This is a genomic window from Pseudomonas sp. Root401 (genome assembly GCF_001425105.1).
Classification (GTDB): Bacteria; Pseudomonadota; Gammaproteobacteria; order Pseudomonadales; family Pseudomonadaceae; genus Aquipseudomonas; species Aquipseudomonas brassicacearum.
The window spans coordinates 71,542-186,884 of record NZ_LMDO01000023.1; the positions used below are offsets into that span (position 1 = coordinate 71,542).

A 115,343-nucleotide genomic window follows, 5' to 3' on the forward strand; every position below is an offset into this window, starting at 1 on the left:
CCACCGTCACGACTACGTCAACACCTACGTGGCGGACTTGATCAATGTCATCGATTTCGATGCCATCCGCACCGCCGGGCTGCACTTGGGCGTCGATCCGTTGGGTGGCGCAGGCGTGCGCTACTGGCCGGCCATTGCCGAGCATTACCGCCTGGACCTGGAAGTGGTGAACACCCACGTGGATTCCACCTTCCGTTTCATGACAGTGGACTGGGACGGGCAGATCCGCATGGACCCGTCCTCCAGCCATGCGATGCAAGGCTTGATTGGTCTGAAGGACCGCTTCGACGTGGCCTTTGCCTGCGACCCGGACCATGATCGCCATGGCATCGTGACGCCGTCTGGCGGCCTGTTGGCGCCGAACAACTACCTGGCGGTCTCCATCGACTACCTGTTCCAGAATCGCCCGCAATGGCGCGCCGATGCCGCCGTGGGCAAGACCGTGGTCAGCAGCGGCCTGATCGATCGCGTGGCCAAGCGCCTGGGTCGCCGCCTCTATGAAGTGCCGGTGGGCTTCAAGTGGTTTGCCGACGGCCTGTTCGATGGTTCCCTGGGCTTTGGTGGTGAAGAAAGCGCCGGTGCTTCGTTCCTGCGCAAGGACGGCGGCGTCTGGAGTACCGACAAGGACGGCCTGATCCCGGCGCTGTTGGCAGCTGAAATGACGGCGCGCACCGGTCGCGACCCGAGCCAGGCCTACCGCGCGTTGACTGACGAGCTGGGCGAACCGTTCTCGGTACGCGTCGATGCCAAGGCCAGCCCGCAACAGAAGGCGCTATTGAGCAAGCTGTCGCTCGATCAGGTGACGTCTACCGAGCTGGCCGGGGAGAAGATCCAGCACATCCTCAGCCACGCGCCGGGCAATGACCAGGCCATTGGCGGCCTGAAGGTCATGACCGAAAACGGCTGGTTTGCGGCACGCCCGTCCGGTACCGAGGATATCTACAAGATCTACGCCGAAAGCTTCATTGGCGACGCGCACCTCAAGCAATTGGTGGCTGAGGCGCAAACGTTGGTGGATGGGGCTATCGCCAGCAAATGACTCGGTTGGCAAGCCTTGTCCCAACCTGTTGCTAGGGGGATTTATGTGGGAGCAAGGCTTGCCCGCGATCCAGGCGATGCGGTCTTTAACGTGAGGCCCGTTTCGCGAGCAAGCTTTGCTCCCACACAAATTCCTCTCACCACAAGACCAATCAAGCCAGGTCGACGAGCACGATTTCGCTGTCTTCAATGGCGGTCACCCGCAATATCTGCTCATCTTCAATCGCAACACCGTCTCGAGCTTGTGCACGCAACCCATTGATTTCTATCAATCCTGTGGCCGGCACAAGATAAGCTCGACGTGCGGTATCCAGCCGATACTCCGCACTTTCACCCGCCTTGAGATTGGCCGCTACCAGTCGTGCGTCGGCGCGAATGCGCAGGCTTTGGTCATCGCCGGCCTTGCCGCTGGCCAACGTCACGAAGCCTTCGCGCGAGTCCTTGGGAAACGGTTTGGCGCCCCATGACGGTGCCAGGCCTTCTTCGTTGGGGATGATCCATATCTGGAAAATGCGGGTGGCCGTCGATTCCAGGTTGTATTCGCTATGGGCAATCCCGGTGCCCGCGCTCATGACCTGTACATCACCGGCCTCCGTGCGGCCCTTGTTACCCAGATTGTCCTGGTGGCTGATCGCGCCTTCGCGCACATAGGTGATGATTTCCATGTCCCGGTGCGGGTGTTGGGGAAAACCGCTGCCAGGGGCGATAACATCATCGTTCCAGACCCGCAAGTTGCCCCAGTTCATGCGCCGTGGGTCGTAATATTCGGCGAACGAAAAATGATGGTGGGCATCCAGCCAACCGTGGTTGGCGGCGCCCAAGGTGGCGAAGGGCCTGAGTTCGAGCATGTTCGTGTCCTTTTCGCTGAGCAGCGAAAGCGATGGTTGATGGGGCTATTTTCACCAAGGAACACATCGATAAAAAGCGTAAAAAACGCGTCAAAGCTATCGTGTATTTAGATATAAAACCGCGAGCCAACTTTCACTTCATCGCCTAAACCCATGACTTAAAAGCTTTTGGGTGGAACCCGGCGGCAAATAAAGACACCATAGCCGTCATGGTTCATGAACACCGGAGTCCCCAGCGTGGCGCAACACACTCCCGATCTTCCCCCCGAGCTTTTATCCCTGGCCCAGATGCCGTTGTTCAAGCGCCTGGCCGCCCGGTTCTTTGGCCATGGCCTGACACGCCTGCGAGCCCAGCATCGCGCCTCCTGGTTGCATGGCCAGGCCGACGGTTTCCGCAGCGGTCATACCGCCGGTTTTGACTATGGCTACAAGGAAGGCCGGGCCGAAGGGTTTGAGGAGGGCCGTCAGGTCCTGCTGATCCGTGATTCGCGCAGCACGGAGCATCCGGCACCGCAGGTCGATGATCTGCTGTTCGATGACTGGCGCCTGCCGCTGACCGCTGAGCTGAAGAAACGCATCAAGGCAGATGTCGGCCGATTGCTGCCGGTCCATGCACAACCCAGTGCCGCGCAATGGAAGATGATTTTCAGCGACACGCCGTCGACCTCGGTGGTCGCCGGGGCCGGGGCGGGCAAGTCCACCACCCTGGTGCTGCGCATTGTGCTGTTGTCCCATTACCTGGGTTTCGAACTGGACTCGATGACCGTGGTGACGTTTACCCGGGAATCGCGCAAGGATTTCATCCAGAAACTGATCGAAGTGTTTGCCCTGTGGGGGCGAACCGTCAGCCTCAAGGAAGCCCGTGACCTGGTGCGGACATTCCATTCGCGCATCTTGCCCATGGTCCGCAGCTTGCCCGGGTTCGAACGGCTCCAGGCGTTCGAGACCCTGAGTCATCGCGCCGAAGCGGGTGACGATGATGCCCGGGGCAATCCCTTTGATTTGCGCATCAACGACGCCCAGCGCCAGCAACTCAACGCCTGTTATCACAACCTTTACCAGCGTGACGCGCGTTTCCGTGAGCTGATCCTGCCGTTGTCCCGTCACGCGCTGCAGCTCAAGGAGCTGGAACGCGATCACCCGGATGTGCAAAAGCGCGTCGCCGTGACCGAGCTGGCGGCCCAGCGCGACGAAGAGTTGTGCGATGCCGTCGAAGACCTTTGGTTTCGCGCCGGTGCCTGGCCGATCAAGGGTATCGAGCCGAAACGACAAACGTTCGAAATCAATGGTTCGACATTCCACTGTCATGGCTACGCACCTTCCCTGGATGCCTGGGTGATACTGGGGTTCGATCCACGGGAAGACGCCCGGCTCAGTCGTCCGGGCGCCAAGTTGAGCATCCGCGCGGAATGGGCGGTAAAGCGCACCTTGTTTCAAGCTTTTTGCCGTAAGCCACTGATCTGGCTGGAAAGTTATGAGGCGTCAAAACGTGTATTGGCGTCAATGGCCGGCGATGCCAGCGCCGGGCCTGGGTTCGACTACAAGGTCAAGGGTGAGCTGGGTTCAGCGCCATTGCTGGACTGCTTTGTCGCGGCGGCAGGCTTTATCGAGAACCTGGGCCTGGACGTCCCGGATGCCGTGGGTCGGATGACCTTTGCCCAGGATGATCCCGATCGGTATTTCTTCGAGGCGCTGAGTCGCTACTGGCGGGCATTCGAAGACCATCTGCTCGACCAATCGCCGCCGGTCATGACCTACAACCGCATGTTTGCGCTGTTCAGCGAGCACTCGCCGGAAAATTTCAAGTTGCTGGGGGATGCGTTGCTCAGGCCGCTTTCGCACCTGATGGTCGACGAATTCCAGGACGTGTCGCCGCAGATCGTCTCCTGGCTGCGCGCCAGTCTTCGGGAAATACGCAGCCGTGGTCCCGCGATGCACGTGGGGCGCGGCGCCCAGCGCTCTTCATTGTTGTGTGTAGGGGACGACTGGCAATCGATCTATGGCTGGCGCGGCAGCTCGCCGAGCTACTTCATGGCATTCAACAAGCAATTCCCGTCGCCGACGACGACCCGGGTCATGCTCACTGACAACTACCGCAGCCATCAACACATCATCGATGCGGCCGAGCATATTGTTCGCGCCGCTGCGGCTATCCCAGGCAAGAAGGCCAAGGCCAGTGGCGTGCCTCGCTCGCTGAGCCCGGTCAATGTGTTGGATCGAGACGACGAAGGGTTGGCGCGGCGACTGGATGAGCATTACCGCAAGGGCGATTCGATTTTGATGTTGTATCGAAAAAGTAGCGATAAGTTATTGATAGAAAAGTATATTGAGCCAACAGTTAATGTTGATTCTAGCTTGCCGTACGACGCGCGACGGCTCAGGCAAATGACCTACCACAGTGCCAAGGGGCTCCAGGCCGACGCGGTGTTCCTGCTGGGCGACTGCCAGCACCTGAGCAGTTCGCCCTACAAGAACCAGGTCTATCGAATGGCCGGGCTTGGCCAGGACGGTGACGCCGAACCTTACGACTCGGCGCAAAAGGACGAAATCCTGCGTCTGGCGTATGTGGGCATCACGCGTGCGGTGCAGCACTGTTACTGGTACGTCGACGGCCAGGACGGCCAGGCGGCCAATGGGCCCAAGGCCTCGGATCGTATTGCCACGGATAAGCCCTTTTTTGCTGACCATCGCCGTGTTCGTAAAGGATAAGGCTTGGCGTGTCTATCCGTTGCAACGGTAACCCTGTGGGAGCGAGCTTGCTCGCGAAGGCGATGTAACAGTCGACGAAGGTGTTGAATATGCTGGCCTCTTCGCGAGCAAGCTCGCTCCCACAGGGGGAATACGTTCTTACGCCATCGGCGGCAACCGCCGCTTGACGGGCGTCTTCTTGACGATGGCCGTATTGGTCTCGGCGTGGACATTGAGTTTGTCCAGCAAGGTATCCAGCTGTTCCATCGAGCGCACGTGCAGGCGGGCGATGAAGCAGTCGTCGCCGGTTACCTTGTCGCATTCGGTGAATTCGGCGATGGCCTGGATCTGCCGCTCCACTTCCTGCAACTGCCCCGGCAGCGGGCGGATACGCACGATGGCCTGGAGTTGATAGCCGAAACACTTGGGGTCCACCTCAACGGTGTAGCCCCTGAGCACGCCACGTTCTTCGAGCCGGCGAAGGCGCTCGGCGACGCTGGGGGAGGACAGGCCACTGAGGTTTGCCAGGGCCTTGAGGGAGCGTCGGGAATCTTCCATCAGGGCACTGATGAGGATCTGGTCAATATCGTCAGTCATTTCAACTCCATTAGGCGAATGTTTGAAGTTGCCTTGATAAAAAAGGTGAAAGTCGAGTTTAGCCTTTTTCAAACCATGGAGAAGCCCTCCGTCGGCTCGGCATACTGTGCCCACTTGCTGAAGGAGCCTGAAGATGGACAAGACCCTACGCCGCGGTTCGCTGGAAATGACTGCCGCCATGCTGATCTCCGGAACCATTGGTTGGTTCGTGCTGGTTTCCGGCCTGCCGGTGCTGGATGTGGTGTTCTGGCGCTGCGTGTTCGGCGCCGTGACCTTGCTGCTGATCTGCGCTGGTTTCGGCTTTTTGCGCCCCGGTATCCTCACCCGTACCACGTTCCTGCTGGCGGTCCTCAGCGGTGTGGCGATCGTCGGTAACTGGGTACTGTTGTTTGCCTCTTATTCCCGCGCCTCGATTGCCATCGGCACGGCGGTGTACAACGTCCAGCCGTTCATGTTGGTGGGGCTGGCGGCGCTGTTCCTGGGGGAAAAAATCACCGCGCAGAAACTGTTCTGGCTGGCGGTGTCGTTTCTCGGAATGCTGGCCATCGTCAGTGCCCATGGTGAGCAAGGGCAGGGTGGTGGCGACTATCTGTTGGGCATCGCCTTGGCGCTGGGCGCCGCGTTGCTGTACGCCATCGCGGCCTTGATCATCAAGCGCCTGACCGGCACGCCACCTCATCTGATCGCGCTGATCCAGGTCAGCACCGGCGTGTTGCTGTTGGCGCCCTGGGCGAACTTCTCGGCGTTGCCGCAACACGCCCAGGCCTGGGCCAGCCTGTTGACCCTGGGTGTGATGCACACCGGCGTGATGTACGTGTTGCTGTACAGCGCTATACAACGGTTGCCGACCGCGTTGACCGGGGCGCTGTCGTTCATCTATCCGATTGCGGCGATCTTCGTCGACTGGTTTGCCTTCGGCCATCGCCTGGAGCCGCTGCAATGGCTAGGCGTGGCGGCGATCCTGCTGGCGGCTGCCGGCATGCAACAGGGCTGGGGCATCAAGTCGCGGCGCCCAGCCCTGTCGTAGCCCACCGTTCGGGCGTGGATCAGAAGATGTAATCAGTGGTCAGGAAGTTGGAATCTCGCTCACGGATAATGTCGCTGATCAACGCCTTGTTGTTGTCCTGGAACTTGGTTGCCACCAGCGTGCGGATGGAAAAGGTGCGCAGCGCATCGTGGACCGACAAGGTGCCCTCGGCCGAATTCTTCCGGCCATTGAACGGGAACGTGTCCGGGCCACGTTGGCACTGGGCGTTGATGTTGATGCGTCCGACCTGGTTGGCGAAGGTGTCTACCAGTTTGCCGACTTGTGCCGGGTTGGTGCCGAAAATGCTGAGTTGCTGGCCGAAGTCGGACTCCAGTACGTAGTCGATTACGGTATTGAGGTCGCGGTACGGCACGATGGGCACGACCGGGCCGAACTGTTCCTCATGGTAGACCCGCATCGCCGTGTTCACCGGGTACAGCACCGCCGGGTAGAAAAACGAGCTTCGCGATTCGCCGCCGTGGGCATTCTTCACTTCTGCACCCTTGGCCAGTGCATCGGCGACCAGCGAATGCAAGTAATCGACTTTGCTCGCTTCGGGCAGCGGCGTCAGCGCCACACCGTCCTCCCAGGGCATGCCGGGTTTCAGGGTGGCGAGCCTGGCGTTGAACTTCTCGATGAACGCCGGCGCCACATCCTCATGGACAAACAGGATTTTCAGCGCCGTGCAGCGCTGGCCATTGAATGACAGCGAACCGGTCAGCGCCTCGTTGACCGCGTTGTCCAGGTCGACGTCTGGCAGCACCAGCCCGGGGTTCTTCGCATCCAGCCCCAGGGCGGCACGCAAGCGGTGTGGCCGCGGATGAAGCTTCTTCAGGTCACTGGCCGCCTTGTTGGTGCCGATAAAGGCGAAGATGTCGATCTTGCCGCTGGCCATCAGCGCGCTGACAGTCTCGCGGCCGCTGCCGTAGATTACGTTGATCACGCCTGCCGGGAAGCTGTCGCGGAAGGCTTCGAGCAACGGCCGCACCAGCAGGACGCCGAGCTTGGCCGGCTTGAACACCACGGTGTTGCCCATGATCAAGGCCGGGATCAGCGTGGTGAAGGTTTCGTTCAGCGGGTAGTTGTAGGGGCCCATGCACAAGGCCACGCCCAGGGGCACGCGGCGGATCTGCCCGAGGGTGTCCTGTTCCAGCTCGAAACGGCTGGAGCGCCGGTCCAGTTCCTTGAGGGCGTTGATGGTGTCGACGATGTAGTCGCAGGTGCGGTCGAATTCCTTCTGGGAGTCCTTGAGGTTCTTGCCGATTTCCCACATCAGCAACTTGACCACGGCCTCGCGTTGCTCGCGCATGCGCGCCAGGAAGGTTTCCACGTGGCGGATGCGCTCGGCGACGCGCATCGTGGGCCACTGGCCCTGGCCGCGATCGTAAGCCCGCACGGCAGCGTCCAGGGCGGTGAGGGCGGTTTCGGCGTCCAGCAGCGGTGTGCTGCCGAGAATCACTTGCTCATCGCCCAGTTCACCGGTCAGGTAAACGGGGCTGCGGACGACGGCCAATGGCCCTTGCCAGGTTTTCAGGACGCCGTCGACCAGGTATTCGCGCTGTTCGATCCGGCCTTCGAGGCGGTAGGCCTGCGGGATGTCGGCGGCACCGGGAAAAAGGTTGGCGAGGAAGGGGTCGGTGGTCATGTCGTTACTCCATCAATGAAATGAGCCAGGGGCAGACGGCTTGCAGGTATAAATCGCTTTTAGCGTTATACGCCTTAATGGAGGTGTTTTTTAAGTGGCGGCAGATTGCTTGCGCCGTGTTTATGTAGGCGTTGTGTAGGAGCTGACGAGTGCAGCGAGGCTGCGATCTTTCCCCAGACACTTGAGTCCCAAGCGAAAGATCAAAAGATCGCAGCCTTCGACAGCTCCTACACACGCGGGGGCTATCGATTACAGAAGTGGCATTACCAGCGCATCCGCACCCCCATGCTGGTAATGATGCCGTTGAGGTCGTTGTCGTCGACGTCACTGCTGTAGTCGGCGCTGACATACAGGCTTACCGCCGGCGTGACCCGGGCCACCAGGCCCAGGCCGACTTCGACGGTGGAGGACTTTCGGCTGCTGCTGATCTTGTCGACCTTATCCAGGGACACGGTGCCGGCGTTCTGGACCGTGTGCCACAGGTTGGTTCGCACGTAAGGCTCCATGCCGAGACCGTTGACTTGGTAATTGCCTTTGAGTCGTGCGCCGACGCGGCCGCTCCAGCTGTTCAGTTCATTGCCGGTGCCGCTTTCGGCATTCGGTGTGTCGAGGGTGATGCGTTGGTTGATCAACTGCGCCTGGGGTTCGACGACCCAGTGGGTCCCGATGCCAATCGGAAAGCCGCCTTCGACCGACAGTGTCACCGCATTGCCTTCGGTGGCCTGGCGCTGGCCTTGTTCGGTGCGGCTGTAGCCATTTACCCGGCCGCCGCTGGCGCTCAAGTCCACGTGCCAGCCGGCGGGGCTGGTCAGGCTCCAATAGGCGCCGAGGCTCGAGCCTTTCAGGTTCAGGGCGTCTTTGCCCGGTTCGGCCATCGCAGGCGTCACTAGCAGGCCACTGCCCGTTGAAATGATCTGGTTTTGCCCGCTGATCAGGCCCACGCGCTGGGTATGGCCGCTGTCGTTGCGCAATGTGAACAGGGCAGAGCTCTTGCCGGAGGCAGGGTCGCTGCCGATGGTTGCGGTATTGCTGTTGCTGGACTGTGCTCGGCCATACCAGGGCTGTGTTGTTTCTTCGTCAGGCCAGGCCTGTACCTCCATGGAGGAAAGCAGCAACAACGAAGTAGAAAGGGTGTGGAAGGTGATGGAGATCTCTTGCGGACGGAGGGAAGTTTTCATGGGGGTCTGCCTTGCAATCGCATGCATTTCTCGCTTTTTGGCGTCTCTCCTACCCCGAATGAGGGGCGACCGAATGGATTGAGGCAAGCCTCTGGCGGCCCGTCTTGGCGGGTTCCAGAGGCCTGCCCCTGACTGTATTTCCGGGGGTAGTACGGTGTAGTCAAGAAGACCGATGGCGGCGCGTCAAGAAAATGAACGATGAATGGCAAGATGAAATCAGCGTCAATAAGACGCTGATTTAAATTGGTTATTAAGGACTGTGTTTGGGCGTCAAATCATCGTCGCAGAGGCTGCCTACCAACTGATCCGTACACCGAGATTGCCCGCCACACTGCGTTGCTGGCTGCTGTCGAGGTTGGTGCTGTAGTCCGCTCCGGCGTATACGCTGACCGTAGGTGCCAGGCTCACGATGACGCCGACACCCAGGTCGCCGGTGGACGCGCGTTGCTGGGTCTCGACCCGCTCAGTGTCGTCGAACGTTACCGTATCGGTGCCGGAAAACGTGTGCCAGAGGTTGGCGCGCAGATACGGTTCCACGGGCATGCCGCTGACCTGGTAGCGGCCCTTGAGGCGAGCGCCGAGGCGGCCGGTCCAGGCACTGTCGGAATCGAACTCGACCCTTGAGACCCCATCGTCCTGCGTGTCCAGGGAGACCTTCTGGTGGATGATCTGCACCTGGGGTTCCAGGACCCAGTCGGTGGCCACCGCGAAGGGGTAACCGGCTTCCGCCGACAGGGTCAGGGCGTGCCCGCGATTATCGATTTTCAGCCCGCGTTCGGAGCGGTTGTCGCCGTCCAGTCGCGTGCCCATCACCACGGCGTCGACGTAGCCGCCAGAGGGGGCGGTGAGCGTCCAGTAGAGCCCATAGCTGTCGCCGTTGAGTTCTATCTTGCCGGCGCGTCGGCCTTTGAAACCCAGGTTGAAACCATCGACGTCGCCGTTCAATTCGGTATGGCCGACGAAGAAACCGATGCGTTGGGTCTGTCCACTGGACAGCGGCGAGCTGTACAGATCATTGCCCACCTGGAAACCCTTGATCGATCCGTCGAACCGCGGCGTCACCGTGCCGGCCCAGGTTTGATCCAGGTCCTTGCCATAGACCCGGCCCCAGCCTGCACCGAACGCGCCGTTTTCAGTGAGCAGGCGCTGGTCGCCCTGGCGGTCATGGAAAGTGCCCAGGGCCATCAGGGTCAGTTGTGCCGCCGCCGGGGGCAATACCGACCAGGTTGGTACTTCCGGCCGGTACAGCGGGATGGGCGCCGCGCCGGGTACTGCGGCCGGCAGCACGGGCAACGTCGGGCTGGGCGCTGCTACCGGTCCGGCGACCAAGGTGGAGCTCAGGTACCAGCTGTTTTCATTGCCGGGCGCGCCGCCCCTGAACAGGCGGTAATCGAACGCGCCGGCCGAGACCGCTTGCGCTAGCGAAAAGGCGCCGCTATCACTGACCGCGCCGCCTTGGGCCTGGACCACTTCGATGCCACCCTGGGTCGTTTGTGCGCCCGTGCCGCCCAGGTTCGTGACCGTGATGGCGGTACTGCCTGTGAGTGTCCCGCCATTGACCACCAGCTTGTCACTGGGGGAGTTGTCGGCGCCAAGTACCGTTTGCAGGTGCAACTGGCCGTTATTGCCGACGTAGTTGCCCTGGACGGTGAGGGTGTCGTTGGTGCGGGTGTTGCCCTGTGCGAGGTCCACCACGCCAGCGTTGTTGAGCGTCGCCAACTGACCGGCAGTAAAAGGGGCAATGACGCCTTGGGTCGACGTTAGCGTGCTGCCGGAGTCTATGTTGAGCGTCCCGGTGGCGGTGGCGCTGTCACCCACGGTCAGAGTGTCGTCAAGGTCCAGTTGCGAGCCTTGGGTGAGGTTGACTGTTTCCCAATTGAGGTAGCGAGCGCCGGTGCTGGAGGTGCTGCCACTGAACGTCAACGCGTCCTGGCCCAATCCACCGTCCACGCTGGGTGTAGTAGCGAGGAGGGTTTCATCGAGGTTGCTCAATAACGCGGTGTCGCTACCGTCGCCCATCAGGACGGCCGAATGAATGAGTCCGCCGCTCCACTGAAACTGGTCATCGCCCGCGCTGGCCCGGACCTCGCCGAGAATCTCACCACCGCTGACGGTGATGCTGTCGTTGCCGCCGCTGACACTGACATTGCCGCCGATGCGTCCTGCGGAGAGGATGATGGTGTCCTGGCCGAAACCGGTCACCAGGTTGCCGATGATATTTCCGCCGGACATATCGAAAACGTTGTCATCGAGTTTCATGTCGACGCGGCCGATAGTGCCGCCGGTCATCTTCGCGATGTCGCCGTCTTCGAACGCATCGACGATGGTCCCGCCGGTCATCAGGAACGTATCGAGGCCGTCCCCCTGGGCCAGGGACAGGATCCGGCCGCCATTCATGACGAAGTCGTCGGCTTCCGAGCCTTGCTCGACATCACCGTCAATCACGCCGTTGGCATTGATCACGATGCGGTCGACGCCGGTACCGAATGTGACGTCGCCGCTAATGAGACCACTGCCGTTGGCGGGCATTGTCAGGCTGTTGTTCCCCGAAAGGTCCGTCAGCCCGGGGCTGGTGCCGCTGTCGCAGACATAAACGTCATCGCCTGCGGTTGGCGTCAGCGTGCAAGCGGCCATGGCGGCCGGGACGGGTAACAGGAAGGGGGCTGATATCCACACAGCGTTGAACAGCCGATTGAATCCTCTATCGTGCCGAATCATGTGCTATCCCTCTGCATCGGCATTTTGCAAATGCCGGTTTCAGCATCGGTTGCACGACAGATGGCACACAGGGCCTGGCAACGCTCGCTGTATGGGATGGCACCCTAGCAATGAAAAGCCGGCGTCGCTACTGTCAGAACTTACAGGTCGATGCGCAGAACGAGCAGAAAAGGCCCGCCCTACAAATGCACTTCCACCGAAAGCGGCAGGTGGTCGCTCAGGTGCGTCCAGGGTTTGTTGCCCAGGATTTGCGGGGCGTGGCTGCTGGCGTTGCGCAGGTAAATACGGTCCAGGCGCAACAGTGGGAAGCGGGCCGGGTAGGTCCTGGCGGGACGACCGTGGTGGTGCTCGAAGGCTTCATGCAGATAGCCACGGCGGGCGAGGGCGAGGTTGCCACGCAGTTGCCAGTCGTTGAAGTCGCCGGCGATGATCACCGGGGCATCCTCGGGCAGCGAATCGAGCAGTTGGCAGAGCAGTTTGAGCTGTAATTGGCGATGGCTTTCCAGAAGGCTCAGGTGCACGCAGATCCCATGGACAGCGGCGTGCCCGGGCACATCCAGCACACAGTGCAGCAACCCGCGCCGCTCCGGGCCGGTGATGGACACATCGAGATTGCGGAACTGGCGGATCGGGTATTTGGAGAGCAGCGCGTTGCCATGGTGGCCATCGGGGTAGACCGCATTGCGGCCGTAGGCGAAGTCGCTCCACATGCTGTCGGCGAGGAATTCGTACTGGGAGGTCTGGGGCCAGTTGTTGTAGCGTGACGCGTGTCGGTCATGTTCGCCCAGCACCTCTTGCAGGAACACCAGGTCGGCACCGGTACTGCGCACCGCTTCGCGCAATTCGGGCAGGATGAAGCGACGGTTGAGGGCGGTGAAACCCTTATGGGTATTGACCGTCAGGATCCGCAGCCGATGAACCGCCGCCGGCAGTTCCGATGGCATTGGTCCGACGGCCCGCCAATCGGGATCTTGAGTCACGTTCCCTCCTGAATCAGACGTACCTGTTCATGCGACTGACCCAAGGCGCCGACAGTTCCGGGTTTTTCATGTCCTTGCCGGTCGCCATCGCGAGCAAGCTCGCTCCCACAGAGTTCGGTGGCGCACACAGACATTGCATCCCTGCGCAGGCCTACTGTGGGAGCGAGCTTGCTCGCGATAGCGGTGTATCTGAACCACCGCCATCACAGGCAGGTGTTCAGATGAAGACAATCTCATACGGCAGCCCCATCCGATCCAGGATGACCCGGGGCACCAGCGGGGCGATGCCGCTCGCCGGTTCGCCGTTGAGTTGGCTGACGTAGGCATGCATGGCGTGACGCTTGCGGGCGGTAGTCCAGACATCCAGGCGCAGTTTGCGGGCCCGGTGCCAGGGGATCTTATTTTGCTCGCGGACCGGCCAGTGCCAGGCCCACACCGGCAGTTCGTTGAACGCCACCCCGATCCTGTCGGCGGCCAGGGCCCCGGCGCGCCCGACGGTGTCGTGGTCGCTGTCGCCATCCTGGCGCCAGGTGCTGAACACCACGTCACCGGGGCGCAGATGACGTGCAATAAAGTCGGTGAGCTCGGCCTCGTGTTCGGCCAGGGTCCTTTCCGGGAAACCGCCGCGCACCCATTGCAGGCCATGGGTGGCTATGCCCAGGCGATGCAGGGCGTCCACGCTTTCCTGCGGGTGAGGGCGGTGTGTACGCAGGCGCTCATCGGTCCACAACGGTGAACCGGGGTGGATCAGGGCTCCATCGGAGACCGAGATCAGCAGCATGGGTTGATCCAGGTTGTTCAGCAACTGCAGCAATCCGCCACAGGCGCCGATCTCATCGCCCGGATGCGGGGAAAGGATGACGGCGCGGGCGCCGGCGGGAATGAGCGTCTGGGTACTGATGATCGGGATATCGGCCAGTTGCGCAGCACTGTTCCAGATTTGCGGGTGCTGCCGGCCTGGCAAGCGAGAGGCAGGTTTCATGAGAGACATCCTTGTTTGTATTCAATCTTTCAGCCATCTACCGGGCCTACTGTCCGATGACGCCCGCGTGGGTATGGCTGCGATTCACAGCGCTCCGAATCCTGGAGACTACCGCATGTGAAGTATTGACCATGTCGGCCGATTCGTCTCGCGAGATGTGTATCTGAACTGTATTTTTTTCTCCAAACTGGGCTGCGTGCATCGAAAAACCGCGTCCTTGCGGTCTCTCTGGCTGCTTACAACCGGTACTTCATTCCTCTTCTTCGCGTTGCAGCTCGAACAGCAGCAGCGAGCGCCCGGTGACGGAATATTCGGAATCGAAATCGAAGCGTTCTTGTCCACGAACGGTCGGCTGGTTGGTGTCGACCATGCAGGTCCAGAAACTGCCCTCGGGGACTTCCGGCAAGCGGAAGTTGACGATGTCATGGTGGGCGTTGACCACCAGCAGCAGCGTCGCATCGCCGCCCTTGCGTCGAATGCCGGTCTCCTGGGCGCGGCCGTCCATCAGCATGCCGAGGCAGCGACCATGGCTGTCCTGCCATTGCTCAATGGTCATTTCGCTGCCGTCCGGGGCCAGCCAGGTCACGTCCTTGACGCCGATGTCCTCGTTGTAGTTACCCACCAGGAACCGTCCGCGCCGCAGGATCGGGTAGGTCAGGCGCAACTTGATCAGGCGCTTGACGAACTTGAGCAGCGTCGCGCCATCCTCGCTCAGGTCCCAATTGACCCAGCCGATCTCGCTGTCCTGGCAATAGGCGTTGTTATTGCCATGCTGGGTACGGGCAAATTCGTCGCCAGCGACGATCATCGGCGTGCCTTGGGCCAGCAGCAGGGTGGCGAAGAAGTTGCGCATCTGTCGATGGCGCAGCGCGTTGATCTCTGGATCGTCCGTCGGGCCTTCGACGCCATGGTTCCAGGACAGGTTGTTATTGCTGCCGTCCTGGTTGTTCTCGTCGTTGGCCTCGTTGTGCTTGTCGTTGTACGACACCAGGTCATGCAAGGTGAAACCGTCATGGGCGGTGACGAAGTTCACCGAGGCGTACGGACGTCGGCCACGCTGGTTGAACATCTCGCCCGAGGCGGTCATTCGGCTAGCGAAATCGGCAAGCTGGCCGTCGTCGCCCTTCCAGAAGGCTCGCACCGTGTCGCGGAATTTGTCGTTCCACTCGACCCAGCCCGGCGGGAAGCGTCCCACCTGGTAGCCCCCGGGGCCGCAGTCCCAAGGCTCGGCGATCATTTTCACCTGGCGCAACACCGGGTCCTGGCGACAGGCCACGAGGAAGCTGTGGCGCTCGTCGAAGCCGTCATGGTAACGGCCCAGAATGGTCGCCAGGTCGAAGCGGAAGCCATCAACGTGCATCTCCGTGGCCCAATAACGCAGGGAGTCGGTGACCATTTGCAGCACGCAAGGATGGCTCAGGTCCAGGGTATTACCGGTGCCGGAATCGTTGATGTAGTAGCGTTTGTCGTCGGGCATGAGCCGGTAGTACGAGGCGTTATCGATGCCGCGCATGGACAGGGTGGGGCCCTGTTCGTTGCCTTCGGCGGTGTGGTTGTAAACCACGTCGAGGATGACCTCCAGGTTGGCCTCGTGCAGGTGGGCGACCATTTCCTTGAACTCGGCGATCTTGCCGCTGGCCAGGTAGCGTGGGTCCGGGGCAAAGAAGGCGATGCTGTTGTAACCCCAGTAGTTGGTCATGCCTTTGTGCAGTAAATGCTGGTCATTGACGAAGGCATGGATGGGCAGCAGTTCCACCGAAGAGACACCCAGCTTGCGGATATGCTCCAGCACATCGTCGACCATCAGCCCGGCGAACGTACCGCGCAGGTTCTCGGGCACCGAAGGGTGACGCATGGTGAGGCCGCGCACGTGGGTCTCATACAGGATGGTCTTGTCCCAGGGCACGCTGACGCGATGGTCGTGGCCCCAGGTGTGCGCCGGGTCGATGACCTTGCACTTGGGAACGAACGGGGCGCTGTCGCGCTCATCGAAACTGAGGTCGCCATCGGGATGGCCGATGGTGTAGCCGAAGAGGGCTTCGGACCACTTCAACTGGCCGACCAGTTGCTTGGCATACGGGTCGATCAGCAGCTTGTTCGGGTTGAAACGGTGACCGTTCGCCGGGTCGTATGCACCGTAGACGCGGTAGCCATAGATCAAGCCCGGGTGGGCATCCGGCAGATAGCCGTGGTAAATCTCGTCGGTGTACTCCGGCAGCTCGATGCGTTCGAGTTCGACTTCGCCGGCATCATCGAAGATGCACAGTTCGACCTTGGTGGCATTGGCTGAAAACAGCGCGAAATTGACCCCGAGGCCATCCCAGGTTGCACCCAGTGGAAAAGGCAGCCCTTCACGAATCCGCGAAGCCTCGATCACGGGCGGCGGCGTGTTTTTTTTTGGACGGGTCATAGTTGCTCCTGCAAAAGACAGACAGATTCAGCGATGCGGTTCACTTGGGTTGGGTGGCTCCACCCTTCACTTGTGGCGAGGGGGTTTAGCGAAACGTCGCACCGCCCCGCTATGTGGGACAAAGTTGCTTCTCTGTGGGAGCAAGGCTTGCCCGCGATGAAGTGATGCGCGCCTGTAGAAATCGAGGCGCCTGTTTCGCGAGCAAACTTTGCTCCCACCTGGCAAGGAGACCGATAGGGGGATGAATCAAACCGCCGGCGGCTTGCGTGTGGCCCGCGGCTTCTTGTCTGCGGTGGTCGCAGCCGCTTTGGCCGCAGGCTTGGCCTTGGGCGTGGTGGTTTTTGCGGCAGTCTTGGCCGTGGTGCTCTTGGCGGCAGCGGGCTTGGCGCCATCGGTTTTGCTGGCCGCTGATTTGCTCGCCGCCTTGGGTGGCTTGCTCGGCGCCAGCGCTTCGGCTTCGGCCAGTTTGCGCGCCATCTCCCAGTGGCGTTTCTCCTGCCCGGCGGGCTTACCCTCGGACTCCCAGATCTGATAGGCGAATTCGCGAATGCGTTTATCGTCGGTACTCATCGCAGTGCTCCTGATTCAACTCAAGGTTGGATAAAGACATTGACCGGGAAATTCCCCAGCGCGGTGCTGATCAGCAGCTCCCCTTGGGGTGTGACTGTTGCGCTTGAAAAAAGTCCCTTCAGTTTTTCATCCTTGGTGGCGAACGGTAACGACACACGGGTATCGCCCCAATCCGACGCAGCCACCAGCGGCACGGCACTGTTTTCCAGCAACGGCGCCGCATGGACAGGTACAACAATGATCGCCCGTTGTTGCGAGTCTTCGCGCATGAAGGCCAATACTCGCTCGGCTTGCTCGCCGAGCACTTCCAGCGGCTGGTAGCGTCCCTGGCGCCATAGCTGCGGATACTCGGCTCGCACGGCCAGTGTCCTGGCGATCAATGCCTGTTTGACTCGGCCGTCACGCCAATCATGTATCAACGCGGCTGGCGTGCTGTCGGCCCGTAACGCCTCGCGGCGTGCCTGGAAATCCACCGGACGACGGTTATCCGGGTCCACCAGGCTGAAATCCCAGAACTCGTTGCCTTGGTACAGGTCCGGTACGCCGGGTACGGTCATGCGCAGCAAAGTTTGCGCCAGACTGTTGAGGGCGCCCGCCGGGGCGATGGCCTGGACCGCCTCGGCGATGGCGCTGCGCAAGGGCAACCCCTCATCGCCCAGCAGTAGCCGTTCGAGGAACATCTGGGTGGCTTGCTCATAGGCGTCGTTGACCGCCGCCCAGCTGCTTTGCAACTTGGCCTCGCGCAGGGCCTTGCGTTGCCATTGCCACAGGCGCTCGTTGTATGCGGCCAGGGCCTTGTGGTCCTGGAGGTCGAGGTCCAGCGGCCAGCTGCCGAGCAGTGCCTGGTACAGAATCAGTTCATCACCGGCCGAGGGCGCCGCCGGGTCACTGTGCAGCGAGGGCGAGAGGATGCGCCATTGCTCCACGCAGGCGGTGTACCAATCGGCGCGTTCGCTGAGCACGGCCAGCCTGGCGCGGGTGTCCTCGCCGCGCTTGTGGTCGTGGGTGGCGGTGGTGATCAGGTTGTCGGGAAAATGTTCGAGCCGCTCGAGGCCGGCGTGGTGGAACACCTGCGCCGGGGCGCTGAAGCGCTCGGTGTCATAGCCCACGTCATTGCGTGACAACAGCACCGCCGAGCGATAGAGCGCGGTGTCCTCCACCGCTTTGGCGGCGGCCGGCGAGGTCAGTTGCTGGAAACGCACGCAGGCATGGCGCAGGCGTTTGCGCTGGTTGCCGCGCGGCCGTTGCCGCCAGGGCATCCCACCGAGCCAGCCGGCCAGGCAGTCGAGCACCGGCCAGTCGGCTTCGCTGAGGGTTTGCCGGGCGCCTTCCAGGGCCTGGTTGAAGAACACCTCGTCTTCGGCGGAGCGGCCCAGGGGCGTGATGTAGGTGCGGTACACCGGGAAGTGCACGATCAGTTCCTGCAAGGCTCGCCGAATCGCGCCCAGGGTCAGGTCGCGGGTCATCACATCGTCCCGGGCCACTTGCAGCAGGGCCTGGGCGACGCTTTCGAAGTCTCCGGCCAGGGATCCGTTGAGAATCTGCTGGCGGGCCAGGCGGGCTTCTTCGATGAAGTGCGCTGGCCGTTCACTGTGCCGGCTCCAGAATTCGGCGAGGGGGGCGGCACCGGCTGGGTCATGCTGGAGCAGCGAGACCTGGTTCATGAATTCGTAACCGGTGCTGCCGTCGATGTTCCAGTCCCGCCGCAAGGTCTCGCCATCGCCAAGGATCTTCTCGACGAAAATCGGCAGGTGCCGGGTCGGCGACAGTGAATCGACGCGTCTGCGCAATTTGCGGCAGTAACCGCGAGGGTCGGCAAGGCCGTCGATGTGATCGATCCGCAGGCCGTCTACCAGGCCTTCGCCGATCAACTGGAAAATCTTGGCATGGGTCGCCTCGAAGACCGCCGGACGCTCGACCCGCAGCCCACCCAGTTCGTTGACATCGAAAAAACGCCGCCAATTGATGTCGTCCGCCGCCGTGCGCCAGCTGGCGAGCCGGTAGCTCTGGCGTTCGAGCAGTTGGTGCAAGCGCTCGAAGCCTTCGGGTTGGGTAGAGTCGTAGCCAGCCAGGTTGTCCTCGATGGCGGCGAGGATGTCCGCTTGTGCTGCCAGGTCCTGCAAGTCGTTTTGCACCGGGCGGGCGAGGGTATGGGCATCGGTCTGGTAATTCAGCGTGGTGAAGCGCTCGGCCAGGGCCTTGAGCGATTCGGTTTGCTCGGCGGGCAAGGTTTCGGTGGGTTTGAGCAGTTCGCCGTAGTGCATCGGGCAAATCGGGAAGCGGTGTTCATAGTGCTCGACGTAGAAGCTGCCTTGGCTGGCATCGAAGTGCAGTTGCAAGGTGCCTTCCTGCAGCGCCACGCCGTAGTCACTGCCGAGGAACGGCAGCAGCAATTGGCCTTCCATCAGTGGGTCGGGGGAGTGCCACTGGATGTCGAAGAACTCGCCGTAGGGGCTCAAGCGCCCCCATTCCAGCAAGTCCAGCCACCAGGGGTTGTCGTTGCCGCCGACGGCCATGTGATTGGACACGATGTCGAGGATCAAGCCCATCCGATGCTCGCGCAAGGTCGCGACCAGGCGCTTGAGCGCGGCTTCGCCACCCAGTTCGGGGTTGACCAGGGTGGGGTCGACGACATCGTAGCCATGCATGGACCCGGCCCGGGCCTTGAGCAGCGGCGAGGCATAAATGTGGCTGATGCCCAGCGAGGCGAAGTACGGCACCTGGGGGATGGCATCGTCCAGGGTGAAGCCTTTATGAAACTGCAGGCGCAATGTTGCCCGCAGGGGTTGGATCAACGTCTGTTTCATCGGTCACGCTCGTTCGCCTGAAGTCTCGCACAGGCGAGTATTTCCAGACGCCGGGCAGCGTCCGGGTGGTCCAGCAACGCCTGGCTTTGCCCGGCCAGGCGGCGGCGCCAATTGGGGTGGGTGTCGATGGTGCCCGGCAGGTTGGCCTGTTCCTCGATGCCCAGGGCGTCTTCGAGCGGCAACAACACCAGCGGCGCGCGGGTGTGACCGAGAAAGCGCACGCTGGCGTCGAGCACCTGGTCGGTCTCGCGGTGTTCTTCGCGAAAGTTCTGCGGGTCCTGGTTCAGCACGTGGCGCAGGCCTTCGCGTTCGCGCTCGCGGTGTTTGCGCCAGTCCATTTCGGTGTGGGAATCGATCAGGTCCAACCGGGCGTTCCAGTCGATGTCGTGACCGTGCCACCAGCCATTGAGTGTCGGCAAGTCATGGGTGCTGGTGGTGGCCAGGGCATTGTCCGGCCAGTCGAGAATGGGCTTGAAGTGGGTGTTGTCCTGTTCGAACAACAGCACGCGCATGCCCAGGATAGAGCGGGCAATGAGTTTGTCCCGCAGGCCGTCGGGCACGGTACCGAGGTCTTCGCCGAGCACGATGGCCTGGTGACGATGGGATTCGAGCGCCAATAGGCGCAGCAGGTCGTCCACCGGGTAATACAGGTAGGCACCATCGCGAGGTGGGGCGTCGTTAGGGATCACCCAGAGCCGTTGCAAGCCCATGACATGATCGATGCGCAAGCCGCCGGCGTGGGCGAAGTTGGCCCGCAGCATTTCAATGAAGGCGCGAAAGCCGTTGCGCACCAGGCCTTCCGGGGAAAACGCCGAGATCCCCCAGCCTTGGCCGGAGCGGTTGAGAATGTCCGGCGGGGCGCCCACGGTCAGCGAGGCGAGCAGTTCGTCCTGCCGGCTCCAGGCCTGGCTGCCACCGCCATCGGCGCCCACCGCCAGGTCAGCGATCAGACCGATGCCCATGCCGCTGGATCTGGCTGCGCTCTGGGCGCGCTCCAGGCAGCGGGCGATCAACCATTGGCAAAAAGCGTAGAAGCCGATCTCATCGGCATTTTCCTCGGCGAAATGGGCCAGGGCGGGGCTGCGCGGGTCGCGCCATTCCTCCGGCCAGTGGCGCCAGTCGAGGTTTTCCCCCCGGGCAGCGCGTTCGGCCTGCAAGGCCTCGAAGCGGCAATGGTTTTCCAGGGCTTCGCCGCTGCTGTGGCGGAAACTGCTGAAGTCTTCATGCAACGGATGCTCACCCTGGCTGAAGCCGTCGTACAGGGCCCGCAGGATTTTCTGCTTGGCCTGGGCCGCGACCGGCCAGTCAATCAGCGGTTGCTCCTCCAGGGTGCGCAGTTGATTGGTCAAGCCGGTGGCGTCGATGGCGGTGCGCAGCGCACGTTCACCGAGGATAGTGCCCGGCGCGGCGTACAGGCTGTTGAAAAACAGTCGGCTCGACGGTGAGTAGGGGCTGTAGCGCCCGGTGTCGCTGCTGAACATCGCGTGCATCGGGCTGATGGCAACGGCCTCGGCGCCGCGCTCGCCGGCCACCCGCGCCAGCTCCTCCAAGGCCTGGGTGTCACCGAAGCCACCGTCACCGGGGCGGCGCAGGGCATACAGTTGCGCGCTCAGGCCCCAGGCCCGTGGCGTCGGGTCGTCCACCGCCTCGGCCACGCTGTAGCAACGGGCCGGCGCGACGGCCAGGGTGAAATGCTGGTCCTGGATGCTGACATGCTGATAACCCACCGGGACCATCCCCGGCAGCTTGGCATCGGCATCGAGGTTCAGGTTCAGTGTCGCGCCATCTTCGAGTTTGATTTCGCAGGGTGTCCCGGCCTCGAAGTAGCGGCTCAAGTCCAGGCTGACCCCGACGTCGGCGGTGATCAGCGGTGGCAATTGATGGTTCTGTTGAGCTTCCTGCAACTGCAGCAGGCTGGCGTCGATTTCCTGGGCGCTGCCGGCGGGATGGCCCAGGCCGGTGAGAACCGAACGCAAGACGGCCGGCGAGACTTTCTGGGCCCGGCCATTGGCATCGATCCAATCCACCGCCAGGCCCGCTCGGCTGGCGAGGATTTCCAGTTGCGCATCGCTCATAGGCGCTCTCCAGTGATGTTGGGCAAGGTTGTCGCCTGCGTCAGACTGACCAGCGCGCTGTAGGGCGCAAGGACGCCCTGTTGCAACAGACCCATGACCTGCTGCGGATGTTCGAAAAGAATGCGTGCCTCTTCCGGGGCACTGTGTTCGACGGGCTGATCACCCAGGTTGAAATCGATGCGCAACACGCTGCCGTCGCCCAACCGCCAGCGTGCGCTGATGGCGCCATGGCCCAGCACATCGGTACCCAGGGCCTGGGCACCGGGCAGGCGCGGGACGATCTCTTCACGGCGGATTTTCAGCAGTTGCCGATACAGCGCCTCGTTGGCCTGGTGCTCCGGGCCTTGCGACTCCAGGCTTGGACGTGAAGCCTCGAAGGTGCTGGCGGCGTTGGGGTCGGGAATTCGTTCGCGCTTCTGCGGATCGGCAAAGGCACTGAAGGCCTTGAATTCGTTGCGTCGGCCTTCACGCACCAGCTCTGCCAGCTCGCCGTGGTGGCTGGTAAAGAACAGGAACGGTTGTTCAGCCGCCACCTCATCGCCCATGAACAGAAGCGGGATCATCGGTGACAACAGCAACAAGACTGTGGCTGCCTGCAGGGCCTGGGGCGCGGCGAGCTGATGCAGGCGTTCGCCCAGGGCACGGTTGCCGATCTGGTCATGGTTCTGCAGGAACAGCACGAACGCGCTCGGCGGCAGGTGACCGCTGGGCTCGCCCCGGGCTTCGCCATGGCGATTGAGATGACCCTGGAAGACGAAACCCTGGCTCAGGCAACGGGCCAGTTGTTCGGTCGGCTGCTCGGCGTAGTCGGCGTAGTAGGCGTCGGTCTCACCGGTCAGCAGCACGTGCAAGGCATTGTGCCCATCGTCGTTCCACTGGGCGTCGTAGCCGTGCTCCAGCAGGTGGGCCTGGTTGTGTTCGTTTTCCACGGTCAGCCAGACATGCCGGATCGGGTCCACCTGCTCGCGCACCCTGGTCGCCAGTTCCTGGAGAAAGTCCGGGTCTTCGATGGCGTGTACCGCGTCCAGGCGCAGGCCGTCGAAACGGTACTCCAGCAGCCACATGAGCGCATTGTCGATGAAGAAGTCCCGCACCTCGCGGCGGCGGAAATCAATCGCCGCGCCCCAGGGCGTGTGCTTGTCTTCACGGAAGAAGCCCTTGGCATAGCGGTGCAGGTAGTTGCCGTCGGGGCCGAAGTGGTTGTAGACCACATCGAGGATGACGGACAGCCCATGGCCGTGGGCGCTGTCGATCAGATGCTTGAGCTGTTCGGGTGTGCCGTAGGAAGCCTGGGGGGCGTAGGGCAGGACGCCATCGTAGCCCCAGTTGCGATCACCGGGAAACTGCGCCAATGGCATCAGCTCGATGGCGGTGATGCCCAACCCGGCCAGGTGTGCCAGATGCAGTTCGACGCCTTCGAAACCACCCAGGGCGCCCACGTGCAACTCGTAGATTACGGCTTCGTGCCAGGGGCGACCGGACCATTGGGTGTGTCGCCATGGGTAGGCATGCGGGTCGACCACCACGCTGTGGCGATCGATGTCGCCGGCCTGGGCGCGCGAGGCCGGGTCCGGCACCTCCAGCTCGCCATCGATGTTGTAGCGGTAGCGGGTGCCGGCGGGGCAACGGGTCTGGATCATGAACCAGCCGTCGGCTTGGGGCAGTAGCGGTATTGAATCTCCAGTGTCGAGCTCGACACTGACAAAAAATGCATCCGGGGCCCAGAGGGCGAAGCGGGTGTGCTCGTCATCCAGCATGACCGCCCCGTGGGTCCATGTATCAGGCGTCCTTGACGTCATTGTTACCTCATTGTCTGGCCGATTTTCCCAGTGACTTAGCCACCAGCTGTTCGTAGAGTTCGGCGTAGGGTTCCACGGCCTGGCACCAGTTGAACGGCGCCGACATGGCCCGGCAGCGCATGGCGTTGAGCAGGTCGGGGAACTCGAAGACCTTGAAGGCCCGGCTCAAGGCCTGCTTGTAGCTTTCCACGGTGGACTCATCGAACAGGAAACCGGTGATGCCATCTTCGATGGTGTCCGCCAACCCTCCGGTATTGCGCGCCACCGGCAGCGAGCCGAAGCGCTGGGCGTACATCTGGCTCAAGCCGCAGGGCTCGTAGCGCGACGGCATCAGCAGGAAGTCGCTGCCGGCGAACATCCGCCGCGCATCGGTTTCGTTGAAGCCGATACGCACGCCGATGCGTCCGGGGAAGCGCAGTGCCAGTTCACGCATGGCCTGTTCTTCCTCCGGTTCGCCACGGCCGATGATGGCGATCTGGCCACCGGACTCGACGATGAACTCGGCGACCGCTTCGGTCAGGTCCAGGCCTTTCTGGTAGACCAGGCGCGAAACCACGGCGAACAGCGGGCCAGTGGAGTCGTCGAGGCCGAACAGCTCGCGCACATGGCTCGCGTTGACCGCCTTGCCGTCCCAGTCGCCCACGGCGAACTGACGGAACAGGTGCGTGTCGGTGGCTGCATCCCAGCTTTCATCGATGCCGTTGGGGATGCCGCTGAGCAAGCCTTGTTGGGTCTTGGCAGCGAGGAAACCGTCGAGCCCGCAACCAAACGCCGGGGTGGTGATCTCCTGGGCGTAGGTGGCACTGACGGTGGTGATATGGCTGGAGTAGGCCATCCCGGCCTTGAGGAACGACAGTTTGCCGTAGAACTCCATGCCTTCTTGTTGCAGGGCATGTTCGGGGATCCCCAGCTCCGGGCAGGACGCCAGGCTGACGACGCCCTGGTAGGCCAGATTGTGAATGGTAAACAGGGTTGGGGTGCGTTGCCCGCGCCAGTGCATATAGGCCGGCGCCAACCCGGCTGGCCAGTCGTGGGCATGGACCAGGTCCGGGCACCAGTGGATCTGCGCGAGGTTGGCGGCGATGTCGGCCGCAGCCAGGCCCAGGCGGGCGAAGCGAATGTGGTTGTCGGGCCAGTCGCGACCGTTGTTGGCACCGTAAGGGGAGCCTTCGCGGGCAAAGAGTTCCGGGCAGATCAGGACGTAGATCACCAGGCCGTCGGCCATGTCCATGCGCCCGATCTTGCAGGGCGGCAGTGCTGCGTGGCCGCCCAGTTCGCCGATGATGTGGATTGGATTGCCGCTGTTCATCACTTGCGGATAACCGGGGATCAGCACCCGGACATCATGCAGCCCGGCCATGGCCCGGGGCAGTGCGGAGGAGACATCGCCCAGGCCGCCAGTCTTTACCAGGTCGGCGATTTCCGAGGTGACGAATAATACTTTCTTGCGGTTGGGATTCTGTCGAACGACGGGGAGCAGTGCCTTGCCGCCGGTGGCCAGCACCGGTGCCGTTGGCGATTCGGCCGCGGGCGGTAGTTGAGAACGGACTTGTTGTGGTTCCAAGGCAGCACTGATCATAAATATCTCCCATTTTCTCGATCTGTTTCCGGCAAGCGCCAGAGCTGTTGTTTCATTGGCCAAATCCTGCGGCCAGGCGCACAAGCGCAACGCAGGGAAACCGAACGGCTACCCAATGCGGCGAAGCGAATCAGCTGAAGGAGCTGTTGCAATGACTAGTGCAAGGACTGCACCAGTCGCGGTTGCCCTACCTCTAACCTGACCTGTCGCCGTTGCGAAAAGTTTCGACTTTTTTTCGTCTGGATGACCGGTTGGTTTTCCCCCCGGTTAGGCAGTCTAGGTCAGAACGTAGAGCGGTGCGGCTCGGTTCGTCGCATTGTCCGACAATCACGGTTTTTGTCGGCAATCTCTTACATGACAAAGGGGGATACGCACCGACGAAGTGCAGTTTTCTGAAAAGAAAAATGTGTATGGGGACGGGGTTGTTTCATTGGCGTGCGCGATGGAATGGCGTGATGCACCATTGAGGAGCGGGTGGAATAGAGGCGTATTGATGGCTAATGACACCCCTGAAGACACCCCCATTCTTGTGGGAGCGAGCCTGCTCGCGATGACGGCTGTACATTCAGCATCAATGCAAGCTGATCCACCGCTATCGCGAGCAGGCTCGCTCCCACAAGGTTTTTTCGCGATGCATAATTCGAGTTCTAAGCTTGGCCCGTGGGCGTCAGCACCCGAATCGGCTGGCCCGCCGCCCAGGCCAGCAGGTCTTCGATCATCAGCGAATAGAACCGCTGGTAATTCTGCCGGCTGACGTAGCCCACATGCGGCGTGGCCAGTACGTTATCCAGGGTTCGAAACGGATGGGCGGCTGGCAAAGGTTCCTGGGCGAACACGTCCAGGGCGGCGCCGGCCAGGCGCTTGTGCTGGAGGGCGTCGATCAGCGCGGTTTCATCGACGATCGGCCCGCGGGAGGTGTTGACCAGCAGCGCCTCGGGTTTCATCCAGGCCAGGGCCTGGGCATCCACCAGGCCGCGGGTGCGTTCTCCGAGCACCAGGTGAATCGACAGAATATCGGCCTGCTCGAACAATGCCTGCTTGCTCACGTAGGTCACGCCCACTTCGGCGGCGCGCTCGGCGCTGAGGTTCTGGCTCCAGGCGATGACCCGCATGCCAAACACCTGGCCGAACTGGGCCACCCGCGTGCCGATGCTGCCCAGGCCGAGGATCGCCAGCGTCTTGCCGTGCAGGTCGCCGCCCAAGCCTTGCTGCCACAGGCCGGCGCGCAGGGCGTTGGCTTCCTGCACCAGATTGCGGGTCAGGGCCATGATGAGTGCCCAGGTCAGTTCGGGCGTGGCGTGCTTGTAGCTGTCGGTGCCGCATACCTGGATGCCCAGCTCGGCGGCAGCCTTCAGGTCCAGGGCGGCATTGCGCATGCCGCCAGTGAGCAACAGCTTGAGATTGGGCAGGCGACGCAGCAGGCCTTCGTCGAACACCGTGCGTTCACGCATCACGCAGATCACCTCGAAGCGCTGCAGGCGCTCGACGAGGGTGTCGCGGTCAGCGGGATATTCATGGAGAAACGTCACCTGGCCGACGCTGTCCAGCACCGACCAGTCCACCACGCCACGTGCCACATCTTGCCAATCGTCTATGACTGCTATTTGCACCGCCATGGAACACCTCGTCAGGGAATGGGTTTGTCCAGCCAGCTCAACAGGGCCTTGTGGAACCGATCCGGCTCTTCCATCTGCGGGGCATGCCCCAGATTGGGGAACTCCACCAGGGTCGAGCGGGGAATCAGCCCGGCAACCTGCTTGCCCAATACCTCGTAGTGACCGAGCTTGGCCTTGACCGCCGGCGGCGCGATGTCGCTGCCGATGGCGGTGGTGTCCGAGGTGCCGATCAGCAGCAGGGTGGGTACCGTCAGGTCCTTGAACTCGTAATAGACCGGCTGGGTGAAGATCATGTCGTAGATCAGCGCCGAGTTCCACGCCACTTGCGTATGACCCGGGCCCTTGTTCAAGCCGGCGAGCATGTCTACCCAGCGCTCGAACTCAGGTTTCCAGCGGCCTGCGTAATAGGTCGTGCGCTCGTAGTTGCGGATACCCTCGGCGTTGACTTTCAGCTCCCGCGCGTACCATTGGTCCACGGTGCGATAGGGCACGCCCAAGGCTTTCCAGTCTTCGAGCCCAATGGGGTTGACCATCGCCAGGCGTTCGACCTCGTCGGGAAACTGCAAGGCGTAGCGGGTGGCGAGCATGCCGCCGGTGGAATGGCCGAGGACGACGGCTTTCTGTACGCCGAGGGCCTTGAGCAAGGCCTGGGTGTTGTTCGCCAGTTGCTGGAAGCTGTACTGGTAACGCTCGGGTTTGCTCGATGTGCAGAAGCCGACCTGGTCCGCCGCGATGACCCGGTATCCGGCTTCGCTGAGCACCTTGATCGAATCGCCCCAGGTGGCGGCGCAGAAATTCTTGCCGTGCATCAGCACCACTGTGCGGCCATTGACCTTGCCTTGGGCCGGCACATCCATATAGCCCATCTGCAACGACTGGCCCTGGGACTGGAAGGCGAAGTGCTTGAGGGTGTAGGGGTATTCGAAGCCCTCCAACTGCGCTCCGTAGGCCGGGCCTTCGGGCGGGTTGGCGGCCTCGGCGAACAGGGGCAGGGCGGCGGTGAGGAACAGGCTGGGCAACCAGCGCGCGGTGGTGCGGGGCATGGTCAATCTCCTTGTGGCCGCCGCCGATCCTGGCGCGGCCCGATTATGGCGACATTAACCACAGGCAACCCAACAGCCAGAACGTTCAGTCCATCCAGCCCAGTGTCGCCAGGGCGAGAACGCCATAGCGCAACCCCTTGGCAAGGCTCACGAGCAGCAGGAAACGCCGCCACGGTTCGCCCATCACCCCGGCCACCAGGGTCAACGGATCACCGATGATCGGTAGCCAACTGAGCAGCAGTGACCAGTGGCCGAAGCGTTGGTAATGCACGCGAGCCTTGTCCAGGTGGGCCGGGCTGACCGGAAACCAGCGCCGATCCTTGAAGTGCTCCAGCCGGGTGCCCAGCCACCAGTTCACCAGCGAGCCGAGGACATTGCCGAGTGTGGCAACGGCCAGCAACAGCCAGACCAGATGGCGTTCGCTGAGCAACAAGCCAACCAACACGGCTTCCGATTGCAACGGTAACAGGGTCGCCGCGCCGAAAGCCGCCAGGAACAAGCCGATATAGGCTTCGCCCATCAGTGAGCCGGGTAATCCGCCACTACGGTTTGGGTCCCGTCTTTCTTCAAGCCGATGACTTGGTAGGCATCGCTCATGCCGTCCATTTCCATGCCAGGCGAGCCCATGGGCATGCCCGGCGCGGCAACACCGAGCAGGTCATCGCGCTTGCTCAGCGCCAGCACCTGGTCGGCTGGGACATGGCCTTCGACGAATTTGCCGTTGATCTCGGCGGTGTGGCAGGAACGCAGGTTCGGCGCCACGCCCAGGCGTTGCTTGACCGAACTCATGTCGGCCTCGACATGGTCGTTGACCTTGAAGCCGTTTGCTTGCAGATGCGAGATCCACTTTTTGCAGCAGCCGCAGTTGGCATCGCGGTGTACATCAATGGTGACCGGTTCGGCCGCCTGGGCCAGGGTGGTCATGAACAGGGCGCTCAAGGCGAGCAGGTGCAGGGGATGGGCCATGGCGGTGGTCTCGTATGGAACGGTTTGGAGGGAGGATAACAGAGTAGCGAGCGCGAGCTGACGGGGGGCTGAGGCGGGGATTACAGATTTGTCAGGTTGCAAGGGGGAATAAAGTCCTGTGGGCGCGAGCTTGCTCGCGAAGGCATCAGCCCATTCGACACCGATGGAGGCTGACCCACCGCCAGCGCGAGCAAGCTTTGCTCCCACAATGGAATCTGAGTACGACCGGGAGAACCAGGTCGGCTGTCAGGCCGCCTCGCGGTGGGGCAGGAATGCCTTGGTTACTTTCGCCTGGGCCGGCATTCCGGCTTTTCGACAGTGACTCGCCGTAAGGTTCAGGCACAGTTGGGATGGGCGTGCCAAGTTGTATCGGCGTCCGTGCCGATAGCTTGAGCGAAGCGGGGGGACGTCGCGTCAGGCGGCCGAGCTGGCTGGCGTGTCTTTCGAGGCTTGGGCGTGGACTTGCCATTCATCGTGGAGACGTTGCATGGAGGCGGACTCCAGATTGAGCTTGCGCGGCTGTGAAACACGGTGGAACAGCGCCTGCCAACCTTGCGCAGTGTCGCTGGGCATTATTCCTGTGAAGAAGAAACCAGCGGTGCGCAGCAGGTGGTAGTCGGTGCAAAAGTGCCGACCGAGTCCGAGTCGGATTGAAAGCGGCCAATGGGCTGGCAGTTGTCGCAACTGCCCGACGAGGCCGACATCCATGCGTTCGGCAAAGATGTCGACTCGTCCGGGCAAATGATTTATCCGTAACGGTTGAATCCCCGGTGGCGTGTCGTCGTGGAGGATCCCGAACTGCGAAACCAGTGGAGTCATTAGCCATTGGCAGGGCGCTGGCCACTGGACACGCGGCAGCGGTCGAAAGTCTCCGCCGATGGCCTGACAGCCGATCACGATGGTTTCGGCCTGGTCCGTGGCGAACGGCGAGGGTACGAAGTCGGGCAGCAGGCCGACGTCATGAAAACCAAGCCGTTGGGACAGTCGTTGGCTGTAGGGATGGCTCGTAACCTGTTTGATCGACAGCCTGGCAAGCCCGAGCGCCTGACAACTGTCCAGGAGTTGCTGCCCCAGCCGCGTGGCAATCTGTCCGCCCTGCGAATCGGGATCCACCGCCACCAGCGCCAGCTCGGCATCTTGGCTCGCCAACACCTGGCGGCACAGCGCAGCATGACCAACCACGCGGTCGTCGATCATGGCGACCAACGAGTGCCACCGTCCCTGCAGATTATGCTGGCAGATCATCTGCGGCATGTAGACGTCCGGCGAGACGTAGTGATCGCCGTACACTCGGCGGAACAGCTCGCAGGTGTCGGCACTGTCCGAGGGCTTGAACGGCCTGATGACCACGTGGCTCATCCGATGCTCCTTTCTGGCAGCACACCGTAGACCCGACGATCAATGATTGACAGATGCTTGCCGGAGCGGGGATGCCGTTCCAGGTCCTGCGCGGCACAAGCCTGGACACTCAGGTCGAGTTTATCGATGCCTGGGTATTGCTCGATCAAGGCGTCCTTCAGCGCTCGCGAGTGTGTTTGGTCAGCGTCAGCCTGTGCATCGGGTAGCCACTTGAGTAGCAGGCGATCATTATCCTGGACGTGCTCGATAATCAGCTGCCATTGAAGGTTGCCGCCCATGCGCCGGACGATACCGCTGATTTCTTCAGGGAATAGCGACAACACGCCAACCCGTACTCGACGGCTTTGTGCGCTGCGCCCTTGGAGGGCGAACTTGCGCTGTGGCGTACCGACAGGCTCGCACCAACTGGCCCGGTCTCCCACCGGGTACCTGACGATGGGCATCAGGGTCCGGGTGAAATTGGTCACCACCAGGTTTCCGGTTTGACCGCAGGCATCGATGACCTCACCGCTGAGGTCGTCGATAATCTCCACCCGTGTCTGTTCGTCGAACACGCGATGCTCGCCCAAGTCGCAATCGGCTGTGCTGGCGCCTACCAGGCCGGCATCCACGCTGGCGTATCCGATCGACGCAAAGCGTGCCCGCGGAAATGCCCGCTTCAAGGTCGGCATCTGGCTTTCGAACAGGTTCTCGCCGCCGAACAGGACGGTGGTGATTTGTGGCAGCGTTCGCCCCTGTCCATTGACATGGCTGGCGAATGCCAACAAGTGCGCAGGCACGCCCACCAGCACATTGATGCGGTGGTCGGCGATAGCCTCGGCCAAGGGATCAAGCTTCACCGACCCGGTGAAGGGAAACTCGGTGATAGGTACATTCAAGCTGCAAAGGGCGCCGTGGATAAACAGGAAACTGGCGTACAAGTCTCCGGAAAAAAACAGATTGGCGATTCGATCCCCTGCAACCAGTTGGGCTGACAGGCTGCGACCGAAGCAGTCGAGCATCATCTGCCATTCAGCGTGGGTGTACACCGACAGTTTGCCTTGGCTGGTCGTGCCGCCGGTTTTGAAAACCAGTGCATCCCTGACTTTATCGGTCAGTACTTGCCAGGTATCCAGGTCATGACTGCCTTTCCAGTATTCATCTACATCGACAATCGGCCATTGTCCGAGGTCGCATCCCTGGACGGGCAAGTGGGTTAGCTGAGTGTTATAGAACGCTGAGTGCGTGCGGATATGGTTGAACCATTGCTCATAGACTAATGAAGCGCTCATCAGGATTTTCTCAAGGCTTGAGGGTTTGCTTATCGAAAACGGGCGAGATCAACTGGCCAGGATTCGACGGTCAATCACCAGCGGGACTTTGCCGCTGTGTTTATTGCGTTCGAAGTGCTCCACCGGACAGCACTGGACTTCCAGGACCAGCAGCATGGCCTCGACGGACAGGCGCAGCGGTGCAAGGTCCAGCACTTGGCGTCGAACCGTTTCGGCGTCGCCATCGGTGCGAATCAGCAAGCGTTCACAGCCGCCATTCCCATGGTCGAGCACGATTTGAATGGCGGCTTGCACCCGTTCGGCCAGTTCCTGGGTATTGATGAGTTCCGTGGCGATGCGTACCAGGCGACCGTGGCGCTCGCGTAACTCGAATTTCGGCGACTCCAGGCCACAAGCGCAGGGGCCGGGTAACCAGCGTCCCAGATCGCCGACTTCATATCGCAGGAGGGCGCGCGCCTGGCGTATGCGAGAGGTGAACAGCATGCGTCCGGCTTCCCCGGGAGCAACCGGCTTATCCTGTTCAAGATGGACGATTTCCAAGGACTGAATATCGTCCATGAGGTGGAACACGCCATTGTCGCTGGCGATGCACGCATGACCGAGGGGGCCGGCGTCGACGGTGCCGTAGATGGCTGAGCAAATGCGTGCGACGCCACACTGCTGCAATAACCTGCGGCTGCCTTGCCCAAGGTGCTCGCCACCCAGCATGACTTTGCGGACGCCGCCATACGCTTGCAGCACCGGCTGCTGGCTGGAGAACAGGCGATGCAAGGTACTCGGCATGCCGACCACCGTGTTGATTCGCTGATCGACAATCAGCTTCGCAATCTCGTCGAAGTTGTCATCCGAGGGTGCGCTCATGGGGTAATGCACGACCTTCATCTGTTCCAGGATTTTCGTGAAACTGAGGAATCCGCCGTACAGGCTGCCGCCATAAAAAAGATTGATGACCCGATCCTGCGCAGGGTCCAGGCCCGCCGCGCGCAGTCCGTCGGCGGCGGCGCGCATGTGGTATTCGAAATCCCGGTAACTGTAGGGGGACAGCACGGGGGCGCCGCTGCTGCCGCCGGAGCGGAAGAACAGCTGCGCTCGAGGGGCCGCAGGCAGGGCCATGAACGCGGTCTTGTCCAGGATCGGCGTCGAGGGGCAAAGCGATAACGCGGCCGGGGAAGCATCCAGCGTCACGCGGTGACTGGCAACGTCCGCTTCGAGGCCGACCGATACCCGGCGACTCAATCGTTGTAGCGCATAAACGCCATCGTGGGGCTCACCGTCATAGCCCTGCTGGATCTGCGCGGTGGAGGTCACGCGAGTTACGCCGGCGGTTATCAGACGGCGCGCCAGTGCGGGTACTCGTTCCGGTTCGCAGATGAGGGCACAGCTCTGCAGCACATTGCGCCACGGCAGTAACGTTTCAGCGAGCATTCCTTCAGGCACTGGCCGTAGCAACAGCGTGCGAAACAGTGGTGAAGGTTGGAGTTCACGGTGATGTTCCCAGAGGATGCGCCAGCCGTTACCTGCCCAGACCTGACCGGTTTGACCCGCGAAACTGTAATCCAGGCGGGCCAGTGCCGTTCGGGTGGTGATTTCACATGCTTCGGCCGCGGTGGTTTCCAGGGCGGGCCAGTGTCCGGCCCGTCGTTCGAAAGCGGCGGCCAGAGCGTCGCCCAAGGCTTGTATCCGGGCAGGCTCGTCGTTGTCCACCAGCAGCCATTGCGGGCTGGAGCATGCCTGCTGATCGAGGCGGCAGATTTCGTCCACCAGGTTGTCCAGCGCCTGCGCGCTTGCCGCAAGAGGGGTGATATAGGCGAAGCTGATGCGATGGCCCCAATCAATCCAGCGACAGCCACTTGGAACCTGTTCGCGTAACGCTGTCAGGGCCGCTTCGCCGCCCCAGGCGCTGATGCCCTGTGCCAGTGCGAAAAGGCGACCGGTTTCGTGGGAGGGCACGGGCAATACAGCCAAGTAGTCGCGCAACCGGCCACTGGCGTCGCACCCCAGGAACGCAGCCAGCAGCCGCGCCGTGAGGTCGCCTTCACGAGTACTGGGGCGCAGCCAGTTCACGTTACCCGCCAACAGGCCTTCAAGCGCCGCGCAGAATCCCAACAAGGGTGAGTTGCCCGGCGTCACATGCACCACAAGTCCCAGGGGCTGCCAACTTTCGAACGGGCCGTCGGCGTAATCGATCCGCCGCAACGAGCGTGGAGCCGAACCCAGTTCCCGCTCAAGCTTGAGGCCCAGGTGGGTGCGGCCACAGAAGGCGATCAGCGCCTGACGCTGTTCCTCGTCGAGCATTGGGTCTTGGTCGGACATCTGCAGCATTTGTACGAACGCGTCTGCGCAATCGAGCACCTCTTCGTTGCGGGGCGGGCAGTCCAGGAGGGCGGGCAGTTGCGCTTGCAGGCGTTCAAGTGCTGCATCGAGCGTCAGTTCGGCGTTCAGTTGGCCGTTGATGAGATACATATCAGTTTTCCTTGATCAATTCGGCGGCGGCCATGGCACAGCTTCGGCTGGCACTGGTGCCGGCGCGTCCGTGCAATTCGAACCACTCGGTTGGCAGGCCGCACTCGCAATTGGCCGGATGCAGCGTCGCCAGGTCGCTCATCACCACGGCGTGCGCCGGACTGGATGAGATGTAGGGCGAGACGAACGACAGCAACCCTGGCTCGCCCAGTGGCTGGACACTGAAGTCCTTGGGGTGGCGCACGAAGATTTTCGAGTAGACCGGTACGTGGAACCGATGCTGTGCACATTCGATGTAAGGCACCGCGTGCTCGACCGCGCCGTAGCCGTCGCGGCACCGATGGGCCTCGATGCCTAACTGCCGGGTGATGCGTGCGTAGACCTGATGGCGAGGGATCTCCTGGGCCGCCTGCTTCTTCCAACCGCCCCCCAGGAAGACGAGTGATCCTTGGGCAAGCTTCAGGTCCTGTACAGCGGTTTGCTGCATGCGTTCAAGTACATGCCATAACAATGCCGGAAAGCCGAAGATCCGCACCGGCAGGCCTTCTTCGGCAAACGATTGCAGGGCGCTGATCACGCCGAAGACATCGAATTCATGACCTTTCCCGGTGCGACGCAAGGCGTAGGCAACGCGATTGGCCGGTGCGAAGCGACACAGGAATTGATCGGTGTATGCCGTGCCGAGTTGGTTGGCCGCTTCGGGCTCGTGGCTGAAGAGAAGATAATTGCAGGGCGAATCAGGCGTGGACCAGCCGTAGTGTTCGAAGATTTTCGCAACCATGCCTTGGGCCGCCATCATGCTGCGCTCGTCATAGCGCATGCGACTTTTCTGGCCGCTGGTGCCGGAGGAGGTGAGTTCGAGTGCGTTTTCAGCGGTAGGGCTGAGCAGCAATCTTTGCTTGAAATAGCTGGCGTAGATGGGCGGCAGTCGCGCCCAGTCAGTCAGATGCTCCAAGTCATTGAGGCATAACCCGTTGGCGTTGAGCCAATGTTCATAACCGGGCGTGTGCTGACAGTGAAACCGGCTGATTTCAGCCATGGCTTGATCGAACAGTCCTGGCGGCACCGAATCGTAGCCATAGGGCTGGGGCAATGCGCACAGCGCATCGGCATGGGGAAAGTGAATCATCAGGTAGTCCTCAGGGAAGGCAAAATCAGACGTGAGCGGCGGGTTGTGCCGAAAACAGGCGCAATGCAACCAAGCAACTGAGGCCGGCGATGCCGACCATCAACGCGAAGGATTCCAGGCTCGCCCCGGCGCCCAGCAGCGCCAGAAGCGAGCCCGCCGCGCTCATCACCGCGATCGAAATCATTCCGACCATGGCCGAGACCAGCCCTTTGCTGTCGTCGCTGGCGAACAGCGCCAGTCGGTAAAGCGCGGCGTTGCCCATGCCGAGTCCGATCGCGTACAACGACAGGGCACTGACCAGTACGGGGAGCGATAGATCGAATTGACTGGCAGCGACCAAAGCGATCAGGCCGGTACAGAAGGGCAACAGGCTGTAGCCGACCACCCGACGCACGCCGACTCGCTCCACCAGGGCGTTGAGCAACAGATTGCCGAGGATGACCGCCGAGAAAACCGGAATCTGCCAGATACCGTAGAGCAATGGAGAAAGGCCCTGGCCCTGGATCAACAGCAGCGGAGACAGGCCGATCCAGGCAATCAGCGGCAGACTCATCAACCCTAGCGCGACGCTGGCCGACATGAACCCTGCATGGCGCAGCAGTGCGCCGTATCGCCGCAGGAGCGACCGCATGTCGAGTGGCTCGACGGTTGATGTGGTACTGGGGAAGCGAACCGCATCTGCGCTTCGCGGCATGAACCACCACAAGACCAGCCAGCTCAACGTCCCGAGGCCGGCCAGCAGCATGAACAGCTCGCGCCAGGACAGCCATTGCAGCAGCATCCCCCCAGCCAACGGTCCCAAAAGGGGCGAGAGAAGGGCCAGGTTGCCCAACAACGCCATGACTTTCACCGCAGCGGATTCGCAAAAGACCTCTTGAATGGCCGGATAGCTGACCGCAATCACGAAGCCCAACCCCATCCCCTGGATCAAGCGCAGCCCATTGAAACCTTGCATGCTGGTGACCTGGGTGATCGCCGCGCAAGCCAGCACGAATCCGGCACACCCGGCCAGCATGAATGGGCGCCGTCCATGGCGATCCGACAGCGGGCCGATCAACCATGGCAACAGGATGCCGCCCAACAGGTACAAGTTGAATGCGTAGGGAATTTGATCGGCGGACGCCTCCAGATCCCGAGTCACCATGAGCATGGCGGGCATGACCAGGTCGCTGGCCATATAGGTAAGGAGTTCAAAGACGGCGATTGCCAGGCAGAAGCCTGCCAAGCGAATGGACGGAAAACGGGACGGCTGATTTTGCATGAGTTCCCAACGTTGGCTTTCGGAAAGAAGAAAATCACTTCTTTTTCGAGAGTACGTGGGTGACGTTCACGGTCGTAAGACGCCTTTTCCCTTAGTGAGCAGTGGAAAGCGGACCTGTGCGTGTGGGAAATTTCCTTCAGAGAAATTCCAGTGCCCGCTGGTAAGTAATCTGACGCCCGTTGACGTAGATAACCAATCTTCTACAGCCACAGTCGCGCGAAAACGTGCCACGGCTGTAACATAAGGCCTTGCCTGCATCGCGCAATGACGTCGGCGAAACAGTGTCTGGGCAGCGCGCGGGATGCAGAACGAATCACTTCAGGAAGCTGGCAAATGACTCATTCGCAACGTTTGAAATACTCGATTCTGATCGTCCTCGTCGTCCTGGCAATCATGCTGGGACTGTCGTGGATGCAGGGCAGGGGCATGATCAGCGAGCAGCTGTTTCAATACATCGCCATTGCCGTGGCAGTCATCGTGGTGGTGATCAACGGCGTGATGCGGCGCAAGGTCAAGTCCTGAGCGCCGGCTTCAATCCTCGGCCTGGAGCACGGCCATCGCACTGGGGTGCAGGCAGTAGCTTTTATCCGGGTTGAGGGTCACGACACCCTCGCTGCACAGGCGCTTCAACACCTCGCGCACGCTGAGAAAGGACAATGGAATGTCCAGCCCCAACAACTGGCTGTGCACCCCGCGCACGCCCAGGCTGCGGTTTTCGTGGGCAGCCTTGAGCAGCGCGTCGATGACTTTGAGGCGAATCAGGCTGGTCCTGAGCCCGAAGCTCTTGAGCAAGCGTCTGATGTGGTCATTGCCGCCTCGCTCTGTCGGCCTGTCGAATACACGGTGGGGGGCGTTCAGCGAGACGCCGGTCGCCCTTGGCTTGCCCTCCATGGGCAGTTGCGCGTTACGCATGCAAAAACTCCTTACCAGCCTGATCAGAAAAGGTCACGGATACTCTCCTGTAATAGGACGAACGAGGACGCACAATCATGAGGGCCATGATGTGAAAAAAATGCCTTTGCTGCGTCAAACCCCCGTGTTCAAACGGTCACCAGCCATTAATTTTTTTTCATCCGGTTCGTCTGCAAGGTAGGCACATTCCGGTTCGGCACGCGGCATGTGATTTCCCAGGCGGGCCGTGTGTTTGTCTTCTGGCGCACCGGTAGCCGTCCTGGTTTCTGAAGTTTTTATCAGGAGTGAACGTGAGAATGTCCGGGCAGTTATCGAGGATTGGCCTCGCAGGCGCTTTTCTGGGGATCGCCCTCGGGCTCAGTCCCGTGGTCAATGCGCAAGACGATGGGCAGCAGGCCAGTGCCGAGATCCGTCGCACCCGTTTTGGCGTACCGCATATCCGGGCGCAGGATGAACGCGGGCTGGGTTATGGCATCGGCTACGCCTACGCCCAGGACAACCTGTGCCTGCTGGCCAATGAAATCGTCACGGTCAATGCCCAGCGCTCGCGTTATTTCGGGCCGGAGCAGGTCACGGTCGAGCAGCGGGAGAACCGCGTCAGCGATCTGTTTTTCAGCTGGCTCAACACGCCACAAGCGGTTTCCGGCTTCTGGCAGGCCCAGACGCCTCAAGTGCAACAACTGGTCGAAGGCTACGTGGCGGGCTACAACCGTGCCTTGGTCGAGCGCAAGGCCAAAGGCCTGCCCGAACAATGTGCCAGCGAGTGGGTGCGGCCGATCACGGCGCTGGATCTGGTCAAGTTGACCCGCCGGCTGTTGGTGGAAGGCGGCGTCGGCCAGTTCGCCGAGGCCCTGGCCGGCGCGCAACCGCCCCAGGCGACCGCACTCGTGGGCACCCCGGTCACCGGTTTTGCGGCCGCTGCAACCCGGCAGCAGCGTTTTGCCCTGGAGCGCGGCAGCAATGCGCTGGCCATCGGCAGCGAGCGCTCGTTCAACGGTCGCGGGATGTTGCTGGCGAACCCACATTTTCCGTGGCTGGGCGGCATGCGTTTCTACCAGATGCACCTGACCATTCCCGGCAAGCTGGACGTCATGGGCGCGGCGCTGCCAGGCCTGCCGATGATCAACATCGGTTTCAGCCAGCACCTGGCCTGGACCCACACCGTCGACAGCTCGAAACATTTCACCTTGTACCGCCTGCAACTCGACCCGAAGGACCCGACCCGCTATCTGCTCGACGGCAAGTCGGTGCCGATGAGCCAGCAAACGGTCGCGGTGGACGTCAAGCAACCTGACGGCCAGGTGCAGAGGGTCTCCCGAGTGGTGTATGGCTCGCAGTTCGGCCCGATCGTGCAATGGCCTGGCCGGCTGGACTGGGATAACCGGTTCGCCTACAGCCTGCGGGATGCGAACCTGGAAAACGATCGCGTGCTGGCCCAGTGGTACGCCATGAACAAGGCGGTCACGCTCAAGGATCTGCAAAACACCGTCCATAAGATCCAGGGCATTCCCTGGGTCAATACCCTGGCGGTGGACGACCAAGGGCAAAGCCTTTACATGAACGTGTCGGTGGTGCCGAACGTCGATACGGAGAAACTGGCCCGGTGCAGCGATCCCGGAGCCGGGTTGCGACTGATCGTGCTGGATGGCTCTCGCAGCGAATGTGCTTGGGGCATCGATTCCAAAGCCGTACAAAAGGGCATTTATGCCGCCGACAAGCTTCCGCAGTTGCTGCGCCGCGATTATGTGCAGAACTCCAACGATTCGGCCTGGATGGTCAACCCTGCGCAGCCGCTGTCAGGTTACTCCCCGTTGATCAGCCAGCAAGGCCAGCCCCTGGGACTGCGGGCACGTTTTGCGCTGGATCGGATGGGCCAGTTGGCCAAGGACGGGCCGGTGAAGGTGGAGGATTTGCAGCGCATGGTCATGGACGACCAGGTTTACCTGGCTGACCAGGTGATGCCGGACCTGCTCGGCGTGTGCGCCGGTGACCTGGGGGCCGATGCTTCGGCATTGGGCCAGGCTTGTGCCAGCCTCAAGGCTTGGGATCGCAAGGCCGGCCTGAACAGTGGCCTGGGGATCGTGCATTTCCAGCACATCATGGATCGGTTGCAGGCGGTGCCCGACTCATGGCGCGTCGCCTTCGATCCCAAAGATCCGCAACACACCCCGCGTGGCCTGGCGATCGAGCGGCCAACAGTGCTGAAAGCCGTGCGCGATGCCATGCTGGCTTCGGTGGAGGCGGTGAAGGTCGCCGGATTGTCGAAGGACAGCCAATGGCAAGACGTGCAGGTGGCCAGCAGCGGCAGCCGCCAGACACCGATTCATGGCGGCCCTGGGGAGCTGGGCATCTACAACGCGATCCAGAGTGTGCCCGGGGTGAACGGTAAGCGGGAGGTGGTCAGCGGGACCAGTTATCTGCAAGTGGTGACGTTTGACGGCAAAGGTCCGCAGGCCCAGGGATTGCTGGCATTCTCCCTCTCCAGCGACCCGGCATCGCCCTATTCGACGGACCAGACCCAGGCCTTTTCGCAGAAGCAGTGGAGTGTGCTGCCATTCACCGAACAGCAGATCAAGGCCGATCCGCACTATCAGGCGCTGATTATCCGCGAACGTGATGAGACGGGCAGGGTGGCGACGCAATAGCCGCGGTGTAGATTGATCCACCGCCTTCGCGAGCAAGCCCGCTCCCACAGCGGATTTGTGTTAGCCGGGAAATCGCAGGCTGGCACCGATCCAAATTGTGGGAGCAAAGTTTGCTCGCGATGACGGCGGCACATTCAACATCAAGGCAGACTGACCCGGCGCTATCGCGAGCAAGCTTTGCTCCCACAGCGGATTTGTGTTGGCCGGAAGATCGCAGGCGGGCACCGATCCAAACTGTGGGAGCGAGCCTGCTCGCGATGACGGCGGCAGATTCAACATCAAGGCCGACTGACCCACCGCTATCGCGAGCAAGCTTTGCTCCCACAGAGAAAAGCTTTCAGTTCGTGGCCGGTCGTTGCCCGATGGAGTTGAGGACCGGGTTGCCATCCTTGTTCTGGGTCAGGTAGACCGGCAGCACTTTCGGCAGCGAAGGCACCAGGTTCTGCACTTCGCTGATGTTGTAGACACCACCGATACGCAGGCCCCCGGTGCTGTTGTCGGCCAACATGACGGGCCGGTCCAGGTAGCGGTTGATCAGCGGCAGTGCATCGCTCAGGGCAAGGTTATCCAGCACCAGCTTGCCGTTGCGCCACGCCAGCGAGCTGTCATTGGGATCTGTCTCACGAACTTGCGGTTGTTGGTCGCCCGCCTTGTAGCTGGCCTGCATGCCCGGGGAAAGCGCCAGGCCGTCACGGGTGTTCGCCTGGTTGCTGGTCACCCTCACCGAGCCCTCCAGTAGCGTGATCCGTACCTGGTCCTGGTACATCCATACGTTGAAGCGAGTCCCGGTCACGCGCACCTGGCCTTGGCCGGCCCGAACGACAAACGGGTGCTGTTTGTCATGGCTGACGTCAAAAAACGCCTCACCCTTTTTCAGCGTCACCCGGCGTTCGTTTTTGTAGTTGGCAAATACCAGCTCGCTGCCCAGGTTGAGTTCGACCTGGCTGCCGTCACCCAGGGTGACATGGCGTACGCTGGCGCCGGCTTCGAAGCGCTGGTAGGAATTGGCAACCCAGCCCAGGTTCCAGCCGGTGTAAGCGGCCAGCGGCATACCGACTACGAACACCGCCGCGGCGACCGCCAACCGGCTCCAGCGCGACCGGCTGCGGCGTGCTGGGGCGGCAGGCGCCGACTCGACACGCGGCAGATGATCGGCAACAGCCCAGATCTCCAGCATGGCTTCGTATTCGAAAGCATGCAGGGGATCGGCATCGTGCCATTGCTTGAACGCCTGCCGTTCGGCATCGGTGCAATCGACGGCATGCAAGCGCATGCACCAATGGGCAGCGGCATCGGTAATGGCGTCGTATTCGGCTTCCGAGAGGGGATGTTCGGTCATTGACTCTTCCTGGTTTGCCGCATTCTAACCTTCGGCATGTGCTGCCGAGAACAGCCGTCATGGCGTTTACGCATCAATGAGCCTTTTTTTCTCAAACATTTGTCATGGCATACCGTCGCATACATTGCGTGAAAAAAAGATCAACCACTCAAACCCTTCACGGCACGGCAATTTGCTGTGATGGAGTGGAGTCGAGTTGGCGTCCCAATTCACAAATCAAGAGCGTGAGCGAGTCGGCGTTGCGAAGTATGACGTCGATGCGCTTGTCCGGCAAAATCGGATCGAGAAAATCATCACGAGCGTTATCCATGGTTCTGGCGCCGGTTATCTTCAGGATCTCCCGTGTGGTTTGCCGGTATCCAGGCAACAGCTCCAGCTTCTTGTAGGTGTTATCCGTGCTGTCCCATTGCGTGAACAGTTTTGACTTCGGCGTGGTCAATGAAAGCCCGTTGAGTTGCAGGTCCTTTTGCTTGTCGTATTGCAACTTTCCGGCATAAGTCGCTGTTGAAATCAAATCGAGAAATGGCAATGCGGCGTCCAGGTAGATGATGTCGAACGTATTGAACAACTGATGGGAAATTTCGTGAATGAAGGTCGCTCCCTGGGCATGCGCATCGACATTGAAGAACTCGGGTACGACGGCCTTGTACCAGTCCAAGCCCATGTCGAAAAAAAACTGCGTGATATAGATTCTTCCGACGGCTGCAGGCTCGAGTACGAAGGCGGTTGCTCGATCTTCCAGGTGCTTGAGGTTGCCGATCACGATGCGGTCGGCATTCTGGTGCGCCCAGGATGGATCGGCCAACGCCCGGCATATGGGCGAGATCGCCGCCTCTATCTTGCCGATAAGACGAGCATCGACGCTGGTGACCCCAAAAAACAATCTCAGGAAATTATCCAGCCGAGAGCCCACAAGTGGTTGTCGCTTGAATTGATCAAAGTTGTGAAGGGCGTTGAATGAATAGAACCTCGCGGTCTCCAGTGCCTGCATAATTGCATTTGCACGATACGGATATTTCCTGCGTATCTCAGCCATGCCCTTTGCTTCGATATTCAGTGAACCCTTGGCCTTGAAGTCGCTGTAGGTGACGGCCATCTTCGACCCGGCTTTACCGAAGCGTATGGTCTGGCGTTGTGGATCGAGTGCCCATGTCCGGCCGTCAGGCGACTTTCTCAATAACGGCCCCTCCGCGTGCTCATGCACGATTCGCCAGGTTTGGCCGGCTTTCGCTACTTGGAAGACTTTGCCGGCAAGGGGGACGTACAGCCTGCCGTTTTCCAGTGCCTTGTAGGTTCCGTCGATCAGGTCCAGTTGCAGCTCCGACAGGCTGATGCCCATGGCCTCGAAAACGCTCAAGTCGGTGCGGATCTGGGCGGTGGAAGCGATGTCCTTCCAGCGATTGGCCAAGGTAGCGCCTTGGGAGAGCGGTTCAATGGGATCGAGAAGACCGAATGTATCCTCGCGATTCATCAGGCCCAGCGACACCATCTCCGCGGCGCCGGCGATAAAGTCGTGCAGGCCTGTTTTCCAGTCATGCTGCTGCAAGGCTTCGGCTGAGGCCTTGAAGTCCTGGTAGCTTTCCCAAAGCGTTTCGATAAAAGTCAGTTTGCCCGACAACTGGCCCCCCACCAACTTGATGCCGGAGCTGAACAGGTGCAGGACCGTTCCCCAGTCAAACTGTCGGTTTTCATTGGTTTGTGCGGTCAGCATGTCCGATAACAATGCTGCGTTGTCGTCGAACAAGGTGTCGAGCAGGTTGGTCTGGATAGGGTTCGAGGCCAGGCTGATTTCCGATCGCTGCCCGAGCGTGGCGGCGAACAGGTGCCTGAATGTGGACTGCTGGTGTTCGGGAAGCCGGCGAATCAGCAGGTCCTGAAGTATCCCTGGCGTATTGAATGCGGCAATGACGCTCTCTTCATCCTTGAATTCGGTGAAGTGATGCCCCTCATGATAGGGCGAATACAGGACTTGAGGACTTGTCGCATCGACGCTCGAACCAATCAAGTAGAGCCCCTGCGCTTTGACCGGCACGGCACCGTCGGTCTTGATCAACTCCAGCGGGCGTATAAACGCGTTGGCACCGTCAACGGCCTTGCGAGCGATGGCATCGGGCATGTCCACCACCTGACGGATCAAATCAAACGCCAGGGGGGAAAGGTGTTGTTGCAGATAGCGCGCGTGAGCGTATTGCAGCAACTGCCAGGGCATTTGTTGGCGGAAGGCCGTTTTTCTTTGCCGGGCCTGCGCAGTGGTGCCGGACAATTTCTGCGCCACCTGATTTTTAAAGTCGGTCGAGATATCCAGCGAGGATAGCATCTGCCTGACAGCGATTTCATTGAGGCCGTCCGGCAGTTTCTGCGTGGACGTTGAAGAAACCTTGAATCCTTCCCGGGTCACTTCGATGTGATGCATGGCGAAGTCGGTTAGCGAACTGGCCGGCCCGACTATGGCGAGGTCGGGCGTGATCTGGATGGCGTCGGGGTCAAGGTTGTTTGCGGCGAAGCGTGCGCTCAGCAGCGCTTTCAATTTATTGCGCACATAGGTGCGCAGCGGCTCGATACCGTCCAGATAGCCCTTGCCATCGACCACGCTGTTTTTATATTGCTCAAGCAACTCGACGTGCAGGCGTTGATCGTCAAGTGCCGCTGTACCGAGCCAGGCGGGGAGTTGCTGTTGCTGCTTGTTGGCCTGGGCAATGTATGTGGCGCGCTTGAGGTTGGTGGGCGCGCCTTTGTTCAGCAATGCCTGAAGGCTTCTCGACAGTGCCTTGCCGGTCAGTTGCCAGCTCCCGGCCTTCAAGGTGCTCAGATAAGCATGCTCGGCCTCAAAATGTTTGATGAACGAATTCATCCGATTCACCAGCACGTTGTCCTCGATCAGCTCATACGCCTGGAGTTGATAGTGTCCATGAGGTTGGCGTTGGGCCGGCGTGAGGTTGGCGAGCAAACCAAAGCGTTTTCGGGAGTCGAGCAGGTGTCGATTCAACTGCTGGGTGGCAACATCAACGGACGAAAACGCCTGCAAGCCATCGGCGGGCGTCCAGAGGATTGCCATGCCCGAATAGGGTGTATCGAGGCCTCCGCGCTCAGTTAATAAAAAGCAGTTGGCAAGGGGCAGATAAACCGTTCGACCAGCTTCGCTACAAGCCAGCGTCAATGAATAGACATCCGGCCGAAAGCCCCTGACGCCGATCCGTTGTGCGCGGTCCGGGTATTCTGAATCGTAGGCAAAAACCGCTCTGATCAGGTCATTCGCAATCGACGGCAGGCTCGCGTTCAGTTCCCTGAGTTCGGCCTCGGCACGTATCCCCAAGGAAAAAACATTGGTCAGTTCAGCCAGTAATTGCTTGAGCCCATTGTGCAGCGAAACGTTGTGGGAGGTCGGCAACCGGGTAAAGAGGCTATCGAAAGCCGCTTCGACATCGGTGTAGCTCTTGACCTTTCTTTGCATCTGATCAGCCATGAAGTTGGACGGGCGCAGACTTCCATGAAAAGCGGGATGAGTGCCCCAGTGTCCGGCAGTAGGCTGGTCCAACAGGCTTTTGTTGATGAAGGTGCGTATATCCAACGCCTTGTCGATGAGCGGGTGGATATCGACATCGCCCTGGCGAGACATTTCCAGTGCGTAATGAAGATTATTCTTCTGCTTTTCAATGATGGCGTTCGCCAGGGACTCGGACACTGGCAAGTCCAGCGGCTTGCCCGAAATCTGTGGCTCGTCAAAGCGCAGGAACCGGTTGCGCTCTTCCAGGCTCAGCAGGCTGTAGAGCGCGTCCTTTTGTGCGGTGCTTGCGGGGCTACCGAACAGCGCTGCCTTGAAGCCTAGATGGTTGTCTATCTTCTGAAGACCATGCATGGGCGTGTAGAGATAGTTGCCTTTGGCGCTGATCATCATGGAGCCTGCAAGTTCTACAAAGTGCGGCTCATATTCCCAGAGGCGAATCGTTTCGATGAACAGCAGTGTCTCGTCTCGACGGGAAGGTCTGAACAGCCGGAGCAGTTCACGACTTTGCTCATCCGTCAGGTGCCTTTTCTCCCGCTCGACCAGGATGGCTGCCCAGAGTCCATCGTGGATGACTTGTGAAAGCAGTTTGCGCCGAGACATATAGAAGTGAGTCGTCGTGTTCTCCCAAAAGGCATCGAGGCAGCCGATAAGCGTCGGTATCAGCTTCCTGGCAACGTCCTTTATGGTGTTTTCCCATTGCTGCGGGCTGTAGGACGATGCAAGTGTCCCCGGATGAGTCAGATCGATGTCATGCCCGACAGGCCAGCCCTGATGATGGAAATAGCCCAGGATGGCATCGCTCAGTGGGATGCTTTCGGTCACCTGGATGGCCCTTGGATTTTGCGGGCGAGCCCCCTTGCTGAAGGCTACGCGGATCTGTCGATGATCCAGGTCCGGCAGCACCTCGTTCAAGATCTGGTCAAGCATCGATCTTAACGAGGGCAACTTGATCAGCTCATTCACCATGGCCAGGGCATTGAGGCTCTGGGCATGCTCGATGGATTCGAGCTGGGTCTTGAAAACATCCTCTTCGATGAGTTGCCGGGTCTGCCTGATGTCGGTGGTGCTGTTCAGTTCGCTGCGCTGGGAAATCGACAACAGACGAAACAGGTCGTCGCGTTGCGCAGTGTCCCGGCGCATCTGGTCAATCTGTTCTTCGAGAGATACCAGGTTGTCGAATTTTTTGATTCCACCACTGGGCGTGTAGAGGAATACCGGGTGGGTGCTGGTTTCGCTGCTGTTCGACGAGGTGCCGAGGACAAAGCAGCCGGCCAGCGCGATGGGCGGTTTTTCATCGGCTTGCAACAGAATGGTTTCGGCGAACATCGGGGGTGTCTGCGCTGCGCGCTGGGTGTGGTCGGGCAGCGCGATGTGCTGCAACCAGTCGAGGTCTGCCTGTGTCAGGCCGTGGGTGGCGGTCAATTCGTCCAGGCGATGGGCGTGCAATACCTCGGGAAATAAAAGTGGCGTGGTTTCAGTGAGCATCGTTGCTTCTCGATCAGGGCGCCTCGGAGCGGCGCGAACATGGAGGAAGCCGCCAGACTAGGCAACGATGAATGAGCAAAGGTGGTACATAGTTACCGCATGCTGGTGTTCGACCTGCCAGGCCGGGCAGATGCCGTGGACAAGGATTGACAGTGCGCGCCTGAAACGGTGTTTAATCACCCGGCGGGTCCCTTTACGCTGTTGCTACCTCCAACAATCATTCTGGAGCTTCAGATGTCTGCGCCATCCGATCATGCCGCTTCTTGCACTTTGTCTTTCGATGCTCTGGTGAGCTTGCTGGAGAAAATTTTCCTGCGTCATGGCACGTCGACCGAAGTCGCTCGGTGCCTGGCTGAAAACTGCGCCGGGGCCGAGCGCGATGGCGCCCACAGCCATGGGGTGTTTCGCATTCCCGGTTATGTCTCGACACTCGACAGCGGTTGGGTCAACGGCAAGGCCGTGCCAGTGGTCGAGGACGTCGCGTCAGGGTTTGTCGCCGTGGACGCCGGCAACGGGTTTGCCCAGCCCGCCCTGGCCGCAGCGCGTCCATTGCTGGTGGCGAAGGCCCGCAGCGCCGGCATTGCCATCCTGGCCATTCGCAACTCCCATCACTTTGCCGCCCTCTGGCCGGATGTCGAGCCGTTCGCCTATGAAGGCCTGGTGGCGTTGAGTGTGGTCAACAGCATGACGTGTGTGGTGCCCCATGGCGCGGACCGTCCATTGTTTGGCACCAATCCCATTGCCTTCGCCGCACCACGGGCTGACGGTGAGCCGATTGTCTTCGACCTCGCCACCAGCGCCATTGCCCACGGCGATGTACAGATTGCTGCACGCAAGGGCGAGTTGTTGCCGCCAGGAATGGGCGTGGACAGCCTCGGCCAGCCGACTCGCGACCCCAAGGCAATTCTCGAAGGTGGCGCGCTCTTGCCCTTTGGCGGGCACAAGGGCTCGGCGCTGTCGATGATGGTCGAGTTGCTGGCGGCAGCCCTGACTGGCGGCAATTTTTCCTTCGAGTTCGACTGGCACAACCATCCGGGCGCCAAGACCCCGTGGACCGGTCAGTTGTTGATCGTGATCGACCCGAGCAAGACCGCCGGGCAGAACTTTGCCGAGCGCAGCCAGGAACTGGTCAGGCAGATGCATGGCGTTGGGTTGCGGCGCCTGCCGGGAGACCGTCGCCATCGCGAACGCAGCAAATCCAATGAGCAAGGGATTAGCTTGGACGAACAGACCATGGCGCAGTTGCGCGAGTTGGCAGGGATTTGAACAACCCGCTGTGGCGGCCAGCCTGGCTGCCACTGCCTTGCCGTGACACGCTGCGCCAAGCCTTCTAATATGACGGCTTCTTTTCTGTGGAATCGCCTGGATGAGTAAGCCCGGCCAAACGGTGCTGGTTGCGCTGCGCAAGATGATCGCCTCGGGCGAGTTGGCCGCTGGCGAGCGCCTGATGGAAATACCCACGGCCGAGCTGTTCGGCGTTTCGCGCATGCCGGTGCGCATGGCGTTCCGCACCCTGGAGCAGGAAGGGTTGCTGGTGCGCTTCGGCGGACGAGGTTTCCAGGTGCGTTCGGTCAGTGCCGAGCAGATCGCCGGGGCGGTGGAGGTGCGTGGCGTGCTGGAAGGCCTGGCGGCACGGCAGACGGCCGAGCACGGCTTGTCTGAAAAGGCCCGTGCGATACTCGAGCAATGCCTGGTGCAGGGCGATGAACTGTTCGCCAAGGGCTATGTGACCGAGGATGACCTGGAGGTCTATCACGACCTCAACATGCGCTTTCACCAGGTGATCGTCGAAGGCAGCCACAACCCGGCGATTGCCGATGCCCTGGCCCGCAACGATCATCTGCCATTCGCCTCAGTCACCGCCCTGGCGGTAGATCGCCAGAACATGGCCGGCGAATTTCGCCGCTTCAACTATGCCCATATGCAACACCACTCGGTGTTCGACGCCCTGATCAACCGCCAGAGCGGCCGCGCCGAGGCAATCATGCGCGAGCATGCCAACGCGACCCTGCGCTACGCCGAAGTCTTCGGCTCGACGCTGGCTGACGAGCGGATGACGGTGATTCTGCGTTCGGAGTGAACAGCCCCAGTTGTGGATGGATTTGTGAACCCAGCACAAATCCCCCTGTGGGAGCGAGCTTGCTCGCGATAGCGGTGGGTCAGTCAACATCAATGCAACTGAGCCGACGTCTTCGCGAGCAGGCTCGCTCCCACAATGTCCGGTGTTAGAGGTCCAGTACTAAGACGGGTGTCTTGGACCTGGAGCAACACGGCGTGAACTGGTCGTTGCAGGCCTGTTCAGCCTCGGTCAGGAACATGTCCCGATGCTCCGGCACACCTTCCAGCACACGCGTCAGGCAGGTGCCGCAGACACCTTGTTCGCACGAGATCGGGATCTCGATGCCATGGCGCTCCAGCGCCTGCACCACACTGCAGTCCGCCGGCACGTCGAACACTTGGCCGCTGCGGGCCAGCTTGACCGAAAAGCTGCCATCGGCGCGGGTGTCGGTAGGGGCGGCGGCGAAGTATTCGCGGTGCAGGCAGGCTTCCTGCCAACCCTGGTTCTTGGCGGTGTCGAGGATGTGTTGCATGAACCCGCCAGGGCCGCAGACGTAGAGGTGCACGTCGTCACCGGGCGCGGCCAGCACTCTGGCAGCGTCGAGCAGGGTTTCAGGTTCTTCATCGAAATGCAGGAAGACCCGGTCGGCATAAGGGGCCTGGCGCAGGCGCTCGACAAAGGCCGCACGGTCGCGGGCGCGGGCGCAGTAATGCAGCTCGAATGCCGCACCGCTCTGGGCCAGGTGCTCGGCCATGCACAGGATCGGCGTAATGCCGATGCCTCCGGCAAACAGCAGGCTGCGCCGGGCTTGCGCAGCGAGAGTGAACAGGTTGCGCGGTTCGCTGATGTGCAAGCGCATACCTGGCTGGATCAGCTCATGCAGGCTGCGCGAACCACCGCGGGACGCCGGATCCTTGAGCACACCGATGAGGTAGCGGTGCCGCTCCTCGGGATGGTTGCACAGTGAGTACTGGCGAATCAGCCCGCCAGGCAAGTGCACATCGATATGGGCGCCGGCGGTGAAGGCCGGCAACAGCTGGCCATCGACACGGGTCAATTCGTAGCTGCAGATATCGAGGGCTTCGTTGTGTCGCGCCGCGACCTGGACTTCGATCATGGCCGTTGCTCCGCCAGCTGTGGTTGATGGCTGCTGGCGATCAACCCGGCCTGTGCTTCCCGTTCCCGTGCGATCCAGCGCTCCAGTACCCGGCGAGACTGTACGCCACCCGCGTCGATGTTGAGCTTGAGCAAGTTGCGTTGCGGATGGTCCAGCAGGTTACGTTGCTGGCGCTCGAGCATTTCCAGGTCTTCGCTGAAAATCTTGCCTTGGCCTTCGCGAATGGACGCGGTGAGGGCGTCATCCTGCGGTTGGAAGTGCCGGGCCATGCCCCAGAAGTACCAGATCGACGTCTCGGTTTCCGGCGTGATGAAATCCACCACGATGCTCGACGCCTTGAATTGCGGCGCGGCGTGATAACCGCCGTTGCCGGCATGGGCCACGCCGACTTCGATCAGCACATGGCTGGGCGGGGTGAAACGGCAGATCTGCCAGCGGTCCACCGGCACGTCATCGGCCAGGTTGTTGCCGCGCAAGGCCATGCGCCAGAACGGCGGGGCCATGATGTTTTCCATGTGCCGGGCGGTGACCACTTCATCGCCGTCGACCGTGGTCACCGGCGGTGCCTCGTCGATTTCCTTCTGGCCGATGCTCGAGGCGTGGACGTAGGTTTCGTGGGTCAGGTCCATCAGGTTGTCGATCATCAGGCGATAGTCGCACTGGATATGGAACAGGCCGCCACCGTAGGCCCATTCATCGCTTTCGGCCCATTCCAGATGATGGATCAGCGCCGGGTCGGCCAGCGCCTGGTCACCGGGCCAGACCCAGATGAACCCATGCCGTTCCTGTACCGCAAAGGTCTTGTTGCAAGGGAAGCCTCGTACCCGTTGCCCCGGCATCTCGACGGTCTTGCCGTCGCAACCCATCACCAAACCGTGATAGCCGCACACCAGGTTGCCGTTTTCGACATAGCCCAAGGAGAGCGGGGCGCCGCGGTGGGGGCAGAAGTCTTCCACCGCCGCGACCTTGCCTTCATGCCCCCGGTAAAAAACCATCTTTTCACCACAGATCTGGCGCCCCAGGGGCTTGTCGACGATTTCATCGGGGGTGCAGGCAACGTACCAGGCATTTTTGGGGTACATGAGGGATCTCCAGGCGGATGTTGTTCTTGTCTATGGATCCATTAACTCTCTTAACTAATTTCGTTGTCAACGGTTTTGCTGTGTTTGCGGACAATTGGTTCGTATGGTGGATCCATTGATGCGAGGTGGATGTTCGTATCATCCACGGCCGGCCGCCGGCCCCCGGGCTTCAATGAGCCGCTGAATGTGCGCTATGGTTCGCAGAAGGAAATATTCCTCGGCTTGCTGGGCGGGCGCCTGATTGTCTCGCGGGCCTCCTGTGGCATAGCACGGAGTGATCCATGAAAACCAAAGCGGTATTGACTGAGCAGGACGTTGCGCAATTGCTGGTGGCGGCCAAGGAGCTGGCTCATCAGCGTCAATGGGCAGTGTCGGTTTGTGTGGTGGACGACGGTGGTCATCCCCTGGGGCTGCTACGCCTGGACGATGCCTCGCCGTTGTCGGCCTACATCGCCACCGAAAAAGCCCGCACGGCCGCCATGGGGCGGCGTGATAGCAAGGTTTTCGAAGACATGATCAATGGTGGTCGTTACGCGTTTCTCAGCGCTCCGCATCTGCAGGGCATGCTTGAAGGTGGGGTGACCATTCGTCATGACGGCCAGTGCATTGGTGCCATCGGGGTGTCAGGGGTCAAGGCTGAGCAGGATGCTGAACTGGCTCGTTTGGCGGTGGAGACGGTGTTGCCGGCGATCACTCCGGATGCCTGAGGCGGCTATAAACCTGTGGGAGCGAGCTTGCTCGCGATGGCGGTCTGACAGCCGACCGGGGTTTTTTTGACTGGGTACATATCCATTGCTGCGGTAACGGCTACTTATGGTTCCGCTTTTACAGCGGCTCACTTTTGAAGAGCCCGGAAGCCGGCCCAGTCAAAAGTAAGCAAAACGCTTTTGCCCCACCACTCGGTGCCTCGCCTAGGCTCGGCATGCCCGAGGCGGCCTTATAGCCGACCTGGCTCTCCTGGTCCTACACCCTTCAGATCTGTGGGAGCAAAGCTTGCTCGCGATAGCGGTGGGGCTGTCAACAGATGCATCTACAGACCGAACGCCCTCGCGAGCAGACCCAAATTCCAAAAGGCCTGCACAAATCTTCCAGACACTCACCTCATCAGCAGTTAATCTGCCAAGAGCACATTCACCAAGCGGGATAGGGCATGGCAGCGCGCAACTGGATCGATCTCAAGCAGGACGCCACGTCCGGTATCGAGACCGTGCGCGCGCATTTCGAGGGGCATGCCTATGATCCCCATTGGCATGACGCCTATCTGGTGGGCGTGACCGAGCAGGGGGTGCAGCAGTTTCATTGCCGCCGCCAGCAACACAACAGCACGCCGGGCAAAGTGTTCCTGCTCGAGCCCGGCGAGCTGCATGACGGCAACGCCCCCCACGACCACGGGTTTACCTACCGCACGTTGTACCTGGAACCTCAGTGGCTGGAGCGCGAATTGCGTTCCTTGTTCGACGTGGCGCCGGACAACGCCCAGTTGGGGTTTGCCGCCACCCTGACGGACGATGTGCGGCTGGCGAGTGCCACGGCCATGGCCTTCCAGAGCCTGCACGAGCAGGAGATTCGCATCGTGCGCCAGACGGCCCTCGATACGCTGTTGGCCAACCTGACCCAACACCTGCACTGGCGGGCGCGGATCAACCCGGATCCGCGGCTGCCATTGGTGGCGCAGCAGGCCCGGGATTATCTGCACAGTCATCTGAGCGAAGACATCGGGCTGGACGACTTGGCGCAGGTCACCGGCGTGGATCGTTTCCGCCTGACCCGTGCGTTCAAGGCGGCTTTTGGCCTGGCGCCCCATGCCTATCTGATCCAGTTGCGCCTGGCCCGCGCCCGGCGCCTGCTGGCCGGTGGCGAGAGCGTCGTGGCGGTGGCGGCCATGCTCGGTTTTGCCGACCAAAGCCACTTGGGTCGCTGGTTCCAGCGCGTCTATCGCTTGAGCCCGGCGGACTACCGCAAGCGCTGCTCAATTGTTCCAGACTGACCACGGCTTCGTGGGGATGATCAAGCGATCGATCATTCACCGAGATCTTGCTCCATGGACCAGTTACTGCCGTTTGCCTTGTTCGCGTTTGTCGCCTCCATCACCCCGGGCCCGACCAATATCCTGGTGCTGAGCCATAGCTCGCGCTTCGGCCTGGCAACCACTGTGCCGATCATCCTCGGCGCCTGCGCGGCGGCGGCCTTGCTGGTGCTTTTGGTCGGCACCGGGTTGGGAGACGTGCTGGCGCGCCATGCCACGATTCAGACGCTGCTCTCATGGGCGGGCATCGCCTGGTTGAGTTGGATGGCCTGGCAGATTTTCAGCGCGCCGGCCCAGGCCATCGACCCGGACCGGCCGGTCGAAGGCCCGCGGCTGGGCCTGGCGGGGGCTGCCGGGTTGCAGTTGGTGAACCCGAAAACCTGGATGATGGCGTTGGCGGTGGTCAGCGTCTTCGCGGGGGCGGAGGCCGACCGCACCGTGCGGGTTCTCTGGCTGTCCCTGGCATTCTTCGCCATTTCGATCCCGTGCATGACCGCCTGGGCCTACCTGGGCCGCGGCGCCGCACGGTTCTGCCGTTCCGCCGTGGCGATGGGACGGTTCAATCGGGTCATGGCGGTGATGCTGCTGGTATCGGCGTGGTTGACCTTGGTGATTTGAGCGGCTGACAAAATTGTAATTTTTCTCTCGAAACCTCCGGATTGATGGCCGAGTCGGACCTTATATCGCCCTGTTCAGGCGCGATAGAACCACCCTAATCGACCTTCACAACAGGAGATTCCCATGAACAGTCGTTACGAAGCTTGCATAGCCGAATGCGTCGCCTGCGCCATGGCCTGTGAAACCTGCGCCGCTGCTTGCCTGCATGAGCAGAACGTACAGATGATGGCAAAGTGCATTGAACTGGACCGTGACTGTGCCGACCTTTGCCGGCTCGCGGCCACGCTCATGAAGCGCGACAGCCGTGTCGCCGCTCAACTGTGCAACGTGTGCGCCGCTATTTGCCGGGCGTGTGGTGAGGAGTGCGGCAAACACGAACCGGCACACTGCCAGGATTGTGCAAAAGCTTGCCGGTCTTGCGCCGACGCGTGTGAGCGAATGGCAGCCTGATGGGCACGGCCTGGACAGGGCGCTGATCTTGAAGGGTAAGCGCCTCTGGCCAGGCCTCGGTCTATCGTCGGTCAGCTTTGCAAGTACACCGCATGGGTATGGGTGTACTCGTACAAGCCATGCTTGCCATCGGCCCCGCCCACCCCGGATTTGCGCACTCCGGCATGGAACCCCTGCATGGCTTCGAAGTTTTCGCGGTTGACGTAGGTCTCGCCAAAGTCCAGGCCCCGAATGGCATGCATGGCGCGACCCAGGTCCCGGGTATAGACCGAAGAGGTCAGGCCGTAGTCGCAGTCGTTGGCCAGGGCGATCGCTTCGTCCAGGTCGTCGACGATCTGGATGGGCAGTACCGGACCGAAGATTTCCTCGCGCATGATGTCCATCGAGGCGTTGCAACCGGCCAGCACGGTGGGTTGAAAGTGGAAACCGTCGGGGCGGTCTGCCACGCGGCCTCCGCTGATCAGGCTGGCACCTTGCTGCAGGGCGGTCCGCACTTTGCGCTCGACGCTGTCCAGGCCTTGGCGGTTGATCAACGGGCCCATTTCGACATCGGGCTCGGCCAGCGGGTCGCCGTAACGGGTGGCGGACATGGCTGCGCTGATGCGTTCGATGAATTGATCGGCGACCTTGCGCTCCACGTAGACCCGCTCGGCACAGTTGCAGACCTGACCGGTGTTGATGATCCGTGAGTCGCGAATCGCCTTGACCGCCAACGCCAGGTCAGCGTCCGCCAACACAATGGCCGGGGCCTTGCCGCCCAGTTCCAGGTTTAGTTTGGTGATGTTCGCCGCAGCGGCCGTCATGATCCGCGAGCCGGTATCGACGCTGCCGGTAAAGCTGATCATGTCCACGCCTTTGTGACCGCTCAAGGCCGCGCCCACCTGGCCGTCGCCACACACCACGTTGAATACGCCGGGCGGCAAGTCGGTTTCGGCCACCAACCGGGCGAATTCGAAGCAGTTGTTCGGGGTTTCTTCGCTGGGCTTGATGACAATGGTGTTGCCGGTCAACAGGGCCGGAGCCATCTTGCGGGCGATCAAAAAGAACGGGAAGTTCCACGGCAGGATGCCCGCGACCACGCCCAAGGGCTTGCGGAACAGGAAGATGTTTTCCCCGGCCCGGTCGCTGGTGATGATTTCCCCTTCGATGCGCCGGGCCCACTCGGCCATGTAGTCGAGGTAGTCGGCGGTGAAGTTCACCTCCACTTCGGCCAGGGCGCTGATCTTGCCTTGTTCCAGGGTGATGGTGCGCGCCAGGTGCGCAACGTTCTCCCGCAGTTTGCCGGCGATGCGCCGCAGATAACCGGCGCGTTCGATGGCCGGTTTCGCCGACCAGGCTTTCTGCGCGGCGCGGGCGGCAGCCAAGGCCTGGTCGACATCGGCGGCGGTGGAGGCCGGGACCCGGGACAGCAGTGCACCGGTGGCCGGGTTGTACACGTCCAGGTGCGCTTCGCTGTGGGTGAACTGGCCGTTGATGAAGTTCTGGAACACAGGAATGGATGACATGGCAGGCTCCTTCAGTAAGTGCGCGACGGCGCTTGAACGGTGGCAGGTTCGCGATAGCGGGCGAGGGTGGCCTGGGCGCTCTGGCGCAGCAGGCTGATGTCGATGGCCACCGCAATGAACTGGCAGCCCCAAGCCTGATAGCGACGCGCATCGGCTTCGTTGGGCGCCAGGATGCCGCAGGCCTTGCCCGCCGCGAGGGTAGCGTCGACCGCGTGCCGGATGCGCTCCTGTACCTCGGGATGCCCCGGGTTGCCTGCATGGCCGAGGCCGATGGACAGGTCGGCGGGGCCGATGAACACCGCGTCCACGCCCTCGACGGCAGCGATGGCTTCGACGTTTTCCACGCCCGTGCGCGATTCCACCTGGACGATCAGGCACAGTTCTTCATGGGCGGTGGTGAGGTAGTTCGCCACGCCGTCCCAACGAGTGGCGCGGGTCAGGCCGCCGCCCACGCCACGAATGCCGTGGGGCGGATAACGCATGGCGCGCACCAGGGCCAGGGCCTGCTCGGCGGTTTCGACCATGGGAATCATCAGGGTCTGGGCACCGACGTCCAGCAGTTGCTTGATCAGGTTGGCGTCGCCGGTCACCGCCCGCACCACTGGCGCGGTGGCATAGGGCGCCACGGCCTGGAGCTGGCCGAGTACGCTGGGTACGGTATTGGGCGCGTGTTCGCCATCGATCAGCATCCAGTCGTAACCGGTGCCGGCGATGATCTCGGCGGCATAGCCGGTGGCGAAACCGGCCCAGATACCGTACTGGGTTTGCGTTGAAGTGAGCGCGGCCTTGAAGGCGTTGCGGGGCATGTTCATGGCGTGCTCCTTTCGCGGTGATAAGGTCTGTGCAACTGGCAATCCGGATTGAGCGTCACGCCGAAGCCAGGCTGGTCAAGGACCGACAGGCGCATGCGGCCTTCCACCGGCACCGGTTCGCCCAGCAGTTGTGGATGGAACATCGGCACCACTTCGTCGGCCTTGGGCGCCATCATCAGGAACTCGGCGAACGGGCTGTTATGCCGGGTGGCGACGAAGTGATAGCTGTAGACCGAGGAGCCATGGGGGATCACCAGCGCGTTGTGGGCGTCGGCCAGGGCCGAGATCTTCACCAGTTCGGTGAGGCCGCCGCACCAGCCAACGTCTGGCTGGATGATGTCGCAGCAACCCATTTCCAGCAGCATGCGAAAGCCCCAACGGGTGGCCTCATGCTCACCGGTGGTCACCAGCATGCCCTTGGGTACGTTGTTGCGCAGCGCGGCGTAGCCCCAGTAGTCGTCGGGCGGCAACGCCTCTTCGATCCACTTCAAACCGTACTCGTGGGCGCCGACTGCGAGTTTGGTGGCGTAGTTGAGGTCCAGGCTCATCCAGCAATCGAGCATCAGCCAGAAATCGGGGCCGACCCGCTCGCGCATGGTTGCCAGGGCTTCGAGATTCTTGCGCAGGCCATCCTCGCCTTCGGCCGGGCCGTGATGCAAAGGCATCTTGCCGCCGATGAAACCCATTTTCTGCGCCAGGTCCGGCCGTGCGCCGGTGGCATAGAACTGCAATTCATCACGCACCGCGCCGCCGAGCAATTGATGCACCGGTTCCTGGCGGATCTTGCCAAGCAAGTCCCAGAGCGCCAGGTCCACGCCGGAAATCGTGTTGATCACCAGGCCTTTGCGGCCGTAGTAGAGCGTCGACTGGTACATCTGGTCCCAGATCTTCTCGATGTCGGTCACCCGGGCGCCTTCGACGAATCGTGCCAGGTGCTTTTCAACGATGTAGGCTGCGGGCTCGCCACCGGTGGTCACGGCGAACCCGACGGTGCCATCGCTGGCTTCGATTTCCACCACCAGGGTGCCGAGCACATTGATGCCGAAACTGCGGCGGCTCTGGCGGTAGTCCGGGTATTTGCTCATGGGCGTGGCGATGTGATCGTCGATCCAGTGGCCATCGGCCTGATCGTGATAATCCGCGCCGCCGCCTCGAAGCACGAAGGCGCGAACGTGTTTGATTGTGGGAATACCCATGTATGCAGCTCCTTGAGTTAAACAGTGGCGGGCGTCTTTGAAGCGCGTTGGCCGGGCGAGTGGATACCCAGCACCAGCAACGCGGCGATAACGGTGGTAACCGAGAGCAGGTAGAGGCCTGCGGCGGGGGAGTGGAAGGCGCCTTCGGCCCAATTCTTCAGCACCGGGGCGATAAAGCCGCCGAGGGCGCCAAAGGAATTGATCAACGCGATACCCGCTGCTGCCGCGCTGCCGGCCAGGTAGCTGGACGGAAAGGTCCAGAACACCGGCTGCACGGCGATGAAGCCGGAAGCGGCGAAGCACAGGGCGACGATTCCCAGCAATGGGCTGGAAACGCTCACCGAGCAGGCGATCCCGGCGGCCGCCATCAGCAGGGTCAGCGCGGCGGTACGGCGGCGCTGGCCGGAGCGGTCGCTGTAACCGGGAATCAGGTAGGCCGCGCACAGGGCGCAGATCCATGGAATTGCCGTGACCAGTCCCACCATCAGCCCGACCTTGCTGCCCAACAGACCGCCGACCTGAGTCGGCAGGTAAAACACCACGCCATAGACGCTGGCCTGGATCAGCAGGTAAATCAGGCACAGGTACAACACAGAGGGTTGGCACAGCACGCTAAGCAGGCTGCGGCCGTGGGATTGTTTGTGCTGGTCCTCGGCATCGAGCAGCGCCTGGACCTGCTGGCGTTCTTCGACCGTCAGCCATTTAGCATCGGCGGGGCGGTTGTCCAGGTACCAATAGGCCCAGATGCCCACAGCCGAGGCCATCAGGCCTTCAACGGCGAACAACCACTGCCAGCCGTGAACACCGGCAAAACCGTCCAGCTCCAACAACAGGCCCGACAGCGGGCTGCCGAAGATGAACGCCAGCGGCGCGCCGAAGTAGAAGAAACCCATGGCCTTGCCCCGGGCCGCCGAGGGGAACCAGTAGGTGAGGTAGAGAATGACGCCGGGAAAGAATCCGGCTTCGGCCACGCCCAGCAAGAAGCGCAGCACGTAGAAACTCGTTTCGTTGTGGGCAAAGACCATGGCCGCCGACACCAGGCCCCAGGTGACCATGATCCGGCACATCCACAACCGGGCACCGACGCGGTGCAGGATCAGGTTGCTCGGCACCTCCAACAAGGCGTAGCCGGCGAAGAACACCCCGGCGCCAAAGGCGAACGCTGCATCGCCGATACCGGTGTCGGCCTGGAAGGCTTGTTTGGCGAACCCGACGTTGGCGCGGTCGAGAAAGGCCATGATGTACATCAGCAACAGGAAGGGCAGCAGGCGCCAGGAAATCTTGGCCAGCACAGACGCAGGAAGAGTCTTCATCGCGGGGTTCCTTTAGCAGGTATTTGTTCTTATGGGCTGGACTGTACGGCCGGCTAACGATGCGTTACAAATCGAATCTCGCTAACAAGCGATACCCTCAAGGTATCGATAAAGAGGCCCTCGATGACCCATCCCGTGCTGTCCCGCAGCCTGTTCAACCGCCTGCGCTATAAACATCTGCACATGCTGGTGGCCCTGAGTGCCAGCCAGAACCTGCATCGTGCCTCCCAGAGCCTGAACATGTCGCAACCGGCGGCGACCCGGATGCTGCACGAGATCGAGGACATGTTCGGTTGCGACCTGTTCGAGCGCCTGCCCCGGGGTATGCGCCCGACTGCCTTGGGCCAGGAACTGATCCGCTTCGCCGAGTTGGCCCTCAGCGGCCTGGACCGCTGCGCCGAAGACCTGCTGGCGCGCCAGCAGGGTGGTTACGGCTATCTGTCGATCGGCACCATCATGGGCGCCGCACCGGACCTGGTGATGGACTCCATTGCCCGCATCAAGGCCCTCAACCCTCAACTGCGGATCCGCATCATGGGCGACACCAGCGACCAGGTGATCCAGTTGTTGGAACAGGGCCGTATCGACCTGGCCATCGCCCGACGCAACGCGGCCACCGACAGCGAGCATTACGAGTTCGAACAGTTGGGCAACGAACGCTTGCTGGTAGTGGTCCACGCCGGCCATCCCCTGGCGCGACGCAAGAAACTGGCGCTGGCCGAACTGGTCAGCGACTGGCCGTGGATCCTGCAACCGGAAACCAGTCCGGCACGCATCGGCCTCGATCAGGCCCTGCAACGCCTGGCGCTGCCAACGCCGGCGGACATCATCGAGTGCAGCTCGGTGTATTCCATGCAGCAACTGATTCAACTGACCGACGCGATCATGGTGCTCTCGGAAACCGCCTTGCGCGATTACCTGAAGATGGGCCTGGTGGTGGCGTTGCCGGTGGCGCTCGACGTGCAACTGGCGCCGTTCGGGTTACTGCGCCGCAAGGGTGAACCGGTGAGCCGGGAGTTGGGACTGTTCATCGATTTGCTGCGCAGCAAGGCAAGCGGGCGAGCGGGGGACTGATTGGGGCCGCAACCCCTTGCAACGGTTGGGCGGTTTCAAAAAGCGCTTGTTTTCGCGAGCATCGCAGGCACATCAATTCAGTGTGCCTTAGCATCTCCAATGCTCAATCGACCCCAAGGAAGGAGGTCCATCATGTCCACTCAAGATACCCACGTCGATTTTATCCAGGCCCGGTTGCCCACCTGGCTGAAACGCGCGTCACGGGCCGACCAGGAGCGTTTCAAGGTCCTTGCCCAGCAACTGCAGCGCGACAGCGACGCGCTCAATGCACTGCTTGTCGACCTGCCGGCGCCGGAGACCTTCACCCGCAACCTGCTGCAAGCCCAGCCGGAGATACAGGCCTGGCCAGCGGTGAATGGCTCCGGCGGTGCTGCCGATGCCATACGCCGGGCAAGGGTCAGGCGCGGCGCCTTCCGCTATGAGCCCTCGCTGTCGGTGGTGGAAGCGGCCATGCGCAATTACGCGCCCACCGAGGCGGTCACCGGCAGCGAGTTCGACAGCACGGGCCAGCTGTTCATCCAGGGAAAGCCGCAAGAGTTCCGCCCATGGAACGAGCCATCGGATACCGTCTTGTTGCCCACGACCCCGGCCGAATTCGCCCGCCTGTGTCGGCGCATGGATGCCGGCGGCGCCTACCGCAAGGTGCTTGAACGGCGGTTGCCGCGCATCGGCGCCGAGGTGCCTGCTGTCGCCAGCGCCTACATGGCGTACGCACGCAGCCTGCTCACCCATGACGCCTACGAGGCGAAATTGGACGGGCGCCTCGATGAAACCGGTGAGCGTCTGCTGGCCTACGCCGGCATTCAACTCCAAGCCCGGTCCATTGCGCCTCTGGCCTGCGAGGTCAAGTCGCTGGAGTTGCTGTCCGTGCCGCTGTTCGGTGCGCGGGTGTATTGGGGCGTGCAAGGGGACGCCAGAGGTGTGCGCCCGATCGTCCTGCACATGCCCCATGATGCGGTGGCACCACTCAAGCAGTTCACCAGCTTGCAGGCCATGTCCGCGGAGTTGACCGAGCGGGTACGTAGACGCAGCTATCGAGAAAGCCTGATGCGCTACCTGCCGCTGCGTTTGCAGGCCTGGCTGGGGACGGCCCTGCATGATCAAGTGGAGTGGCGGCTGGAGACCCACCCTAATGTGCTACAGGAAATCCATGCCCGTATCACGGGGTGGCGCGAGGGCGAACGGGGCGAGGACGGCAGCCGCATTCGGATACCCCTGCCCAAGGTGGCCTGGGGCTTGAGTGATTTGCGTGAGCCGCCTTGGCCAGCCGGCTATCACGAATGGCGTGGCCATGCCTTGGCCAACGCTGCGGCGCTGATGGTCCCGACTCGGGACCAGGACTGGCAGGCGCTGCTGGCTCGCTTCGCTTACTGGGAAAGCCTTGTCGAGCGCACGCTCATGCTCGCTGCGACCTTCTTCCCGTTCTGCGCGCCCCTCGGCATGACGGCGGCAGCGGTCGGGGGTGTGCGGCTGGTGTATGAAATCTTCGAAGGCATCCAGGCCTTCAACGAAGGTCATGCCCAGGAAGGCATCGAACATATCTTCAACGTGTTGTTCGGCGTTGCTCAAGGTGCCTACCTGGGGTTCGTCGGTGGGACGGTGGAACCCATGTCCGTGGGTGACGGCACCACGCGCCTGTGGAATGGCGATGTCCGGGCTTTTGAAGCGAGGCACTTGCCGCCTGTGGAAGCGGAGCAGGACGCCTGGGGTGTCTGGCGCACGCCAAACGAGGCGTGGGTGCGAATCGAGGACCGTTACTTTGAAGTCCAAGGCACCGGCGATGCCATGGATTTGCGCCTGCCTGCGGGACATAAAGGCGTGCGCCCGCCCCTGGAGTGGAGTCGTGCCCGTGGTTGGCAGTGGGCGCATCGCAACCCCTTGCAACGGGGTCGCCTGGAACTGCTGCGCAACTTCGCCGAGACGCCGGCCGAGCTGGACGACAGGACGGTCCTCGTCCTGCAACGACAGGTCGGCATCAGCGATGCGCATCTGCGCTACTTGCAAGTAGAGGGGCAGCCGATGCCAGCGATACTCGCCAATACCCTGGACGAGGCCAGGTGTTGGCAGCAGGTGCGGCACGCCATTGAACGGTTGCTGCGCAATGAAACGCCGCAAAGCGGGCATTTTCGCATCGTCCAGACCATTGTGGAGTTGCCGGGTTGGCCAAGCGACCTGACGTTGCGCTACCACGACGGCGTGGCCCTTCATCCCATTGGTGACCTGGCCGACACGCGCTCGCTCTATCTACGCAAAGCGGACCTGGAACACGACGCGTGGGCCGAGCGTGTCCTGGCCGGCCTGAGCACGGCTGAACAGACCGCGGTGCTGGGCCAAGGCAGTCTCGGCTTGCCGCCCGTGGAGCGCAGTCGGCTGTTGGCCGGGCACTGGGCCAGGCATCTGCAGCGCAATACACGACGGGTGATCGACGCCATGGTCCGTACCTCCGGGGCTGACCCCCTGGCTGTCCCACTGGTCCGGGCTTTTCCGGGCTTGCCGCAATCCATGGCCAACGAGCTTGCCAGCCAGGCGGTCGGCCAGGACCGCGTGCGCCTGACTGAAGGCCGGGTAGGAGAAGGCTTGGGCAGTCAATGCGCCGAAGCCCTGCGCGAGCTGCGCCTGAGCCGTGCCTTGCGTGCCCTGGAACGCGGTGAAAGCAGCGTCGATCGGGACCGCATCATCATGGGCCTGGTGGGCAGCGCTCCCCAATTGCAAGGCCGGGTGCGCCTGCGCCTGTTTCTGCGTGAGCTTGCGAATCCGCTGGAGGTGGGGGAAACCGGGCCGTTGAAGATCATCCGCCAGGAAGGCGAACAGTACCGCTCCTTTGACGAAGAAGGGCATGAACTCGCCGATGCCCTGGACCTGGAAGCGGCGTTGCTCAGAGCGCTGCCGGACGACGCGCGCCGGGCGCTGGGCTTGAACATCTGGCAGGGCGACACCCTGCGGACCTGGTTGTTCGCACAAGCCCTTGACGATCGGCCAGGCCTGCGCCCCTATTTGCTGATAAAACCCCTGGGCACCCGTGGCGCCCGCCCGCAATGGTTGAACGGGCGCTTGGGTTATCCGTTCAGCGGGCGTGGACGGCTTCCCTTGCAGGTTTGGAGTGCAAGCCTGGAAGCGCGTCTTGAGCGACTCTATCCAAGCTATGCAGGGAGTGAACTGGCGCGGCTTCAAGAGACCCTGGCCAGACAAGCCAGTCGCCAGCGCTTGAGCCTGGAGAACCTGGTCGCCCAACTGGAAAACCAATGGACCGCACTGGATCATGAGCTGCGTCAGTGGGAGGTCCATGAGGGCGCTCATCATCCGGCCGAGAACGGCCTCGACACCGAGACACGGCTCTCGCTGCGCCGGGCCGTAGCCGCGGAAATTCGCCGCGCCTGGCGACGTGCACCGGATCCGGGTCAAGAGGGCAGTGAGCTGGCATTGCGGCTGGTGGGGTACAACATCGGTCGTCTGCCGCCGATCAGCACGAGTTTTGAACATATAGAAGAGTTGTTTCTGGTGAACATGGGCCTGAGCGAGGACCCTTCGACGTTCCTGCGGCTGTTCCCCAACATGGACACGCTGCACCTGCAAGGCAACAACCTCACCGCGGTGCCCATGGCCGCGGGCGAGCTGCCCGGGCTGATAGAGCTGTCACTGAGCAACAATCCGCTCATGATGGACGCGGAGGTCTTTGCGCCCCTGCTCGGTGCCGGTTCTGCGCTCCATTTACGGACGCTGCACCTGTCTGGAATCAGCAGCGGCGGGGAGGCGGGGGCCAGTGCCGCCATGGTCGCCGCTATCGACCGCCTGGGCGGACTGATCTCCCTGCGTGATCTGGTATGGGCTGACAACTTGCATTTCACCCGCCAGGAGTTGCAGGCCATCACCGCGTTACCCGGGTTGCGTACATTGGACCTGGCGCGCTGTGGTCTGCGCCTGGATCAGCAGGGCAGTGCGTTCCTGCGCACGGCTGTCGGCCTGGAGGACCTGCGCCTGAGCGGTAACAACTGCCGGGACCTGCCGGATTTGCCGGAACTTGTGAACCTCCAGGAGCTGGAGCTTTCCAGCACCGGGCTTGATCGAGTGCCGGCTCTGGTTTTGACGGTGTTATCCAGACCTTCATCCGACATGCTCATTCTCGACCTCAGGGAAAACCGTATCGCCAACATCCAGGATGACCTGCTGCCTGCCCTGGTCCAGTGGCCGAGGGAAGATCCCGTTGGGCTGTGGCTGGAGGATAATCCGTTGCCAAGCGCGCAAATCCAGGCCCTTCGCGCCATGGTGCCCGAGGCTTTTCGCTACACCATCGACGATTGGCTGTATATCTCCCCCAGCCTTCAGCGGGCCTTGGAAGTTGCCCGCGACAACGCCGGAAACCGACGGTTCATCGATTGGTTCTCCGGCGCTATGCGGGAAGCCGATGCCCGTTCGTCTCTCGGGCTGGCCTTTGGCGATCGCCAGAGGGCGGCGGCTATTTTGCAGCACTATATCGGCTACCAGAACGCTCATGCGCCCTTGCCGGACTTGGTCGCGGATTTCGATCAGCAACTGGGGCAACTGCGCGTGCGCCTGCAAGCGCGCAGTCTGGACCGGCAACAGCCAGACCTTGCTGAGCTGGAACTGCATTTCACGATGTTCGAAGCACTCCAGCGTGCTCGCCTCGAGCGACAGGGCGTACCTTTTGAAGGCTTCCTTATCGAGCACTACGCCTTTTGGAACCACATGCTGGCGGAGCGTTATCCGAACATCGAGCAGCGCCAGGCGCATATGACGCGGGCGGCGTTCATCGACTGGCTCTGCGACGCGCAGGACACTTTCAACAACAATGATCAATCCCCCCGTACCGGAGAAATGACCTGGCGCCCCTACTTGGGGTTGATGTCTCGCGACTGGTCCGAAGGGTTGGCGGTCTGGGAAACGGTCGATGACGATTTGGTGGATGCGTTCAGTGAACCGGTGAATCCATCCCGTTGGCCCCGGGTGTTGCTGGATAACCTGGCGCGGCCGGATGCCGACCTGCCCAGCCCACTGGAGTCCTTCACGCAGGGCGACCACACCGTCTGGCGCCGCGCAGGGCTCGAGGCTGTCGCGGATGTGGATTGGGCCGCGGGCCAGCCGGTGACGCTCACCGAAGATCAGTTGCGACGCACCATGGCGATCTATCGCTCGCTCAAGAGCCGGGAGGTCGAGGCGCTGGTGCGTCGGATAACGACTGAGCTGGTCAGCGCCTGGTGGACGTCGGGAACGGTGTAGGAGCTGCCGGAGGCTGCGATTTTTTGATCTTTCGCTTGGGACTCAAGTGTTTGGGGAAAGATCGCAGCCTCGTTTCACTCGACAGCTCCTACACAGCTCCTACACAGCTCCTACACAGCTCCATAGCTGCTGCGGGCCAGGTCAGTGGCCAGGCGTCGTCTTGAAGACCAGGGCCTTGAGGCCACACTCCAGATCGATGTCGGGAAATTCCGGCGGATTTCCCAGGCGTTGCTCTAAGACCAGCCCCGGTGCTTGCTGGGTAACGCCGTCGATGAGGAAGTCCGCGCCGGTGGCCGGGTCGTTGCTGCAGGCCAGGACTGTACCGTGGGCCGTCAGCAGTTCCGGCAGGCGGCGCAATACCCGCTGATAGTCCTTGGTCAGCAGGAAGCTGCCTTTCTGGAAGGTCGGCGGATCGATGATCACCAGGTCGTACGGGCCACTGTTGATCACCTTGCCCCAGGACTTGAACAAGTCGTGGCCGAGGAAACTCACCTGGCTGAGGTCGTGGCCATTGAGTCGATGGTTGTCGCGGCCTCGGCTCAGGGCCGCACGGGACATGTCCAGATTGACCACATGCCGGGCGCCGCCGGCGATGGCCGCCACCGAGAAGCCACAAGTGTAGGCGAACAGGTTCAGTACCCGTTTGCCCTCGGCGTTGGCCCGGACCCAGTCGCGGCCATAGCGCATGTCGAGGAACAGGCCGTTGTTCTGCTTCTTGCCCAGGTCGATCCGGTAACGCAGGCCACCTTCGGTCAGGGTCCATTCGTCAATGGGCTCGCCCACCAGCCATTGGGTCAGGCTTTGCGGCAGGTAGCGGTGCTGTACCGCCAGCGTATGGGCCTTGCTGTGTTGCCAGGCCGGCGACGCAGTGAGCGCCAGCAATGTCGCGATCAAATCGTCCAGGTGCGTGGGTTCCGGCTCCTTGAACAGCGAGACCAGCACCACCCCTTGCAACCAGTCGACAGTGATTTGCTCCAGGCCCGGCCAGCAGCGCCCGCGGCCATGGAACAGGCGCCGGGTTTCTTCTGGCACCGACTCCAGGGCTGTCAGCAAATGGGCGTGAAGGGTTTGAAGGGCTACGCAATTCATTCAGGCAACGCCAGGGATTCGAAAGGCCGGCATTTTAACCGCAGGCTACCCCGGCGCAATCCCTTGCCACCTTAACTGCCACTGCTGCCAAGAATGCTGGCAACCTGTTGCGGCTGGCAGTTGAGGTACGCCGAACGCTTGAGCCAACTGGGGTCCGGGTACCAGGAAAACATGAATTGACCGCCCTTGAGCTTGTCGATCACCTGGCGCGCCACCTGGGGGCGTACGGCAGGGCAGCCCTGGCTGCGCCCGATGCGTCCCTGGCGCACGCTCCACAACGGGTTCACGTAGTCGGCGGCATGGATCACGATTGCCCGATCGCGGGCCAGGTCATTGAAACCGGGCTCCAGGCCGTCCATGCGCAGCGAATAGCCGTGGGTGCCCTGGTAGCTTTCCTGGGTGCGAAACAGGCCCAGGCTGGATTGGTAGCTGCCCAGGCGATTGGAAAATTGTGTCGCGAAGTTTTCCCCGGATTTTTGCCCGTGGGCCACCAGGTCGCGCAATACCAGCTTCTGCTGACGCAGGTCGAAGATCCACAGGCGACGGGCGGTGGAGGGTTGCGAGTAGTCGATGACCGCCAGGTGGCGGGCTTGGCTGGCGCCATTGGCGACTGCGCATTGCATGGCGCTCAAGGCACTTTTGAGCGCCAGGGGATTGAGTTCCGGCGCTGCGTGGGCGAGGCTGTTGTAGAGCGTTTGCGAATTCGTCTTCTTTTCGGCCAGTGCCGGGCTGCAAATGACGCCCAGGCCCAGCATGACCAGACAGAGTCGGCGCAAGATGCCCTGTACAGGCGAAGCGTATCCAGCGTGGTGTTCGTTCGCGGCATCCCGTCCGATTTTGTTTGTTTGCATGATGGCGGGTCGTACCTGTCGCAAAATTCACCGTCAACGAGACGGCCATGGATTGGAGTAAAGCAGTTGTTCAAAAAGTCCGCATGTTACCTGAGCCTTTTATTGCTCACTGCGCCATTGGTCGCGACAGCCGAAGACAGCGATCCGGCGCTCGTGCAGACGACACTGGCGCAATTGGCGGTCGCGTGTCCAACAGTAGCGGCAAGCGTCGACTTTCAGGCGTTGCTCGACTTGCAGGCGTTCTATCAGCAAAACGCAGGCCAGCAAGCCTGGGCGGACGACGAACGACGGATGGCGTTGCAGGTCCAGTTGCAACAACTGGCTGACGACGGCCTGGATCCAACGCGCTATAGCTTGCCTGCCCAGGGGGCAGACCAGGGCGCTCACTGTGTCGACATCGCCATCAGCCAGCGCTACCTGCAAGCCTTGCATGACCTGCGTTTCGGCTATTTGTCCCAAGACCGGCTGGAACCGGTATGGAAGGCCAACCCGCCGCCACAGGATCACCAGGCCGTGGTGCTGGCCATCGCCGGGCTGGGCCTGCAGAACGTCGCCAGTGCCTTTGAACAGGCCCGCCCGAACCTGGACCTTTATCGCAACCTGCGCGGCCTTTATGCCCGGCTGCGGCAACAGCCTTTATCCGACTGGCAACCCGTACCGGGCGGGCCGCTGTTGCAACCGGACAAGCAGGACGCCCGCGTCCCCGCCCTGGCCCAGCGACTGTTCAACGAAGGTTACTTGAGTACACCACCTTTGGTGACCGACGAGCACTACAGTCCCACGCTGGTGGAGGCGATGAAGAGCTTCCAGCTCCAGCATTCGCTGCAGGCCGATGGGGTGGTGGGGCCGTGGACCGTGACCGAGCTGAACATCAGCCCGGCCATGCGTCGCGAGCAGTTGCGCATCAATCTGGAACGCATGCGCTGGCTGGCCCAGGACGTGGAGAACGACAGCGTCCTGGTCAACGTGGCGGCGGCCCAGTTGACGGTTTATCGAGGCGGCGAGCCAATCTGGCAAACCCGCACCCAGGTGGGCCGTGCGCAACGGCAGACACCGTTGCTCAAGTCCCACGTCACCCGGCTGACGCTCAACCCGAGCTGGACCATCCCCCCCACCATCATGCGCGAAGACAAACTGCCTGAGATCCGCCGTGATCCGGAGTTTCTCAGTCGCAACAACCTGCGGATCCTCGACAGTGAAGGCCTGCCGTTGCTGGCAGAGGATATCGACTGGGAGCACCCGGGCAACCTCATGCTGCGCCAGGACCCTGGTCCGAAGAACCCGTTGGGCAAAATGGCGATCCGCTTTCCCAATCCGTTCTCGGTGTACCTGCATGACACCCCGAGCCAGGCGCTGTTCAGCAAAGGTCCGCGAGCCTTCAGTTCAGGCTGCGTGCGAATCGAGCAAGTGATGCACTTGCGCGACCTGCTGGTAAGCCCGGCCGAACGCGCGCGTACCGATACGCTGCTGGCCACCGAGACGACCCATGAATTCCGGTTGGCCCGGCCCGTGCCGATCCTGCTGGGGTACTGGACAGCACAAGCGGACAGCCAGGGCCAGCCGTTGTACATCCCGGATATCTATGCTCGTGACGCGACACTGTCTGCTGCCCAGGGTCGAGCACTCTGAGGTCAAGCGCAGGCGGTGGCGGCGTGTGTGGTCTCGTCGAGCGTCGTGAACAGCCGCTGGCCGATAACGCTAGCGGCCTGCAAATGCTGGTGCGGATCGACGGTTTCCGATTCGAGCAAACGTTGGGAGCTCACCACGCGGGCGCCGCAGTAATCGAAAATGCCATGGTCGATCTGCGTGGTCATCGCCTCGCCGTAGCCGTGGCGCTGGAAGCTATCGGCATCGGCGCCACCGACCGCCACCAGGTGCACCCGCAAGTGCTGCAGTTGTTGGACAAACGGCTTGTCGAGGCTGAAATCGAATGCCCAGCCGTTGGAAAACACCCGGTCGATCCAGCCCTTGAGCAGCGCCGGCATGGACCACCAGTAAATCGGATAGACCAGCACCAACGTATCGGCACGATCGATCCTGGCTTGTTCGGCCAGCACATCCGCGGGCGGCGACGCTTCGCGGTGGTGAACGGCATGGTCGGCGAAGCTGAAGCGCGGATCGAAACCTTCGGCGGCCAGGTCGGCGATCTCGAACGTATCGGCGGGGTTGGCGCGGGTGATGCCCTCGGCGATTTTTTCGGCCAGGCTGTGGGTGAGGGAACGAGGGTCGTGGTGAGCCACAACGATCAATGCATGCATGGCGAAACTCCTTCTGGTCACACAGTCAGGAAGACAGGTATGCTGGGTTAAGTTACGGTTAGTAAGTTACGGTTGGTAAAGTTAGCATGTCAAGCACTGACGAAAATCCGCAGTCTTCACCTCGTCGTCGTTTATCCCGGCATGACCGGCAGCGACAATTGCTGGATGTCGCCTGGCGACTGGTGCGCGAGGAGGGCAGCGACGCCCTGACGCTGGCGCGGCTGGCAGATCAGGCGGGGGTGACCAAGCCCATCGTCTACGACCACTTCATCACCCGGTCCGGGTTGCTGGCGGCGTTGTACCAGGATTTCGACGCCCGTCAGACCACGCTGATGGACGCGGCCCTGGACGCCAGCGACGCGACCCTGCAAAGCCGGGCGGCGGTGATTGCTTCTTCCTACGTCGAGTGCGTGCTGTTGCAAGGCCGGGAGATTCCCGGGGTGATCGCGGCATTGACCAGCTCGCCGGAGCTGGAACGCATCAAGCGCGAATACGAGGGAATTTTCCTCGACAAGTGCCGCGCCGTGCTGGAACCGTTCGCCGGCACGAAAGGCATCACCCAGGCCGGTTTGCGGGCGATGCTGGGGGCTGCGGAGGCACTGTCCAATGCCGCTGCCACCGGGGAAATCAGCGCTGGCGAGGCGAAGGAAGAGCTGCTGGCCAGTATCGTTGCGATGGTGAACAGGACCGTCGACATTCCTTCAAACTAAACCACCGCTATCGCGAGCACATTCAGCCTCTTTGCCAACTGACCGACGGATATCGAGAGCAACCCTCTTGAGGGCAAGCTGCACTTTTATGAAGCCGCAGGCGCGGTGATCGCACCATCGCAAGGCAGTTGGCGGTGCTTGCGCAGCGGAGGCGGGCGCCGGTTGGCTTGCGGTGACTGAGCTGGCGTCTTCGCGGGCAGGCCCGCTCCCACAGGGGATTAGCGGTGAATGCGCGACGGTGAATAGGGGCTGGACGAGGCTTGGCACGCTCGCTGCAAGAGGCTAACCAGGCCCACCGCGAACACAGTCGAGTGGGCAGCCCCGTCGGTCAACGAAGATCGAGTGCCAGCAGGTCGGGGGACAACGGTAGGTCAAGGCGCAGTCGCCGGGCCGATACCGCACAGAACAGGCAAAGACGCCTGGAACCGCAAGGTTTCAGGCGTCTTTTTTTTGCTTTCAAAATCGTGATGGGCTTTTGTCGGGTGCTTTTTATGAATTCCAACGTTGCTTCTCTGAACAAGCTGCAAACGCTGATCGTGATCGGCAATGGCATGGTCGGCCATCACTGCGTCGAGCAACTGATCGAGCGCGGTGCCCTCAATCATTACCGTGTGCATGTGTTCAGCGAAGAGCCGATGCGTGCCTACGACCGTGTGCACCTGTCCGAGTACTTCTCGGGCCGCGATGCCGAGTCCCTGGCCCTTGGCGAAGCGTCGTTGTACCAGACCCCCGGCGTGACGTTGCACCTGGGTGTGCCGGTGCTGGAAATCGACCGTGACGCGCATCAGGTGGTGACCGCCGATGATCGCCTTCACTACGACAAACTGGTGCTCGCCACCGGTTCCTACCCGTTCGTGCCACCGATTGAAGGTGCCGAAGGCGATTCGTGCCTGGTCTATCGCACCCTGGAGGACTTGGACGCGATCCGCGCCGCCGCCAGCAATGCCCGCCGTGGCGTGGTGGTCGGTGGCGGCCTGCTGGGCCTGGAAGCGGCCAACGCCCTCAAGACCCTGGGCCTGGAGGCCCACGTGGTGGAATTCGCCCCCCGGCTGATGCCGGTGCAATTGGACCCCCAGGGCGGCTTGGCCCTCAAGGCCCGTATCGAGAAGCTGGGCGTCGGCGTGCACCTGTCCAAGGGCACCCAGTCCATCAGCGCCGGTGAGCAGTACCGTTATCGGATGAACTTCGGCGACGACGATTTCCTGGAAACCGACCTCATCGTGTTTTCCGCCGGCATCCGTGCCCAGGATGCCCTGGCTCGCCAAAGCGACCTGCAGATCGGCCCGCGCGGTGGTGTGGTGATCGACGATCATTGCCAGAGCAGCGACCCGGACATCTACGCCATCGGCGAATGCGCGGCCTGGAACGGCAGCATTTTCGGCCTGGTCGCCCCGGGCTACCAAATGGCCCGCAATGTCGCGGCCCGGCTGTGCGGCGAAAGCGCGGAAGCCTTCACCGGCGCCGACATGTCGACCAAGCTCAAGTTGCTGGGTGTGGACGTTGGCTCCATCGGCGATGCCCATGGCAACACCCCGGGGTCGCGCAGCTTCCAATTCATCGACGAAACCAGCGCCAGCTACCGGCGACTGGTGGTGGCCGCCGACGGCAAGCGCGTGATCGGCGCGGTGCTGGTGGGCGATAACAGCTACTACGACACCTTGCTGCAATACATGCAGAACGGCATCGCTTTGCCCAAGGACGCTGCCAGCCTGATCCTGCCGTCGTCCGAGGGCGCTCCGACCCTGGGCCCGGCGGCGTTGCCCGAAACCGCCACCATCTGCTCGTGCCACAACGTCACCAAGGGCTCGATCTGCTCGGCCATCGACGGTGGCTGCACTGATCTGGGCCAGCTCAAATGCGACACCAAGGCCGGTACCGGTTGTGGTGGTTGCGCGGCCTTGGTCAAGCAAGTCTTTGAACATGAATTGACTGCCCGCGGCGTCAGCGTCGACAAGAGCTTGTGCGAACATTTCGCCTACACCCGCCAGGAGTTGTATGCGCTGGTGCGGGTGGAAGGCATCATCAGTTTCGACGAACTGCTGGCCAAGCACGGCCGCGGCCACACCGGTTGCGATCTGTGCAAGCCGGCGGTGGGCTCGATCCTGGCGTCGTGCTGGAACCAGCCGATCATGGATCCGTCCCTGGTGCCGTTGCAGGACACCAACGACACCTTCATGGCGAACATGCAGAAAAACGGCACTTACTCGGTGGTACCGCGTATCGCCGGTGGGGAAATCACCGCCGACAAGCTGATCGCCATCGGCGTGGTCGCCAAGAAATACGACCTCTACACCAAGATCACTGGCGGCCAGCGCATCGACCTGTTCGGCGCCCAGTTGCACCAGTTGCCGGACATCTGGGCCGAGCTGATCGAAGCCGGTTTTGAAACCGGGCATGCCTACGGCAAATCCACGCGCACGGTGAAATCCTGCGTGGGCAGCACCTGGTGCCGCTACGGCGTGCAGGACAGCGTGCAGATGGCCCTGACCATCGAAGATCGCTACAAAGGCCTGCGCTCGCCGCACAAGCTCAAGTTCGCGGTGTCCGGTTGCACCCGCGAGTGCGCCGAGGCCCAGAGCAAGGACGTCGGCGTGATCGCCACCGAGAAGGGCTGGAACCTCTACGTGGCCGGCAACGGCGGCATGCGCCCGCGTCACGCCGAGCTGTTCGCAACCGACCTGGATGACGCCACGCTGATCCGCTACATCGACCGCTTCCTGATGTTCTACATCCGTACCGCCGACAAGCTGCAACGGACCTCGGTCTGGCGCGAAAGCCTGGAAGGCGGCCTGGACTACCTCAAGGACGTGATCATCCACGACAGCCTGGGCCTGGGCGCCGAGCTCGAAGCGCAGATGCAACTGGTGGTCGACCGCTACGAATGCGAATGGGCCAATGCCTTGAAGGACCCGGAGAAGCTCAAGCGTTTCCGCACCTTCGTCAACGACAAGCGCGGCGATCCGGACGTTCATTTCGTCCGCGAACGCGGCCAGCGCCGGCCGGTTCACGCCCATGAACTCCACCTGATTCCCGTTACCGAGGAGGTGCTCTGATGAGCCAGTCAAACGTCGTTCGTATTCCCGCCTGCGAAGTCGCCCAGGAACCCTTGCAATGGCGTGCCCTGTGCAGCCGCGAGGACCTGGTGCCCAACTCTGGCGTGGTCGCCTGGCACGACGGCAGCCAAGTGGCGTTGCTGTACCTGCCCGAGCATCAGGACAAGCCGCTGTACGCCATCGACAACCGCGACCCCAAGTCGGGTGCGAACGTCATCGGCCGCGGTCTGTTGGGCAGCATCAAGGGTGACCTGGTGATTGCCTCGCCGATGTACAAGCAGCATTTTCGCCTGGAAGACGGCCACTGCCTGGAGTACCCGGAACAAAGCCTGCGGGTATGGCCGGTGCGGCTCAATGGCGATGTGGTGGAGATTGGCGAAGACTGACCAGCGCAATGGCTGTGTTTGTGCGGCGTTATGGCGAGAGAGCCTGCTCCAGCTGGACTCTGTAGGAGCTGGCGGAGCCTGCGATCTTTTGATCTTTTGATCTTTTGATCTTTCACTTGAGATTCAAGTGTTCGGGGAAAGATCGCAGCCTCGTTGCACTCGACAGCTCCTACGCTCCTACACAGCGCGTACACAGCTCCTACTATTGAAATTGGGGATGAACAATGAAAACCGCCGCCCAACTGGTAAGACTCAAGAGTGTGCAGAACCAGCAGGTCCACAGCATCGCACCGGAGCAGACGGTGCTCGAGGCGCTGCAGATCATGGCCGAAAAAAATGTCGGCGCGCTGCCGGTGATCGAGGACGGCCAGGTGGTGGGTGTGTTCAGCGAGCGGGACTACGCGCGCAAGATGGTGCTCAAGGGGCGCTCATCGGTGGGGACGACGGTGCGCACCATCATGAGCGCGCCAGTGGTCACCGCCGACAGCCAGCAGAGCATCGACCGCTGCATGGAAGTCATGACCGACAGCCACTTGCGGCACCTGCCAGTGCTGGATAACGGGCAGTTGATCGGCCTGCTGTCCATTGGTGACCTGGTGAAAGAGGCGATTGTCGAGCAGGCGGATTTGATCCGGCAGTTGGAGCATTACATTCGCGGGCACTGAGCCCACAGGGAATTTATCTGTGGGAGCAAGCCTTGCTCCCACAGTTCAGCCCAACATCAGCAATTGCCGGATCAGATTCGGCGTACTGCCGGTCCAGCGCTTGAACGAGCGCCGAAAGTTCGCCGTATCGTTGAAGCGCAGGTACTGCGCCACTTCCTCGTTGCTGAAGCCCTTGACCTGATACAAATACAACGCCACATGGGTGTGCACCCGGTCCACCTGTTGCTGGAACCCGGTGTGGTGCTTGTGCAACTTGCGCTTGAGGGTTGCCGGGCTCATGGCGAAGGCCTGGGCGGTCTGTTCCAGGCTGGGCGTCTGCTGCACATGAGTGTGCAGGTAGTCATAGATACAATCCAGGAAGCTTGAAGCGAAACCCAGTTGATCGAGCTGTTCCCGGGCTTCGATCCGCGCCACCTGGCCGGCGGTGGCGGAAACGTTGGGCCAGGGCTTGGCGAGGCAGTGGCGGGGCAGGCGCATCAGGTCCAGGGGGCGGTCGAACTGGGTGTGCTCACCCAGATGCACCCAATATTGCTCGACGTAGCGCGGTTCGCTGTGGCGAAAGCTGCACTGCCAGGGCAGGCGTTCGCCGCTGAGCCAGGCGCTCATCGCCACCATCGAGGTCATGCTCGCCTCCAGTACGAAGCGCCATTGTTCATCGGCGCCGCAGCTGTCCAGCCAATGGACATAGGCATAGTGCTCGTCCAGCAGCAGCCTCGGGGCGGCCAACGGGCTGAGAAGCGCCTGTTGGTCGATCAGGGTCTGCAGGGCCTGATGCAGATTCTGCGCGTGGCGCAAGGCGTGGCTCGCAGGCCCGTAGTGGCCCGGCAACAGCCGCTGGCCAAACAGGAAACTACTGTCGCTGGCATCCAGCAGGCGCCGGCTATTGTCGATCAGGCCGAGGAACTGCTGCGGGCTGATACGGCTCTGCCCGGCGAGGATATCGTCGTGAAACAAGCCGGTGCCGCGCAACAGGCGATGGCTGTCGATGTCCCGCGACAGCGCCAGGTCGATCAGTGCGGCAGGTTGATAGTGCCCCGGAATGAAGCGGCTGTCGGTTTCGTACCAGCATGTCTTGAGGGTCATGCGCTTTTCGCCAACGTGGTCCGGGACTGAGCCAGCGCCAGGTTCAGGCGTTTGAGCAAGGCCTCGGGGGACTCGTCGAACGCCATCACCACCGCCGTACTGGCGACCAATTGCAACCGTTCGCTGTGTAGCCTGGTCTTGTGGGCCAGACTGCGCACTGCAATTTCCAGTTCCAGGGCCAGGCGTCGGGCCTGGCTCTCGCCGGTGTCGGGCAGCAGCACCACGAAGCGATCGCCGGCCAGCCGGCAGAGCAGATCCTGGCGCCGCAGGTTCAATACCAGCAACTGGCTGACGGCCTGGAGCACCGCATCGCCTTCGCCGTGGCCGAAGCGCTGGTTGATGGCGGTGAAGTTGTCCAGGTCCAGGGCCAGCAGCGACAAGGGTTGCTGGCGGCGTCGACTGTCTTCCAGGCTGGCGGACAGTTCGTGCTTGAGAAAATCGGCGCCGCCCAACGGCGTGAGTTTGTCGAACAGACGATGCTCACGGAACAGCCGCTCGCGCTTCTCCATCTGCCCGTTGATTGCCAGTTGCTCCCGGTGCCAGTGATAGATACCGAGGGTCAGCAGTATCATGCCCACCGGCATCGGCCCGGATTCGAGCCAGTGGTCCCAGGTGATGCTGTCGGGCAGGCGGATGAATTCATCGAGGCTGTCGATCCACCAGGAAAAGAAGATGCAGCCCAGGCCCAGGATCAGGTAGTTGGTGACCCGTCCGGCCGGGCGGCTTTTCAGCACCAGCCCCAGCCAGACCAGCGCCAGCAGCGCCGAGCCACCTTCGCCGAGGATGTCCAGCCAGACCCATTCGGCGACGGGTTTGAGTTCGCCGCTGGCCAAGTGCAGGATCAACCCGAGGTTGGCCGCCAGCAGGAGCAGGGCGAGTTTGAGGCGGTGCGGGCGCAGCACGGAGAACATGGCCGGAATCCTTTGCCAGAAGCGGAATGCGACCCAGCACAGCAGATGGATGTGACAGTGCGGTGACGGCGGGTGACGGCGTGGGGAGGTCGAATCAGCTCATCCATTGTCTGAACTTTTCATTCGTGCCATCGCCACCTATCTCATTGTGGCGAGGGGATTTTGTGGGAGCAAAGCTTGCTTGCGATGAAGACGACGCGGGTTTTCAGGGAATCGAGGCGCCTGCATCGCGAGCAAGCTTTGCTCCCACAGAGGTGATTCCCTCGCCCTTCAGATTCCCTGAGCCTGTAAAACAGGTCATTTCAGCTCATTCCGGCTCGCCAGCCCCCCTGAATCAGCCGATTGCAGCCCCTCCGGCGAACCCCTGTCACAGAACCGTCATTCCCCACCCCTAGCGTGCCCTCCCAGTTGCCGGGCCATTGCCTGGCGGATTTCCGGATTCCTGGGGAGGACCACCATGTATCACCGCACAAGCACTGCCGGGCTCGTCGGTTTCACGTTCACCGCATTGGCGATGGCTATTGCCAGTGAGCGACTGAGCGCCGCCGAGCAGGCGGCCACTGAACACGTTGAAGTGGTCGGCCAGGCGGCCAGTATCGATCAGGCCCTCAAGGAACAGCGCAGCGCCGACAGCATCAAGAGCGTGGTGCATGCCGACGGTGTGGCGCAGTTGCCGGATGAAAACGTCGCCGAAGCCGTGCAGCGCCTGCCCGGTGTCAGCGTCGAGCGCGACCAGGGCGAAGGCCGGTTTGTCAGCGTGCGCGGCCTGGGACCGGACCTCAACAGCGTGACCATCAACGGCACGCTGGTACCGGCCCCGGAGAGCGAACGCCGGGCCGTTGCCCTGGATGTGCTGCCCTCGGAGCTGGTGCAATCGTTGTCGGTGATCAAGACCCTGACGCCGGACATGGACGCCAATTCCCTGGGCGGTACGGTGGACGTCAAGAGCCTCTCGGCCTTCGACCACAAGGGCCTGTTCTACACCGGCAGCAGCGAAGCCAGCTATGACAAGAACACCAGCCAGACCAGCCCGAAATTCTCCGGCGCCATCAGCGACCGTTTCAGCCTCGGCGACGGGATCGATAATTTCGGCGTGGCCGCGGCGCTGAGCTGGCAGAAGCGTGACTTCGGTTCGGACAATGTCGAAACCGGCGGCGCCTGGGATTTCGAGCAAGGCTCGCGCCTCGAAGAGTTCGAACAGCGCGACTACGACATCCGTCGCGAGCGTGCCGGTGGCGGGTTGAACTTCGACTACAAGCCCGATGACTTCAGCAGCTATTACCTGCGCACGCTGTACAGCCGCTACAAGGACAGCGAAACCCGCAACGCCGCCAGCATTGCTTTCGAAGACCCGCAAGCCGCTGGTGAGCTGGGGGATGCCGAGGGCAAGCGCAAACTCAAGCAACGTGAAGAAACCCAGGAAATCCAATCCTACGTACTCGGTGGCGAACGCCTGTTCGGGCTCTGGACCCTGAGTGGCCAGGGCGGTTATAGCCAATCCAGCGAAGACAGCCCCGGCCACATCGCCGGCGCCACTTTCGAAGGCATCGACGGTTTCAACGGCGGCTTCTACGACAGCGACAAACCGCGGCCGATCATCGGCTCGGGGTTCTACGATCCGGCCAACTTCAGCCTCGACAAGGTGGATTGGGAGGAGCAGAAGACCACCGACACCGAGAAAAACCTGCGCCTGGACCTGGCCCGGGACTATGACCTGAGTGGCTACGCGTCCCAGGTCAAGTTCGGTGGCAAAGTCAGTCGACGTGACAAGGACAACGACCTCAATGCCTGGGTCTACGAGGATTTCGACGACCTGGGCTTTACCGACGAGCAGTTGAACCTTGGGCAGTTCCGGAAAGGCAACGTGGACTACCGCCTCGGCCGCTTCGGCCCGGGCATCAGCGCCGATGCGATCAAGCAGTTGCTCGGCGGTCTGAATCGCGACGAGTTTTTTGACGAGCAGGAGTCGCGCGTCAACGACTTCAAGATGAGCGAGGACATCAACGCCGGATACCTGATGAACACCGTCGATATCGATGACTGGCGCTTCATCGCCGGCATGCGCTACGAAGGCACCGAGTTCGAAGCCAAGGGCACCGGCGCCACCGACGGCGTCTTCACCGACACCGAGACCCGCCGCAAGTATCACCACTGGTTGCCGGGCCTGCACGCGCGCTATCAACTGGACAAGAACACCCAGGTGCGTGCGGCCTGGACCAAATCGGTGGTGCGTCCGACCTTCGGGCAATTGGCGCCGGGTTTTGTCATCGACGATGACGAGGCCACGTTCGGCAACCCGGAGCTCAAGCCGCTGGAATCGAGCAACCTGGACCTGGGCATCGAGCACTTCATGGGGCACGCCGGCACGGTCTCGGCCTTCGTGTTCTACAAGGACATCAAGAATTTCGTCTACAACACCGACCTGGCCGGCACGGGCGCCTGGACCGATTTTTCAGAAGCCCACAGCTACGCCAACGGCGACAGCGCCAAGCTGTATGGCCTGGAATTGGCCTACTCGCAAAAATTCGACTGGCTGCCGGCCCCTTGGAACGGCCTGCTGCTCGGCGCCAACACCACCTTCAGCCGTTCGGATGCCGAGATCGAAGGCTTCGATCAGGCCAGTGGTACCCAGCGCAAGCGCAGCATCGACTTGCCGAACCAGTCGGACACGGTCGGCAACCTGATGTTGGGTTGGGAAAACGACAAGCTGAGCCTGCGGCTGTCGGCCAACTACAAGTCAGCGTACCTGTTCGAGCTGGCGTCCATCAGCGACCGCGACCATGACCTGTACGTCGATGCCCAGACCTTCGTCGACTTCAGCGCGCGCTATTCGCTGACCAAAAACCTGCAAGTGAGCCTGGAAGCCCAGAACCTCACCGACGAGCCGTATTTCGTCTACACCGGCCACCGCTCCTACAACGGCCAGTACGAGGAGTACGGCCCGACCTACAAGCTGGGGCTGACCTTTACCCATTTCTGAATCGCGAGCCTGATCACTTGTGGCAAGAGGATTTTGCTCCCACAGATGAATTCCCTGGCCATAGAAGTGAGCAACAAGCCCGTTTGAGCCTGACTGAACGACAAGGATTTTCCCGTTGAACACGATGTTTTTCTTACCCAAGCGCTACCTGCTGGCGATGGCGATCAGCCTGGCATCAGCCGCCGCGCTGGCGGCTGCCCCGGCGCCCAAGCTAAAACTGCAACCCTGGTTTCAAGCCGAGCAACTGTCGATCAACGCCCTGGCATTCCTGCCTGGCCCTTCGACGACCGAGCGACTGGCGAGCGCCCGCGAGGGCTTGTTCTTGCTCGATGCCCAGGGGCGCGAACTGACGCGCCTGAAGGGCACCTTCGAAGGTGTCGATAGCCGTGCCCAGGGCGCGAACGTGTTGGTCGCCAGCCTCGACAGCACGCGCCAGCAAGCCCTGGTCGTCAGCCTTGATCCGCAAAACCATCAGTGGGGCATGCCGGTGTACCTGCCCACGCGGGATTTCCCGGTCAACGGCCTGTGCCTGTATCGCGACGAGGCGAGCAACCTGTTTGTGTTCCTGGTCGGCGAGGAGGGCAAGGGCGAGCAATGGCTGGTAGGCAATGGCGAGCGCCTGAGCGACACCGCGCAACGGGTGCGCGGCTTGCCATTGCCGCCGGACGCCAAGACCTGCCAGGTGCAGGACAGCGCCAATCAATTGTTCGTCAACGAGGAGCGGGTGGGTTGGTGGGCCTATCCGGCATCCTCAGAGGCCGAGACCGTGCGGGTACCCGTGGCGATGCGTGCGCCGTTTGGCGACCTCCAGCAAAGCGCCGGGGCCATGGCGGTGCTGCCGGGCGGCCTGTTGGGGCTGGACCCGGAAGCGGCGCAACTGCATGTGTATCAGCAACAGGACGAGGGTTGGAGCGCCAAAGCCAGTCTGCCGTTGTCGGGCCTGAAGGAGGCGGAAAACCTCGCGGCGCGGCTGACGAAAAGTGGCATCGAAGTGCTGCTGCGCGACGATGACAACGGACACCTGTACCAAGGCGAAATCAGCTGGAAACCCACGCCCGTACCCTTGCCGCCGGTACTGTCCACTGTGGCTGCCATCGTCCAGAGTGAACCGGTGGCCCGCCAGGGCGATGCCGCCGATGACCCGGCGATCTGGGTGCATCCGACGACGCCCGGGCTGAGCCGGGTGCTGGGCACCAACAAGAAGCAAGGCCTGCTGGCCTATGACCTGCAAGGCAAGCTGCTGCAGGAACTGGCGGTCGGGCGCCTGAATAACGTCGATGTGCGGGCGAACTTCAAGCTGGGCACGCAAACCGTCGATCTGGCCGTGGCCAGCAACCGCGATCGCAACAGCTTGAGCCTGTTCAGCATCGACCGCGCCAGTGGCGAGTTGCGCGAAGCCGGTGAGATTGCGACGTCATTGAAGGAAATCTACGGCATCTGCCTGTACCAGCCTGCCGAAGGCGAACTGTATGCCTTCGCCAATGGCAAGGACGGGCGCTTCGTGCAGTACCGCCTGAGCGCGCCGGATGGCGTGGTGAAAGGCCAGTTGGTGCGCCAGTTCAGCGTCGACAGCCAGCCCGAAGGTTGCGTCGCCGATGAGCAGCGCCAGCGCTTGTTTCTCGGTGAGGAGGACGTGGGGGTCTGGGCGGTGGATGCCCGGGCCGACCAGCCGGCGACCTTGAACAGTGTGATCAAGGTTGGCCCGGCGTTGCACGCTGACGTCGAGGGCATGGCCTTGTACCAGGCCGAGGGCCGCGACTACCTGGTGATCTCCAGCCAGGGCAACGACAGCTACCTGGTGCTCGATGCCGAACCTCCCTATGCCGTGCGCGGCACCTTCCGGGTCGGTCTGAACGCGGCCGCAGGCATTGATGGCGCGTCGCAAACCGATGGCCTGGAAGTGACCTCGGTGAACCTCGGCGGGCCTTGGAGCCAGGGCATGCTGGTGGTCCAGGACGGCCGCAAGCGCATGCCCGAGCAGACCCAGAACTTCAAGTTCGTGCCCTGGGCCGACGTGGCGAAAGCGCTGCGCCTGCCTTGAGCGACGCTGTCATCAACCGGTCACGAACATTTCATCGAATAACCGCCAGACAGGAGTTTCAACCATGCAAGCCACTCTGGAACACATGACGATCTGGGGCCTGATCAGTGACGCGAGTCTGCTGGTCAAGGCGGTCATGCTCACGTTGCTGCTGGCCTCGCTATTGAGCTGGTACCTGATCATCCAGCGCAGCGCCGTGCTGCAACGCAACGAGCGCCAGCTCAACGGTTTCATGCAGCGCTTTCGCAGCAGCCAGGATCTGCTGCCCCTGTATCGGGAGCACGCACAGGTCCGCGAAGACGACGGTGGTGTCACGCCGATTTTCCAGGCGGGTGTGCTGGCCTTCACTCAGCTCAACCAACCTTCAAGCACGCCGCAAGTGGTGCTTGAAGGGGTCGAGCGCGCGCTGCAAGTGGCGATCAGCGAACAGGAAATACAGCTGGAAAAAGGCCTGCAATTTCTCGCCACCGTCGGTTCGGTCAGCCCCTACATCGGTTTGTTCGGCACCGTCTGGGGGATCATGAATGCCTTTATCGGTCTGTCCCAGGTGCAACAAGCGAGCCTTTCCACCGTGGCGCCGGGCATTGCCGAAGCGCTGATCGCCACGGCCATCGGCCTGTTCGCGGCAATCCCGGCGGTCATTGCCTATAACCGTTTTGCCGCTCGCGGCCAGACCCTGCTGACCCGGTACTACGCCTTTGGCAACGAGCTGCAGGCGCGTCTGCACCGCAAGCTGCACGGTGCCCCGGTGAACCTGGCCACGGCCGCTTGAAAGGAGAGGGCAGATGCTCGTCAAGCCACAACGCAAGCACGGTCCCAAGGCCGAAATGAACGTGGTGCCGTACATCGACGTGATGTTGGTGCTGCTGGTGATTTTCATGGTCACCGCACCGATGCTGACCCAGGGGGTGAAGATCGAACTGCCCAAGGTCGCCAGCGAAGCACTGGCCAACGACAGTCGCCAGCAAATCCTCACGCTGTCGGTCAAGGCCGAGGGCGGTTACTCCTGGAACCTCGGCGGTGAGCTGGACACCCACCACCAGACCGACAGCGCCGTGGACCTGGAGCAGATGCGCGCCAAGGTGGCGCAGGTCGTCGCCGAGCGCAGCGATACCCAGGTGTACATCCGTGCCGACGCGCATGCCGATTACGGTCGGGTCGTTGCAGCCATGGCCGCGCTGCAGCAGGGCGGCGTGAGCAACCTGGGGCTGGTGACCGAGGCGCCGCAATGACGGCGATGATCATGGACAGTCCCTCCTTGAGCGTACCTGCGCTGGGCCGTCGCTTCTGGAAAAACAGCCTGGCGGCGGGGCTCGCCGTGGCCCTGCACGCGGGAGTGGTGGCGTTGTTGGTGCTGGGTTGGAGTGTGGAGAAGCCAGCTGCCGAGGCGCCCCGGGTGTTGCGCACGCAACTGGTGATGCTGCCGCCGACGCCCGAAGCCCTTGCCCCGGTTCCTGTCGCGCCTGTTGCATCGCCATCGGTCGAGCCGACCGCGGCGCCGGTAGAAGCGCCGCGTCCCGCGCCCACCCAGCCGGTTGTCGATCCGCGTGTCCAGGCACAGAAACTGGAACAGGCGGCCCTGGCCCGTAAACGGGTCGAGGAGCAAAAGCGTGAGCAACAGGCCGAGCAGCAGCGCGAACGCCAGGAAAGCGAACGACGCAGGCAAGACGCCGAGCAGCAGGCCGCCGAACAACAGCGCCAGGCCCGGCAGGCACAAGCACTCGCCGAGCAACGCCAAGCCGAGCAGGCGCGTCAGGCCGCCGCCGACAGCCGCAGCTACCAACCGCTGAGCAAGCAAGCCCCGGACTATCCGCAACGCGCCCTGGACAAGGGCCTGGAAGGCGATTGCACCGTGGAATACAGCGTGACGCCGGACGGGCGGATCGATAACCCCAAGGTGCTCGACGGTTGCCACCCATTGTTCATCCGACCGTCCCTGGCCGCCGCCCAGACGTTTCGTTATCAACCGCGAATCATCGATGGCAAGGCGGTGACGGTGCCGGCAGTGCGCAATACTTTTCACTACCGGATCAAATGAGAACATGCCCACAGTAGTCAGTGTCGATCGTTCCCACGCTCTGCGTGGGAATGCCGCCAGGGACGCTCCGCGTTCCGCTTCTGGATGTGACGCAGAGCGTCACGGGATGCATTCCCACGCAGAGCGTGGGAACGATCAGCCACGATCAGCCAGCCGAAAGGTTTTACTTGCGGTAATGACTCGGCGCCACGCCCACTTCGCGGCGGAAGATCTGCGAGAAATGGCTGGCGCTGCCATAGCCAACCTCCAGGCCGATATCGATGATGCTGCGCTCGGTTTCCAGCAGCAGTTGCCGGGCCCGGGCCATTCTCAGTTGGATGAAGTACTGCGAAGGTGAACGCCCGGTGGCGCGCTTGAACAAGCGGCTGAAGTGGTATTCGCTCATGGCGATGGCCTGGGCCAGGTCACCGAGGCTGAAGGGTTCGGCCAGGTGTTGTTCCATCAACTGGATCACCCGTTTGAGCTTGAAGGCGGGCAGGGCGTTACGTCCGGACATGTCCTCGGCCTCGGCATCCAGGTAATACCGCGCCAGGTGCACCGCCACACATTGCGCCACGCCCTGGATCAGCAAGGCACTGGTTTCACCGCGCTGGGTCAATTCCGCCCGAATCTGTTCGAGCAAGGCTGAAAGCGCTTCATCCCGCCCGCCAGAGATTTCCCGCAGCTGGATCGCGCCGCTGCCGCCGGTTTCGGCAATGGCGCGCTCCAATAACGCCAACCCCAGGTACAGATGCATGACCACGAATGGCTCGCGGCTGGTCACTTGCCAGCGCATCTCATAAGGAACCGGGGATGTGGTCAGGAAAAAATCTCCAGTGACCACGGTATTCGTTTCCCACGCCTCGTTGGCAATACGCTCCTCGACGATGGCTTCCCCGGACAACACCCAGACAAGCAACGGTTCGGCCACTGCCGGCACGACGATGTGTGCTTCGCTGCGTTCACGGACAAAGATCTCGACCAGGATCTCCTTGGCCGATACGCCGTCGGACGTCGCCAGGCGCTCGCCGCGAATGTGTGCCTGCAGGCCGGTTGCCGATGTTCGTTCAGTGACTTTCATGCATCGAATGCCTTGATGGAGCGGCCGCCAGGTCAAGCCGGGCCGGCGGCGGGACGGTGCTGGCGCAACAGTTCGATCTGCTGGGACGGAATCAACTCGCGCAACGCCTTATAGAGCGCACGGGTTTCCAGCAGGTTCCAGATGCGCAGCATGGTTTCCAGCGCGTCCAGGGGTTTGCTGATGAAATCCCGGGCGCCGAGGGCCAGGGCCCGCAGGCGCGTGTCTCGGGTCGCGTCGGCAGTCAGCACCAGGATCGGCAGGTAGTCATTGGCCGGGATCCGCCGGTTGAGTTGCTCCAGCACGGCAAAGCCGTCGAACGCCGGCATGTGCAGGTCGAGGATGACCAGGTCCGGCTCGAAGCTGTTGAACAGATCGAGCGTGCGCAACGGTTCGGTGCTGCTCAGCACGTTGTGCAACCCTTCGCGGGCCAGCAGTTGTTCCATCAGGTCCAGGTTGGGGCGCTGATCGTCGACGATCAGAATGCGCAAGTCGCGATTCATGCGGGCTCCGGTAGATAGTGCTCAAGGTGGCCCAGGAAGGCCTGGATATGAATAGGTTTGGTCAGGATCGCCGTGGCGCCGGCGTCACGCAGGGCGCGGTGGGTCAGGTCGCTGGCATCGGCGGTGATCATCAGCACGGGCGTGGCGGCGGTGGCCGGGGACTGGCGCAGGCGCCGCAAGACTTCCAGGCCTTCGAGGTCCGGCAGGCTGACGTCCAGCAGGATCAGTTGCGGGGTGTGCTGGCGAGCGAGGTCCAGGCCCATCTGGCCTTGCATGCTCGACAGCAACTGGATGCCGGGACGGCGCTGCATCAGGGTTTCGATCAGCGCAAGACTCGACAGGTTGTCTTCGATGCACAGGACTTTGCCGTGATAATCCACAGGCGAACGCGTCACCGCCAGGGCGGCGATGGGCGGCAAATGCGCGCCAACCACCTGGGTGCCGGGCAGTTGCAGGGTGAAACAGCAGCCGTGTCCGGGCTCACTGTGGACCTGCAGGTTGCCTTGCATCATTTCCAGCAGGCTCTTGCTCAACGACAACCCCAGGCCAGTGCCTTCGACCTGGGGATCGGCGCCCAGGCGTTCGAAGGGCTTGAACAGTTGGTCCAGCTGTTCCGGGGCAATGCCATGGCCGGTGTCGTTGACGGCGATGCTCACCTGATGGGCCTGGACGCTGACTTCGATGCGCACCTCGCCGCCGGGCCGGTTGTACTTGATGGCGTTGGACAGCAGGTTGAGCAGCACCTGCACCAGGCGCTGGCGGTCCGCGAGCACGCCGCTGTCGTCAGGCAGCGCTGGCAGCTCGGCCAAGTGGATCCCGGCGTCGGCGGCCATCGGTGAAACCAAGGTCAGGGCTTCGTGCAGCACCGTCGACAGGGCGATCGGTTCGATGTTCAGCGGCAGGCGCCCGGCCTCGATCCGGGCAATGTCCAGCACCTCGTTGATCAACGCCAGCAAGTGCTGGCCGGCCCGCAGGATATGGCTGACCTGGGGGCGTTGCCCAGCCGTGGAGTCCATGTCCAGTAATTGAGCGAAACCGAGGATGGCATTCAGTGGCGTGCGCAGCTCGTGGCTCATGCGCGAGAGAAACTCGCTCTTGGCCCGACTGGCGCTTTCGGCTTCTTCCCGGGCGGTGCGCAGGGCGATTTCGGCGGCGCGCCGATCAGTGATGTCGCGGGTGATCTTGGAAAAACCGCGCAAGGCACCGGTGCCATCGTATTGGGCGGTGATGACCACGCTGGCCCAGAAGCGGCTGCCGTCCTTGCGGCAACGCCAGCCTTCTTCCATGTAATGACCGTCGCGGGTGGCTTCGCGCAGGGCCATCTCCGGGTGCGCCGGGCACTCTTCGGCCAGGTAGAACAGGGAAAAATGCCGGCCGAGGATTTCCTGCTCGGTGTAGCCCTTGATCCGTTCCGCGCCAGCGTTCCAGGTGGTGACGTAGCCTTGGGCATCCAGGGCGAAGATCCCGTAGTCCTTCACGCCATCGATGATCAGCCGCAAGCGCTCCTCGTTATCGCGCAGGGCCCGCTCGCGTTCGGCGAGCAACTGCCCGGCCTCCACCAGGCGCGTGCCGAGTTGGCCGATTTCGTCCTGCTCCGGCGGTTGCGGCAACAAGGGTTGGCCCAATGCCAGGCGCTGGGCGTTGCCTTGCACCTGCTGGACCCGGGCGACAATGCCCTTGGACAGGAACAGCACCGCGACAATCGCCCCCAGCAGGCCGCACACCGCCGCCAGCAAGGTAGCGAACAACAGGCGCATGCGCGTGGCCGAGGCGGCGGCGCTGCGGTCGGCGAGCAGGGCGTCCTCGCGTATGCGCATGGCGCTGATCTGCTCGCGCAATACGTCCAGCACCTGTTTGTTTTCGATCAGGATCGCGGTGATGGCCTCGGGGTCGTCGCGCTTGCCATTGCGCAGCGCAAGCAAACCGTCGAGTTTGTCGGCGATCAGCGGAGTGATGGTCTTGAGGTGCTCGCGCATCCTGGCGTCGCGAATGTTGTGGTCCAGGCGCTGCAACGCGGCATGGATCAGCGGCGTGGCCTGCTCGTAGCTGGGCAGGAAATCTTCGCGGCGGGTCAGCAGGTAACCGCGCACACTGGCCGCTGCCTCGGCCAGCAGGGTATGGACGGTCTGGATATCACCCTGGACCAGCAGCACCCGGCGCACATCCTCTTCGGCCCGGGCGGTCTGGCGTTCGGTGATATAGATCAGCACCAGCGACAGCAGCAGGACCACCAGGGGCAGGGAAATCACCACCAGGGCTTTGCCGCGCAAGGGCAGGTCGGCCCAGCGGCGGGCGGCGAGAAACCTCATGGCCATTGCCCGGCAGGTTGCGCCACCAGGCCCAGGGCAACGCCGCGCACGGCGGCCTGGGTCCGGTCGGCGGCGCCCAGTTTGCCGATGACGCGCTCCACGTGGGCCTTGGCCGTGCCGGGCGCGATGCCCAGCTTCTCGCCGATTTCGCGGTTGCTGAAACCGCCGGCCACCAGCCCCAGGACCTGGCGTTCCCGGGCGGTCAGGGCCTGGGCTTGAGTGGCACCATTCGCACCGCGCTCGGCCATGCGGCGCAGCAGGCGCGCGCTGACCGAACTGTTCAACGCCTCTTCGCCCTGGGCGACCCGTTTGAGGGCGTCGAGCACTTCATCGCGGCTGGCGTCCTTGAGCAGATAGCCGACCGCGCCCGCACCGATGGCGGCTTCGAGGTGGTCGGGGCTGTCATCCATGGTGAAGATCACGACTTTGATTCCGGGCTGGCGCTGTTGGAGGATCCGCGCCGCGCCCAAACCGTTGAGGACAGGCATGCGGATGTCGAGAATCGCGATGTCCGGCTGTAGCCGCTCGCACAGGTCGAGGGCTTCCTGGCCGTCGCGGGCCTGGCCAACGACCTCGAATCCCGGGTTGCCGGCGAGCATGCTGATAAACCCGGTGCGGGTGACTTCGTGGTCATCGGCCAGCAGCAGGCGCAAAGGTCGGTTCATGGTTGTCCTCCGTGGGCCGGTAGCGGCACGCTGGCCAGCAGTCGGGTGCCGCCACCGGGCTGGCTGCAACAGCTCAGGTGACCGTCCAGCAAGTGCGCGCGCTCCTGCATGGCGGCCAGCCCCAGATGGCAGCTGCCGTTGGTCTCGATGGGCTGCTCCAGGGCAAAGCCACGGCCATCGTCCTCCACTCGCAGGCAAGCGTGGCCATCGTCCACCGCCAACCCCAAGTGCACGTGGCTGGCCTGGGCGTGCTTGAGAATGTTGTTGATGCCTTCCTGGGCAATGCGAAACAGGGCGATCTCCGTGTTGCCCGGCAGGCGCGCGGTGCTGTGTTCGGTCCAGTTCACCGTCAGGCCCGCGTCGCGCAGGCGATCGGCCTCCTTGTCGACGGCTTTGTACAGGCCGAAATCATCCAGTACATGGGGGCGCAGGCCGCCGATCAGTTGCCGGCCTTCGCCGACGCAGCCTTGCGCCAGGTCGAGGATGCTTTGCAGCTCGTTCGCCAATGCAGGCGGTAGCGACGGACAGCGACCGGCGAAGCCCTGCAAGCGCTGATGCAAACCGGCGAGATTCTGCGCCAGGCCGTCGTGCAGGTCGTAGGCCACGCGCTTGCGTTCGTCTTCCTGGGCGCTGAACAGGCGGTGGACCAACTCGGACATGGTCCGCTCGCGGGCCTGGAGTGCTTCGAGCAGACGGCTGTTCTCCAGGTGCGCCGCCAACAGCGTCGCGAGCAATTGCAGTGATTCGATGTCTTCGTTGTCCGGCGCGCCGAGGGCCACGCTGTTGCCCAGCAACAACGCCCCGAACGCTACGCCGTCGGAGGCTCGCAACGGTACCCGCAAGACCTGGGGCAGGGCGCTGCCGGGCGATTCCAGCCATTGTGGGCCGGGCGTTTGTGGCTGGGCCAGGTTGGCGAGCAGCTCGAGTCGTTCCGCGCTGCCGTGACTGGCGAGGGTGCGCAACGGGTGGTCCGGCGCCCACTCCAGCAGCAGGCCATGGTCCATGGCCATGAACGCGCACGCCCGTTGCAAAGCACGCTGGCGCATGGCCGACAGAGGCAACTGAGTCAGTTCATGGCCGGTGCCCAGCAGCAGGCCCAGGCGTGCGGCACGGCTTTGCGACTGGCGATATTGACTGCGGATGGCCAGGGCACTGCCGGGGTCATGGGGTGGGCTTTGCATGGGGAACTCCAGCGTGGAAGAGGACCGGTCCGGTTCGCGGTGGCGTCATTAGAACGTGTCACCGGCACCGGGCCTATCTGCCGAATGGCATAGGCGATTGGCACCGGTTGGCCGATGGCGAAGGCAGGGAAGGCCGGCAAAGTGGGCCCATTGAAACCCAAAGGAACACGTTGATGAAAATGAAAACCTGCGCCATTGCTGCTTTATTCCTGCTGGCCGCGCCGCTGGTCCAGGCGCTTGAGGCTACGCCTTACGTGTATCGCACGGTGGCCGAGCAGCCCAAGAATGTGAATGATCGCGAGATCGCGGCACTGTTCGACCGCTGGAACGCCGCGCTGCAAACCGGTAGCGCCACCGCCGTGACCGGTCTCTACGCCCCGGATGCAATTTTGCAACCGACTGTTTCCAACAAGGTGCGCAACACGCCGGCGCAGATCCAGGATTACTTCGAACATTTCCTGGCCGGCAAACCGGTCGGGCAAATCAACTACCGGGAGATCCGCCACCTGGGCCCCGATGCGGCAATGGACAGTGGGGTCTACACCTTCACGCTGACCCAGGCCGACGGTTCCAAGCGCGAGGTCCAGGCGCGCTACACCTTCCTCTATGAGCGTCTCGATGGCCAGTGGAAGATCATCAACCATCACTCATCGGCCATGCCTGAGGTGGCGAAGACCTTGCACGCCAGCCACTGATAGCACTGAGGCGGCCTGACAGCCGACAGCTCTGTGGGAGCAAAGCTTGCTCGCGATGGCGGTGTGTCAGAAACATGGATGCTGACTGATACTTCGCCATCGCGAGGAACCTCGCTCCCACAGGGTCCTCTATCAATTCCATCCCGGTGTTTAGACACACTTTGCATAAAGAGCTTGGATTAGCGCGCGAACATTAATTAGAATCAGTCTCATTTAAGACTTTGCGCAGGCTCTGGACATGTGTGATGCAGTTACGCCGACGGAGCATTCCCTCCATGCGTTATACCGTGACCACGGTAGCTGGCTGGAAGGCTGGCTGCGGCGGCGCATGGGCAATGCCTGGGATGCGGCGGACCTGCGCCAGGATACCTTCCTGCGGGTGCTTTCCAGTTCCCAGACCTTGGCTGACCTGCAAGAACCCCGGGCTTATCTGCTGACCGTTGGCAAACGCCTGCTGAGCAACTTCTACACCCGACGCAATCTGGAACAGGCGTATCTCGACGCCCTGGCAAGCCTGCCTGAAGCCTGTGTACCGTCGCCAGAACAACGCTGGCTGCTGCTGGAAACCCTGCAAGCCCTGGACGAATTGCTCGATGGCCTGCCGCCCCTGGTGCGCCGGGCTTTTCTCTGGAGCCAACTTGAAGGCCTGGGTTATCGCGAGATCGCCGAGCGCCTGCAAGTCTCCGAACGCACCGTAAAACGCTACATGGCCCAGGCCTATGAGCATTGCCTGTTGGTGGACTTCTGATGCGCTCGGCTCCTTCGCCCGAAGCCCGTGAAGCGGCGCGGGCGGCGGCTCGCTGGTTGACCCAGATGGAGTTCGACGGGGATGCGTTCGACTCGGCGGCCCTGCAACGCTGGCGCGACAGCAGCGCTCATCACGAGGCGGCCTGGCAGAAGGCCCTGCGATTGCGCCAGCGTTTTGCCGGGGTGCCCGCGTCCCTGGGCATGGCAACCCTGGACCGCCCAGTACTGGCCCGGCGCGAGGTGCTCAAGCGCGCATTGGGCGTCGCCGCATTGGTCCCAGCCGCTTGGTTGCTGGGGCGAGAGCTGCCGTTGGAGGCCTGGCGCGCTGACTTGCACACCGCCACGGGTGAGCAACGGCGCTGGTCGCTGGTCGATGGCAGTGCGCTGCAACTGAACACCGACAGCGCCGTCGACCTGGACCTCAAGGCGCGTCGCCTGGTGCTGGTGCGCGGCGAGATGGCCCTCAAGCTCGCCGGGAGCACGCCGCTGTCCGTTCAATCACCCTATGGGCTCATCACCATCAGGCGTGGCGAGGTCTGCCTGCACCTGGGCGAGGGCGATTGCCGGGTGTCGGTGGTCAGCGGCTCGGCGCAACTGCAACCTCTGCGCGGGCCATTGCTGAGCTTGGAAGCGGGCCAGCAGGTCAACATCCAGGACTCAGGCGCGGGGCCAGTGAAGGCGTTCGACGTGGCACAGCTGGGTTGGCGTGACGGCGTATTGGTTGCGCAGGACCAGCCACTGGGGCATTTCCTGCGGGAACTGAGCCGCTATCGCCCCGGCGTGTTGCGCTGGGATGAAACCCTGGAAGCCCTGCGAATCACTGGCAGCTTCCGCCTGGACAACACCGACCGAATCCTCACGCTGCTTGCAGCCAGCCTGCCGCTGGACGTGCACATGCGCACTCGCTACTGGGTCACCTTGACGCTTCGCAAAAATATGGCCTGAGGCCTGTCCCCTTTTTTTGTCTCGCTTGTCATTCAAGGCAACTGAACAAAAATGAGAGCGCTTTCCAATGTCCGCAGTTGCACCTTTGCGTTTGCGCCCGGCCTTTGTCGGCTGGCGTCCGCTGTTGAACCTGAGCCTCATGCTGAGCTTGAGCGCCAGCCCATTCTTTATCTCATCGAGCCTGGCCGAAGAAGCCACCCGGCGCAGCTATCAGGTGCCGGCGGGCAGCCTCAGCGCGGCGTTGACCCGGTTTGCCGGGCTGGCGGGCGTCAACTTGTCGGTAGATCCGGCCCTGGTGAGTGGTCGCAACAGCGCCGGGCTTTCGGGTGAGTTCGGGATTGAGGAGGGGTTTGCCCGGCTGTTGTCGGGCTCGGGCCTGCAATTGCAAGCGGTGGGTGAGCAGGCCTATATCCTGACGCCAGCACCGGAAGGCGGCAGCCTGCAACTGGCACCCACCTCGATTCTCGGCGCCACGGCGTCGACGGACAGCCCGGCGTATGCCGGTGGCCAGGTTGCTCGCCGTGGTTCGCAAGGCTTGCTGGGCTCGCGGGACTTCATGGAAACGCCGTTCAGCATGACCACCTACACCAGCGCGGCGGTCAAGAACCAGCAAGCGCGCACCTTGGGCGACCTGATCGCCAGCGACCCGTCGGTCCGCGCCACCAACCCGGCGGGCGGGCGCTTTGAGCAGTTCACCATTCGCGGTTTCAGCCTGTTCAACAGCGATGTTGCGTACAACGGTCTCTACGGCATCTTGCCGACCTACACCATCGACATGGAGATGGCCGAACGCGTCGATATCCTCAAGGGCCCGAGCCAGCTCATCAACGGTATCTCGCCGCGGGGCAGCGTGGGCGGCGGGATCAATGTGGTGCCCAAGCGTGCCACCGACAAGCCCATCACCTCGTTCACCGGCAGCTATGCCTCCAACAACCAACTGGGCGGTGCCGTGGATGTCGGTCGGCGTTTTGGTGAGGATGACAAGTTCGGGATTCGCTTCAATGGCGTGAAGCAGGCGGGCGACACCGAATGGGATCACCAGAGCGTGGACCGCGAGATGGCGGTACTGGGCCTGGATTTTCGCGGTGAGCGCTTGCGGCTCTCGACGGACATCGGCCACACCGAACGTAACACCGACGCGCCCCAGGAACGCGTGCAGGTGGGCGCCAATGCACAGGTTCCTCACGCCAGTGATGTGCGCGACAACTACGCCCAGTCCTGGAGCAAGGCGCGCACCAAGGACACCTTCGGCACTGTGAACGCTGAGTTCGACGTCAACGATTCCGTCATGCTGTATGGCGGTGTGGGGGCGCGCAAAAGCGAGCACGACTTCCTTCGGCACAACGTTTCGGTGACCAACGACGCGGGTGACTTCACCGTCCAGCCCCGAGACTTTACCCGCGACGAAAATGTCCGTACGGCCACGGCCGGGGTGCGCAACTGGTTCCATACCGGCCCGGTGAGCCATGAGGTCAACCTGGCTGCCAGCTATTTCTACATGGACTTCGAAAATGGCGGCGCCCGTTACGCCAACGGTCGCAGCAACCTGTATGAGCCGGTGCAGACCCCGACGCCGAGCAACCCGACGCGACAGGACGATAAGGTCTACACCGAGAACCGCTTCAGTGGCGTGGCGTTGTCCGACACCCTGGGGCTGTTCGACGATCGCTTGCTGCTGACCCTCGGCGCCCGCTGGCAACGGGTGAAGGTTGACGACTGGACGAATAACGTCAAGGGCGACACTGCCTACGACGAGGAAAAGGTTTCACCGTCGGGCGGCATCCTGTTCAAGGCGACCGACAGACTGTCGTTGTATGCCAACTACATGGAAGGCCTGAGCCAGGGCAAGATCGCGCCGTCGACGTCGGTGAACGAGGATGAGATTTTCCCGCCGTTCATCAGCCGTCAGGTCGAGGTGGGCGCCAAGTATGATGCCGGCCCATTCGCCGTCACCGCCGCGCTGTTCCGGATCAAGCAGCCGGCCTATGCGACCGACGCCACGACGCGTGTCTTCGGCCCGAACGGCAAGCGAGAAAACACCGGCGTGGAGTTGAGTGTGTTTGGCGAACCGCTGAAGGGAACCCGCTTGCTCGGCGGCGTGATGTACATCGACAGTGAACTGACCCAAACCACCAACGGCACCTTCGACGGCAACCGCGCACCGGCCACGCCGAAGTACAACGTCAACCTCGGCGCCGAATGGGACGTGCCGACGGTACAGGGCCTGACCCTGACCAGCCGGGGCATCTACTCCAGCTCGCAGTACCTGGACCAGTCCAACACCAAGGAAATCGATTCCTGGGAGCGCTTCGACGTGGGCGCCCGCTACGCATTCAAGGTCGACGAGAAGCACATCACCCTGCGGGCCAACATCGAAAACGTGGCAGACAAGCGCTACTGGAGTTCGGCCGGCGCATCGGATGACAGTGAGGGCGGATTGACGCTGTCGACCCCGCGCACCTACCTGCTTTCCGCGACGGTGGATTTCTAGGCCGAGGCGCCGCTCCAGGGACGGAGCCGCCCGGGCTCAGATGTCGCGAAACAGATCGTGAGCATCCAGCAGCCGCCAGGCAATCTCCGGGCGTTTTTCCAGCCCACGGCGGATGGCTGCGGGAATCGACTGGCGAATCTTGCGGCACAGGCCGGGCTGGTCCTGGAATTCGATGGCGATGCCGCGCATGGTCCGCACTTCATTGTAGCCAGGCTCGACGCTCAGGCGGATCCCCAGGTTTTCGTACAGGCGCTGCTGCAGGCGCTGGAGTTCGTCGAGGCTCTGGATGTTCTCCAGACGCTCAAGCAGGCGTTTTTCTTCCTGGCGATTCAGGCAAAGGATGCGCAGGTCGCTACCAGGCGCTTGCAGCAAGGCATCACGGCCGCAATCGCAGACGCCGGGCGGGCAGGGGGGACGGATCGGAATCGACGCGGTCATGGGCTCCACAAAAATCTGCTGCACAACGAAACAGCGAGCTTATCGCCGGCCCAGGCAATGTGATGCCTGGCGGCATGTGGGTCAAGCCTGTTGGAGGGGCCGCTTGTCTGGCGCTGCTGTGGGCGTTTGCTCGTGATAGCGGTGAGTCAGCCTGCACCTTTGTCGGATTTGCCACCGCCATCGCGAGCAAGCTTTGCTCCCACAGAGCTGATGGGTGTACGACCGGGGGAGCCAGGTCGGCTACTAGGCCGCCTCGCGGTGGACGTTGATCTCGGGCACACCGAGCCTAGGCGAGGTGCCGAGTGGTGGGGCATGAGCGCTTTGGTTACTTTCGACTGGGCCGGCTTCCGGGCTTTTCGAAAGTGACCCGCCGTCAGGGCGGAACCATAAGCCGTCGTTACCGCAGCAATGGATATGTACCGCTATCAGACCGCGATAGCGGTAGGTCAGTCGAAAGCGTTACAACCCCAACTCAGACAACCCCGGATGATCCTCCGGCCGGCGGCCCAGCGGCCAGCGGAACTTGCGCTCGCTTTCCTTGATCGGCATGTCGTTGATGCAGGCATAGCGGTTATACATCAGGCCTTGCTCATCGAACTCCCAATTTTCGTTGCCGTAGGAGCGGAACCAGTTGCCCGAGTCGTCGTGCCATTCGTAGGCGTAGCGCACGGCGATGCGGTTATCAGTGAAGGCCCAGAGCTCCTTGATCAGCCGGTAATCCAGCTCCTTGGCCCATTTGCGGGTCAGGAACGCCTTGGCTTCCTCGCGGTTATGGGCGAATTCGGCGCGGTTACGCCATTGAGTATCCAGCGTGTAGGCCAGGGATACTTTTTGTGGGTCACGAGAGTTCCAGCCGTCTTCGGCCAGACGAACTTTCTCGATCGCCGATTCACGAGTGAACGGCGGCAACGGCGGACGAACTTCGGAAGAAGCAGACATGGCGGATCTCCAATGAATTGCACAAGGTTCAACAGCTCAGGCGTGTAACAACATCTTCAGCATGTCCTGGGCGTCGTCAGCCGCGCTGTGGTCGCCCATGACCAGCGCCACGGTAATGGCGCCGTCAATCAGAATCAGCAGTTGGCGGGCCAGTGCGTCCGGGTTCTGGACACCTTGTTCGACGCACAGCCGGGTTACGTAATCGAGCAACTTCTGTTTGTGCAGCTTCGCCACCTGGCGGACCGGATCCTGTGGATCGCCGGTTTCGCCACTGGTGTTGATGAATGCACAGCCGCGGAAACCCTCGCTGTCGAACCAGCCCTTGAGCACGGTGAACAGGTTGAGCAGCCGTGCAGTCGGGGTCGGCGCCTTGTCCACCTCAGTGCTGAACCAGTGCATCCAGCGTTCGTCCCGCCGCCTGAGGGCGGCCACGATCAGGTCGTCCTTGTTGGCGAAGTAGCGATAGACACTTTTCCTGGAGACGCCGGCGGTTTTCACCAGAAGGTCCATGCCGGTGGCGGCGATGCCACTTTTATAGATCAACTTTTCGGCGACATCGAGGATGATGTCTCGTGTTTCATTACCAGTGATTTCGTTCATGAAACAAAAGTAGAATGAACGTTCTCCTTGGTCAAGTCTTTTTTCTTTAGGACAGGAAGACCCAAACCCATCCATGGTGTAAGCTCATCCGTTCTTCGGAATCGACCTTTTGCGAGCCCTATGCCGTCGCTTTTCAAACGCTCCCTGCTGCCCAAGCTGCGCAGCTTTGCACTGACCGCCGACGCGGTGACCATCCTCGATGGCGCTGCCCAATTCCGCCGTTGCCTGCTGGAGAAAATCGCCCAGGCCACCCAGCGCATCTACATCGTCGCCCTGTACCTGCAACAGGACGAGGCCGGCCAGGAAATCCTCGATGCCCTGCATGCCGCCAAGGCCGCGCGTCCGGAACTGGATGTGGTCGTGGTGGTGGACTGGCTGCGGGCCCAGCGCGGGCTGATCGGCGCCAAGAAGCAGCCGGGCAACTCGGCGTGGTACCAGGAACAGACTCGTATCCACGCCAGCGAAGTGCCGATCTACGGCGTGCCGGTGCAGACCCGCGAGCTGTTCGGCGTGCTGCACTTGAAAGGCTTCGTGATTGACGACTGCGTCCTCTACAGCGGCGCCAGCCTGAATAACGTCTACCTGCACAAGTTCGACAAATACCGCTACGACCGCTATCACCTGCTGCAGAACACTGCACTGGCCGATTCGATGCATCACCTGGTGCAGCACGGCCTGGTCACCTCCAGGGCCGTGCACCGCCTGGACCTGCCGAACCTGCCCAGCACCCGCAGTTTGCGCAAGGACATCGGCGATTTGCGCAGTCGCCTCAAGTACGCGACCTATGACACCAGCGTTGGCAGCCTCGACAAGAGTGGCCTGTCGGTCAGTCCGTTGCTGGGCGTGGGCAAGAACAATCCGCTGAGCCGGGTGATCGGTGAACTGATCGCCAGCAGTCGCCAGCAACTGACCATTTGCACACCGTATTTCAACCTGCCCCTGGCGGTGACCCGGGAGCTCAATCGCGCCCTGGCCCGCGGGGTCAAGATCGACATCATCGTCGGCGACAAGACCGCCAACGACTTCTACATTCCGCCAAGCGAGCCGTTCAAGATCATCGCGGCGCTGCCATACCTCTACGAAATCAGCTTGCGGCGCTTCGCCAAACGCCATCAGCGCGCTATCGACAGCGGCCAATTGAACCTGCACCTGTGGCGTGATGGGGACAACACCTATCACCTCAAGGGCATGTGGATCGACGAGCGCTACACCTTGCTGACCGGCAACAACCTCAATCCGCGGGCCTTTCGCCTGGACCTGGAAAACGCGCTGTTGCTGGACGACCCCAAGGGCGAGTTGCTGGCGCCGCGCCAGGCCGAGCTTGAACAGATCTACCGCCATACCCGTCGGATCGAACGTTACCTGGACCTGGAAACCCTGCCGGATTACCCTGACGCCGTGGCCAGGTTCCTGAAGCGGGTCAGCCGGGTGCGGATAGAACGGCTGCTTTACCGGATCCTGTGAACACCCGCGCCATGTCGAAAAAAGACACCATCTCCATCCAGTTGGTGCGTGAGGCGCTGCTGCAGAGCTGCGCCCCCGGCGCGGCTACCGATGAGGTCCTGAACAAGGTCGGTATAGACCCTGCGTTGCTCGACGACACCCAGGTGCGGGTGCCGGCCCATGCCTATGCGCGGCTCTGGCGTTTGCTCGCCCGGCGTCTGGATGACGAGTTTTTTGGCATGGACCCGCGCAAGCTCAAGTCCGGCAGCCTGGCGTTTCTCTGCCAGTGCGCCATGGCCCAGCCCACGCTGGCGAGCGGCTTGACGGCGGGGCTGGGGTTTCTGTCGCTGATGCTCGAACACCTGCCGGCCCAGTGGGTGCGCCAGCAAAGCCTGGCGGAGATCGTGTTGCTGGAAGATGATCAAGAGCCGCGCCGGGCCTTTACCTATTTCACCTACTGGATGATCGTCCATGGCGTGGCCTGCTGGCTGGCCGGGCGGCGCATTCCCATTCTTTCCGTCGAACTGCGTTGCCCGGCGCCGGATTTCTGCGACGACTATCGGGTGATGTTTTCCCAGAACCTGCGTTTTGACCGGCCTCGTACCCGGATGATTTTCTCCGCCGAATGCCTCGACCTGCCGATCAGGCGCAACGCTGATGAGCTCAAGCGCTTCCTGGCCCAGGCCCCGGCCAACATCCTGGTCAAATACCGCAACCCGCAAAGCCTGGCCAGCCGCATCCGGCACGACCTGCGGCAGTTGCCTGCCGAACAGTGGCCGGAAACCGAGGCGCTGGCCCAGCAGCTGTGTGTGTCCGCGTCCACCCTGCGCCGACGCCTGGCGGAGGAGGGCCAGACTTACCAAGGTCTCAAGGACAGCGTGCGCAAGGATCTGGCAATCACCTGGCTGGCCGAGCCCTCCATCAGTTTCGTCGAAATCGCCTCGCGCCTGGGGTTTGCCGATGCCAGCTCCTTCTACAAGGCGTTTCGCAAATGGTCCGGCTCCAACCCGGGGCATTATCGCAGCCTGATTCTCAACGACCCTGATTGATCCATCGGCTGGTCTCCAATCTGGTGTCTCCCCAAGCCCCCTTGTGGGAGCGAGCTTGCTCGCGATAGCGGTGGCCCAGCCACTTCTTCATTGACTATCAGGCCCTCATCGCGAGCAAGCTCGCTCCCACAGGGGGTTCTATCGCGTCATTTACTGCTCATAAAACCGTCATCTATGTTTGATATAAGCCTCTGCAGGTGCCGGAAAAGCCAGGCCATCCATCAGAGTAATGTATGCAAGTGACCGTTTTGGGTAGCGATTGTGTCGGTTTGCAAGTCAGGTCCTGTCACGCCGTTGGGAAAAGTCCGCAAGGACGAGACGTATGAAAGTACTGGTCACCGGCGTCGCAGGGTTCATCGGATTTCATACCGCCAAGCGGCTGTGCAGCGATGGCCATCAGGTCATTGGCATCGACAACCTCAACAGCTACTACAGCGTCGAGCTGAAACAGGCACGACTGGCGCAGTTGACCGAATGCCGCGATTTCCGCTTTCAGTTGCTGGATGTGGCGGACAAACAGGCACTGTTGGAGTTGTTTGCCGAACATGCCTTCGACCAAGTCGTCCACCTGGCGGCCCAAGCCGGCGTGCGTTATTCCATCGACAATCCGGACGTTTATGCGCAAAGCAACCTGGTAGGTTTCCTCAACGTGTTGGAGGCCTGCCGTGCCCATCGGCCGGCGCATCTGATTTTCGCCTCGAGCAGCTCGGTGTATGGCTTGAACGACCGCCTGCCGTACGCCACCACCGACCCTGTCGATCAGCCCGTATCGTTTTATGCAGCGACCAAGCGCGCCAATGAACTGATGGCCCACGCTTACTCGCATCTCTACGGCATTCCCACCACTGGCCTGCGGTTTTTTACCGTGTATGGGCCTTGGGGACGGCCCGACATGGCGCTGTTCAAATTCACCGACGCCATCCTCAACGGTCGCGCCATCGACGTTTACAACGACGGCGCGATGTCTCGCGATTTCACCTATATCGACGACATCGTCGAGGGCCTCGTGCGGCTGATACCGCTGCCGCCGACCGATGAGACCGGCGTGCGCAACAAGGTCTACAACATCGGCTTCGGCTCACCGGTGAAGCTTCTGCAGTTTATCGAGTGCATTGAAGAAGCGCTGGGCATCCGCGCGATAAAGAATTTCTTGCCGTTGCAATCGGGCGACGTGGTCGACACGTGGGCGGACACTCGTGAATTGGAGGAGCGGGTGGGGTTTCGCCCACAGGTCGCAGTGCCGGTCGGTGTGCAGTCGTTTGTCGATTGGTATCGCGACTATTACGCCGTCTAACCGCTTATTTCCCAGCATTTTTTCTGGAGCATCATGCACGAAACCCCTTATGTGTCGGTCCTGATTCCGGCCAAGAACGAGGCAGGCAATCTCATTCCACTTCTCGAAGAAGTGCGCACGGCGTTGGCCAATGAGAACTTTGAGGTCATCGTGGTGGACGATGGGAGCACCGACGCCACCGCCGCTGAGTTAAGAACCTTACAAGGCAGTGGCTACCAGCAACTGCGGGTGCTCAGCCACACCCGTTCCCTCGGGCAGAGCACCTCGATCTACCACGCCGCCGAAGTGGCACGCGGGCATTGGTTGGCAACCCTGGACGGCGACGGTCAGAACGACCCGGCCGATCTGCCGAAAATGCTCGACCTGGTGCGCGGCTCCGAAGGCTCCCCCGGGGGCGTGAAGCTGGTGGCGGGGCATCGCGTCAACCGCCGGGACACGGCGAGCAAGCGTTGGGCCTCGCGATTTGCCAATAAACTGCGCGCCAGCCTGCTCAAGGACCAGACGCCCGATACCGGTTGCGGCATCAAATTGATCGAGCGCGAGGCGTTTCTGCGCCTGCCGTATTTCGATCACATGCACCGTTTTATTCCGGCGCTGATCCGCCGTCACAACGGCCGGATGCTGGTTCAGCCGGTCAATCACCGTGAGCGCGGGGCCGGGGTGTCCAACTACGGCAACCTGGACCGGGCGCTGGTGGGCATTGTCGATCTGTTCGGGGTGTGGTGGCTGATCAAGCGCACCCGCCTGGACGTCAACGCACAAGAAACCGAGGTTTGAAATGGGCAGAGAATCGTTGTGGTTGGCCGTTGGCTTCAGTGGTCAATTGGCATTCACCGGGCGTTTTGCCCTGCAATGGCTGTACAGCGAATACAAGAAGCGCAGCATGATTCCCGTTGGCTTCTGGTACTTGAGCATCATCGGTAGCGCGCTGTTGCTGGCCTATGCCATTTACCGCGAAGACCCGGTGTTCATTGTCGGCCAGTCCTTCGGCTTTATCGTTTACCTGCGCAATTTGCAGTTGATCGCCAAGCATCATGAGCAGGAAAACCCCGAACTGGCCAAGAAGGGCTGAGACGGTGCGGATACGATTATCTTCCTCGCGGCTCGAGCTCCTGGCGTTTGTGGTATTGGCCTTGATCATGGTGGGCGCGGGCCTGGGCTGGCGCCAACCGATGAACGTCGATGAGGAGCGCTTCCTTGGCGTTGCCCTGGAGATGCTGCAGAACGGCTCATGGTTCATTCCCCATCGCGCCGGTGAAATCTACGCCGACAAACCGCCGCTGTTCATGTGGACGGTGGCGCTGTTCGTGCAACTGACCCACCTGCCCAAAGTTGCCCTGTACTTGCCCGCGCTGCTGGCAGGCGCTGTCACCACCGCGTGCCTGTATGACCTGGGCCGACGCTTGTGGGGACGGCGCGTGGGGGTGATCGCGGCGCTCTTGTTTCTCGCCACCTACCAGACCTACAGCATCCTGCGCACCGGGCAGATCGATGGTTTCCTTGCGCTCTGGACCATCCTGGGAATCTATGGCTTGTGCCAGCATGTGTTGCTCGGCCCGGCCTGGCGTTGGTACTACGTGGCGTGTGCGGCGATGGGGTTCGGGATCATCAGCAAAGGCGTGGGTTTTCTGCCGGTGCTGATGCTGATTCCCTACGCCTATGCGCTGCGCAAAGGTTGGAAAGGGGTGGTGGCCATGCCTGGCCAGGCAGGACGCTGGTGGCTGGGGCTGGTCGTGGCATTGGCCGCCATCGCGTTATGGCTGGGGCCTTTACTGATGATTGTCGCGCAGGGCAGTGCCGACAGCCTGGCGTACGCCCAGGAAATCCTGTTCAAGCAGACAGCTGGGCGTTATGCCAACGCATGGGATCACCGCGAACCATTCTGGTATTTCTTCGTCCAGGTGATTCCGAAGTACTGGCTGCCGATTGTGTTCATGCTCCCCTGGCTGGTGCCGGCCTGGCGCAGACAACTGCTCAAGCACGACGGTCGGGTGCTGGTGCTGCTCGGTTGGGTACTGCTGGTATTGGTGTTCTTTAGCCTGAGCAGCGGCAAACGCAAGCTGTATATCTTTCCCGCGTTACCCGCGTTGATTCTGGTGGTGGCGCCGCTTGTGCCGTGGCTGCTGCGCCGCTGGTTTGGCGCGCGGCCGAGGGGCAGGGCGGTCTTCAACGTGCTGGCTGCGCTGTGGTTGTGTGCCTGGTTCGTACGCGGCTTCGTCGAGCCCCACAAGGAAGGCATCAACCCCCACCAGACCTTGATGCGCGATGTGGCCGGGATGACTGCCAATGCCGAGTTGGTGCTCGTGGGTTGGCGTGAGGGGCATTGGCTGTTCGCCCAGCAACCCATCGTGCATTTCGGCTTTTATAACGGCAACTCCCTGGAACAATCCGCCTCTTGGCTGCGCAGCCACCCGCGGGCCTTCGCCCTGGTACCCGCCCGGGACCTGGCCCGCTGTTACGACCCGCAAAAAGCTCGCCGGGTCGGCAATACTTCAAGGGCCGAGTGGTTCCTGGTGGGGGCTGACGCGGACAACCAGCGCTGCCAGTCGCCAACGCCGGAGAAGGTGTATTCATTTGCCTGGCAGCAGCCCTTGTAGCGGCTGAACCACCGCCATCGCGAGCAAGCTCGCTCCCACATCGATCGTTCCCACCCTCCTGCGTGGGAATGTCGCCAGGGATCCCTTGTGGGAGCGAGCTTGCTCGCGATGAGGGCCTGAAGAACACCACATCCCTGAACCATGGCCAAACCAGTCAAGCAACTTGAAAGCTTTGACCATTGCCGCCACAGCCCTTCGGCGCGAGTATTTGCCTGCTATTCACGGTTCCCCCAACCAATAAAAACCACAGAGGGATGCTGGTCATGCGCGATTATTCGTCCGCCACTTCGCAGTTCGATTACCTGCACACCGTCAACACCGCACTGCACGGCTCGCTCGAGGCGCTCAATGCCTGCGTAGAGTGTTGCGACCGGCATGCGTTGCCCGGGCGCATCGCCTTGTTCTGGGAGGGCCGTGACGGTAGCGATGCGACTTGGACTTACCGTGACCTGCAGGACAACGCCGCGCGGTTCGCCAATTTCCTGCGCGCCCAAGGCATCGGCAAGGGCGACAAAGTGGCTGGCCTGCTGCCGCGCACCGCTGAACTGTTGATCGTGGTACTCGCCACCTGGCGCATCGGGGCGGTGTATCAACCGCTGTTCACCGCATTCGGGCCCAAGGCCATCGAGCACCGCCTCGGCAGCTCGGGGGCGCGCTTGGTCGTTACCGATGCGGTCAACCGTCCCAAGCTCGACGAAGTCGCCAGTTGCCCCACCATCGTCACGGTCGGCGGCGAAAAGGGCCAGGGCATCGTGCGTGGCGACTACAGCTTCTGGGCCGAGGTGGCGAACTACTCCAGCCAGTGCGAACCGCTGATGCTCACCGGCGAAGACCCGTTCCTGCTGATGTTTACCTCCGGCACCACAGGACCTGCCAAGGCACTGTCGGTGCCGCTCAAGGCCATCGTTGCGTTCCAGAGCTACACCCGTGACGCGGTAGACCTGCGCCCCGAAGACGCCTTCTGGAACGTCGCCGACCCGGGTTGGGCCTACGGCATCTATTTTGGCGTGACCGGGCCGCTGGCGATGGGGCATCCGATTACCTTCTACGATGGCCCGTTCACCCTGGAAAGCACCTGCCAGGTCATCAACAAATACGGCATCACCAACCTGACCGGCTCGCCCACGGCCTATCGCCTGTTGATTGCCGGTGGTGAGCAGTTTGCCCGCTCGATCAAGGGCAAGCTGCGCATTGTCAGCAGCGCCGGTGAGCCGTTGAACCCGGAGGTGATCCGTTGGTTCGCCGATAACCTGAACGTGGTGATCCACGACCATTACGGCCAGACCGAACTGGGCATGGTGCTGTGCAACCACCATGGGCTGGAACACCCGGTGCACCTGGGCGCGGCCGGTTTTGCCTCGCCGGGCCATCGGATCGTGGTGCTGGATGAAAACCAGCGCGAGCTGGGCGTAGGCCAGCCGGGCATTCTCGCGCTGGATCGCAGCCAGTCGCCCATGTGCTGGTTCGCCGGTTACGAAGGCGGGCCGACCAGGGCCTTCGTCGGTGACTACTACTTGAGCGGCGACACCGTGGAGCTGAACCCCGACGGCAGCATCAGCTTCGTCGGCCGCAGCGACGACGTGATTACCACGTCCGGCTACCGGGTCGGTCCGTTCGACGTGGAAAGCGCGCTGATCGAACACGCGGCGGTGGTGGAAGCGGCGGTAATCGGCAAGCCCGATCCGGAACGTACCGAGCTGGTGAAGGCCTTCGTGGTGCTCAGCGCGCAGTTCCGTGCCTCACCAGAGCTGGCCGAAGAATTACGCCTGCATGTGCGCAAGCGCCTGGCGGCCCATGCGTATCCCCGTGAAATCGAATTTGTCAGCGACTTGCCGAAAACCCCAAGCGGCAAGTTGCAGCGCTTTATCTTGCGCAACCAGGAAATCGCCAAAGCTCAAGAGGCTGCGGCGCAGAACGTTTCAGCTTGAATCCAAGGAAATCATGATGCAGATCGACAACAAGATTTTTCTCGTCAGCGGCGGTGCTTCCGGCCTCGGCGCGGCCACCGGCGAAATGCTGGTCAAGGCCGGCGCCAAAGTGATGCTGGTGGACCTCAACGCCGACGCCGTGGCCGCCCAGGCGCAAAAACTGGGCTGCCAGAGCGTGGTGGCCGACATCAGCAACGAAGCGGCGGCTGAAGCGGCGGTCAAGGCCACGGTCGATGCGTTCGGTGGCCTCAATGGCCTGGTGAACTGCGCCGGTATCGTGCGCGGCGAGAAGATCCTCGGCAAAAACGGTCCCCACGCGCTGGCCAGCTTCAGCCAGGTGATCAACGTCAACCTGATCGGCAGCTTCAACCTGCTGCGCCTGGCGGCTGCGGCCATTGCCGAAACCGAGGCAGACGCCGACGGCGAGCGCGGGGTGATCATCAATACCGCGTCGGTGGCGGCCTTCGATGGGCAGATCGGCCAGGCGGCTTACGCCGCATCCAAAGGCGCCATCGCCAGCCTGACCTTGCCGGCCGCCCGTGAGCTGGCGCGTTTCGGCATCCGGGTGATGACCATTGCGCCAGGGATTTTCGAGACCCCGATGATGGCCGGCATGACCCCGGAAGTGCGCGACTCCCTGGCCGCCGGCGTGCCGTTTCCGCCGCGCCTTGGGAAACCTTCCGAGTACGCGGCACTGGTCAGGCATATCATTGAGAACAGCATGCTCAACGGCGAGGTGATCCGTCTCGACGGTGCCTTGCGTATGGCAGCCAAATAATCAGGAGGATTCATGATGTCCAACGATCCTATTGTCATCGTCAGCGCCGTCCGTACACCCATGGGCGGCTTCCAGGGCGAACTGAAAAGCCTCAGCGCCCCGCAGTTGGGTGCCGCCGCCATCAAGGCCGCCGTGGAGCGTGCCGGCATCGCCCCCGACGCGGTTGAAGAAGTGCTGTTCGGTTGTGTACTCGCCGCCGGCCAGGGCCAGGCACCGGCGCGTCAGGCCGCGCTGGGCGCCGGGCTCGACAAGTCGACCCGCTGCACCACGCTCAACAAGATGTGCGGTTCGGGCATGGAAGCGACGATCCTCGCCCATGACATGCTCATCGCCGGCAGCGCCGAAGTGGTGGTGGCCGGCGGCATGGAGAGCATGTCCAATGCGCCGTACCTGCTCGATCGGGCCCGCAGCGGTTACCGGATGGGCCATGGCCGGGTGCTCGACCACATGTTCCTCGACGGCCTGGAAGACGCCTACGACAAAGGTCGGCTGATGGGCACCTTCGCCGAAGATTGCGCCGAAGCCAATGGCCTCAGTCGTGAGGCCCAGGATGCGTTCGCCATTGCATCCACCACCCGCGCCCAGCAGGCGATCAAGGATGGCAGTTTCGACGCCGAGATCGTGCCGTTGCAGGTCATGGTCGGCAAGGAGCAGGTGACCGTACGCCATGACGAGCAGCCGCCAAAAGCGCGGATCGACAAGATCGCCTCGCTCAAACCGGCGTTCCGCGAGGGCGGTACGGTGACGGCGGCCAATTCCAGTTCCATTTCCGATGGTGCCGCGGCGCTGGTGCTAATGCGCCAGAGCCAGGCCACCCAGCGTGGCCTCAAGCCCCTGGCAGTGATCCACGGTCACGCGGCGTTTGCCGATACCCCGAGCCTGTTTCCCACCGCACCGATTGGCGCCGTGAAGAAACTGATGCAGAAAACCGGTTGGTCGCTGGATCAAGTCGACCTGTTCGAAGTCAACGAAGCCTTTGCCGTGGTGGGGCTGGTGACCATGGACAAGCTGGAGATTGCCCATGACAAGGTCAACGTCCACGGCGGCGCCTGTGCACTGGGCCACCCGATTGGCGCGTCTGGCGCCCGAATCCTGGTGACCCTGCTGTCGGCCTTGCGCCAGAAGGGGCTCAAGCGCGGCGTCGCGGCGATTTGCATCGGCGGCGGCGAAGCCACGGCCATGGCCGTCGAATGCCTGTATTAAGGAATCACCATGCTCCCGACTGAAGAACAGACCCAAATCCGCGACATGGCCCGGCAGTTCGCCGAAGAACGCTTGAAACCGTTCGCCGCCGAATGGGACCGCGAGCATCGTTTCCCCCGGGAAGCCATCGGTGAAATGGCCGAACTGGGCTTCTTCGGCATGCTGGTGCCGGAGCAGTGGGGCGGTTGTGACACCGGTTACCTGGCCTACGCGATGACCCTGGAAGAAATCGCCGCTGGCGACGGCGCGTGCTCGACCATCATGAGCGTGCACAACTCGGTGGGCTGTGTGCCGATCCTCAAGTTCGGCAACGATGAGCAGAAGGCGAAATTCCTCACGCCCCTGGCCAGTGGCGCGATGCTCGGCGCTTTCGCCCTGACCGAGCCCCAGGCCGGTTCGGACGCCAGCAGCCTCAAGACGCGGGCGCGGCTGGAGGGTGATCATTACGTGCTCAACGGTTGCAAGCAGTTCATCACGTCCGGGCAGAACGCGGGGGTGGTGATTGTGTTTGCCGTGACCGATCCGAACGCAGGCAAGCGTGGCATCAGTGCGTTCATCGTGCCGACCGATTCGCCGGGCTACAGCGTGGCCCGGGTCGAAGACAAACTCGGCCAGCACGCGTCCGACACCTGCCAGATCCTCTTCGAGGATGTGAAGGTGCCGGTGGGCAATCGCCTGGGGGAGGAGGGTGAGGGCTACAAGATCGCCCTGGCGAACCTGGAAGGCGGACGCGTGGGCATCGCGGCGCAAGCGGTGGGCATGGCCCGCGCGGCATTCGAGGCGGCCAGGGACTATGCGCGGGAGCGCTCCAGTTTCGGCAAGCCGATCATCGAGCACCAGGCCGTGGCGTTCCGCCTGGCCGACATGGCGACCCAGATCGCCGTGGCCCGGCAAATGGTGCACTACGCCGCCGCCCTGCGAGACAGTGGCCAACCGGCGCTGGTAGAAGCGTCCATGGCCAAGCTGTTCGCCTCGGAAATGGCCGAAAAGGTCTGCTCCATGGCGTTGCAGACCCTGGGCGGCTACGGTTACCTCAACGACTTCCCGCTGGAGCGCATCTACCGCGACGTGCGGGTCTGCCAGATCTACGAAGGCACCAGCGACATTCAGCGCATGGTCATTTCGCGCAATCTTTGAACAGGAGTCCTGCATGAGCTACGAAACGATTTTATTGGAGATCAAGGACCGCGTCGGCCTGATCACCCTCAACCGTCCCCAGGCATTGAACGCCTTGAATGCGCAGATCGTCAGCGAACTGAACCAGGCGCTGGACAGCCTGGAGGCTGATCCGAAGATTGGCTGCATCGTACTGACCGGCTCGAAAAAAGCTTTTGCCGCCGGTGCCGACATCAAGGAAATGGCCGAGCTGACCTACCCGCAGATCTACCTGGACGACCTGTTCAGCGACAGCGATCGCGTGGCCAACCGCCGCAAGCCGATCATCGCGGCAGTGAACGGTTTTGCCTTGGGCGGTGGCTGCGAGCTGGCGTTGATGTGCGACTTCATCCTGGCCGGCGACAACGCCAAGTTCGGCCAGCCGGAAATCAACCTTGGCGTGCTGCCAGGCATGGGCGGCACCCAGCGCCTGACCCGCGCGGTGGGCAAGGCCAAGGCCATGGAAATGTGCCTGACCGGGCGCTTCATCGATGCGGTGGAAGCTGAGCGTTGCGGCATCGTCGCGCGGATCGTACCGGCCGATGAACTGTTGGAAGAGGCGCTGAAGACTGCGGCGTTGATCGCCTCCAAGTCGGTGCCCATCAGCATGATGGTCAAGGAAAGTGTCAACCGCGCCTTTGAGGTCAGCCTGTCCGAAGGCGTGCGCTTCGAGCGGCGGGTATTCCACGCCGCGTTTGCGACGCAGGATCAGAAGGAAGGCATGGCTGCATTCGTGGCTAAGCGTGCGGCGGAGTTTCAGGACAAGTGATGCAGCGTTCTCACTGACGCCATCGCGGGCAAGCCTTGCTCCCACAGGGTCCGTGACCTGACACAGTATTCTGTGTGCAGCGCAGATTCAGTGGGAGCAAAGCTTGCTCGCGATGCTTTTTCTGCCGTTACACCAGGTAGTGCTTGAGCTCGCGGGCGATGACCATGCGTTGTATTTCGCTCGACCCTTCATAAATCTGGGTAATCCGCGCATCGCGGTAGTAGCGCTCTACCGGATAATCCTCGAGATACCCGTACCCACCATGAATCTGTATCGCCGAGGAGCAGACTTTCTCGGCCATTTCCGAGGCGAACAGCTTGGCCTGGGAGGCTTCTGACAGGCACGGCTTGCCGGCGCTGCGCAGGCGGGCGGCGTGGAGGATGAGCAGGCGGGTGGCGTTGATGCGGGTGTGCATGTCGGCCAGCAGGTTGGCAATGCTCTGGTGCTCGATGATCGGCTTGTCGAACTGTACGCGATCGCGCGCGTAAGCCAGTGCTGCTTCAAAGGCCGCACGGGCGATGCCCAAGGCTTGCGCCGCGATACCGATGCGGCCGCCTTCCAGATTCGAGAGGGCGATGGCCAGGCCTTTACCGCGAGCCCCCAACAGGTTGGCCTCGGGGATGGTGCAATTGCTCAAGGTGACCGCGCAGGTGTCCGAGGCGCGGATGCCCATTTTGTGTTCGGTGCGATCGACAATGAAACCCGGCGTATCGGTGGGCACCAGGAACGCCGAAATGCCTTTCTTGCCCAGTTCCGGGTCCGTCACGGCAAACACGATCGCCAGTTTGGCTCGCTTGCCATTGCTGACGAACTGCTTGGCGCCGTTGATGACCCACTGACCATCGCGCAATTCGGCCCGGGTGCGCAGGTTGTGGGCTTCGGAGCCGGCCTGGGGCTCGGTCAGGCAGAAGCAACCAATGGCCTGGCCAGTGGCGAGGTCGGCCAGCCACGTCTGTTTTTGTTCATCGGTGCCGAAATTCAGCACCGGCCCGCAACCCACCGAATTGTGAATGCTCATCAGTGCACCGGTAGCACCGTCGCCTGCGGAGATTTCCTCCACGGCCAGGGCATAGGCGACGTAATCGACGTAGGTACCGCCCCATTCTTCCGGCACCACCATCCCCAACAGGCCCAGTTCCCCCATCTTCGCCACCAGGCCATCGTCAATCCAGCCGGCCTTTTCCCACGCCTGGGCATGGGGGGCGATTTCACCACGGGCGAAGTCCCGGGCCATGTCGCGGATCATCACTTGTTCTTCGGTCAGTTCGAGGTCATGCATGGCTCAGTTCCCGTGGTCGTCGAAGCCGTCGAAGAAACTCGCCACATGGTCGGCGTCCAGCGCCTCCAGGGTCGGCGGGTTCCAACGCGGGTTCTTGTCTTTGTCGATCAGCAAGGCGCGCACGCCTTCGATCAGGTCACCGCGTTCGAACCATTGCTGATCCAGATGCAGTTCCAGGGCAAAACAGTCTTCCAGGCTCAAATGCCGACCGCGCCGCAGCATTTCCAGGGTCACGGCCATGGCCAGGGGAGAACGGCTGTCCAGCAGGTCGGCGGTCTTAATCGCCCATTCGTGGCTGTTGGCGACGGTGACCTGGCGCAACTGCTCGACCATGCTCGGCACATCGGGCAGGCCAAAGAAATGGTCGATGGCTGGCCGCAAATCGGCCAGGGGCGGGGCAGGCAGCTGTTGCACACCGAGTTTGGCCAGCAGGCTCTGCAGGTCCTTGAGTGGCGTATCACCCCACTCCAGGCGATCGAGGCGCGCGTCGAGCTGTTCAAGCTTGCGACTGTCCAGATACCAGTCGGCCAGCCCGCAATACAAGGCGTCAGCCGCGCGGATCTGCACGCCGCTGACGCCGAGGTAGATGCCCAGTTCGCCAGGAATGCGCGGCAGGAAGTAACTGCCGCCCACGTCCGGGAAATACCCGATGCCGACTTCCGGCATGCCCAGGCGGCTGCGCTCGGTCACCACCCGCAGATCGGCACCTTGTGCCAGCCCCATTCCGCCGCCCAGCACGAAGCCGTCCATCAAGGCGAGGATCGGTTTGCGGTAGTGATGAATCGTCAGGTCGAGGGCGTATTCCTCGACGAAGAAATCTTCGTGCAGGGTGTCGCCCTGCTTGTGGCTGTCGTACAACGAACGGATATCACCGCCGGCGCAAAACGCCTTCTCGCCCGCGCCACGTAGCACCACGGCGCGGATCTGTGGGTCGAGGGCCCAGGTATCGAGTTGTTGCTGCAAGCTGCGCACCATGCCCAGGGTGAGGGCATTGAGGCCGGCGGGGCGGTTCAGGGTCAAATGGCCTATGTGATTGCGAACTTCGACCAGCACCTCATAGGCCGCGGTTTCGATGGTTCCCGCAGCGTGTGATGAAACCTGAGCTGTCATCGCTAACTCCCTGCTTTTATTCTTCTTTATGAATTGTGTCGCGCGTACCCATTCAGGATCGTACCAGTGCAAATTTGCATTGCACAACCGGGATACGTGCAGGTCCTTTCTGCATATTTATAGCAGCCACAGGCTCAACCGCGACTAGAGAGAACCTCCGCGATGCTGCGACGCTTGGCATTTCGCTCGCTGGCGTGGATCAATTGCTCAAGATCTTCCGGCGTGACGTCAAAGAATGCTTCCATTTCCGCCAGGGCCAGTTTCAGGTCTTCGGCGGTGATCGCCTGGCGGTCGACGGGTGGGTGGTCAGCCGGTATGACGGCCAGCGGCTCGCTGGCTCGCTTGGGATAGCGCACTCGCGTCAGGTTGTTGTAGGCCAGTGCAAAGGCCAGCAGCCCGGAACCGGCCAGCATCGCCGCACCAACGGCTTGCCAGTCCAAGGCAATGATAGACGGGGCGGCCAGCACCAGCGTCGCCGCCAGGGCGCCTGCCGGCGGATGCAGGCAGCGCAGCCAGCACATCAACACCAGCGCCATGCCCGCCGCCAGGCAGGCGCTACCCAGCGTGCGGCCCAATACATGGGCTACCAGCAGCGCGACGACCGACGCACACAGGTAACCGCCGACAATCGACCAGGGCTGGGCGAGGGCGCCCGATGACACCGCAAACAACAGCACCGCCGAGGCGCCTAGGGGGCCGATCAGGTGTTGCGCCACCTCAAGGCCAAATACCTGGCCACAAAGCCAGACACTGAACATCGTCCCCAGCGCCATGCCGATGGCGGCGCGGCTCCATTCGGTGGGACGGGTATTGATAGCGGCGGGGAACCAGCGAGAAAGCATTAAGCGAAAATCCAAAAAACGAGCAAAAAAAGGGGCTTACGGGAAAATCCCAGAAAGCCCTTTAAGTGTTCCAACAGTTGGGGGAGGAACGGCGCACAGTGTGCCGTTCACAACCCTTGCTTACAAATTCATATTAATGCTGGTTGAGTGCATTAATTTTGAGGTAACGCCACAGGTCACGCGCTTCTCGAAGCTGGGAACCACGTTTGCTGGGCAATGGGCAGGTTGCGCGACTGCCCGCGGCCCATCGGGAAATAGGTGAAACCCTTGTCGGCCATGCGCTCCGGATCGAACAGGTTACGACCGTCGAAAATCACCGGGGCCTTGAGCCGTTGCTGGATCAGGTCGAAGTCCGGGGCCTTGAAGGGTTGCCATTCGGTGCAGATGACCAACGCGTCGGCCCCCGGCAACACCGATTCCGGCGTGCCCATCAGCATGAGTCGGGGCTCGTCGGGGTAGAGCAATTGCGTCTGCTGCATCGCCTCCGGGTCGAACGCGCGGACGCTGGCACCTGCGGCCCAAAGCGATTCCAGCAAGGTGCGGCTCGGTGCGTCGCGCATGTCGTCGGTGTTGGGCTTGAAGGCCAGGCCCCACAGGGCGAAGGTCTTGCCGCGCAGGTCGCCCTGGTAGAACGCGTTGATCCGCTCGAACAGCTTGTGTTTCTGCCGCCCGTTGATGGCTTCCACCGCTTGCAGCAGGTCGCTGGAGCAATGAGCCTGCTCTGCCGTGTGGATCAGGGCCCGCATGTCCTTGGGAAAGCACGAACCACCGTAGCCGCACCCCGGGTAGATGAAGTGATAGCCGATGCGCGAGTCGGCGCCGATGCCCAGGCGCACGGACTCGATGTCGGCCCCCAGGTGTTCGGCCAGTTCGGCGATCTGGTTGATGAAGCTGATCTTGGTCGCCAACATGCCGTTGGCGGCGTATTTGGTCAGCTCGGCGCTGCGCAGGTCCATGAACAGGACTCGGTCGTGGTTGCGGTTGAACGGGGCGTACAGGTCGCGCATGGTTTCGCGGACTTCATCGCGTTCGCAACCGATCACGATGCGATCCGGACGACGGCAATCGGCGACCGCCGAGCCTTCCTTGAGAAATTCGGGGTTGGAGACAATATCGAACTGCAGCAGGCGACTGGCCTTGAGCAGGCATTTGTCGATGTGCGCCCGCAGAACGTCGCCGGTGCCCACCGGCACGGTGGACTTCTCCACCACAATGAGCGGTTGCTCGCGGTAGCGGGCGACGGCCTCGCCGACGGCCAGGACCTGGCTCAGATCGGCACTGCCATCGTCCCGGGAGGGTGTGCCCACGGCAATAAACAGCACCTGGCCGTGCTGCACGGCGAGCTGTTCGTCGCAGGTGAAATGCAAACGGCCAGCCTCCAGGCCTTCACGCACCAGCGCGGCCAGGCCAGGCTCGTAAATGCTCACCTGGCCTTGGCGCAGGCTGTCGACCTTGCGCTCATCGATGTCCATGCACACCACGTCATGGCCCACTTCGGCCAACACGGCGGCTTGTACCAAGCCCACGTAGCCACTTCCGAATACACTGATTTTCATGGTGGATTCCCTGGATCATTCCGAGCGAGCGACATGCACAGCCAGCGTTCGCCGCGGTGCGCTCGGTCCAGAGTAAGTCGGGGATGTTGCAGTTCACTTACAGCCCGCTGAAGTCTTGCGTCGCCACTCGGTACGCTGCCGGTAATTGTGCGACGAATTCGCTGACCACTTCCCGGGTCAGGCTGACGATGTCTTCCACCCGTTCCATTCCCGCGCCGGTCCGCCAACTGGCCACGATGTCCATGACCGATGGCAGCGGCACACCGTCCACCAACGTCAGTGTGCCTTGGGCCAATTCGCCGACGACCAGCGCCGCGGGCATGGCGCCAATGCCAAAGCCGTCGCGAACCAGGCGGGTAATGGCCGAGGCCGAGTTCACGCAGTTGATGCGTGGCGAGACGATGTTGGCCGAATGCAGCAGGTTGAGAATGTCCTGGTGGGGCCGGGAGTTGCGCGAGAACGTCACGATGCGTTCCTGGGACAAGTCCTCCAGCGACGCATAGGACCGATCATAGGCGGAGCCGGTGCGCACCACCCAGTGCATAGGGTAACGGGTCAGCAGCGCGTTGCGTACACTGTCCAGGCGCAGGATGTCGGTCTGGAAAATGATGTCCTGGTAGCCTTTTTCCAGTTGCGAGCACAGGTTGCTCGCGGTGTCGGCCGAGAGTTCGATTTCCAGGGCCGGGTAACATTCCATCAGGCGTGTCACCAAGGGGCTGAGCCAGGTGTGGATCACCGTATCCATCGCACCGATGCGGATCCGGCCGCGCACCTGGCGCGGATCCTTGATCACGGCTTTCATGCTTTGCATGGTGTCCATGATGCGCTCGGCGTACTCCAGCACGCGCTGGCCTTCGGAGGTCAGCGACACACCTTTGGAATCGCGCACGAACAGGCGCACGCCCATTTCGTCCTCCAGGGCGGCGATCCGACTGGAAATGGACGCCTGGGTGGTGAACAGCTTTTCCGCGGTGAGGCGAAAGCTCTTCAGGCGGGCGACCCAGACGAAGGTTTCGAGAAACTTGATGTTCATTTGGGCGTTTCCTTGGCGCAGTCATGGGAGCATAGAAACTGTGGCGAGGGGAGTGTCCCACCCTGTGGGAGCAAGGCTTGCCCGCGATGAGGTCAATGCGCTCTCCCTGGGAACCGAGGCGCCTGCATCGCGGGCAAGCCTTGCTCCCACAGAAAAGTCCCTCGCACAGTGGCTAGGCAAGCTTCATATTCTTCACTGCTCGGCATTAGCCATGTACAGAACTACTTCTTGCAACTCGTCCAGATCCGGGACGTTATCGATAATCGCTTCAGGCCGGCACCATGGGTACTCCAGCCGCGATGCCCAGGCCATGATCATCGGCAGATTGGTCGCCGGCAGGGTCTTCATGTGTTCGATGGTGATGGTCAGTCGCTCGGCCAGTCTCGACGCCGGATCGAACTGCCAGTCATACAGGCCACAACCGACGCGTGCCTCGCCACTGTTCTTGTCGGACATCGCCACCAGCCATTTGCACTGGAACGCCTCGGCATTGGCCGGTGGTGGAGCGGCCAGGCAGAACGTGTAGACGTTTTCGAAGGTCTGGCCAAAGCGACTGACCAGCACGTCGCCAATGGCGGTACGGCCTTCGACGTGGTCGGGAAACGTGATGGAGCCGGTGCGCACCACCATGTGCAGAATAGCAGTCGGCGTAAAAGCCTGGTCCAGCAGGTGCGGGCGGTTGCCGTCCTTGGCGCTGATGTACTGTTGGATCGATCGCTGAGCGGTGTTCATCGTGTGTCCCTTCAAGTTGAATAACAGCCTCGTTCGAGGTTTACAGATCACTGTTCCATAAGTCCGTCACCAGCATGCAGCCCGGGGCGTGGGTGATGCACAACGGTGGACGTGAGGCCTGGACCACCGATTGAGGCGTCACGCCGCAGGCCCAGAATACCGGGATCTCGTCCGCTTCCACCGGCACGGCATCGCCGTAGTCCGGCGAGTCCAGGGATTGAATGCCGATCAGTGACGGATCGCCGATGTGCACCGGGGCGCCGTGAACGTTGGGCATGCGCCCGGTGATCTGGATCGCCTGGATCGCCGCGGCGGCTTTCATCGGCCGCATGGTCACCACCATTTTGCCAGACAGGCGGGCGGTGGGGCGTGTGTCGATGTTGGTCTGGAACATCGCGACATTGCGCCCCAACTCAATGTGCCGCAAACGGATGCCGGCCTCCAGCAGCGGTTGTTCGAACGAGAACGAGCAACCGAGGGCGAAGGCCACCAGGTCGTCCTGCCACAGGTGTTCGATGTCCAGCGGCGCTTCGCTCAACTCGCCGTGGCGATAGACGCGGTATTGAGGTACCTCGTGGCGGATATCGATGGCGGCGCCCAGGTTGCGGAAGAACGGATCGCCTGGCTCGGTCACGTCAAGCACCGGGCAGGCCTGGCGGTTGAGGGTGCAGTAGCGCAGGAATTCATTGGCCCAGTCGCCGGGCAGGATCACGATATTGGCTTGCACGCGGCCCTGGCCCAGGCCGCTGGTATGGCCCTGGTATTGGCCGGCGGCGATGCTTTGGCGCAGGGTCAGGGGCGTGCATTGCTGCAGTTGTTCGAAGGACGTCATTACGGGGCTCTCCAAGCGTTCGTTCGCTACTTTGAGAACACCGTGGCGATGACGTCCAACAAGGAATATTGCTACCCCGTGACAACAAAAAGTTATTCAAGAGGTGGTTGGCTGTTCAGGCCGGGGGCCGCCACCATGCGTAGCGGCCCGACATCAACGGCGTATTGGCTGACCACCTGGCGACTCATCTGGACGATGTTCTCGATCAGTTCCAGGCCGACACCAGCGCGCCACGAGGCGACGACGTCGAGTTGGGGCAGGGCGGTGCCGGGTTCGAGTTGGATCAATTCGCCGCTGGCCAGGGGCTGGGCCACCAGCGCGGCGGGCAGGGCGCCGATGCCGAATCCGTCGCGAACCAGCCGGGTCATGGCTGACACCGAGTTGACGCAACTGACCCGTGGCGCACTCACGCCATGGGCGTACAACAGGTTGAGGACATCCTGATGCGGTCGCGAATGCTTGACGAAGGTGATGATGCGCTCGCCGGCCATCTCCACCAGCGACGCATAGGGGCGGGCATAGATCGACTGGCTGGCGGCGATCCAGTGCATGGGATAGTGCCCCAGTTCCAGGTTGCGTACGCTTTCGTGGCGGACCAGATCGGTCTGGAACACGATGTCCAGGTAGCCTTTCTGCAATTGCTCGCAGAGATTGCGCGCGGCATCGGCGGTGATTTCGATTTCCAC

90 protein-coding genes (2 of these 90 only partly in view) are annotated in these 115,343 nt (G+C 62.1%); 38 read left to right on the plus strand and 52 right to left on the minus strand.

What is annotated here, in order from left to right; all coding sequences use genetic code 11:
* Positions 1–1,039 carry the 3' portion of a phosphoglucomutase (alpha-D-glucose-1,6-bisphosphate-dependent) gene (gene pgm, locus ASC85_RS17450; protein ID WP_057450650.1) on the plus strand. It extends 608 nt beyond the left edge of the window, so the window shows 1,039 of its 1,647 coding nt (coding positions 609–1,647); its start codon lies off the left edge, out of view; the stop codon is at positions 1,037–1,039.
* 151 nt (positions 1,040–1,190) lie between these two features.
* Here pgm and ASC85_RS17455 read toward each other — a convergent pair whose 3' ends face one another.
* Positions 1,191–1,886, minus strand: coding sequence for a pirin family protein (locus ASC85_RS17455; protein WP_057450651.1), 696 nt, complete (start codon positions 1,884–1,886; stop codon positions 1,191–1,193).
* A gap of 237 nt (positions 1,887–2,123) precedes the next feature.
* Here ASC85_RS17455 and ASC85_RS17460 point away from each other — a divergent pair, with 237 nt between their 5' ends.
* Positions 2,124–4,595, plus strand: coding sequence for a UvrD-helicase domain-containing protein (locus ASC85_RS17460; protein WP_057450652.1), 2,472 nt, complete (start codon positions 2,124–2,126; stop codon positions 4,593–4,595).
* 138 nt (positions 4,596–4,733) lie between these two features.
* Here the strand turns inward: ASC85_RS17460 and ASC85_RS17465 are convergent, their stop codons facing one another.
* Entirely contained in the window at positions 4,734–5,171 is a 438-nt protein-coding gene (locus tag ASC85_RS17465) for an Lrp/AsnC family transcriptional regulator (RefSeq protein WP_003202176.1), read from the minus strand.
* A gap of 133 nt (positions 5,172–5,304) precedes the next feature.
* Here ASC85_RS17465 and ASC85_RS17470 point away from each other — a divergent pair, with 133 nt between their 5' ends.
* Entirely contained in the window at positions 5,305–6,198 is an 894-nt protein-coding gene (locus ASC85_RS17470) for a DMT family transporter (protein WP_057450653.1), read from the plus strand.
* Positions 6,199–6,217: 19 nt separating this feature from the next.
* On the opposite strand, the gene ASC85_RS17475 is transcribed toward ASC85_RS17470, so the two are convergent.
* The 20 genes from ASC85_RS17475 to ASC85_RS17570 all read right to left on the minus strand — a co-directional run bounded on the left by ASC85_RS17475 (position 6,218) and on the right by ASC85_RS17570 (position 36,049).
* Positions 6,218–7,843: an NADP-dependent glyceraldehyde-3-phosphate dehydrogenase gene (locus ASC85_RS17475; RefSeq protein ID WP_057450654.1), complete on the minus strand. Its 1,626-nt coding sequence runs from the start codon at positions 7,841–7,843 to the stop codon at positions 6,218–6,220.
* Between the two features lie 263 nt (positions 7,844–8,106).
* Positions 8,107–9,021 (minus strand): autotransporter domain-containing protein, encoded by a 915-nt coding sequence (locus ASC85_RS17480; RefSeq protein WP_057450655.1) that lies wholly within the window; start codon positions 9,019–9,021, stop codon positions 8,107–8,109.
* Between the two features lie 294 nt (positions 9,022–9,315).
* Positions 9,316–11,739 (minus strand): autotransporter family protein, encoded by a 2,424-nt coding sequence (locus ASC85_RS17485; protein WP_057450656.1) that lies wholly within the window; start codon positions 11,737–11,739, stop codon positions 9,316–9,318.
* A gap of 179 nt (positions 11,740–11,918) precedes the next feature.
* Entirely contained in the window at positions 11,919–12,683 is a 765-nt protein-coding gene (locus tag ASC85_RS17490; protein WP_430458905.1) for an endonuclease/exonuclease/phosphatase family protein, read from the minus strand.
* Between the two features lie 253 nt (positions 12,684–12,936).
* Entirely contained in the window at positions 12,937–13,701 is a 765-nt protein-coding gene (locus ASC85_RS17495; protein ID WP_057450658.1) for a PIG-L deacetylase family protein, read from the minus strand.
* A gap of 250 nt (positions 13,702–13,951) precedes the next feature.
* A complete protein-coding gene (glgX, locus tag ASC85_RS17500; protein WP_057450659.1) occupies positions 13,952–16,111 on the minus strand; it encodes a glycogen debranching protein GlgX in 2,160 nt (719 codons plus the stop codon).
* Between the two features lie 246 nt (positions 16,112–16,357).
* A complete protein-coding gene (locus ASC85_RS17505) occupies positions 16,358–16,681 on the minus strand; it encodes a DUF2934 domain-containing protein (protein ID WP_057450660.1) in 324 nt (107 codons plus the stop codon).
* Positions 16,682–16,701: 20 nt separating this feature from the next.
* Positions 16,702–19,488, minus strand: a complete 2,787-nt coding sequence (locus tag ASC85_RS17510) for a malto-oligosyltrehalose synthase (protein WP_057450661.1) — start codon at positions 19,486–19,488, stop codon at positions 16,702–16,704.
* Positions 19,485–21,563: a 4-alpha-glucanotransferase gene (gene malQ / locus ASC85_RS17515; protein ID WP_057450662.1), complete on the minus strand. Its 2,079-nt coding sequence runs from the start codon at positions 21,561–21,563 to the stop codon at positions 19,485–19,487. Before malQ ends, ASC85_RS17510 begins: the two co-directional genes overlap by 4 nt.
* Complete coding sequence (treZ, locus tag ASC85_RS17520) at positions 21,560–23,362, minus strand: malto-oligosyltrehalose trehalohydrolase (protein WP_057450663.1); 1,803 nt, start codon at positions 23,360–23,362, stop codon at positions 21,560–21,562. Before treZ ends, malQ begins: the two co-directional genes overlap by 4 nt.
* 7 nt (positions 23,363–23,369) lie before the next feature.
* Complete coding sequence (gene glgA, locus ASC85_RS17525) at positions 23,370–24,941, minus strand: glycogen synthase GlgA (protein ID WP_057450664.1); 1,572 nt, start codon at positions 24,939–24,941, stop codon at positions 23,370–23,372.
* 647 nt (positions 24,942–25,588) lie between these two features.
* Entirely contained in the window at positions 25,589–26,557 is a 969-nt protein-coding gene (locus ASC85_RS17530) for a D-2-hydroxyacid dehydrogenase family protein (RefSeq protein WP_057450665.1), read from the minus strand.
* An 11-nt stretch (positions 26,558–26,568) separates the two neighbouring features.
* Positions 26,569–27,600 (minus strand): alpha/beta fold hydrolase, encoded by a 1,032-nt coding sequence (locus ASC85_RS17535; protein ID WP_057450666.1) that lies wholly within the window; start codon positions 27,598–27,600, stop codon positions 26,569–26,571.
* 85 nt (positions 27,601–27,685) lie between these two features.
* Positions 27,686–28,120, minus strand: a complete 435-nt coding sequence (locus ASC85_RS17540; RefSeq protein ID WP_057450667.1) for a YqaA family protein — start codon at positions 28,118–28,120, stop codon at positions 27,686–27,688.
* Positions 28,120–28,566, minus strand: coding sequence for a DUF411 domain-containing protein (locus ASC85_RS17545; RefSeq protein ID WP_057450668.1), 447 nt, complete (start codon positions 28,564–28,566; stop codon positions 28,120–28,122). The genes ASC85_RS17540 and ASC85_RS17545 overlap by 1 nt, the downstream gene beginning before the upstream one ends.
* A gap of 414 nt (positions 28,567–28,980) precedes the next feature.
* On the minus strand, positions 28,981–29,925 hold the full coding sequence (locus ASC85_RS17550) for a GNAT family N-acetyltransferase (protein WP_057450669.1): 945 nt from the start codon (positions 29,923–29,925) through the stop codon (positions 28,981–28,983).
* Complete coding sequence (locus ASC85_RS17555; RefSeq protein ID WP_057450670.1) at positions 29,922–31,196, minus strand: phenylacetate--CoA ligase family protein; 1,275 nt, start codon at positions 31,194–31,196, stop codon at positions 29,922–29,924. The genes ASC85_RS17550 and ASC85_RS17555 overlap by 4 nt, the downstream gene beginning before the upstream one ends.
* A gap of 48 nt (positions 31,197–31,244) precedes the next feature.
* Positions 31,245–33,659, minus strand: coding sequence for an acyl-CoA reductase (locus tag ASC85_RS17560; RefSeq protein WP_057450671.1), 2,415 nt, complete (start codon positions 33,657–33,659; stop codon positions 31,245–31,247).
* 1 nt (position 33,660) lies between these two features.
* The gene (locus ASC85_RS17565; protein ID WP_057450672.1) at positions 33,661–34,788 is read right to left on the minus strand and encodes a LuxE/PaaK family acyltransferase; all 1,128 of its coding nucleotides are present in this window, start codon (positions 34,786–34,788) and stop codon (positions 33,661–33,663) included.
* 25 nt (positions 34,789–34,813) lie between these two features.
* On the minus strand, positions 34,814–36,049 hold the full coding sequence (locus ASC85_RS17570) for an MdfA family multidrug efflux MFS transporter (RefSeq protein WP_057450673.1): 1,236 nt from the start codon (positions 36,047–36,049) through the stop codon (positions 34,814–34,816).
* 333 nt (positions 36,050–36,382) lie between these two features.
* On the opposite strand from ASC85_RS17570, the gene ASC85_RS17575 reads away from it, so the two are divergent.
* Complete coding sequence (locus ASC85_RS17575) at positions 36,383–36,571, plus strand: hypothetical protein (protein WP_057450674.1); 189 nt, start codon at positions 36,383–36,385, stop codon at positions 36,569–36,571.
* Positions 36,572–36,580: 9 nt separating this feature from the next.
* Here the strand turns inward: ASC85_RS17575 and ASC85_RS17580 are convergent, their stop codons facing one another.
* Complete coding sequence (locus ASC85_RS17580) at positions 36,581–36,961, minus strand: hypothetical protein (protein ID WP_057450675.1); 381 nt, start codon at positions 36,959–36,961, stop codon at positions 36,581–36,583.
* A gap of 296 nt (positions 36,962–37,257) precedes the next feature.
* Between ASC85_RS17580 and pvdQ the strand changes: the two genes are divergently transcribed.
* Positions 37,258–39,606 carry a bifunctional acylase PvdQ gene (pvdQ, locus tag ASC85_RS17585; RefSeq protein WP_057450676.1) on the plus strand — a complete coding sequence of 783 codons (2,349 nt, stop codon included), beginning with the start codon at positions 37,258–37,260 and terminating at the stop codon, positions 39,604–39,606.
* Between the two features lie 337 nt (positions 39,607–39,943).
* On the opposite strand, the gene ASC85_RS17590 is transcribed toward pvdQ, so the two are convergent.
* On the minus strand, positions 39,944–40,945 hold the full coding sequence (locus ASC85_RS17590) for a FecR family protein (RefSeq protein WP_057450677.1): 1,002 nt from the start codon (positions 40,943–40,945) through the stop codon (positions 39,944–39,946).
* Positions 40,946–41,102: 157 nt separating this feature from the next.
* Positions 41,103–45,935, minus strand: a complete 4,833-nt coding sequence (locus ASC85_RS17595; protein ID WP_057450678.1) for a dermonecrotic toxin domain-containing protein — start codon at positions 45,933–45,935, stop codon at positions 41,103–41,105.
* A gap of 234 nt (positions 45,936–46,169) precedes the next feature.
* Here ASC85_RS17595 and ASC85_RS17600 point away from each other — a divergent pair, with 234 nt between their 5' ends.
* Together ASC85_RS17600 and ASC85_RS17605 are read left to right on the plus strand one after the other, a co-directional pair.
* Positions 46,170–47,201 carry an Ldh family oxidoreductase gene (locus ASC85_RS17600; protein ID WP_057450679.1) on the plus strand — a complete coding sequence of 344 codons (1,032 nt, stop codon included), beginning with the start codon at positions 46,170–46,172 and terminating at the stop codon, positions 47,199–47,201.
* A 100-nt stretch (positions 47,202–47,301) separates the two neighbouring features.
* Complete coding sequence (locus tag ASC85_RS17605; RefSeq protein WP_057450680.1) at positions 47,302–48,015, plus strand: GntR family transcriptional regulator; 714 nt, start codon at positions 47,302–47,304, stop codon at positions 48,013–48,015.
* A gap of 145 nt (positions 48,016–48,160) precedes the next feature.
* Here ASC85_RS17605 and ASC85_RS17610 read toward each other — a convergent pair whose 3' ends face one another.
* Positions 48,161–49,111, minus strand: coding sequence for a PDR/VanB family oxidoreductase (locus tag ASC85_RS17610; protein WP_057450681.1), 951 nt, complete (start codon positions 49,109–49,111; stop codon positions 48,161–48,163).
* Positions 49,108–50,193, minus strand: coding sequence for an aromatic ring-hydroxylating oxygenase subunit alpha (locus ASC85_RS17615; protein ID WP_057450682.1), 1,086 nt, complete (start codon positions 50,191–50,193; stop codon positions 49,108–49,110). Before ASC85_RS17615 ends, ASC85_RS17610 begins: the two co-directional genes overlap by 4 nt.
* Positions 50,194–50,474: 281 nt before the next feature.
* Between ASC85_RS17615 and ASC85_RS17620 the strand changes: the two genes are divergently transcribed.
* The 4 genes from ASC85_RS17620 (at position 50,475) to ASC85_RS17635 (ending at position 53,287) form a co-directional block, all read left to right on the plus strand.
* Complete coding sequence (locus tag ASC85_RS17620; protein WP_003202104.1) at positions 50,475–50,900, plus strand: GlcG/HbpS family heme-binding protein; 426 nt, start codon at positions 50,475–50,477, stop codon at positions 50,898–50,900.
* Between the two features lie 443 nt (positions 50,901–51,343).
* A complete protein-coding gene (locus ASC85_RS17625) occupies positions 51,344–52,180 on the plus strand; it encodes an AraC family transcriptional regulator (protein WP_057450683.1) in 837 nt (278 codons plus the stop codon).
* Positions 52,181–52,234: 54 nt separating this feature from the next.
* Complete coding sequence (locus ASC85_RS17630) at positions 52,235–52,837, plus strand: LysE family translocator (RefSeq protein WP_057450684.1); 603 nt, start codon at positions 52,235–52,237, stop codon at positions 52,835–52,837.
* Between the two features lie 123 nt (positions 52,838–52,960).
* Positions 52,961–53,287, plus strand: coding sequence for a four-helix bundle copper-binding protein (locus ASC85_RS17635; RefSeq protein ID WP_057450685.1), 327 nt, complete (start codon positions 52,961–52,963; stop codon positions 53,285–53,287).
* Positions 53,288–53,358: 71 nt separating this feature from the next.
* Here the strand turns inward: ASC85_RS17635 and aldA are convergent, their stop codons facing one another.
* From aldA to ASC85_RS17655, 4 genes are read right to left on the minus strand one after another with little or no spacing between them, the layout of a single operon-like run.
* Positions 53,359–54,792 carry an aldehyde dehydrogenase gene (aldA, locus tag ASC85_RS17640; protein ID WP_057450686.1) on the minus strand — a complete coding sequence of 478 codons (1,434 nt, stop codon included), beginning with the start codon at positions 54,790–54,792 and terminating at the stop codon, positions 53,359–53,361.
* 11 nt (positions 54,793–54,803) lie between these two features.
* On the minus strand, positions 54,804–55,604 hold the full coding sequence (locus ASC85_RS17645) for an aldolase/citrate lyase family protein (RefSeq protein WP_057450687.1): 801 nt from the start codon (positions 55,602–55,604) through the stop codon (positions 54,804–54,806).
* Positions 55,601–56,800, minus strand: a complete 1,200-nt coding sequence (gene rhmD, locus ASC85_RS17650; RefSeq protein WP_057450688.1) for an L-rhamnonate dehydratase — start codon at positions 56,798–56,800, stop codon at positions 55,601–55,603. Before rhmD ends, ASC85_RS17645 begins: the two co-directional genes overlap by 4 nt.
* A gap of 17 nt (positions 56,801–56,817) precedes the next feature.
* Positions 56,818–58,113 carry an MFS transporter gene (locus ASC85_RS17655; RefSeq protein ID WP_057450689.1) on the minus strand — a complete coding sequence of 432 codons (1,296 nt, stop codon included), beginning with the start codon at positions 58,111–58,113 and terminating at the stop codon, positions 56,818–56,820.
* A gap of 123 nt (positions 58,114–58,236) precedes the next feature.
* On the opposite strand from ASC85_RS17655, the gene ASC85_RS17660 reads away from it, so the two are divergent.
* Both ASC85_RS17660 and ASC85_RS17665 read left to right on the plus strand, forming a co-directional pair.
* The gene (locus ASC85_RS17660; protein ID WP_057450690.1) at positions 58,237–59,187 is read left to right on the plus strand and encodes a LysR family transcriptional regulator; all 951 of its coding nucleotides are present in this window, start codon (positions 58,237–58,239) and stop codon (positions 59,185–59,187) included.
* 132 nt (positions 59,188–59,319) lie between these two features.
* Positions 59,320–64,422, plus strand: a complete 5,103-nt coding sequence (locus tag ASC85_RS17665; RefSeq protein WP_057450691.1) for a leucine-rich repeat domain-containing protein — start codon at positions 59,320–59,322, stop codon at positions 64,420–64,422.
* 141 nt (positions 64,423–64,563) lie between these two features.
* On the opposite strand, the gene ASC85_RS17670 is transcribed toward ASC85_RS17665, so the two are convergent.
* Positions 64,564–65,511: a class I SAM-dependent methyltransferase gene (locus ASC85_RS17670; RefSeq protein ID WP_057450692.1), complete on the minus strand. Its 948-nt coding sequence runs from the start codon at positions 65,509–65,511 to the stop codon at positions 64,564–64,566.
* A gap of 71 nt (positions 65,512–65,582) precedes the next feature.
* On the minus strand, positions 65,583–66,266 hold the full coding sequence (locus ASC85_RS17675; protein ID WP_057450693.1) for a murein L,D-transpeptidase catalytic domain family protein: 684 nt from the start codon (positions 66,264–66,266) through the stop codon (positions 65,583–65,585).
* A gap of 162 nt (positions 66,267–66,428) precedes the next feature.
* Between ASC85_RS17675 and ASC85_RS17680 the strand changes: the two genes are divergently transcribed.
* The gene (locus ASC85_RS17680) at positions 66,429–67,991 is read left to right on the plus strand and encodes a L,D-transpeptidase family protein (protein WP_057450694.1); all 1,563 of its coding nucleotides are present in this window, start codon (positions 66,429–66,431) and stop codon (positions 67,989–67,991) included.
* A 2-nt stretch (positions 67,992–67,993) separates the two neighbouring features.
* Here ASC85_RS17680 and ASC85_RS17685 read toward each other — a convergent pair whose 3' ends face one another.
* Positions 67,994–68,620 (minus strand): NAD(P)H-dependent oxidoreductase, encoded by a 627-nt coding sequence (locus ASC85_RS17685; RefSeq protein WP_057450695.1) that lies wholly within the window; start codon positions 68,618–68,620, stop codon positions 67,994–67,996.
* 86 nt (positions 68,621–68,706) lie between these two features.
* On the opposite strand from ASC85_RS17685, the gene ASC85_RS17690 reads away from it, so the two are divergent.
* The 4 genes from ASC85_RS17690 to ASC85_RS17705 all read left to right on the plus strand — a co-directional run bounded on the left by ASC85_RS17690 (position 68,707) and on the right by ASC85_RS17705 (position 73,434).
* The gene (locus ASC85_RS17690) at positions 68,707–69,330 is read left to right on the plus strand and encodes a TetR/AcrR family transcriptional regulator (RefSeq protein ID WP_057450696.1); all 624 of its coding nucleotides are present in this window, start codon (positions 68,707–68,709) and stop codon (positions 69,328–69,330) included.
* Positions 69,331–69,821: 491 nt separating this feature from the next.
* A complete protein-coding gene (nirB, locus tag ASC85_RS17695; protein WP_057450697.1) occupies positions 69,822–72,383 on the plus strand; it encodes a nitrite reductase large subunit NirB in 2,562 nt (853 codons plus the stop codon).
* A complete protein-coding gene (nirD, locus tag ASC85_RS17700) occupies positions 72,383–72,769 on the plus strand; it encodes a nitrite reductase small subunit NirD (RefSeq protein WP_057450698.1) in 387 nt (128 codons plus the stop codon). Before nirB ends, nirD begins: the two co-directional genes overlap by 1 nt.
* Positions 72,770–72,993: 224 nt before the next feature.
* Positions 72,994–73,434, plus strand: a complete 441-nt coding sequence (locus ASC85_RS17705; RefSeq protein ID WP_003202071.1) for a CBS domain-containing protein — start codon at positions 72,994–72,996, stop codon at positions 73,432–73,434.
* Between the two features lie 45 nt (positions 73,435–73,479).
* Here ASC85_RS17705 and ASC85_RS17710 read toward each other — a convergent pair whose 3' ends face one another.
* Positions 73,480–74,517, minus strand: coding sequence for an AraC family transcriptional regulator (locus ASC85_RS17710; RefSeq protein ID WP_057450699.1), 1,038 nt, complete (start codon positions 74,515–74,517; stop codon positions 73,480–73,482).
* Positions 74,514–75,428 (minus strand): GGDEF domain-containing protein, encoded by a 915-nt coding sequence (locus ASC85_RS17715; protein WP_057450700.1) that lies wholly within the window; start codon positions 75,426–75,428, stop codon positions 74,514–74,516. Before ASC85_RS17715 ends, ASC85_RS17710 begins: the two co-directional genes overlap by 4 nt.
* A 457-nt stretch (positions 75,429–75,885) precedes the next feature.
* On the opposite strand from ASC85_RS17715, the gene ASC85_RS17720 reads away from it, so the two are divergent.
* The 5 genes from ASC85_RS17720 (at position 75,886) to ASC85_RS17740 (ending at position 82,487) form a co-directional block, all read left to right on the plus strand.
* Positions 75,886–78,408: a TonB-dependent receptor gene (locus ASC85_RS17720; protein ID WP_057450701.1), complete on the plus strand. Its 2,523-nt coding sequence runs from the start codon at positions 75,886–75,888 to the stop codon at positions 78,406–78,408.
* A 124-nt stretch (positions 78,409–78,532) separates the two neighbouring features.
* Positions 78,533–80,449: a phytase gene (locus tag ASC85_RS17725; protein ID WP_164488488.1), complete on the plus strand. Its 1,917-nt coding sequence runs from the start codon at positions 78,533–78,535 to the stop codon at positions 80,447–80,449.
* 64 nt (positions 80,450–80,513) lie between these two features.
* Entirely contained in the window at positions 80,514–81,221 is a 708-nt protein-coding gene (gene tolQ, locus ASC85_RS17730) for a protein TolQ (RefSeq protein ID WP_057450703.1), read from the plus strand.
* Between the two features lie 13 nt (positions 81,222–81,234).
* Positions 81,235–81,681, plus strand: a complete 447-nt coding sequence (tolR, locus tag ASC85_RS17735) for a protein TolR (RefSeq protein ID WP_057450704.1) — start codon at positions 81,235–81,237, stop codon at positions 81,679–81,681.
* Positions 81,678–82,487, plus strand: coding sequence for an energy transducer TonB (locus ASC85_RS17740; protein WP_057450705.1), 810 nt, complete (start codon positions 81,678–81,680; stop codon positions 82,485–82,487). The genes tolR and ASC85_RS17740 overlap by 4 nt, the downstream gene beginning before the upstream one ends.
* A gap of 163 nt (positions 82,488–82,650) precedes the next feature.
* On the opposite strand, the gene ASC85_RS17745 is transcribed toward ASC85_RS17740, so the two are convergent.
* Genes ASC85_RS17745 through ASC85_RS17765 form a run of 5 tightly spaced genes read right to left on the minus strand, consistent with a single transcriptional unit; the run spans position 82,651 to position 88,202 of the window.
* Entirely contained in the window at positions 82,651–83,547 is an 897-nt protein-coding gene (locus ASC85_RS17745) for a helix-turn-helix domain-containing protein (protein ID WP_057450706.1), read from the minus strand.
* Positions 83,548–83,579: 32 nt separating this feature from the next.
* A complete protein-coding gene (locus ASC85_RS17750) occupies positions 83,580–84,047 on the minus strand; it encodes a response regulator (RefSeq protein WP_018610463.1) in 468 nt (155 codons plus the stop codon).
* Positions 84,044–86,356, minus strand: coding sequence for an ATP-binding protein (locus ASC85_RS17755; protein ID WP_003202050.1), 2,313 nt, complete (start codon positions 86,354–86,356; stop codon positions 84,044–84,046). Before ASC85_RS17755 ends, ASC85_RS17750 begins: the two co-directional genes overlap by 4 nt.
* A complete protein-coding gene (locus tag ASC85_RS17760; RefSeq protein WP_057450707.1) occupies positions 86,353–87,021 on the minus strand; it encodes a response regulator in 669 nt (222 codons plus the stop codon). Before ASC85_RS17760 ends, ASC85_RS17755 begins: the two co-directional genes overlap by 4 nt.
* Positions 87,018–88,202: a sensor histidine kinase gene (locus ASC85_RS17765; RefSeq protein WP_057450708.1), complete on the minus strand. Its 1,185-nt coding sequence runs from the start codon at positions 88,200–88,202 to the stop codon at positions 87,018–87,020. Before ASC85_RS17765 ends, ASC85_RS17760 begins: the two co-directional genes overlap by 4 nt.
* A 173-nt stretch (positions 88,203–88,375) precedes the next feature.
* Here ASC85_RS17765 and ASC85_RS17770 point away from each other — a divergent pair, with 173 nt between their 5' ends.
* The 4 genes from ASC85_RS17770 (at position 88,376) to ASC85_RS17785 (ending at position 93,080) form a co-directional block, all read left to right on the plus strand.
* The gene (locus ASC85_RS17770; protein WP_014338290.1) at positions 88,376–88,897 is read left to right on the plus strand and encodes an SgcJ/EcaC family oxidoreductase; all 522 of its coding nucleotides are present in this window, start codon (positions 88,376–88,378) and stop codon (positions 88,895–88,897) included.
* 238 nt (positions 88,898–89,135) lie between these two features.
* A complete protein-coding gene (locus ASC85_RS17775; RefSeq protein ID WP_057450709.1) occupies positions 89,136–89,645 on the plus strand; it encodes a sigma-70 family RNA polymerase sigma factor in 510 nt (169 codons plus the stop codon).
* Positions 89,645–90,589, plus strand: a complete 945-nt coding sequence (locus ASC85_RS17780) for a FecR domain-containing protein (RefSeq protein ID WP_057450710.1) — start codon at positions 89,645–89,647, stop codon at positions 90,587–90,589. Before ASC85_RS17775 ends, ASC85_RS17780 begins: the two co-directional genes overlap by 1 nt.
* Positions 90,590–90,656: 67 nt before the next feature.
* Entirely contained in the window at positions 90,657–93,080 is a 2,424-nt protein-coding gene (locus ASC85_RS17785; RefSeq protein ID WP_057450711.1) for a TonB-dependent receptor, read from the plus strand.
* Between the two features lie 36 nt (positions 93,081–93,116).
* Here ASC85_RS17785 and ASC85_RS17790 read toward each other — a convergent pair whose 3' ends face one another.
* From ASC85_RS17790 to ASC85_RS17800, 3 genes are all read right to left on the minus strand, one after another.
* Positions 93,117–93,518, minus strand: a complete 402-nt coding sequence (locus ASC85_RS17790) for a hypothetical protein (RefSeq protein ID WP_003202036.1) — start codon at positions 93,516–93,518, stop codon at positions 93,117–93,119.
* Between the two features lie 459 nt (positions 93,519–93,977).
* Positions 93,978–94,457, minus strand: a complete 480-nt coding sequence (locus ASC85_RS17795; RefSeq protein WP_057450712.1) for a nuclear transport factor 2 family protein — start codon at positions 94,455–94,457, stop codon at positions 93,978–93,980.
* 36 nt (positions 94,458–94,493) lie between these two features.
* Positions 94,494–95,057, minus strand: a complete 564-nt coding sequence (locus ASC85_RS17800) for a TetR/AcrR family transcriptional regulator (protein ID WP_057450713.1) — start codon at positions 95,055–95,057, stop codon at positions 94,494–94,496.
* Positions 95,058–95,177: 120 nt separating this feature from the next.
* Here ASC85_RS17800 and pssA point away from each other — a divergent pair, with 120 nt between their 5' ends.
* The 11 genes from pssA to ASC85_RS17855 all read left to right on the plus strand — a co-directional run bounded on the left by pssA (position 95,178) and on the right by ASC85_RS17855 (position 107,273).
* A complete protein-coding gene (pssA, locus tag ASC85_RS17805; RefSeq protein ID WP_057450714.1) occupies positions 95,178–96,521 on the plus strand; it encodes a CDP-diacylglycerol--serine O-phosphatidyltransferase in 1,344 nt (447 codons plus the stop codon).
* Between the two features lie 11 nt (positions 96,522–96,532).
* Positions 96,533–97,549 carry an AraC family transcriptional regulator gene (locus ASC85_RS17810; RefSeq protein ID WP_057450846.1) on the plus strand — a complete coding sequence of 339 codons (1,017 nt, stop codon included), beginning with the start codon at positions 96,533–96,535 and terminating at the stop codon, positions 97,547–97,549.
* Positions 97,550–97,871: 322 nt separating this feature from the next.
* Positions 97,872–98,843, plus strand: a complete 972-nt coding sequence (locus tag ASC85_RS17815; RefSeq protein WP_057450715.1) for an NAD-dependent epimerase — start codon at positions 97,872–97,874, stop codon at positions 98,841–98,843.
* Positions 98,844–98,876: 33 nt separating this feature from the next.
* Positions 98,877–99,620 carry a glycosyltransferase family 2 protein gene (locus ASC85_RS17820; RefSeq protein ID WP_057450716.1) on the plus strand — a complete coding sequence of 248 codons (744 nt, stop codon included), beginning with the start codon at positions 98,877–98,879 and terminating at the stop codon, positions 99,618–99,620.
* 1 nt (position 99,621) lies between these two features.
* Positions 99,622–99,915 carry a lipid-A-disaccharide synthase N-terminal domain-containing protein gene (locus ASC85_RS17825; protein WP_046062448.1) on the plus strand — a complete coding sequence of 98 codons (294 nt, stop codon included), beginning with the start codon at positions 99,622–99,624 and terminating at the stop codon, positions 99,913–99,915.
* Between the two features lie 67 nt (positions 99,916–99,982).
* Positions 99,983–101,440 (plus strand): ArnT family glycosyltransferase, encoded by a 1,458-nt coding sequence (locus ASC85_RS17830; protein WP_057450847.1) that lies wholly within the window; start codon positions 99,983–99,985, stop codon positions 101,438–101,440.
* A 263-nt stretch (positions 101,441–101,703) separates the two neighbouring features.
* Positions 101,704–103,368 carry an AMP-binding protein gene (locus tag ASC85_RS17835; RefSeq protein ID WP_057450848.1) on the plus strand — a complete coding sequence of 555 codons (1,665 nt, stop codon included), beginning with the start codon at positions 101,704–101,706 and terminating at the stop codon, positions 103,366–103,368.
* Between the two features lie 16 nt (positions 103,369–103,384).
* Positions 103,385–104,146, plus strand: coding sequence for an SDR family NAD(P)-dependent oxidoreductase (locus ASC85_RS17840; protein WP_003202015.1), 762 nt, complete (start codon positions 103,385–103,387; stop codon positions 104,144–104,146).
* A 12-nt stretch (positions 104,147–104,158) separates the two neighbouring features.
* Positions 104,159–105,349, plus strand: coding sequence for an acetyl-CoA C-acyltransferase (locus tag ASC85_RS17845; RefSeq protein ID WP_162254878.1), 1,191 nt, complete (start codon positions 104,159–104,161; stop codon positions 105,347–105,349).
* A gap of 9 nt (positions 105,350–105,358) precedes the next feature.
* The gene (locus ASC85_RS17850) at positions 105,359–106,486 is read left to right on the plus strand and encodes an acyl-CoA dehydrogenase (protein ID WP_057450717.1); all 1,128 of its coding nucleotides are present in this window, start codon (positions 105,359–105,361) and stop codon (positions 106,484–106,486) included.
* 13 nt (positions 106,487–106,499) lie between these two features.
* On the plus strand, positions 106,500–107,273 hold the full coding sequence (locus tag ASC85_RS17855) for an enoyl-CoA hydratase (RefSeq protein ID WP_057450718.1): 774 nt from the start codon (positions 106,500–106,502) through the stop codon (positions 107,271–107,273).
* A 127-nt stretch (positions 107,274–107,400) separates the two neighbouring features.
* On the opposite strand, the gene ASC85_RS17860 is transcribed toward ASC85_RS17855, so the two are convergent.
* The 8 genes from ASC85_RS17860 to ASC85_RS17895 form a co-directional block, all read right to left on the minus strand.
* Positions 107,401–108,552 carry an acyl-CoA dehydrogenase family protein gene (locus tag ASC85_RS17860; RefSeq protein ID WP_057450719.1) on the minus strand — a complete coding sequence of 384 codons (1,152 nt, stop codon included), beginning with the start codon at positions 108,550–108,552 and terminating at the stop codon, positions 107,401–107,403.
* A gap of 3 nt (positions 108,553–108,555) precedes the next feature.
* On the minus strand, positions 108,556–109,662 hold the full coding sequence (locus ASC85_RS17865) for an enoyl-CoA hydratase/isomerase family protein (protein WP_057450720.1): 1,107 nt from the start codon (positions 109,660–109,662) through the stop codon (positions 108,556–108,558).
* A gap of 134 nt (positions 109,663–109,796) precedes the next feature.
* Positions 109,797–110,504, minus strand: coding sequence for an HPP family protein (locus tag ASC85_RS17870; RefSeq protein ID WP_057450721.1), 708 nt, complete (start codon positions 110,502–110,504; stop codon positions 109,797–109,799).
* A 176-nt stretch (positions 110,505–110,680) separates the two neighbouring features.
* Positions 110,681–112,060, minus strand: a complete 1,380-nt coding sequence (locus tag ASC85_RS17875) for a UDP-glucose dehydrogenase family protein (RefSeq protein WP_003202001.1) — start codon at positions 112,058–112,060, stop codon at positions 110,681–110,683.
* Positions 112,061–112,157: 97 nt separating this feature from the next.
* Entirely contained in the window at positions 112,158–113,093 is a 936-nt protein-coding gene (locus tag ASC85_RS17880; RefSeq protein ID WP_057450722.1) for a LysR family transcriptional regulator, read from the minus strand.
* A gap of 192 nt (positions 113,094–113,285) precedes the next feature.
* Entirely contained in the window at positions 113,286–113,825 is a 540-nt protein-coding gene (locus tag ASC85_RS17885; RefSeq protein WP_057450723.1) for a hypothetical protein, read from the minus strand.
* Positions 113,826–113,865: 40 nt separating this feature from the next.
* Positions 113,866–114,657 (minus strand): putative hydro-lyase, encoded by a 792-nt coding sequence (locus ASC85_RS17890; RefSeq protein ID WP_057450724.1) that lies wholly within the window; start codon positions 114,655–114,657, stop codon positions 113,866–113,868.
* 92 nt (positions 114,658–114,749) lie between these two features.
* On the minus strand, positions 114,750–115,343 hold the 3' portion of the coding sequence (locus ASC85_RS17895) for a LysR family transcriptional regulator (RefSeq protein WP_057450725.1). 354 nt of this gene lie beyond the right edge of the window; only the last 594 of its 948 coding nucleotides appear in the window; the start codon falls outside the window, past its right edge; it ends in the stop codon at positions 114,750–114,752.

Coding starts and splice junctions, on each gene's coding strand:
- ASC85_RS17455 (WP_057450651.1), bottom strand. CDS start 1,886: ATGCTCGAACTCAGGCCCTTCGCCACCTTGGGCGCCGCCAACCACGGT.
- ASC85_RS17465 (WP_003202176.1), bottom strand. CDS start 5,171: ATGACTGACGATATTGACCAGATCCTCATCAGTGCCCTGATGGAAGAT.
- ASC85_RS17470 (WP_057450653.1), top strand. CDS start 5,305: ATGGACAAGACCCTACGCCGCGGTTCGCTGGAAATGACTGCCGCCATG.
- ASC85_RS17475 (WP_057450654.1), bottom strand. CDS start 7,843: ATGACCACCGACCCCTTCCTCGCCAACCTTTTTCCCGGTGCCGCCGAC.
- ASC85_RS17480 (WP_057450655.1), bottom strand. CDS start 9,021: ATGAAAACTTCCCTCCGTCCGCAAGAGATCTCCATCACCTTCCACACC.
- ASC85_RS17485 (WP_057450656.1), bottom strand. CDS start 11,739: ATGATTCGGCACGATAGAGGATTCAATCGGCTGTTCAACGCTGTGTGG.
- ASC85_RS17490 (WP_430458905.1), bottom strand. CDS start 12,683: ATGCCATCGGAACTGCCGGCGGCGGTTCATCGGCTGCGGATCCTGACG.
- ASC85_RS17495 (WP_057450658.1), bottom strand. CDS start 13,701: ATGAAACCTGCCTCTCGCTTGCCAGGCCGGCAGCACCCGCAAATCTGG.
- glgX (WP_057450659.1), bottom strand. CDS start 16,111: ATGACCCGTCCAAAAAAAAACACGCCGCCGCCCGTGATCGAGGCTTCG.
- ASC85_RS17505 (WP_057450660.1), bottom strand. CDS start 16,681: ATGAGTACCGACGATAAACGCATTCGCGAATTCGCCTATCAGATCTGG.
- ASC85_RS17510 (WP_057450661.1), bottom strand. CDS start 19,488: ATGAAACAGACGTTGATCCAACCCCTGCGGGCAACATTGCGCCTGCAG.
- malQ (WP_057450662.1), bottom strand. CDS start 21,563: ATGAGCGATGCGCAACTGGAAATCCTCGCCAGCCGAGCGGGCCTGGCG.
- treZ (WP_057450663.1), bottom strand. CDS start 23,362: ATGACGTCAAGGACGCCTGATACATGGACCCACGGGGCGGTCATGCTG.
- glgA (WP_057450664.1), bottom strand. CDS start 24,941: ATGATCAGTGCTGCCTTGGAACCACAACAAGTCCGTTCTCAACTACCG.
- ASC85_RS17530 (WP_057450665.1), bottom strand. CDS start 26,557: ATGGCGGTGCAAATAGCAGTCATAGACGATTGGCAAGATGTGGCACGT.
- ASC85_RS17535 (WP_057450666.1), bottom strand. CDS start 27,600: ATGCCCCGCACCACCGCGCGCTGGTTGCCCAGCCTGTTCCTCACCGCC.
- ASC85_RS17540 (WP_057450667.1), bottom strand. CDS start 28,120: ATGGGCGAAGCCTATATCGGCTTGTTCCTGGCGGCTTTCGGCGCGGCG.
- ASC85_RS17545 (WP_057450668.1), bottom strand. CDS start 28,566: ATGGCCCATCCCCTGCACCTGCTCGCCTTGAGCGCCCTGTTCATGACC.
- ASC85_RS17550 (WP_057450669.1), bottom strand. CDS start 29,925: ATGAGCCACGTGGTCATCAGGCCGTTCAAGCCCTCGGACAGTGCCGAC.
- ASC85_RS17555 (WP_057450670.1), bottom strand. CDS start 31,196: ATGAGCGCTTCATTAGTCTATGAGCAATGGTTCAACCATATCCGCACG.
- ASC85_RS17560 (WP_057450671.1), bottom strand. CDS start 33,659: ATGTATCTCATCAACGGCCAACTGAACGCCGAACTGACGCTCGATGCA.
- ASC85_RS17565 (WP_057450672.1), bottom strand. CDS start 34,788: ATGATTCACTTTCCCCATGCCGATGCGCTGTGCGCATTGCCCCAGCCC.
- ASC85_RS17570 (WP_057450673.1), bottom strand. CDS start 36,049: ATGCAAAATCAGCCGTCCCGTTTTCCGTCCATTCGCTTGGCAGGCTTC.
- ASC85_RS17575 (WP_057450674.1), top strand. CDS start 36,383: ATGACTCATTCGCAACGTTTGAAATACTCGATTCTGATCGTCCTCGTC.
- ASC85_RS17580 (WP_057450675.1), bottom strand. CDS start 36,961: ATGCGTAACGCGCAACTGCCCATGGAGGGCAAGCCAAGGGCGACCGGC.
- pvdQ (WP_057450676.1), top strand. CDS start 37,258: ATGTCCGGGCAGTTATCGAGGATTGGCCTCGCAGGCGCTTTTCTGGGG.
- ASC85_RS17590 (WP_057450677.1), bottom strand. CDS start 40,945: ATGACCGAACATCCCCTCTCGGAAGCCGAATACGACGCCATTACCGAT.
- ASC85_RS17595 (WP_057450678.1), bottom strand. CDS start 45,935: ATGCTCACTGAAACCACGCCACTTTTATTTCCCGAGGTATTGCACGCC.
- ASC85_RS17600 (WP_057450679.1), top strand. CDS start 46,170: ATGTCTGCGCCATCCGATCATGCCGCTTCTTGCACTTTGTCTTTCGAT.
- ASC85_RS17605 (WP_057450680.1), top strand. CDS start 47,302: ATGAGTAAGCCCGGCCAAACGGTGCTGGTTGCGCTGCGCAAGATGATC.
- ASC85_RS17610 (WP_057450681.1), bottom strand. CDS start 49,111: ATGATCGAAGTCCAGGTCGCGGCGCGACACAACGAAGCCCTCGATATC.
- ASC85_RS17615 (WP_057450682.1), bottom strand. CDS start 50,193: ATGTACCCCAAAAATGCCTGGTACGTTGCCTGCACCCCCGATGAAATC.
- ASC85_RS17620 (WP_003202104.1), top strand. CDS start 50,475: ATGAAAACCAAAGCGGTATTGACTGAGCAGGACGTTGCGCAATTGCTG.
- ASC85_RS17625 (WP_057450683.1), top strand. CDS start 51,344: ATGGCAGCGCGCAACTGGATCGATCTCAAGCAGGACGCCACGTCCGGT.
- ASC85_RS17630 (WP_057450684.1), top strand. CDS start 52,235: ATGGACCAGTTACTGCCGTTTGCCTTGTTCGCGTTTGTCGCCTCCATC.
- ASC85_RS17635 (WP_057450685.1), top strand. CDS start 52,961: ATGAACAGTCGTTACGAAGCTTGCATAGCCGAATGCGTCGCCTGCGCC.
- aldA (WP_057450686.1), bottom strand. CDS start 54,792: ATGTCATCCATTCCTGTGTTCCAGAACTTCATCAACGGCCAGTTCACC.
- ASC85_RS17645 (WP_057450687.1), bottom strand. CDS start 55,604: ATGAACATGCCCCGCAACGCCTTCAAGGCCGCGCTCACTTCAACGCAA.
- rhmD (WP_057450688.1), bottom strand. CDS start 56,800: ATGGGTATTCCCACAATCAAACACGTTCGCGCCTTCGTGCTTCGAGGC.
- ASC85_RS17655 (WP_057450689.1), bottom strand. CDS start 58,113: ATGAAGACTCTTCCTGCGTCTGTGCTGGCCAAGATTTCCTGGCGCCTG.
- ASC85_RS17660 (WP_057450690.1), top strand. CDS start 58,237: ATGACCCATCCCGTGCTGTCCCGCAGCCTGTTCAACCGCCTGCGCTAT.
- ASC85_RS17665 (WP_057450691.1), top strand. CDS start 59,320: ATGTCCACTCAAGATACCCACGTCGATTTTATCCAGGCCCGGTTGCCC.
- ASC85_RS17670 (WP_057450692.1), bottom strand. CDS start 65,511: ATGAATTGCGTAGCCCTTCAAACCCTTCACGCCCATTTGCTGACAGCC.
- ASC85_RS17675 (WP_057450693.1), bottom strand. CDS start 66,266: ATGCTGGGCCTGGGCGTCATTTGCAGCCCGGCACTGGCCGAAAAGAAG.
- ASC85_RS17685 (WP_057450695.1), bottom strand. CDS start 68,620: ATGCATGCATTGATCGTTGTGGCTCACCACGACCCTCGTTCCCTCACC.
- ASC85_RS17690 (WP_057450696.1), top strand. CDS start 68,707: ATGTCAAGCACTGACGAAAATCCGCAGTCTTCACCTCGTCGTCGTTTA.
- nirB (WP_057450697.1), top strand. CDS start 69,822: ATGAATTCCAACGTTGCTTCTCTGAACAAGCTGCAAACGCTGATCGTG.
- nirD (WP_057450698.1), top strand. CDS start 72,383: ATGAGCCAGTCAAACGTCGTTCGTATTCCCGCCTGCGAAGTCGCCCAG.
- ASC85_RS17705 (WP_003202071.1), top strand. CDS start 72,994: ATGAAAACCGCCGCCCAACTGGTAAGACTCAAGAGTGTGCAGAACCAG.
- ASC85_RS17710 (WP_057450699.1), bottom strand. CDS start 74,517: ATGACCCTCAAGACATGCTGGTACGAAACCGACAGCCGCTTCATTCCG.
- ASC85_RS17715 (WP_057450700.1), bottom strand. CDS start 75,428: ATGTTCTCCGTGCTGCGCCCGCACCGCCTCAAACTCGCCCTGCTCCTG.
- ASC85_RS17720 (WP_057450701.1), top strand. CDS start 75,886: ATGTATCACCGCACAAGCACTGCCGGGCTCGTCGGTTTCACGTTCACC.
- ASC85_RS17725 (WP_164488488.1), top strand. CDS start 78,533: ATGTTTTTCTTACCCAAGCGCTACCTGCTGGCGATGGCGATCAGCCTG.
- tolQ (WP_057450703.1), top strand. CDS start 80,514: ATGCAAGCCACTCTGGAACACATGACGATCTGGGGCCTGATCAGTGAC.
- tolR (WP_057450704.1), top strand. CDS start 81,235: ATGCTCGTCAAGCCACAACGCAAGCACGGTCCCAAGGCCGAAATGAAC.
- ASC85_RS17740 (WP_057450705.1), top strand. CDS start 81,678: ATGACGGCGATGATCATGGACAGTCCCTCCTTGAGCGTACCTGCGCTG.
- ASC85_RS17745 (WP_057450706.1), bottom strand. CDS start 83,547: ATGAAAGTCACTGAACGAACATCGGCAACCGGCCTGCAGGCACACATT.
- ASC85_RS17750 (WP_018610463.1), bottom strand. CDS start 84,047: ATGAATCGCGACTTGCGCATTCTGATCGTCGACGATCAGCGCCCCAAC.
- ASC85_RS17755 (WP_003202050.1), bottom strand. CDS start 86,356: ATGAGGTTTCTCGCCGCCCGCCGCTGGGCCGACCTGCCCTTGCGCGGC.
- ASC85_RS17760 (WP_057450707.1), bottom strand. CDS start 87,021: ATGAACCGACCTTTGCGCCTGCTGCTGGCCGATGACCACGAAGTCACC.
- ASC85_RS17765 (WP_057450708.1), bottom strand. CDS start 88,202: ATGCAAAGCCCACCCCATGACCCCGGCAGTGCCCTGGCCATCCGCAGT.
- ASC85_RS17770 (WP_014338290.1), top strand. CDS start 88,376: ATGAAAATGAAAACCTGCGCCATTGCTGCTTTATTCCTGCTGGCCGCG.
- ASC85_RS17775 (WP_057450709.1), top strand. CDS start 89,136: ATGTGTGATGCAGTTACGCCGACGGAGCATTCCCTCCATGCGTTATAC.
- ASC85_RS17780 (WP_057450710.1), top strand. CDS start 89,645: ATGCGCTCGGCTCCTTCGCCCGAAGCCCGTGAAGCGGCGCGGGCGGCG.
- ASC85_RS17785 (WP_057450711.1), top strand. CDS start 90,657: ATGTCCGCAGTTGCACCTTTGCGTTTGCGCCCGGCCTTTGTCGGCTGG.
- ASC85_RS17790 (WP_003202036.1), bottom strand. CDS start 93,518: ATGACCGCGTCGATTCCGATCCGTCCCCCCTGCCCGCCCGGCGTCTGC.
- ASC85_RS17795 (WP_057450712.1), bottom strand. CDS start 94,457: ATGTCTGCTTCTTCCGAAGTTCGTCCGCCGTTGCCGCCGTTCACTCGT.
- ASC85_RS17800 (WP_057450713.1), bottom strand. CDS start 95,057: ATGAACGAAATCACTGGTAATGAAACACGAGACATCATCCTCGATGTC.
- pssA (WP_057450714.1), top strand. CDS start 95,178: ATGCCGTCGCTTTTCAAACGCTCCCTGCTGCCCAAGCTGCGCAGCTTT.
- ASC85_RS17810 (WP_057450846.1), top strand. CDS start 96,533: ATGTCGAAAAAAGACACCATCTCCATCCAGTTGGTGCGTGAGGCGCTG.
- ASC85_RS17815 (WP_057450715.1), top strand. CDS start 97,872: ATGAAAGTACTGGTCACCGGCGTCGCAGGGTTCATCGGATTTCATACC.
- ASC85_RS17820 (WP_057450716.1), top strand. CDS start 98,877: ATGCACGAAACCCCTTATGTGTCGGTCCTGATTCCGGCCAAGAACGAG.
- ASC85_RS17825 (WP_046062448.1), top strand. CDS start 99,622: ATGGGCAGAGAATCGTTGTGGTTGGCCGTTGGCTTCAGTGGTCAATTG.
- ASC85_RS17830 (WP_057450847.1), top strand. CDS start 99,983: ATGGTGGGCGCGGGCCTGGGCTGGCGCCAACCGATGAACGTCGATGAG.
- ASC85_RS17835 (WP_057450848.1), top strand. CDS start 101,704: ATGCGCGATTATTCGTCCGCCACTTCGCAGTTCGATTACCTGCACACC.
- ASC85_RS17840 (WP_003202015.1), top strand. CDS start 103,385: ATGCAGATCGACAACAAGATTTTTCTCGTCAGCGGCGGTGCTTCCGGC.
- ASC85_RS17845 (WP_162254878.1), top strand. CDS start 104,159: ATGATGTCCAACGATCCTATTGTCATCGTCAGCGCCGTCCGTACACCC.
- ASC85_RS17850 (WP_057450717.1), top strand. CDS start 105,359: ATGCTCCCGACTGAAGAACAGACCCAAATCCGCGACATGGCCCGGCAG.
- ASC85_RS17855 (WP_057450718.1), top strand. CDS start 106,500: ATGAGCTACGAAACGATTTTATTGGAGATCAAGGACCGCGTCGGCCTG.
- ASC85_RS17860 (WP_057450719.1), bottom strand. CDS start 108,552: ATGCATGACCTCGAACTGACCGAAGAACAAGTGATGATCCGCGACATG.
- ASC85_RS17865 (WP_057450720.1), bottom strand. CDS start 109,662: ATGACAGCTCAGGTTTCATCACACGCTGCGGGAACCATCGAAACCGCG.
- ASC85_RS17870 (WP_057450721.1), bottom strand. CDS start 110,504: ATGCTTTCTCGCTGGTTCCCCGCCGCTATCAATACCCGTCCCACCGAA.
- ASC85_RS17875 (WP_003202001.1), bottom strand. CDS start 112,060: ATGAAAATCAGTGTATTCGGAAGTGGCTACGTGGGCTTGGTACAAGCC.
- ASC85_RS17880 (WP_057450722.1), bottom strand. CDS start 113,093: ATGAACATCAAGTTTCTCGAAACCTTCGTCTGGGTCGCCCGCCTGAAG.
- ASC85_RS17885 (WP_057450723.1), bottom strand. CDS start 113,825: ATGAACACCGCTCAGCGATCGATCCAACAGTACATCAGCGCCAAGGAC.
- ASC85_RS17890 (WP_057450724.1), bottom strand. CDS start 114,657: ATGACGTCCTTCGAACAACTGCAGCAATGCACGCCCCTGACCCTGCGC.